Below are 110,451 nucleotides of genomic sequence, written 5' to 3'. Positions count from 1 at the left end.
TACGACTTCATGCATCTGTTCGGGCACACCTGCCTCGGCCTGATGTGGGCGCATATGGCCAAGGCTTCGCTCGCCGCGCTTGAGGCGGGCACCTCCGACGAGGAGTTCCACCGCACCAAGCTGGCAACGGGCCGCTACTACATGACCCGCCGCCTGCCGGCGACCGCGATGCACCTCAAGCGCATCGAAAGCGGTGCGGAGCCGGTGATGGACCTCGCGGCAGAGGCCTTTTAGGCTGGGATGAACGGGCGGGGGCCCACCCCCGCCCACCCCAGACCGGAAGGACAGACGTGGCCCACAAGCTCCGCCTCACACGCAAGCACCAGATCAACCTGACCGAAGGCGCGCATCGCAACCTCAAGCGGTTTTGCGACGAAACCGGCCTCAGCCCTGATCTGGCCATCAGCTTTTTGTTCGAGAACGCAACCTCGGTGCTGCACGAAGAGACCCTTCCGCACCGGCTGCGCGCCTTCAAAGCCGAGATCGCCACGCAGGGAACGTGACGTCGCCCTTGCCGTGCGCGTCAACTCCTGACTGAATGCGCGCAGACCGGGGGAGAGGACGGCAGGCGAGAGGCACGGCATGCCTCATTTTCTTGCTGCAAATATCTCCGGGGGTGTGGGGGCTGGCCCCCACTCCGACACCGGCAAAGGGAGAGACCAAATGACACTCAAGCTCCACTGCTTTGGAGAATCCGGCAATGCCTACAAGGCCGCGCTGGCACTTGAGCTTTCCGGCCTCGACTGGGAGCCGGTTTATGTTGATTTCTTCAACGGCGCGGCGCGCAGCCCCGAGTTCATTGCGCTCAATGAAATGGGCGAGGTGCCTGTGCTGGTGGATGGTGATGAGGTCATCACCCAGTCGGGCGCGATCCTGTTTCATATCGGCGAGAAGAGCGGCAAGTTCATGGATGCCCCGCGCTCCGAGATCCTGCGCTGGATCCTTTGGGACTGCCAGAAAGGCAGTGGCCAGCAAGGACCGCTGCGCTTTTTGATGAACTTCCTGCCGGAAGAGAAGCGCCCGCAGGAGGCCATTGCCTTCGTCAACGGGCGCACGCAGGCCGCGCTGAAGGTGCTGGAAGGCCACCTGACGGGCCGCGACTGGATGGCGGGCGAGGCCCTCACCATCGCCGATCTCGCCTGCTGCGGCTACCTGTTTTACCCCGAACCTTTCGGCTTTGATCGAGCCGACTTCCCCGCCATCGACGCCTGGCTGGCCCGCATCAGCAATCAGCCCGGCTGGAAAGCCCCCTACGACCTGATGCCCGGCTCCCCGGCGGATCGGGCGTGACAAAATGATGCCGCAGCCTGCCCTTTACCCCCACGGCGCACCGCGCCAAACTTCGCCCGTGAAGGCAGGAGAACGAGTGCCATGCTTGCAAAAGTCGCCGTCGGGGGCATCTGGGCCTACCAGCAATATCTTTCACCGCGAAAGGGCTATCGCTGCGCCTATTCGGTGCTCAACGGCGGCACCGGCTGCTCGGGCTATGCCAAGCATGCCATCCGCGACCACGGCTTCTTCCGCGCGATTCCACTCATTCGCTCCCGTTTCCGGGCTTGCAAATCCGCCAGCCACGCCCTGCGCGCCAGTTGTCCGGTCCATGGAAAGGCCCTTGCACACGAGCCACCGGACAACAGCGAGGCTCCGTGGGGTCAGCCGCCCAAGCGTCGCTCAAGATGGCATAACGGCTGCGGCATGGCAGCCTGCGACGGCTGCGCAACGGCCCCCTGCGCCGGCTTTGCCTGCGCGAGCAGCGCCGGAGCAGAAACCGCCAGTGGTGCGACCAGTGGCTGCCCTGTCCCTGATTGCGGCGGCTGCGATTGCAGCCCCGGCTGCGGCTGACCACCAACCATATCAAAACATCGCAGGCCCCGCGCCTGCCCCGACCGAACACCGGAGGAACACTCATGTCTGAAGCCTATATCTACGACGCCGTTCGCACCCCCCGTGGCAAGGGCCGCAAGGACGGCTCGCTGCACGAAGTCACCGCGATGACCCTTTCGGCGGGCGTGCTGAACGCCCTGAAGGAGCGCAACGGGCTTGAGGGCCATGCGGTGGAAGATGTGATCTGGGGCAACGCGACCCAGGTGAAGGAGCAGGGCGGCTGCCTTGCACGCACTGCGGTGCTGGCCTCCGACCTTGATGAGCGCATTCCCGGCCTGTCGATCAACCGCTTCTGCGCCTCTGGCCTTGAGGCGGTGAACCTTGCTGCCAACCAGGTAAAGGGCGGCGCGGGCGCGGGCTATATCGCCGGTGGCGTGGAGTGCATGAGCCGGGTGCCGATGGGCTCTGACGGGGCTGCCGTGGCGGTCGATCCCTCGGTTGCTATGAAGCACTACTTTGTGCCGCAGGGGATCAGCGCCGATATCATCGCCACCGAATACGGCTTCACCCGCGATCAGGCCGACGCGCTTGCCGTTGAGTCCCAGAAGCGTGCCGCCGCCGCTTGGGAGGCTGACCGCTTCTCCAAGACGATCGTGCCGGTGACCGACCAGAACGGCCTGACCATTCTTGAGCGCGACGAATACATGCGCCCGGGCACCGACATGCAGAGCCTTGGCGCGCTGAAGGCGAGCTTCAAGGACATGGGCGAGGTGATGCCCGGCTTCGACAAGATCGCGTTGATGAAATATCCGCATCTTGAGCAAATCAACCACATCCACCACGCGGGCAACTCCTCGGGCATCGTTGATGGCTCGGCGGGTGTGCTGATTGGCTCGAAGGAGTTTGGCGAGGCACACGGGCTAAAACCCCGCGCCCGCATTCGCGCCACCGCCAAGATTGGCACCGATCCGACGATCATGCTCACCGGCCCGGTGCCGGTGACCGAAAAGATCATGGCCGACAACGGCATGAGCGTAGGCGATATCGATCTCTTCGAGGTGAACGAGGCCTTCGCCTCGGTGGTGCTGCGCTTCATGCAGGCGTTTGACGTGGATCCGGCGCGGGTGAACCCAAACGGCGGCGCCATCGCCATGGGCCACCCGCTGGGCGCAACCGGCGCAATCATCCTCGGCACTCTGCTCGACGAGCTGGAGCGGCAGGACAAAGAGCTTGGCCTTGCCACGCTCTGCGTTGCTTCCGGCATGGGCGCGGCCACGATCATCGAGCGCGTTTGATCCGTTGACCGGAGGGAGCGACACCAGCGCCGAGGAGGCCCGCGCCATCAGTCAGGGCGTGCTGGATATCACCGGCGCGGCCTATAGCGCGCGGGATTTTGCGGCCTATGCGCCTCATTTCGTGGTGCCCGGTGACGTTCATGCCTTTGGTGGGGTGCGGCTGGTGAAGGATCTGGCCGATCTCCACGACCTCTTCATGGATGTGGCCGCCTATTTTGACTCGATCCAGGTAACAGCGCTGATCCGCTCCTGCATTTCTGCCGAGTTTGACGGGCCCGATGTTATCAAGGCGACTCATATCACCCGAATGATGAGCGGAACGCAACTGCTTGCGCCCCCCTTTCCCGGCTTCTCGCTGCTGCGCCGGATTGACGGGGTGTGGAAGGTTAGCTCCAGCCAGTATGCCACCGATGATCCCAAGCTGATCAACGCGCTGGCCCGGCCTGCGGAGCTGGGCTGATGCCGCTGATCCCGCAGGATACCGTGCGCCGCGACAGCGCAAAGCCGGGCGACCCGCTGGGCGCATATGAGGCGTGGCTCTACTCTGACACAGGTGGGCTGACCCAGTTTGGGGCCTTTGTCGAAGAGCTGGCCCCCGGGTCGCGCTCCTCCAACCGGCATTGGCATGAGGCGCAGGACGAGTTTTTGTGGATGTTGAGTGGCGAGGCCACGCTGCATGAAAACCGGGGCAGCACCTTGGTCCGCCCCGGTGATGCGGTGGCATGGCCCAAGGGCGTGGCCAATGCCCATTGCCTTGAAAACACCGGCGCGGCGCCGTGCAGCTACCTTGTTGTCGGGACGCGGGGCGGCGATGACGTGGTGCATTATCCTGACCTTGGCGAGAAAAAGCTGATTGCTGAGGGTGGCGCGCGACAGATGCTGCCAGACGATGTGCCCGCCCCCGCCGATCTACCCAGCGCCGTGCTGAACCGTGCTGCTGCGCCGGTGAAGACCGGCTCGATCTACCCTGAGCCCTATGCGGCGATGATGGCCGGGCGCTCTTCGCTGCGGCTGGGGCAGATGGGCGGGCTGACGCAGTTTGGGGCGAACCTTGTGACGCTGGAAGCCGGTGCCGTGAGCTCGCTGCGCCATTGGCACCGGAATGAGGATGAATTCCTGATCGTCACCGAAGGCGCTCTTGTGCTGGTGGATGACGACGGGGCGCACCCCATGGCCCCCGGCGATATTGCCGCCTTCCCGGCGGGCGAGGCCAACGGCCACCACATGACCAACCGGAGCGATGCGCCTGCGTCGTTCCTCGTGATCGGCACCAAGGCCCCCAGCGAGGTGGCTGAGTATTCCGACCATGACCTTCGTATCGAAATCGAGGGCGGCAACGCCCGCTTCACCTATAGAGACGGCAGCCCGTGGGACGGGCCGCGCTAAGGGAGAAACCGCATGACCCAATTTACCAAATCCGTCGACGCCGATGGTGTGGCCACGCTGACATGGGACACGCCCGGCAAGAGCATGAACGTGATGAACATGGAGGGCTTTCAGGAGCTCGACGCGCTGATCGACGACGTGCTGGCAGATGACGCCGTGAAGGGCGTGATTTTGACCTCTGGCAAGGAGGGCAGCTTTGCCGGTGGGATGGACCTGAACATCATCGCCAAGATGAAAGCCAGCGCAGGCGATGACCCGGCCAAGGGCCTGTTTGACGGGGTGATGGCCACGCATGGCATTTTGCGCAAGATCGAGCGCGCCGGGATGGACGACAAGAACAAGGGCGGCAAGCCGATTTGTGCCGCGCTGCCCGGCACCGCGCTGGGGATCGGTCTCGAAATCCCGCTTGCCTGTCACCACATCATCGCCGCCGACAACCCAAAGGCCAAGATCGGCTTGCCCGAGATCATGGTTGGCATCTTCCCCGGCATGGGCGGCACCACGCGGCTGAGCTGGAAGCTGGGCGCGATGGGGGCCTCGCCGCTGCTGCTGGAGGGCAAGCTGAACGACCCGAAGAAGGCCAAGAGCGCCGGGGTGATTGACGAGGTTGTGCCGCCCGAGGATCTGCTGGCGAAGGCGAAGGAATGGGTTTTGAGCGAGCCCAAGATCGTGAAGCCCTGGGACGAGAAGGGCTACAAGATCCCCGGGGGCACGCCTTACCACCCGGCGGGTTTCATGACCTTCGTCGGGGCCTCGGCCATGGTGAACGGCAACACCAAGGGGGTTTACCCCGCCGCGAAGGCGCTGCTGTCGTCGGTGTATGAAGGGATGCAGGTGCCGTTTGACACCGCGCTGAAGATCGAATGCCGCTGGTTCGTCAACATTCTGATGAACCCCTCGTCGAGCGCGATGATCCGCTCGCTCTTCATCAACAAGGAAGCGCTGGAGAAGGGCGCCAATCGGCCCGAGGTGGCGGACCAGAAGGTGAAGAAGGTTGGCGTGATCGGCGCGGGCATGATGGGGGCCGGGATTGCGCTGGTGTCGGCTCAGGCGGGCATCGAGGTGGTGCTGATCGACCAAAAGCAGGAGGCCGCCGACAAGGGCAAGGCCTATACCGAGAGCTATATGGACAAGGGCATTGCCCGCAAGAAGGCGACCCCGGAGAAGAAGGAAGAGGTGCTGGGTCGGATCACCGCCACCACCGATTACGCCGCGCTTGAGGGGGCTGACCTGATCATCGAGGCGGTGTTTGAGGACGTGGGTGTGAAGGCCGAGGTGACCAAGGCCGTGCAGGCGCACACTGGCCCCGATTGCATCTTTGCCACCAACACCTCCACCCTGCCGATCACCGAGCTGGCCAAGGCTGCGACGGACGCCGAGAAGTTCATCGGCATCCACTTCTTCTCGCCGGTCGAGAAGATGATGCTGGTGGAGATCATCAAGGGCAAGGACACCGGCGATGTGGCCGTGGCCAAGGCGCTCGACTACGTCCGCCAGATCCGCAAGACGCCGATCGTGGTGAACGACGCGCGCTTCTTCTACGCCAACCGCTGCATCATCCCCTACATCAACGAGGGCATCCGCATGGTGAAGGAGGGCGTCGAGCCCGCGCTGGTGGAAAACGCCGCCAAGCTCGTCGGCATGCCGCTGGGCCCGCTGCAGCTCGTGGATGAAACCTCGATCGACCTCGGGGTGAAGATCGCCAAGGCCACCAAGGCCGCGATGGGCGATGCCTATCCCGACGGCGCTGTGGACGAGGTGCTGTTTTGGATGGCCGACGAGGGCCGCCTTGGGCGCAAGGCCAACGCGGGCTTCTACAGCTACGACGAGAAGGGCAAGCGCGGGCTGCTCTGGGAGGGGCTGGAGGCCAAATATCCGGTGGCCGATGAGCAGCCGGAGCTGAGTGAAGTGCAGCACCGCCTGCTTTTCGCACAGGTGCTGGAGGCCGTGCGCGCGCTTGAGGAAGGCGTGTTGGAGGACATCCGCGAGGGCGACGTGGGCGCCATCCTCGGTTGGGGCTTTGCGCCTTGGTCGGGCGGGCCGTTCAGCTGGCTCGACATCATGGGCGCGGAGCGCGCGGTAGAGCTGACCGAGGCCCTCACCGCCAAGCACGGCGAGCGCTTTGCCACCCCCGACCTGCTGCGTGAGATCGCGGCATCGGGTGGCGGGTTTTACGACCGGTTCGGCACGGGGGCGGACGCCAAAGCCGCCTGAAGCATGGTGGATTTCACCCACCCTACGGGCCTCTTTAGGGTGGGTGCCAACGCCTCAAACGCTGAAGGGCTTGATCGAATAATACACTTGGCGGCATGGTAGGGCGCGCAACCCTGGCGGGTTTGCGCGCCCTATAATTAAATTTATGCCTGCAAGGATTATCCGATGATACAATTTCGATCGCCCTTCGTCGGGGCATTGAGTGCGCTCTTGGTGAGCTGTCTTCCGAATGTTTCTACCGCCGCCCCGGATGAGAGATGGGATGCCCATTGCGCCGCTAAGCCCGTGCGCGACTGCCTCGATAACTCTCCCATCCGCAGCGTCTTCTACATTTCTGCTTTCCCCAACAGCAACAAGTGTTACATCCGCGTGCCCACCATCGGGCAACGCGCCAATGTGCCGACTTGCGTGCCGGTCGACGAAGCGGAGCTTGGCTTGCCTTACCAGTTCAGGCTCTACCACTCGGATGGCAGAAACCTCTTGCCGGGCCAGCAGGTTGAGATCTCCAGCGAGTACCAAAACTTTCTCCAAGCCATCGGCGTGACGCCGCGCCCTAAGATTGGCGGCCCTGTGATGCGGCTGGCCCTCATTCACCGCATCAAAGGCGCGCCGGACATTGGCACCTCGTTTCAAAAGACCAACACCCTGAAACTCTTGCGCTGGTCGCGGTGGGAGATGAGACGGGAGCCGGTCGGCCACTTTGTGAGATTCACCACGATCACCTGCTCTCGCAACCGCGAGGGCGATTGTATCGACCCAGCTCTGCGGCGCGCGCATCCGAGAGGCGATGTCCGCTCCATACTGTCTGTCACGCCTCAGGATTCGTCTCTTCGCGTACGCGGAACTCCCGGGCTTAGACCCGAGAACTGGATGTTTCGCCTCGCGACCGAAGCCAAGGCCTTTTCTCCGAGCGATCTGAACACCGACAACGCAGAGTTTGTTTACACGATCGCACCCAAGCATAAGACCGCTGCCGCGCGGTTGGCCTTCGCCGCCGAGAACCAGTTTGCAGCCGCTCTTACCGAGATCGGTGATTTTGTACTGCCGAAGGGCACGCCGCGCGCCTTTCCCGATCCTTATGTCGATGGGCCGCCCTTCGAACTGATGGGGCTGGCCGCATCGCCGAAAAAAGAGGTGCTCACCCTTGAGGTCCAAGAGGGCAAGCCGAGCCAGCTGTTCTCATTCATCGAGGCAAGGACACCGAGCGGCGAGAGGATATTTGCCGCCGACGGTACCGGGCTATGGCGGCCCGTAACCTCAGATGGCACGAAACTCCCCTTCGTGGTGGAGCCTGACCAAGACGGCGTAGTGCGGCTGCGGGTGGCCAGCGTGCTGGGTGATCTTGGGCTCTATTACTGCCGATCCACCCGCGACGAGGGGGCGGCGCTGATCCCATGCGAGAACAGCACCGGATCAACCTTCAAGCTCACGTGGCTGCGGCGTCCCTAGGCGCTTGCACATGGTCATAAAGAACCCCGGCGGCCTTCTGGCGCGCCGGGGTTTTTCGTTTCAGAGGCCCATTCCCGGAGGGGGATGGAGATGGCTTTGTTGGGGTGGGCCTTGCGCATCGCCTTCTGCGGGGAGCAAAGCTCGCTCCCAACGTAGCGTGGTCGGTGGCGGGCCTGTTGGGGCCCGCGCTCTTTGTGTGCCTCAGGCGGCGATGCGGGCCGGGGCGGCGGTGGGCACGCCGCGAGCGGCTTGCTCGGCGACAATGCAGCTTGCCAGCAGCCGGGCGTCATCGAGCGAGAGCACTTGATAGGCGCTGCTGGCGGTGCCGTTGAACTCTTCGCTCAGGATCGCTGCCATGCCGATCGGCTCGCCAGCCGCGCCGGTGGGGCAGAAGATGAGCGCCGAGCCTTCGACGTAGATCACCTGATCCTCGGCGAAGCTGATCGACACCACCTCGATCTCTGTATTGGGGCACACCCGCTCGACGCCGGGCATTTCGATGAGCGCCAGCGCCGGCATGAGTGCGAAAGGATCGTCGTACATGTCTTCGGCGGTGTCGCTTTCGATCACAACGGTCTCTTCGGGCATCAGCACCAGCTCGCGGCGGTTGCCCATGAGGCCCGCAGGCACACGGATGGGCCACATGGCGCGGGGGCATTCGGCCTGCCCTGTCCAGAGGCTGGCCCGGCTCAGGCCGGTGATCCGCTGCAGGCCGCCATCGAAGGTCATCACTTCATCGCCGACCATAAGCGCCTCGACCGGGCGCCAGCCCATTGCCGTAGACACCAGCGTGCCCGCCACGATCCCGTGCCCTGCACCGCGCGCATCGCGGCGGCGCTCCACCACCGGCCGCGCGCCGGAACTTGCGAAATCGTCGGTTTTCCATCCCATGAACATTTTGAACCATCCCTCTTTGCGGAACCCTTCTGGCAGCTGCGGTTCCGGTGACAGCAAAGTCAGTTGGAATGATTCCCTTGCCCTCAATCAGACTGGAACCGGGCCGAATTGAGGCAGTGTTTCGACATTGGGGACAGTTCTGCAGACGCCCTCGGGTTTAGTCAAAAGCCATCCAAACTTAACCAAGACGGCTCAAAGCGGATCAAATTGATAGCTAAAACGGGCGATGTCCTGCGCAGCGAGGCGGGCGACGGCGGCCTTGCTGCGTTCATCATAGATGGCCCGCCAGTCTGCTGCGCGGGCGCTTTGGTTAATGTGCGGCAGTGGCGTGAGGGGGAAGCCGAGATGCGCCTCCAGCGGCGCGATATCTTCTTCCAGATGTTCGAGCCGGATGAAGAGGCGGCAATGCTCCTCGCCCGAAGGCAGGCGCATATAGCTGCCATAATCTGCCGCGCTCAGGCTGGCCTGCGTGTGCGGGTGCGCCACAAAAGCCGCAAAGTCGAGCTCGCGGGCAAGGGCCACTGCGGGGTGCTTGAAGCTTTGCGCGCGAAGCCAATGGTAATAGCTCACCATCCGGCTCCAGGGGTTGCGCACGAGGGTGAAGGTGAAGAGGCGGCGCATCTCCTCCTCCTCCACCAGCCCCGGCAGATCGGCGAGGCGGGAGTGCTTCCAGAGGCGCCCTGCCGTTTGCACATCTTTCAGCCGTCGCCGGCGCTTGAGTGCCTTGGGGGTATCGCCCAGCATCAGGTCATCGGCCTTGGCGCGGCCTTCCAGCGCCAGCGCCATTGAGGTGCCGCCGGTCTTGGGGATGTGGATGAAGAGGTAGCCGCGCCCGCGTGAGAGGATCATGGCGCTAGGCTACCGCCCTGCCCGCTCGACGGCAATTTCTTGATCCGCGCGGCGCTCTGTCTATTCTGGCCAGACCGGAACGCTTTGGGGAGGCAGGCGATGGGCTGGATGCGAGATGAGAGCGGGCTGCAACAGCGCCGCGCCAACCATGCGCCGCTGACGCCGCTCAGCCACCTTGCCCGCGCGGTGCGGCTGTTTCCCGAGCGGGAGGCGGTGGTGTATGGCGGCACGCGGCTGAGCTACGCGCAATACCACGCGCGCGTGTCCCGGTTGGCTGCGGCACTGGAGGGGCGGGGCATACGGCCTGGCGATGTGGTTTCATCACTGCTGCTCAACACCCTGCCCCATGTTGAGGCGCATTTTGGCGTGCCCGCCTGCGGCGCGGTGCTGAATGCCATCAACGTGCGGCTCGATGTGGGCACGGTGGCCTATATCTTTGAGCATTCCGAGGCGCGGCTGGTGTTATGCGACACGGCCTTCATCCCGCTGGCCGAAGAGGCGCTGGGGGTGATGGAGGGCGAAAAGCCGGTTCTGATCGAGGTGCCGGATGCCGAGGCCGGGCTGGAGGCCACCGGGCGGCACAGCACCTATGAGGAGCTGCTGGCGGAGGGGCGCGAGGACTTCCCGTGGATCATGCCGGAGGACGAGTGGGAGAGCCTGACGCTCAACTACACCTCCGGCACCACCGGGCGGCCCAAGGGCGTGGTCTATCACCATCGCGGGGCCTACCTGAGCACGCTGGGGCAGGTGATTTCGTGGCGGATGGTGATGGAGCCGCGGTACTTGGTGATTGTGCCGCTGTTTCATTGCAACAACTGGTGCCACACTTGGATGCTTCCGGCTTTGGGCGGCACGGTGGTGTGCTGCCGCGATGTGACGGCGAAGGCTATATACAATGCGATTGCCGATGAGGGCGTGACCCACTTCGGCGGCGCGCCGATCGTGCTGGGGCTGCTGGTGAATGCGCCGGAAAGCGAGCGCCGGGAGTTCTCGCACACCGTCGAGGTGTTTACTGCCGGGGCACCCCCGCCTGCCGCCGTGCTGGCAGCCGTGGAGCCGCTGGGCTTCAACGTCACCCAAGTCTACGGGCTGACCGAAACCTACGGGCCGATCACCGAATGCCTTTGGGACGGCGCCCGCTGGGACGGGTTGGCGCAGAGCGAGCGCGCGGCGATCAAGGCCCGCACTGGCGTGGCCATGCCGACCGCCGAGGAGGTGACGGTAATGGATGAGTTTATCAGCCAGACCCCGATGGACGGCGAGACGCCGGGCGAGATCGTGATGCGGGGCAATATGGTGATGAAGGGGTATTACAAGAACCCCGAGGCGAGCGAGGAGGCCTTTCGGGGCGGGTATTTTCACTCTGAGGACATCGCCGTTCAACACCCCGATGGCTACATCCAGATCACCGACCGCGCGAAGGATATTATCATCTCCGGCGGTGAGAACGTTTCGAGCGTGGAAGTTGAGGGTGTGCTGATGCACCACCCTGCCGTGCTGCTCTGCGCCGTGGTCGCCAAGCCGGACGAGAAGTGGGGCGAGGTGCCTTGCGCCTATGTTGAGCTGAAGCCGGGGGCGGAGGTGACAGAGGAGGAGTTGATCGCCCACTGCCGGGAGTCACTGGCGGGGTTCAAGACGCCCAAACATGTGGTGTTCCACGAGCTGCCGAAAACGCCGACGGGGAAGATCCAGAAGTTTGAGTTGCGGAAGCATGCGAAGGAGTGGTCGGCGGGGTGAGTCGCACCATCGTCGGGCCGCGGTGCGGCAGCTTCGCCTTGGGGCCGCACCCGCCGCGTGGCTAAAGCGGACTCTCAACCCATTCGCGTGCTTCATCCATCGGGACGCCGAGATTCTTGGAGAGCTTCCGGATAAACCAGCTTTCGGGGCGGTCGCGAAAGATAGTCCGGAGCAACGCGAGATGTCCGGCTCGCGCTTGTTCATACTCGCGGAAGAAATCGGCCATTTCGGAGAGGTGGACATGCCCCGGAAAGTGGCAGGCCACCGCTGTTCGCAGGAACATCTCTTCGTGTCCCAAGCCTTCGAGCCGTCGGCAGTAGGCGCGAATATCCTCTCCGCTCGTTGGCGGCTTGGTGCGATAGCCGGGGTCCAACCGTTCGTTGACCCCTTCGCAGGTGGTGTTGGGCCCGGAGGTCAATCCACCCGCCGCACCTGAATCTGGTTGCCCGAGCCGCGCCGGGTTTCGAACACCGGGATCTTGCCCACGAGGTCGGAGAACTTGCGGAAGCCGTAGCTGCGCACGTCGAAGTCGGGGTTCGCCGTTGTCACCTGCTGGCCAAGGGGGCCGAGGGCATACCAGTCGTCTTCGGTTTCCAGCGCGTCCATCGCGCGGAAGATAAGGTCTCGCGCCTCGTTCAGCTTGTCGCTGCTCTTGGCGGCCTGCTTTTGCTGCGGGGCGCCTTCGAGGTTTTCGAGGAAGATGAAGCGTTTGCAAGCCTTTCGGAAGGCCTCGGGGGTTTTTTGGGCGCCGATACCGAAGACGTCGTAGCCCTGTTCGCGGATGCGGCTGGCAAGGCGGGTGAAGTCGCTGTCGGAGCTGACCAGAATGAAGCCGTCGAACCGGCCGGTGTGCAAAAGGTCCATGCAGTCGATCACCAGCGCGATATCGGAGGCGTTCTTGCCCACGGTGTTCGCGGGCTGGTGGTGGGGCACGAGGCCGAACTCGGCCTGTACCTTGGCCCAGCCGTTCATCTGGCTCGATGAAAAGTCGCCATAGACCCTGCGCACCGACGCCTCGCCCATGCCCGCGATCTCATCAAAGATCGCCTTGGCCCATTTTGGAGAGGTGTTGTCGGCGTCGATCAGGACGGCGAGGAGGGGTGTGTTGTTCTTGTTATCCATGGCCCATACCTAGGGCGCGACGGCCCGGTTTGAAAGCGCCTCGGCGAGAAAGTCGAAGACGAGGCGGATGCGGCGGGCGGAATGCAGCTCGCCGTGGGTTACCAGCCATGTGGGCACCTGCATGAAGGTGAAATCGGGCAGCACCGGCTCGATTCCAACGCCAGGCGGCACCTCTTCCTTGGACATGATCCCGATGCCCAGCCCCTGTCGCATGAACTCCCAATAGGTGAGCCCGTTGTCGGCCACCACGCGGATGCGGGCGCGGGAGAGGATGACTTTTCGCTCGGCGAGATAGGCCAGCATGGTTTCGACCGGGGCATGGCCGACCCAATCGTGCGCGGCGAGATCTTCAAGGCTTTCGGGGCGCCCCATCCGCTCGAGGTAGGCGCTGGCGGCGTAGAAGCGGGCGGGCTGCTCGTGGACGAGGCGCGCGATCAGCTCTGGCTCGGTGGGGCGAACGTGGCGCAGGGCGATGTCGGCCTCGCGGCGGGTGAGATCGGAGAGCGTGTTGGAGGAAATCAGCTCGATCTCCAACTCGGGCGCCATGCGCGAGAGGCGAGCGATGATGGGAGGAAGGGTGCGGGTGGCCATCATGTCGGAGGCCGAGATTGAGACCGTGCCGGTGAGATCCTGTGCCTGCCCTGCGGCCACCAGTGCGACCTGCCCGGCGCTCTCCTCCATGGCCTTGAGGTGGGGGATCAGCTCGCGCCCCGCAGAGGTGATTTGTGCGCGGCGGCCTGCCCGCTCGATCAGGGTGACGCCGAGCGCCTCTTCCAGCCCCGAGACCTGACGGCCCAGCGTGGGCTGGGTCTGGCCCATCTGCCGGGCGGCGGCGGAGAGTGAGCCGGTTTCGGCAACGGCGAGGAAGGCGCGGGCCTGGTTCCAATCAAAGGCGGCGGCGGGGGGCTTCATGCATATATGCATAGATAAAATGCGAAACTTGGCAATTCTTATATGATCCGCGTTTGAGTAGGTCTCATGGCAACAGCAAAGGACAGCCCGATGACCGACGCAGACTTCTGGAACAAAGTTGCCGCCCGCTATGCCGCTCGCCCGATCACGGATGAGCCCGCCTATGCCACGACGCTGGAGCGCACGGCGAGCTACCTTGCCGCCGATGCCACCGTGCTGGAGGCGGGCGCGGGCACCGGCACCACCGCCCGCCGCCTCTCGCCCCATGTGGGCCGGATCGTGGCGACGGACATTGCCGATGCGCTGCTTGATGTGGCGCGCGAGAGGATCGAGGCGGACGGGATCAGGAATATCACGCTGGAGACGCGTGGCGTGGAGAGCTTGCCCGAGGGGCCGTTTGATGCTGCGATTGCCTTCAACCTGTTGCATCTGGTGCCAGACCCGGCTGCCGCGCTTGCTGCGATGGCGGACCGGGTGAAGCCCGGTGGCCATGTGATCACCAAGACGACGGCTTTGGCAGGTGCGTGGTACTTCCGCCCGATCATCGGCGCGATGCGGCTTGTGGGGAAGGCCCCGAAGGTGCGGTTTTTCTCGGTGGGCGAGCTCGACGCGCTGCACGAGGCGGCGGGGCTGACCATTGTGGAGACGGGTAATTACCCGGCCAAGCCCCCGGCGCATTTCATCGTGGCGCGAAAGGATTAATCCTCGCCCGCGATTTCATCGAGCAGGCGGGTGAGCAGCAGAGCCCCGCCGGCGATCACGAGGCTGCGGCCCAGTGAGACCGAGATGTTGCTGGGCGCGATCTTATGCACGCTGTCGCGGGAGTGCCGCGCCACGCGGCGCAAGAGGCTGTGGCTGGGGTTGGCGCCAAGCGGCACCGGATCGGGGATTTGCAGCGCCTGCGGCTTGGCCCGCCACAGGAGCGCCCCTGCGGCGACGAGACCGCAGGCCACGGCAACGGGCACGAGGCGGCTTTGGGCTTTTTCGGCGGGTAGCAGGGTGTTTGGGAAGGCGGGCTTGGTGTTCATCGGCGGGTCTCCTTCACAGGAGAACCGCGCCGCGCCCGCTCTGGTTCCCTGAGATCGGCTGATCGGCGCTGCGGATGATCTGGCCGGTGGCTTTGGAGAAGGTCTTGTTGAAGCTCTGGATGTGGCTCACCTGCCCGCCGGTGCTAACGGAGGGCTGGTGCAACAGGGCGCGGGTGCTTGGCAGGTTGGGGTGCCGGTCAGCCGGGGCAGGAGGCCTCGCCGGTGAGCACCTGCACGAAACCATCCAGCTTTTCGGGCGGGATGGGGGCGAGGATCATGCCCGGGGACGAGATGCGCTCCATAATCCGGGGGCGCATCACCTCTTCGCCACAGATCGAAAGCACGGCCTCTTCGCCAATGCTGGCCGCCGTGAAATCGGCCACGGCGCGGGAAAAGGCCGGGCCGGTGCGAAGCTGGATCTTGGGCGGGTGGCTCTCCAGCACGAGAACTTCGCGGATGTCTTCGGTGGTGGCATGGATGGCGCGCGGCCCCACCCTCAGCTCCAGCACCGGCTCAGCAGCAATGGCTGGAGTGCAGGCGGTAAGCGCGAGGAGTAGGGCCGCTACGCGCATCAATACTCCACCACCGCGCGGATGGATTTGCCCTCGTGCATCAGGTCGAAGCCTTCGTTGATGTCGTCGAGCTTGAGGGTGTGGGTGATCATCGGGTCGATCTCGATCTTCCCGTCCATGTACCAATCGACGAACTTGGGCACATCCGTGCGGCCCTTGGCGCCGCCGAAGGCCGTGCCTTTCCACACCCGGCCCGTCACCAGCTGGAACGGGCGCGTGCTGATTTCTGCCCCGGCAGGTGCCACGCCGATGATCACCGAGCAGCCCCAGCCGCGGTGCGAGCATTCCAGCGCGTCGCGCATCACCTTCACGTTGCCCGTCGCGTCAAACGAATAGTCGACCCCGCCGATCTGGTCGAACTCCGTCTGGGTGATCTTCACGATCTCCGCCACGGTATTCTCTACCTTCGAGGGGTTAACAAAATGTGTCATGCCGAATTTCTCGGCCATTTCCCGTTTGGAATCATTGAGATCCACGCCGATGATCTTGTCGGCACCGGCCATCCGCAGGCCCTGGATCACGTTCAGGCCAATCCCGCCGAGGCCAAAAACCGCCGCCGTTGACCCAATCTCAACACCTGCCGTGTTAATCACCGCGCCGATGCCGGTGGTCACGCCGCAGCCAATGTAGCAAATCTTGTCGAAAGGGGCGTCTTCGCGCACCTTGGCGAGCGCGATTTCGGGCATCACCGTGTGGTTCGCAAAGGTGGAACAGCCCATGTAGTGATAGATCGGCGTGCCATCGAGCATGGAAAACCGGGTCGTGCCATCGGGCATCAGGCCCTGCCCCTGCGTGTTGCGGATCGCGGTGCAGAGGTTGGTCTTGCCGCTGAGGCAGGAGGCGCATTGCCGGCATTCCGGCGTGTAAAGCGGGATGACATGGTCGCCCGGCTTCAGCGTTGTCACGCCCTCGCCCACCTCCATCACCACGCCCGCGCCCTCATGGCCCAGAATCGACGGGAAAAGCCCCTCAGGGTCGGCCCCCGAGCGGGTGAACTCGTCGGTGTGGCAAATCCCGGTGGCCTTGATCTCCACCAAAACCTCGCCCGCCTTCGGGCCCTCGAGGTTGACCTCCATGATCTCAAGCGGTTTGCCGGCCTCAAGGGCCACGGCGGCACGCGTTTTCATTTGTCGAAACTCCCGTTAATCTATGCGGCGGAACCGTGGGGGAATCTCCACGCCGATTCAACCGGATATGGGAAGACACCCGTGATGAAAGCTCTCAAGGCCCTGATTCTTCTGACCGCGCTCTCCGCCTGTCAGCCCCCGGTTGAGACCCTCCCCGAGGATGACGCGCCCATTCAGGACAATGTGGACAGCGGCCTGGTGGAGCGCGAACCCGATATCTGCGGGGCTTCGGCCTATCGCACGTCGGCCATTGGCCAGCCTGCCAGCGTGATCCCGACCCTCGGGGTGACGCGCAAGACCCGTGTTATCCCTCATGGCGGGATCGTGACGCAGGAATACAATCCCTACCGGATGAACTTCTACCTCGACAGTACCGGGCTCATCAGCCGCGTCACCTGCGGCTGAGGCTGCTCACTCCTGATAGCTGGCGTGGCATGAGCGGCAGGCTGTGCCGAGGGTGGCGAAACTTGCCCTGAGCGCAGCTTCGCTGGAGGTGTCGAGGCCCGCTGCCGCCTGTTCGAGCGCAGAGGCCTCTGCCTCGAAGGCGGGAAACTCCTGCCAGATCGCCGGGCTTGCCTCTGACTTGGGGTCATCTTCCATTGGCCGGAACGTGGGCACGACCTTTGGTGCGGCGGCGCGGATGGCCTGGGCCGCCGCCTGCGCCTCGGCAGGCTCGAAGGGGCGCGCACCTTTCAGCATATCGCCAAGCACCCTGGTTCCGGCCTGGATCTCTTCCATCACCGCCATGCGCGCCATGACAGCAGGGTTCTTCACCCCGTCATGGCCGGTGGCAGGAAAGGCTGCGAGGGCAGAAAAGGCGAGGGCGGGGAGGGCTTTGCGCAGGATCATCCCGGCATTTGGCCAGCCCCGTTCTTTGAGTGCAAGACACGGGCGATGGGATATTTGTGATCGGCGGGCAGACTCGACTCCGCCCCCGGGCATGGCTAAGCTGGAACAAACAACGAACATTGCTGCCCCATGCCCAACCGCCGAATCCTGTCGCTGTGGTTTCCCCGGCTTGCTGCCGAGCGGCTGATCCGTGCCGACCCCATGCTGGCCGAGGCACCGCTGGTGGTGGTGCGCGAACGTGGCAACGTGGCCAGCCTCGCTTCGCTCAGCCGCGCGGCCTCCGCCGCAGGCCTGCGGCCCGGACAGCCGTTGCGCGATGCGCAGGCGGTGTGCCCCGATCTCGTTACCCGGCTGGAGCGCCCGGCGCTTGAGGCTGATTTTCTGACCGTGCTGCGCCGCTGGGCGGGCAAGTTCTCGCCCTGGATCAGCGAGACGGCGCCGGACGGGCTTACGGTGGATATCTCGGGCTGCGCGCATCTTTTTGGCGGCGAGGCCGGGTTGATGGGCGAGGCCGAGGCCGATTGCGCCCGGCTGGGGCTGACGGTTTGCGCCGGGGTTGCCGATACGGTGGGCTCGGCCTGGGCCCTTGCGCGCTTTGCGGGGCAAGGGCCGGGGGCGCTGCGCTCGGGAGATGCGATTGACCAGGAGGCCTATGCCACCCGCGCCCGGGCGGTGAAGCGGCGGCATTGGGAGCGCGGCGGCGCACCGCCGATGGGCGTGGATACGCTCGCGCCGGAGGGCCGGATTGCCCCACCCGGCTGCGCACGAGAGGCACTGGCTCCGCTGCCGCTGGCCGCCCTGCGCCTGCCGGAAAAGACCACGCAGCAGCTTGCCCGGTTGGGGCTGAAACGGGTTGAGGAGCTTGCCGCCCAGCCCCGCGCCGCGCTGGCCCGCCGCTTTGGGGCTGATCTTGTGCTGCGACTCGATCAGGCCTTTGGCTCCGCGCCCGAGCCTGTCTCCCCGGCACGGCCCGAGCCGGTTTATGCCGTTCGCCTCACCCTGCCCGAGCCGATCGGGCTGGAGGTGGATCTTGCAGAGGGGGTCGACCGCCTGCTGCCTGCGCTGGAAACCCGGCTGCGGGCAAAGGGGATGGGCGCGCGCAAGCTCAGGCTGCAGCTGATGCGCTGCGATCATTCCTCGCAGGTCATCGAGCTGGGCCTCGCCCGCCCCTCCGCCGCGCCAGACCGCTTGCGCCCGCTGATCCGGATGAAACTGGGTGAGGTGGATGCTGGCGAGGGGATAGACACCATCCGCCTCGTGGCCACGGTTACCGAGCCTGTTCTGGCGGTGCAGCATCGCGGCCACGCGGGGGCCAGCGCAGATGCCAGCGCGCGGCTGAACAGCGACACCGCGCTTGATGACCTGATCGGGCGGCTCGGAGCGCGGGTGGGCCTTGAGCAGATTCACCGGCTGCATCCCGGCGACAGCCACCTGCCCGAGAAGGGCACGCAGGTGCGGGCTGCCGCATGGTCTGCCCCTGCCGCGGATTGGCCTCAAAGGCCCGAGCGCCCGCGCCCGCTGGTGCTTTTCTCGCCAGAACTGGTCACGCCGGAGGGCACCCCCGGCGCCACCCCCGCGGCTCTGCCGCTGTCATTTCGCTGGCGACGCCGCAGCTTTGCCACCGCCCATGCCACCGGGCCGGAACGGATTGCCCCCGAGTGGTGGCTGGATGAGCCCGCATGGCGCAGCGGGCAGCGCGATTACTGGCAGGTTGAAACGGCCTGCGGTGCGAGGCTCTGGCTTTATTATGCGCATGGGGCCGCGGTTTCGGGCGGTTGGTTTTGCCACGGGGCGTTTGCCTGAACAGGCACGACAGATGGCGACCCCTCAAAAGGAAAAGGCCCGCCGGCGGAGCCGACGGGCGCTAAAGTCGTGCGCCCCGATGGAGCAACTGGGTGGGGGCTATGAGTTTGCTCCACCGGGGCCGAGCCTGGGGCTCGTTGCATGGCACTCTTGGTGACAGGCGATCGCGGCGGGCTGAGGAAAGGCGGGCGACCGGGCCGCGGCGATTTTGCGGCATTTTCGCGACGCTTGATTTTGGCCGCGCTTGGCCCCACTCTTGTTAACATGAACGTGCAGTCGCCCACGCCCTTCCCCGGCAATCGCGCAAATGACCCGGTTGCCTTCCAGCGCCCCGAACTTTCGCTCATCCTTGGTCTCTATGGTCGTTTCGTCGCCGCAGGCGAGTGGCGCGACTACGGGATATCGAGCCTGCGAGACGTGGCGGTTTTTTCGATTTTCCGCCGGACCGCCGAGCATCCGCTCTATCGCATCGAAAAGCGCCCCCGCCTGCGCAGCAAGCAGGGGATGTATGCGGTGATCGGAATGGACGGGCAGGTGCTGAAGCGCGGGCATGATCTGAAGACGGTGCTGCGCGTGCTGGAGCGCAAGCTGATCCGCGCCGTCGACTGACACGCCCCGCAGATGCCCACTCTTATCGTTCTGGCGCTCTTGGCCCTTGCCGCCGTGGCCTATGGTCTCTGGAAACTTGCCAAGCGCCGTGCCCGCTCTGCGCTTCTGGCAAGCCCGCTGACCGAGGCACAGCGCGAGGTGATCGCCGCCAAGGTGCCGATCACCCGCCGCCTGCCCGAGCCTTTGGCGCGCGCATTGGAAGGGCGGATCAACCTCTTTCTTGATCAGGTGGAGTTTATCGGCCGGGGCGGGCTGGAGGTGACGGAGGAGATGCGCCTTTCCATCGCGGCGCAGGCCTGCCTTCTGGTTGTGAACACCGATACGTGGTTCATCAACCTGCGGACCGTGCTGATCTACCCCGGAGCCTTCAAATCGCGCCGCCAAAGCCACAACGGCTTTGTGGTGACCGAGCATGAGACGGTGCGCACCGGCGAAAGCTGGGCGCGGGGGCCGGTGATTTTATCTTGGGCGCATTCTGATGCGGGCGCGGCGGATGACGCGGATGGGCAAAACGTGGTGATCCACGAGTTCGCCCATCAGATCGACGACCTTTCGGGCCGGGCCGATGGCGCGCCGATTCTGGGCCGCGACCAGAGCTTTGCCGAATGGGCGCGGGTGTTTACCAGCGCCTATGAGCGGCTTTGCACCCGCACCGAGCGTGGTGAACGAGGGGTGATAGACCCTTACGGCTGCGAGGGGCATGAGGAGTTCTTTGCCGTTGCGGTAGAGGTCTTTTTTGAGCAGCCACGGGCGCTGATGGCGGAGGAGCCGGAGGTGTATGCCCAGCTCTCCACGCTGTTCGAGCTTGATCCGGTAGAGTGGCGCTAGAGCCTGCGCCGACTGCGCAGCGGATACCCTGAGGCCTCGATCCGGGCCAGCGCCTCACCGAGCGGCTCGATGACCGTGGACATGAAGTGCCCGGTGGCGTGGATCAGCCGGTCGGCATCCAGTGCCATGGCCACATGGCCCGGCCAGAAGTAGAGATCTCCCGGCTCAACCGCGGCATCGAGGGCCAGCGCCTCGCCGAGCGCCTCTTCCTGCATGTCGCTGTCGCCCGGGCAATCATGCCCCTCGGCCTGTAGCGCCGCCTGCACCAGCCCCGAGCAGTCGATCCCCGCGCTGGAATTGCCGCCCCAGAGGTATGGCGTGCCGAGAAAGAGGCGGGCGGTTTCGAGCCGGTCGGCACGGGTGCCGATTTCGGTCAGGTGCTGCTTCGGGATGAACCCGGAGGGGGTTTCGCACAGGTCGCCTTGCTGCCCGATGACCGCCACCTGCACGCCGAAAGACAGCGCCGCCTTTTCGCGCGTCTTGATCGAAGGTTCGGGGTAGAGGTGGCTTTGGCGGGCGGAAATGCGGTGGGTTGGGGTGACCACCGGCCCCAGCGCCTTCTCGGCGACATAACCGACGTAGCCATCGGCTGCGGCCTGGATATAGGCCCAGCCCGCGACCCGCTCGTAGACGACGACGCGGGCCCCGGCGAGCAACTGCCGCTCGCGGTCGCCCGCCGGATCGCGGCAGATGTCGGTGAGCGGCGCGGAGACGCAGGCGGCCTCGCCCTCCACGTAGGCTTCCGCCTCCACCAGCCCCTTCAGCGCGGCGGCGGCCACGCGGGCGTTGGCGGGGGTGAGGCGGCGATCGAGTTTCATGTGAGCACCTTGGGGAGTGCGGCCAGCAGCGCCCGCGCACCCATGCCAACGCCGCCCTTGGGGCGGCCCGGCGCGGCGGAGGGCTGCCAGCCGTAGATATCGAAATGGGTGTAATCTGCGCCCTCGGGCACGAAGCGGCGCAGGAAGAGCGCCGCAGTGATCGCCCCGGCCATGCCGCCCTTGGGCGCGTTGTCGAGATCGGCGATGCCCGGCTGGATGCGCGGCTCGTAGGGCGCGTGGAAGGGCAGTTGCCAGACCGGATCTGCCACCTCTGCCGCTGCCTCCGTCAGCGCCGTGGCCAGCGCGGCGTTGCCGGTGAAGAAGGGGGCGATGTCATCCCCCACGGCCACCCGCGCCGCGCCAGTGAGGGTGGCGAAGCTGACGATCATATCGGGGTTTTCTTCGCCCGCGAAGGTCAGCGCATCGGCCAGCACAAGGCGACCTTCGGCGTCGGTGTTGTTGATCTCTACCGTCAGGCCTTTGCGGGAGGTCAGGATATCCTGCGGGCGGAAGCTGTTCGAGGAGACCGAGTTTTCGACCGCAGGAACCAGCACACGGAGCCGCAGTTTGAGGCCCAGCGCCATGATCATCCGTGCCAGCCCGAGCACGGTGGCCGCGCCGCCCATGTCCTTTTTCATCAGGCCCATAGAGGCGCCGGGCTTGAGGTTGAGGCCGCCGGTATCAAAGCACACGCCCTTGCCGACGAGGGTGAGCGTGGGGCCTTCGCTGCCCCACCGCATATCCAGCAGGCGCGGGGCTTCGGCGCTGGCGCGGCCAACAGCGTGGATCATTGGGAAATTCTGGTTGAGCAGATCATCGCCGCGCACCGCAGCGGCCTCGGCCCCCTGCTCCTCGGCCAGCGCCATGAATGCGGCGTCCAATGCCTCGGGGCCCATATCGGAGGTGGGCGTATTGATAAGGTCGCGGGTGAGAAACTCGCCTGCTGCAATGGCCTCAAGCCGCGCAGCCTCCACGCCCTCGGGGCAAACCAGCTTCGCCTCCACGGCGGGGCCCTCGCTGTAGCGGGTGAAGCGGTAGCTGCCGAAGAGCCAGCCCAGCGCCGCCTCCTCGGCATCGCGCCGCGCCCACTCTCCGGCCAGCGCATAGGTGCCAGCGGGCAGGCGCTGGGGCAAATCGCCGGTTACAAGGCGGCGGCGGTTGCGGGTGGCCGCAGAGCCGAGGCCCAGCAGCACCGCACCGAGGCCGCCGTTTGCGCCCGGCACGAGGCAAACCTCGCCCGCACCGGCCTTGAAGCCTGCGGTTTTCGCCCATGTGCCAGCATCCTCGGGCAAACCATCGAGCCCCTCGGGGCCGATGGCCCAGAGCGGGCAGGCCGCCTCTTGAGTGGTGGCGAATTTGGGCAGGGGCGTGGAATACATGGGGGCTCCGTCTGGCGATTTGCCGCCAGACTAGAGCAAGCCGATCCTCGCCGGAAGCCCGGCCTAGAGCGACAGATCCTGCGCGTCCCACACCTCGGTCAGCGAGCGGTCGGCGATGCGGCCGAGCCGGGCCAGCGTGGCGCCGATGGCCGGGATATCCAGCGCCCGTGCAGCTTGCGCCACGTCGCCGGCAACCCGCGCAAGGCCGACCATGCCGATCTGATCGGCGATGGCGATGAGGCCGCGCGCCATGCGGGCCAGTTCGGGCCAGTCATGCTCGCGGAACCGCGCATCGACGTCGGCCAGCCGCACGGCGAGTTCTTCCATCGCGCGACAAACAACATCTTCTGCCCCTTGATGACCCAGTTGATAGTAGAGCGTTCCCAGCCGCTCGGGATCGAGCCGGATATCATCTTCGACGTTCAGAACGGATACATGTGCCATCTGGCGCACCTCTCTTTTCACCCCAATGTTCTCGCAGGACGGACCATGACGCCGAGGGCTGAACAATCTGTTATCCTGTAAGCGCGAAATGGCTTCAATTGCAGCAGATTGCCCTTGTTTTACCACAGTTGCTCCCTGCCCGCGTCATCACGGCCGGGCGCGGCGCGGGCGCGCTCTTCCCCCGCCGGGGCGGATGTGGTTTAGAAGGTCAGATGCGACAGGAGAGGGACACCGATGGATAGGCTGGTCAAACCGCTGCCGGAATACCTCGTCAGCCGCTATGAAGGCTGGCGGGCCACCCGCTATGAACAGAACAAGAGCTGGTATCGCCGCCTTGCGGACGAGGGCCAGCGCCCGCCGATGATGGTGATTGCCTGCTGTGACAGCCGGGTGAACGTGAACGAGCTGTTTGGCGCCCAGACCGGCGACATCTTTTTGCATCGCAACATCGCCAACCTTGTGCCCCCCTTCGAGCCCGATGGAGACCCGCACGGCACCTCGGCAGCAATCGAATATGCCGTGACCGTGCTGAAGGTAGCGCATCTCATCGTGGTGGGCCATTCCAACTGCGGCGGCGTGGCAGGGTGCCTTGATATGTGCTCGGGCAAAATGCCGGAGCTGGAAGAGAAGAGCAGCTTCATTGGCCGCTGGCTCGACATTCTGCGCCCGGGCTTTGAGCGGGTGAAAGACATCGAAGACCCGGAGGCGCAGAAGCGCGCGCTGGAGCGGGAGGCGGTTGTCGAATCGCTCTCCAACCTGATCGGCTTTCCTTTCGTTCAGAGCGCCATCGAGGCCGAAGAACTTAGCCTGCATGGGCTGTGGTTTGATATCCGCGAGGGTGTGCTGGAGGGCTATAGCCCGACTGCGAAGGTGTTTGAGCCGGTCTGAGCGGGGCTTTGCCACGTTGAGGCCGGATTTTTCGTGCGGCCTCAACCGGGCGTTAACCGATATCGGGCCATGGTGCGGGCTATGAAACAGCCTGCCATGAACCTCACCCTCCGGATGCCGCTAAAGCTCCTCAACAAGGCCAATCGCGCAGCACGCGCGGCGGACCAGACGCTTGCCGAATTCTTGCGGCAGGCCATTCTCTCGCAGATTGACGAGGCCCCCAAGGTGCCGCCTGCCGTGGTCGACAAGCGCCGCGCGCTGGCTCAGGCGATTGAGGACTCGGTGACCTGGCCCGGGCTTCAGGCGCGGCTGCGCAAGCTGGGCTATGTGCTGCGCGCACCGGGCGACAACGGGCGCACAGGGCAGCCGCCGTTGGTGCTTTGCACTTGGCCGGAGGAAAAGCCACTGGTGCCGCTGACGCGGCTGGGCGTGAGCCGCGAGGATTTGACGATCAAGTTTGCCAGCCATTTCCCCGGCAAGCCGCTGGAACGCCGAGAGGGCGGGGACGAACAGCGGGCGGCCTGAGTGCATGTTTGGCGCAGGCGGTTGATCGGCTTTCGATGGCCTCGCTGCGCTGGGCGTTTATCGCCGGCGCCGCCTGCGAGCGGAACACGCCCGGAGGAGAGCGGGGTTTGAGTTGCCGCTGGGGGCGCACAGAGCCACGAGGAAGGGCCGAGGCTGATATGCCCCGGCCCTGTTTGTAGCGTAGTTCAATGTTGCGCGGTGGTTACGGCCGCCAGATCAGCTCTGGGCCGCTTGGCCAATCGAGCGTCACGTCGATCCGCACCACTTTGGTTTCACCCGGTGCCAGCTCCATGTCCCATTCACCCACACCCCGGCGCTTTTCGTAATCTTCGCGCGTGGGCGCGGGCCGGGCGCGCACGTCGAGCTCAAGATCTTCCTGCTCGGAATAGGGCAGCGCGTAAATCGCCGTCAGCTCCACCGCCTCGTCACTGAGGTTTTCCACGGAAAACTCCATTGCCTGCTCGCGGGTGTTGGAGCGGCTGACGATGCCCTTGTCGCCGGTGTCGTTGTTCAGCAGCGTCCATTCGAGGCGCAGGCTCTCCAATGGCCCGAAGGACAGATCTTCGGTTGCGCCGGCAGGGATGAGCGGCACGGTGTTGCGCCCTATGAACACGCCATCGCGGTAGACCGAGGCCTGCCCCGGCAGGATTGGCTCGGACAGCGTGTTGCGCAGCTCGGCCAGTAGGAAGGCGGTGTCATCGGTGCGCGGCGCGGCGATGATCTTTTCGTCGGCCTCCAGCGTCACCGTGTCGAGCGACAGTTGCAGCCCCTCGCCGCCGTAAGGCGCGAGCGTGACCTTGCGGGGGTAGTCGTAGCTCACCGCGAGGCCTTCCACCTTCAGCCCGGCGACGATGGGGGCGGCTTCGACCACCACGGCCTCCTCTTCCATCGCAGGCTTTGCCGCCACCCGTGACGTATCGTAGGAGGCACTACCGGAGGCCCGCTTGTAGGCCGCATTGCCGATCTGCGCCTGATTGGGCTGCGGATCGCTGGGCACTATTCCGGCGAAGGGGTCGGCGGTGGAAAGCTCAAGCTCGATTCCGTCCCAAAGCTCGCCGGTGAATTGCTGCACAACGGCCTTGCGGTCGATCTGAACGGATGCCTCTTCACCGCGTGTGAGGCGCAGGTCGTAATCCGGGCGCCAGTTCGCTTTGCCGTCGAGGTAGACCACCTCCAGCACCACCTCTTGCGGCGTGTCCAGCTCCAGCGACACGGCCATCATATCCACCGGCCCCTCGGGCGGGGTGAGGCGAGCGAGGTCGGCCTGGGCCTGGGCCAGTTCGCGCCGCAGCTCGTCCATCTCCTTGGAAAGACCGCGCAGGGCTTCTTCGGTTTGCTGCTTTTCGAGTTGCGCAGCGGCAGTTTCAGAACCGATCAGCGTGGCCGCATTGCGCAGCGCTTCGGGGTCGATCGCATCGAGCGCGCCGCCCTTGACCGAGCCCAGAAACTCCAGCCGGGCATTGGCGCCGTCGAGCGCCACCTGTGCCCGGGAGATTTCGTCTGACTTGCCTGTCACCCGGTCTTCCAGCGTTTCGACCCGGTCGAGCGTGGCCTGCTGGGCGGGGGAATAAACCGCTTTGGGGTCGGTCACATAGCTGGTCAGCAGCTGGGTCGCCCCGAGTGAAACGCCGCCGGAGGGCAGGATGCGGGGCGGGCCATAATCGAGCATGCCGCGCCGCACCGGGAAGAGGATGCGATGGGCACCGGCGGGCACCTCGGCCACCACCCGGCGCGTGACAGTTGCGCCCTGCGGATAGATGGTTGCGCCCGTCACCGGGGCGGCGACCTGAAAATCGGCTGCCGACGCAAGGGCTGGCAGGGTTGTGAGGGCGGTGGCCCACAAGAGCGTTTTCATTGTTCAATACCTCGTATCAAAATGCCTTCTGCCCGGAGTTTCTGCCCCCCGATAGGTGAAAGCAAGCTGCGTTTCCCGGCGCGCGCAGGCGCCGATCACAAGGTAGGACGCAAGCCAAGGGCCGATCCTTGGACCGGCCCTTGAAAAAATTTGAAATGTTCGAGAGGGGGGGCCGGAGCCTCAGCCCTTCTTCAGGATGCGTTGGCCGTAGAGCTCGGCGATCTGCACCGCATTCAGCGCCGCGCCCTTGCGCAGGTTGTCGCTGACGCACCAGAAGTTCAGCCCGTTGTCGATGGTGCTGTCTTGCCGGATGCGGCTGATGAAGGTGGCGAAATCGCCCACGCACTCGACCGGCGTGGTGTAGCCGCCCGGCTCGCGCTTATCGACCACCATGATGCCCGGTGCCTCGCGCAGGATGTCGCGTGCTTCATCCTCGTCGAGGAACTCCTCAGTCTCGATGTTCACCGCTTCGGAGTGGCCGACAAAGACCGGCACGCGCACGCAGGTGGCGGTGACCTTGATCGACTTGTCGATGATCTTCTTGGTCTCGGCGACCATCTTCCACTCTTCCTTGGTGGACCCGTCCTCAAGGAAAACGTCGATCTGGGGGATCACGTTGAAGGCGATCTGCTTTTGGAACTGCTCGGGGGCCTTTTCCTGACCGGGCACATACATGCCCTTGGTCTGGTCCCACAGCTCGTCCATGCCGCCTTTGCCCGCGCCGGACACCGACTGGTAGGTGCTGACCACCACGCGCTTGATTTTGGCGCGGTCATGCAGCGGCTTGAGGGCCACCACCATCTGCGCCGTGGAGCAGTTGGGGTTGGCGATGATCATCCGCTTGGCATAGCCCTCGATCGCATCGGCATTCACTTCGGGCACGATCAGCGGAATATCCGGGTCGTAGCGGTAGAGCGAGGAGTTGTCGATTACGAGGCAGCCAGCTTTGGCGGCGTTGGGCGCGTATTTCTTGGTGGCGTCCGAGCCGATGGCAAAGAGCGCGATATCCCAGCCCTTGAAGTCGAAAGTGTCGAGATCCAGGGTTTTCAGGGTCTTGTCGCCAAACGAGACTTCGGTGCCGAGAGATTTGCGCGATGCAAGCGCAGCAATCTCATCGACAGGGAACTGGCGCTCGGCCAGAATGTTCAGCATTTCGCGGCCCACATTGCCCGTGGCGCCGACGACGACGACGCGATAGCCCATCAGGGTCTCCTTTGTTTATGTGTTGCGGGGCAATATAGGGTTTGGCTGCGTGTTTAAAGGGGCAAAGCCGACCGGGTGAGGCCGGGGTTGCCAATTCCGGCGGGCTGCCTACGATCCCTTCGCAGTTGCAGAATGATTTTACCAACCCCCGGAGCCCCCATGACAGACCTTTCCGCCTTCAAGGCCTACGATATTCGCGGCCAGATCGGCGTGAACCTCGACAGCGCGCTCGCCCGCAAGATCGGCCGCGCCTTTGCCGAAGTGCTTGGCTGCAAGTCGGCGGTGATCGGGCGCGATATTCGCCCCTCCTCTCCCGAGATCACCGAGGCGCTGACCCAAGGCCTCATCGCCGGGGGCGTGGATGTGATCGACATCGGGTTGGTGGGCACCGAGGAGGTGTATTTTGCGACGTCGCATTTGGGGGCGGATGGCGGGCTGATGGTGACGGCCTCGCACAACCCGATTGATTACAACGGTATCAAGATGGTGGCCGCAGGATCGCGCCCGCTCTCCGCCGATGGCGAGATGGAGCGGCTGAAGCAGCTTTGCGGCGGCCCCGATCTGCCCGACGCCGCAACGCCGGGCAAACGCAGCGAGGCTGACACCCGCGATGCCTACGCCGAGAAGATCGTCAGCTTTGTTGACGTCGCAAGCCTCAAGCCGTTGAAAATTTTGGTGAACGCCGGAAATGGCGTGGCTGGCCCCTCGTTTGACGCTATTGCCGAAAAGCTCGCCAAAAAGGGCGCGCCGCTGACCTTTGAGCGGATGCACCATGAGCCGGATGCGAGCTTCCCGAACGGCATCCCCAACCCGTTGCTGCCCGAGAACCAGCCTGTCACCGGAGAGCAGGTGAAGGCCTCAGGTGCAGATATGGGCGTGGCTTGGGACGGCGACTTTGATCGTTGTTTCTTGTGTGACGAGGCCGGTGACTTTGTTGAGGGGGAGTTTGTAGTGGCGCTGCTGGCCAAGGGCTTCCTTCAGCTCTACCCCGGTGCCAACATCGTGCATGATACCCGCGTGGCGTGGAACAGCCGCAAGTGCATCACCGAAGCCGGGGGCACTGCAATTTCTTCGCCAACAGGGCACTCGCTGATCAAGGCGCTGATGCGCAAGGAAGATGCGGTTTATGGCGGCGAAATTTCGGCGCATCACTACTTCCGCGACTTCTATTATTGCGACAGCGGGATGATCCCTTGGCTCACCATCGCGCAGTTGATGAGCGTTGAGGGCGCGAGGCTTTCGGAGATGGTGGCGGATATGCGGGCGGCTTTCCCCTCGTCGGGCGAGATCAACTTTCGGCTTGGCAATCCGGAGGCGGCCAAGCAGGCCTTCGAGGCGAAATATGCCGGTGAGGCGGAGGACGCCAATCGGCTTGATGGCCTCAGCCTTGAGTTTGCCGACTGGCGGGTGAACCTGCGCAGTTCCAACACCGAGCCGGTGCTGCGGCTCAACGTGGAAACGCGGGGCGACCGGGCGCTGCTGGATGCGAAGGTGGCCGAAATCTCGGCGCTGATCCGCGACACCGGCGAGCCTGCCTGATTTCGCTTCGGATTTTACCTGTTAAGCCCGGCTTCACGCCCCCCTGCTACATCTGCCCTCGGGTGAAGAAAGGTGTAGAAACGAGGGGCGTGGTATGTCTGCCGCTAACGATGTGCGACCGATCATTATCAAGAAGAAGAAGATCATCTCGGGCGATGGTCATCACGGCGGCGCGTGGAAGGTGGCCTATGCCGACTTCGTGACGGCGATGATGGCGTTTTTCATGCTGATGTGGCTGCTGAATGCGACCACGGAGAAGCAGCGCAAGGGCATTGCCGATTACTTCAACCCCAATGTGCCGCTCTCGCGCGTGTCGGGCGGCGGCGATGGGACTTTTGGCGGCGACAGCGTGTTTACCGAAGAGACCCTGCCGCAGAACGGCACCGGGGCCAGTGCCGAAAACCCGACATCGGCCAATCAGGCCGCGGGTGAGCAGGGGGATGCCGCAGGGGCCGCCAAGGAGGAAAGCCTGACCCAATCGGTGGATCTGGAAGATATCGAGCAGGCGCTGATGGCGATGTCGGGCGAGAGCATGGCGGCCAGCGAGGCGCTGCGCCACATCGTTACCAAGGTGACCGATGAAGGGCTGATCGTGGAGGTTTTCGACATCGAGGGTGTGCCGCTGTTCAAGCCCGGCACCGACGAGCCGACGCTGATCATGGAGGAGATCGCAGCCATGCTAGCGCGCGTCTTCGACCTTGCGGCCAACCCGGTTGCGGTGAACGGGCACACAGCCGCGGAGCCGGTTGTGCGGGCCAACAACCCGGTTTGGCAGCTTTCAGCAGATCGCGCGGCGGCGGGGCATCGCCTGCTCGTTGACTCCGGGCTGAACGGCGACCGGTTGCAGCGCGTTTCGGGCTTTGCCGACCGCAAGCCGATCGAGGGCAACCCCATGTCGATCCGCAACAACCGGCTGGAGTTTATCCTGCTGCGCACGGACATCTGATTGTGGCGAAACCGGGGCAAAGCAGATGGCATTTTATCTGTTAGCCCTCCCTTAAGGACGCCCCGCCATAGTGCCTCGCAAGCAAGGCTCTTAGCAGCAGAAAGGCGCTCCTTATGACGATCTCCTCCTCGCTCAACGCGGGTGTGGCAGGGCTGGCGGCCAATGCCAGCCGTCTCGCCACGATTTCTGACAACATCGCCAACAGCGCGACCAACGGCTACAAGCGCGCGGTGACTGACTTTCACGCCATGGTCATCACCTCTGGCCGCGGCACCTATTCCGCCGGCGGCGTGCGGGTGACGACCACCCGCTTTATCGACCAGCCCGGCGCGTTGCTTTCCACGGAAAACCCCACTGATCTTGCGGTGCGCGGGCGCGGATTTTTGCCCGTCACAACCGAGAGCTCGCTGAACAACCTGACCGGCGACAGGCCGATGTATCTGGCCACAACCGGCTCCTTCCGCACCAACGCCGATGGCTATCTGGTGACCGAGTCGGGCCTCGTGCTCATGGGCTGGCCCGCCGACTCCGACGGCTCAATCCCCAACTTTGCGCGCGACACCGCTGACGGGCTGGAGCCGATCCAGATCAACGTGAACCAGTTTGCCGGCGAGCCCACCGAGAACATGCAACTGGGCATGAACCTCCCTGCCACGGAGACCGATTTTGACGCCTCCGGCAACCCGCTGGACCTGTCGATCGAGTATTACGACAACCTCGGCACATCTGAGTCGCTCTCCATCACCTTCACGCCGCAGATCCCGGCCACGGGCTCTTCCAACACCTGGGACATGGTCATCACCGACTCTGCCTCGGGCGGGGGCGTGGTGGGCGAATACGAACTGGTGTTCGATGATACCCGCGGCTCCGGCGGCACCCTCCTGGCGGTGAACCAAGCACCCGGCGCGGCTGGCGGTACTTATGACGGGTTAACAGGCGTGTTCACCATCACCGTGGATGGCGGCCCGATTGATGTGAACATCGGCGCGCTCGGATCGGGCAACCTGATGACGCAGCTTTCCGACAGCTTTGCCCCCACCTCCATCAGCAAGGATGGCTCGCCTGTGGGCAACATGGTTTCGGTCGAGGTTGATGCCAACGGCTTCCTCTCGGCGGCCTTCGACATTGGCATCACCCGCACGATTTACCAGATTCCACTGGTCGACCTGCCCAATCCCAATGGCCTGCTCGCGCTGGATAACCAGACCTACCAAACCTCCAACGCCTCTGGCTCCTTCTTCCTCTGGGATGCCGCAGACGGGCCCACCGGCGATATTTTGAGCTACGCGCTGGAAGAGAGCGCCACGGATGTGGCCGGTGAGCTGACCGCCCTGATCCAGACCCAGAGGGCCTATTCGTCGAACGCCAAGGTTATCCAGACCGTCGATGAGATGCTCCAGGAAACCACCAACATCAAGCGCTGACCGGCGCTTGATCTGCCAGAACTGAAAGAGGCTCCCCATGTCCCTCTCCGCATCCATGTCGGCCGCCCTATCTGGGTTGAACGCCACCCGCCGCGCGACCGACCTCATCAGCTCCAACATCGCCAACGCGCTGACCGAGGGGTATGGGCGGCGCTCCATGAGCCTTTCCGTCCGGCCCCTGGGCGGGGTCGAGGTGGGCGCGGTTCAACGCAACGTCGACGAGCGGCTGATCGGTGACAGGCGCTTGGCGCAGGCGGCGGCGGGCGACGCCCAGACCCGCGCAGATGCGCTCAGCCGCATTGAGGGATTGCTCGGTGCCCCTGACCAAGCCAGCTCGCTCACAGCGGCCTATGCCCGCTTCGAGGGTGCCCTCATCGAGGCCTCGAGCCGCCCCGATGTTTCGGCACGGCTCGATACCGCCGCGCGCGCCGGTGCGGCACTTGCCAGAAAGTTTGAAGGCATATCGGACGGCATTCAAGACATGCGGCTGGAAGCCGATCAGGGCATTGCCCGCATGGTCGACAAGCTGAATACCTCGCTTGAACAGGTGGCTGAGCTGAATGCGCTGATCTTCAATTCTTCCTCCAACGGCCAGAATGCCGCGGCCCTGCACGACCAGCGCCAGGTGCTGATCGACGGCATCGCCGAGATCGTACCGCTCAGGCAAGTACAGAGGGAGGGCGGCAAGGTTGCCCTCTTCACGCCCACCGGCGGTATTATGCTGGAGGGCACCGCGGCGGAGGTTGGCTTTTCCACCGTCAACCTCATCACGCCGGACATGACGCTTGGCTCTGGCGCACTCTCCGGCCTTACCCTCAACGGCAATCCGGTGCGCACCGATGGCAACAACGCGCCCTTCGCCGGTGGCAGCCTTCACGCCCTTTTCGCCCAGCGCGACGAGATTGCCGTGGACGCACAGGCCAGCCTCGACATGATGGCGCGCGACCTTGTGGAACGCTTTCAAGACCCCGCGCTCGACCCGACCCTTGGCGCAGGAGACGCGGGCCTGTTTACCGATGGCGGCGCGGCCTTCATCACCGCTGATGAAGAGGGCCTTTCCGCCCGGCTTGAGTTCAACATACTGGCTGACCCGGATCAGGGTGGTGACAGCTGGCGCCTGCGTGATGGCCTCGGCGCGGTGAGCGCTGGACCTGTTGGAAACGCATCGCTCCTTCAATCTCTCACCGATCGTCTTGGCGAAAGTCGCGCCTCCACCTCGGCAGCAGCCACGGGCCTGTCGCGGTCTGCCTCTGGTCATGCCGCTGACTTTCTCTCCGGGCTCGCCGCCGAACGCGAGGCGGGCGAGGTGGAGATGGGCTTCCAGATGGCCCGCTACGACACGCTTCGCGCCACCGAACTCGCAGGCGGCGTAGATACCGACCGCGAGTTGCAACACCTTCTGATCGTCGAACAGGCCTACGCTGCCAACGCAAAGGTCATTCAGACGATTGACGATTTGATCCAACGGATCATGGCCATCTGAAAGGGCTGACCTGATGCTAACACAACTCGGCCACGGCGATCTCGCCCGCCTGTTCCAGATGAATCGCTCCAATCATGACGTGAAGTCGGAGATGAACCGCCTGTCGCAAGAGCTTGCAACCGGGCGCAAATCCAGCATTGCAGAAGCGGTGGGTGGCGATTTTGCCCCGATCACCAGCATCGAGATGACCCTCTCGCGCAACGCTGCGTTTCAGACCGCAAGCACCGAGGCTGCCAACTTCGCGTCGGTGATGCAGCACGCCTTTCAGACGATCTCTTCTTTCGGGGCGAAATCAGCCTCCAACCTGCTGAACGCCAGTCAGGCGGCACAGCCGGAACTGATTGGCACCGCCGCGGCCGACACTGCCGCCCGCCTCCAGCCTGTGCTGGCCGCGCTCAACACAGAGTTTGGCGGGCGTAGCGTCTTTGCGGGGGAAGACGTGAGCGGCCCCGCCGTGGCCGACGCCCCGACCCTCATGGCCGGACTCTCCGCTGCGACAGCGGGCGCCACGGATGTGGCCAGCCTCATGGCCGCCGTCGACGCGTGGTTCGACCCTGGTGGCGGCTTTGAAACGACGGTTTATCTTGGCTCCACCACGCCGCTGGACTCTGTGGATATTGGCCAAGACGTTTCTGCAGACCTTGGCTTCACCGCCTTTGACAGCGAGTTGCGCGACACGCTGAAAGGCATCGCCCTTGCCGGCCTCATCGCCGATGGGGCCCTCGCGGGCGATACGGCGGCCCGCGCCGAGTTGATGCAACGTGCGGGTGAAACCCTGATCGAGGGTGAATCCGGCCTGACACAGCTGCAGGCGCGTCTCGGAACAGTTGAAGAGCTGATCGAGGAGGCCGATGCCGCCCGCACCGCCGAAAGTTCTGCCCTGACGATGACCCGCGCCAGCCTGCTCGAGGTTGATCCCTATGAAACCGCCTCGCGCCTGCAGCAAGTCCAGACGCAGCTTGAAACGATCTACGCGATGACTGCCAGAATGCAGTCCCTAAGCCTGGTGAATTACCTCTGATGTTTCGCAAAATCCTCGCCTACCTCCTCGCGCTGAGCCTTGTTAGCGCGGCCCAAGCCACCCCCGTGCGCATCAAGGATCTCGTCGAATTTGACGGGGTTCGCGGCAACGACCTTGTGGGCTACGGCCTCGTGGTTGGCCTCAACGGCTCAGGTGACGGCTTGCGCAACGCGCCCTTTACCGAGGAAATCATGCAGAACATGCTGGAACGGCTTGGCGTGAACGTCACCGGCGAGCAGTTTCGGCCCAAGAATGTGGCCGCTGTATTCGTAACCGCCACCCTGCCGCCCTTCGCGCGGGCCGGCAGCCAGATTGATGTTACGGTCTCAGCCATTGGCGATGCCAAGAGCCTGCTCGGTGGCACTCTGGTGATGACGCCGCTCACCGCCGCCGACGGCCAGATTTACGCCGTTGCACAAGGAACCATTATTGCCGGCGGGGCCTCGGCGGAGGGAGATGGTGCGACCGTCACACAAGGCGTACCAACTGCCGGCACCGTGCCCTCTGGCGCGAGAGTTGAGCGGGAAGTGCCCTTCGACTTCACCCAGCTTAGAACCATGCGGCTGGCTTTGCGCACGCAAGACTTCACCACCGCCAGCCGCATCGAGGCCGCCATCAACGGCAGCTTTGGGCGCCCGATCGCGCGGATGCTTGATGCGGGCACTGTGCAGGTGGAGCTTGGCGGTGCAAGCACGCGCTCCCCTGCTCACGTGGTCAGCCGGATCGAGAACATCGCCGTCGAACCGCAGCGCCGTGCCATGGTGGTCGTCGATCAGCGGTCGGGCACCATCGTCATGGGCGAAGACGTGCGTATAAGCCGCGTCGCCGTGAGCCAGGGGAACCTCACGATCCGGATCGAGGAGAAGCCGATTGCCGTGCAGCCCAACCCCTTTGCCCCGGGTGAAACCGTTGTGCTGCCCAATACGACCGCAGAGATTGATGAAGAACCGGGCATCGGCCTGGCTGAGGTGGCGGCCGGCACCTCGCTCTCTGAAGTGGTCGCGGGCCTGAACGCTCTTGGCGTCTCACCGCGCGACATGATCGACATTCTGAAGAGCATCAAGGCCGCTGGCGCCCTGCATGCAGACTTCATTGTGAGGTGACCCAGCGCAACGTCGCCACCGCGGCAATGAGGTGGGATGGCTCCTTTTAGAGCCGTGGTTTGGGTGCTTGAGAGGAGCCAGTTGAGGCTTCGGTGTCGACCCAAGATCTAAAGCGAGTTCCGATCGGTCGAACAGAGCGGACCAAGCGGTTGGCGAAGCGCCCGTGCCAGCCTGTTAGAAATAGCTCCTGACGAGCGCCCCGGCAATCAGAGCCCAGCCATCGGCTACCACGAAGAAGGCCAGCTTGAAGGGCAAGGAAACGATTGCGGGGGGCACCATCATCATCCCCATCGACATCAGAACCGCAGCCACGACTAGGTCGATAATGAGGAACGGCAGGAAGATGAGGAACCCGATCTGAAAGGCCCGTTCGACTTCGCTCAACAGGAAAGAAGGCACCAGCAGCGAAAGAGGCGCCTCCCCCGGCGGGGTTGTGGCTGCCACACCGGCACGCAGTTCGTTCAAGGTGCCGAAGGTCTCGGGATCCACCCGTGCCGCCATGAAAACGCGGAAGGGTGCCATGGTGTTGGTGAAGGCCTGTTCCACAGCGATCTGCTCATCGAGCAGCGGCTGAACACCGGTGGTCCAGGCCTCTTGCAACACCGGATCCATGATGAAGTAGGTCAGGAAGAGCGCCAGAGAGACGATCAGCATATTGGGAGGCGATTGCTGAAGGCCGATCGCCTGCCGGAGGATTGAGAGCACCGTGACGATGAACGGGAAGCAGGTGATCATCACCGCGATGCCCGGCACGAGGCTCAGGATCGTGATCAGCGCAAAGAGACTGATCGTCTGATTTGTAAGCGCCCCCGATCCCTCGCCCAGATCGACGGAAATATCCTGCGCGGCCAGCGGCCCCGCTATGAACAATAGCGCCAGTGCCAGACGAGCCGCGCCATACATCGCCGTCAAATGCCGCCTTTGAGGTCTGCCACTTCGGTCAACCGCACGGCCAGTTGGCCGGGCTGGCCCTCTTCGGCCTCGGTCAACTCGCCTCGGGCAATCAGCTTGTCTCCGACATAAAGTTCCACCGGGTCTTCCACCCGGCGGTCGAGCGGCAGCACGGCATCCGGCCCCAGCTTCAACAGCTCGGACACCCGCGGCCGGGCCTTGCCCACGGCCACCGTGATCTCGACCGGCACCTGCGTGAACGGGCTCTCCTTGCCCTTCATTTCCTCTGACATGCGTCATCCTTCCCGGGTCGCCTGACCCTCAAAATACCCTTCCACCACCTCGGCAATGCCCGCGAGCACTGCATCGAGATCGATGATTTCTTCGGCGCTGGCGAAGCGAAGAACCGCCTGCCCCTCCGCGAGGCTCGGCTCCTCGGCCAGCCGGACCGGAATGGTCGCCTCGCCCTGAAGCAGCGGCTCCAGACGGGCGCGATTTTCCGGCGCGACGGTAATTTCGACAGAGACTTCGCTTCGGGCTTTCACCGCCGCGTCGATGCGCTCCAGAATCACCGGCCCGAGGCTGCCTCGCACAGTTGCGGGCAAAACCTTGCCCACGATTCCGGCCAACAGCCCTTCCATTTCGCCCAGCATGGCGCGGCGGGCTTCGTGATAGGTGAAGCTCATGTCGTCCAGAGCGCGGGCGAGATCCGCGCCGATGGCTTTTTGCTCATCAGCATGTGCGCGCGAGGCATCTTCCCAGCCTTCGCGGTAGCCCTTGTCGAAGGAGGCGAGCTGAGCCTCGGCCAGAGTGCTCTCGCCCACAGCCTTGGCGCGCGCGGCTTTCGGCGCGGAGCTGAATTCTTCAAGCTTGAGGCCGTCGCTGCTCATGCCTGCGCCTCCTCATCCTCTTCCATCCAGCTCTTGAGGATTTCGATCGTCTCGTCTTGCCGCTCTTCAATCATGTTTCGAAGCCGGGCCACCGGATCATCGCTGCCCGCGCCAAAGCTGCCCATGTCACCCATGCCGGGCACGCCGGAGACATCAAAGTCGTTCACGACCGCCAGATCGGGCAATTCGATGTCGCTGTCGTCAATCTCGCCGGTCAGCGCGTCGGGCATGGGCACGTCATCCAGATTGGGGCCGGAGTCTGCCGGGGCTCCGGGCGGCAGCGACGCCACCGGGGCCTCTGGCGCGGGAAGAGCCTGCGCCGTAAGGGCTGGCTTCAGAACGAAAAGCCCAAGCCCCAGAGTGACCAGCGCGAGGATTGCAAGTTGGATGAGGGTCATGATGTTCAGCCCGTCAAGAAGCGAGCCACCCGCTGCCGCGCCCACCTGCGCAACGGGTTCAAACTGGAGCGATTTGATTGTGATCTGATCGCCACGCGCTTCATTAAAACCCACGGCGCTGGCGACAAGCTCGCGCAGGGCCTCCAACTGCTCATCGCTGCGCGCCGTCCACGTTGGGTCTCCGCTAGCGTCTTCCCCGCGCAGACCGTCGACCAGAACGGCCACCGTCACTCGCTTTACCGCACCCGGGCTGCGCAGTAATTCTCTTTGCGTTTCAGAAACTTCAAAGTTCGTCCGCTCGCGTGTTGTTGTCTCTTGGCTCTGGCTCTCACCGCCATTTGCCCCGGCCTCGCCATCGGGCAGGTTAGACGCCACCGTGACCGCCGCGGGATTGGTGCCGCTCGCGGAATTGGAACGCTCTTCGGTTTCCGTGCTTACCGCCACGCGCCCATCCGGATCGAAAGTTCGCTCGATGATTTGCTCTCGGTCCGTCTGGGTTTCTACCGAGATTTCCACCACCGCATTGCCCGGCCCAACGTGCGCTTCCAGCAAACGCTGAACATTGCGGCGCAGGCTCTCGGCGCGCTCTTCGCCCGCAGGGTCGCCGGCAGCATCGTCGGCAGCCACAACCGCGCCGCTCGCGCCGTCGATGACCGAAACCCCATCGGGAGACAGCTCGGCCACGGCACTGGCGATGAGAAATTTGAACGCCTTCGCTTCCGCAGGGGTGACCCGCCCGCTGGTGGCGGTGACGGCCACCGAAGCCGAGGCGGCTGTGTCACGCCCGAAGCCTTGGGACGCCGGGTTGGAAATGTGCACGCGTGCCGCACGCACCCGCGGCGAGGCAAGGATGGTGCGGGCCAATTCGCCCTCCTTGGCCCGCCAGTAGGCCGCGTCGAACATCTGGCTGGTGGTGCCGAAACCCGACAACCCATCAAGAATTTCATAGCCTTGCCCACCGTTCGCAGGCAGCCCTTCGCCCGCCAGGGTCATCCGCAGCTCATCGCGCCGGGCACTATCAACATAGATTGCCCCGCCGCGCACGTCGTAGGCGACGCCGCGTTGATCCAGCGATGTCACCACCTCACCAGCAGCCGAAGGCTCCAGCCCAGCGTAGAGCAGCGTCATCCCCGGTGAGGTTGCCATCCGGCTAAGCGCCAGCACGGCCGCAAACATTGCAACCGTCGCCACCAACACGGTGAGCCGCCGCCGGGCATCGAGGCCATTCCAGGTATCCAAGAGGTTTTGCACGCGCATTCTCCGCCGTCTTTCGGGCTTCTGCCCTGCATCCCTTAAATCGCGCATTGGCCTTAACAATCGGTTAGCCACATTCGGTCTATGAACGGATTGTTCGATTTGTTCAGGAGAACCCCCGCCATGGCCGAGGAAGACGGTGCCGCAGAGGCCGGAGAAGCGGGCGAAGCCCCCAAGAAGAAGTCCAAACTGCCCCTCCTTCTGGGGATGATTCTCATGCTCGCGGGCGGCGGAGGCGCATTTTTTGCCACGTTTTCGGGGATGCTCGGCGGCGGTGGCGAGGAGGCCCATGAGGAGAGCGGCGGCGAAGACATGGCTGAGGCAGAACCGCTGGAGCCCGTGGCCTTCGTTCCTCTCGATCCGATCATTATCGCCATGCGCACAGAGGGGCGCGCCGCCCATCTGCGGTTTCGCGCTGAGCTGGAGGTAGCCCCTGACAAGCAGGAGGAGGTGACGCTGCTGATGCCGCGCATCCTTGATGTGTTGAACACCTATCTGCGGGCTGTCGAAGTTTCGGAAATCGAACGCCCGAGCGCACTGATGACTCTGCGGGCACAGATGCTGCGGCGCATTCAGATCGTCACGGGGGAGGGCCGGGTGCGCGACCTTCTCGTGACTGAATTCGTGGTTAATTAGGAGGGCCCGATGATCAACCTGATCGCAGATATCCTTATGGCTGCCGGGGCGCTTGGCGCCGGTGCTTATTGCCTTGTCCTCTCGCGGCGCCTGTCGCGTTTTACAGATCTCGAAACCGGGATGGGCGGTGCTGTGGCGGTGCTGTCAGTGCAGGTCGACGATCTGACGAAAGCTCTGGCGGAGGCCCGAAAAGCCTCGAGCGGGAGCGTTGGCCAGCTGACGGAACTGACGAAGCGAGCCGAGGAGTCTGCCGGGAAGCTGGAGGTGTTGCTTGCCTCTCTGCATGACCTGCCGGAACCGGACACCTCCACGCCCCGGCCCACGGTCAAACGGCGCAGACGCACGGTGCGCGGTGAGGAACAGGAGGCCGCCTGATGGCGAAACCGGCAAAATCGCGCGGCAGGGCGCGGCGGCGTTTGAGCCGCAAGCTAGGGCGCGGCGTTTTGACAACCCTTGCAGTCCTGCTCATCGGCTCGGCCGTGTTGCGCCTGAGCGGAGGCAGCGGGGCGGCGATTGCCCGGGAAGTGGCAGGCCGGATGGCCGGCGAGACGCAAGAGGCCGATCCGGTGGTTGCCGGGTGTGAGCCAGCGCCGGAAATTGCCAGTCTTCTGGCGGCATTGACCGCGCGCGAGACAACTGTTGAGAAACGCGAAGTTGCCGTCAGGGACGAAATGCTGGCGCTTGAGCGCGCCCGCGAAGAGATTGCGCGCGAAATGACCGCGCTGCGCGAGGCCGAGGCGCAGTTGGAAGAGACGCTGGCGATGGCCGATGGCGCCGCCGAATCCGATCTGGCGAAACTCACACGTATGTATGAGGTGATGAAGCCAAAGGAGGCCGCCGCGCTTTTTGCGGAGATGGACCCGATCTTTGCGGCCGGCTTTTTGGGGCGGATGCAACCCGAGCGCGCCGCCGCCGTGCTGGCCGGAATGGACCCAAAGGCAGCCTATACGCTTTCGCTGATCCTTGCGGGGCGGAATGGGGCCGTGCCCACCGAATAACCGTCCGACCCTCAGAGAAAATTAACTGGGGGATGCGAAAAGAGCCAAGGGCCGTGTCCCGAGACGAAGAGCAAGGGCGAGCAGAACATGATCGGTATTGTCGGTATCATCATCATTTTCGTGATGGTCTTTGGCGGCTATCTCGCAGCCGGCGGCAAGATGGGAATCATCCTCAAGTCGCTGCCGTTCGAGATGACAATGATCGGCGGCGCGGCTGTTGGGGCCTTCGTGCTGGGCAATGACATGGCCTCGATCAAGCACACGCTGAAAGACATCAAGAAGGTGTTCAAGGGCCCGCATTGGGGCCACCACGATTACCAAGACCTGCTCTGCCTGCTGTTTGAGCTGATCCGGCTCGCGCGGCAAAACCCTGTTGGACTCGAAGAGCATATCGAGAATCCGGCGGAAAGCTCGATTATCTCTCGCTACCCCAAGATCCTCGCCGACAAGGAGGCCATCGAGCTGATCTGCGACACGCTGCGCTCTGCTTCGATGAACTACGATGACCCGAACCAGGTTGAGGAGGTGCTGGAAAAGCGGATGAACGCGCATCTGCACCACCAGATGCACTCCAGCCACGCCATGCAGACGATGGCCGATGGCCTGCCCGCACTGGGAATCGTCGCCGCGGTGTTGGGCGTTATCAAGACCATGGGCTCTATCGACCAGCCGCCGGAAATCCTTGGCAAGCTCATCGGCGGGGCCTTGGTGGGCACATTCTTGGGCGTGTTCCTCGCCTATGGCATCGTTGGCCCTTTCGCGACCAAGATGAAGGCGGTGATCGAGGAAGACGGGCATTTTTACCAGCTTATCCGCGAAGTTCTGGTGGCCAACCTGCATCAACACGCCACCAATATTTGCATAGAAGTCGGCCGACAAAACACGCCCGGCCACTGCCGCCCGAGCTTTTCCGACCTGGAGGAGGCGCTAAAGAACCTGAAGTCGGAGGCGGCATGAAGGCCAGCCTCTCGCACATAGTCGCCTTCGCATGGGCGCTCGCACTCGGCGCGGGGGGCACACTCCATGCGGAGACCGTGCGCGTGCTGACAGGAGAGCACGATGGTTTCACGCGCATCGCACTGGCGTTGGCACGCGGATCGGACTGGAAAGCTGGCCGCATCGAAGATGGCTTCGGGCTGGAGCTTGCCCGAACAGACATTCGCCTCGACCTGTCGGGTGCCTTCGATCTGATCCAACGCGATCGCATCCTCGACCTGTCGTTTGACGCTGAAACGCGCAGGCTCAGCATCCGATCTCAGTGCGACTGCCACGCTCAAGCCTTCCAAATCGGCACCCGAGTTGTGGTGATCGACATTGCCGATGGCCCTGCGCCAGATGGTCACCCGTTCGACGCGCCACTCGATTTGCCGGAGCCTGCGCCGCCTGTTGCCACCTCATCTGAACCTGAACCAGCCGCAACTCCCCGGCGGCAACCCACCGAAGTGGCCGCCGAGGCCCTCCCGCCTCTGTTGTCGGACGAATTGCGCCGCCGTTATGACCGGCAGGTCACCCTCCCCGCGGTAGAGCCGCCCCCTGCCCCGCCGAAACGAGGGGCCGAGGAGCGCGAAACGCCCAAGGCGCGTGACGCTTTCGCAGAGGCGGAGCAACGGCGACGCATTGCGGAGATTGAGGCAGAGCTGCTCAAGCAACTCGCCCGCGCCGGGTCTCAAGGTATGGTCAAGCCAAACCCTGAGTATGGGGGAGCCGATGGCGGCGTGTCTCAACCCGACGCCAGCTCACCGCCGAGCAACCACCCCGGCGAGAATGTCGACGCGATCACGGGCGTCGATCGCGCCGCGCCCGATGCGCCCGCCCCGCAGGATGATTCTCGCCAGGCCTGCCTGCCGCCTGCCGCCTTCGAGTTCCTTGTCGCGGAGCCCGAGGCAGAGCCGCACGAGATGATCTCCAATGCACGACAAGCGCTGCTGAGGGAGTTTGACTCACCCGACGCGGCTGCCGCCGGGGCACTGGTGCGCTCTTATCTCTATCTCGGGTTCGGTGCGGAAGCCCGGCAGGTTGTTGACGCGTTTCTGGCCGAAACGCCGCAGGCCCCGCTTTACCTCGCCCTCGCCGCCGCGCTCGACAACACCCCTGAATTGGCCGGGCAGGGCCTTAGCGGGCAGTCCGGGTGCCCCGGTGCGGCGAGCTTTTGGGCCATGCTGGTTGGCCCAGTGCCAGCGGCCCTGAGCGAAGAAACCCGCCGTGCGGTTGCGGCCACTGCCTCGGACCTTCCTGTTCATCTGCGTCGCTGGGTCGTGCCCCGCCTCGCCCAGCGCCTGCTGGACCGCGGCCATGAAGAGCTTGCCGCCGCCTTGCGAGACTCGCTGTTACGTGTCGAGGGGGAGCACGGCACGGGATACCAGATGCTGCAAGCTGCATTGGCCGAGCGAGGCGACATTGGCGCTGGCGGAGACGGGCCGCTATCGGAGGGCAGCCGCCGAACCGCTGAAGCCCTGCTGACCGAGGTCGCCGAAAGCAATCAATCCGAAGCCCCGGAGGCTCTTGTCGAGCTCATCCGTCTGGCAAATGAACAGGGCCGTGTCCTCCCGCCAGACCGCATGGATCTGGCGGAGGCCCTGATCTTCGAACATCGCGACACACCGCTGGCCCGGACCCTGCTGATTTCGCTCGCCCCGCAATATGCCCGCGACGGCGAGTTCGCCAAGGCCCTATCGACACTGGACCAAGCCGCCGGCATGCCTGCCGACTCGGATCCTGACCCATTGCCCGAAGCTCTCGATAGCACCGCTGCCCTCTTGGCAGAGACGGCCTCTGACGAGGTGTTTTTGCGTATTATGTTCGACCCGGCGCGTGCCAGCCTTGGCGTTGACGTTACCGAGCCAACCGGATTCGCCTTGGCCAACCGGCTCCTCGCATTGGGATTTCCCGAGCAGGCCCTAGCACAGTCCGAAAGCTTGCCCCCGGAACCAGATTACCGCCTGATGCGGGTGCGCGCGCTCATGGCCCTTGGAAGGAATGAGCGCGCGCTCGCGTCTCTCGCTGGGCTGCAGGGAACCGAAAGCGATGCCCTGCGCGGCGAACTCCTTGCCCGGCTGGGCGAGCACGACCGCGCCCATACGATGAGCAGAATTGCCGGGGACGAGGAGGCCGCGCGGCGTGCCGCATGGGCCAGTGGCAATGTCGATGCCATCCGCGAATCAGGCACTGACACCGAGGCCGGTTTCACCGAGGCAACACGTCCCGAAAATGCGCCGCAAGCTCCGGGCCAACCAACCCTTGCTGGCGCTCAGGAACTCTTGGACCAGATCCGACAACGTCGCGCCGCCATTGAAACTCTGCTGCAAGAAAAGTCCTCAGCCACGGGCGAAACGGCTGTGGATGAAGTTTCAGCCGATCAGCCCCCCGGAACGTGACGCTGGAAACCAAATAGTAACCGCGCTGCCCTAATCTGCGGATACCTTGGATTAGCCAGAACTGCGATCTGAAATGACCTCCTATATCCCGCCAGAAGGCGGCCCGAGCGTTCCTCCGCGCGGGCTCTCAACACCTGCACCCGAACGGCCGCTATTTGAGCGTCGTGCCCGCCGAATTTTCGTGCTGCTTGCTGCACTCGCACTGGCCTTGCTCACGCTGCCGGCCCTTGCAAACCCTTCTCGCCCGGAGCTCTGCGAAGCTGCCGCGCGTGAGGCGTCGATCAAGACCGGCGTGCCACTCTCGGTTCTTCGCGCCATTATGCTCACCGTCAGCGGGCGAAAGGGCGAAGAAGGGCTGGTTCCTTGGCCTTGGACGGTGGGCGCGAAGGGACAGCGTGTCTGGTTTGAAACCGCCGACGACGCCCGCGCCTTCGCCTATCAGCAGCTGAAAGCCGGAAAGGCGGCACTCGGACTGGGGTGCTTTCAGGTCGACTACGCCAAATACGGCGCAGAGTTTGCTTCGCTGGAAGATATGCTCACGCCCCGGATCAATGCCGAATTCGCCGCCTCCCTGCTGGTGTCGCTCCAAGCCCAAACCGGCGGCTGGGGGGGTGCAGCGGCGGCGTTTCGTGCTCTTGAGCCCGCTGAGGCAGAAACCTGGCTGGCCACATTTTATCGCCACCGCGACAGGCTGCGCCATGAGGATGGCCAGACCATGGCCGACCTTGCCGGACAGGGCGAACCGGAAGGGCCCCGGCTCAACACTTACCCGCTTCTGGTAGATACCGGTGCGGAACAGGTGATGGGTTCGCTCGTTCCGGTTGGCCCTTCCGGACCCGGGGCCAGCCTGTTCCCGCCGGCCGAGGGCCTCTGACCCATGGCGCTCGGCAAGGGCGAACTCTTCAAACCGACGATCCTGTTGGCGCTCGCATTGATGGGCGTCATCACGATGATGATTCTGCCGATGCCATCCTGGGTGCTGGATGTTGGCCTCGCCGGGAGCTTCGCCCTCGCCATCTTGATCTTTACTGTCACGCTCTTCATCGAGCGACCGCTCGACTTTTCTTCTTTTCCGACAATCCTGCTGGCCTCGCTCATGCTGCGCCTCTCGCTCAACGTCAGTTCGACCAAGCTGATCATCGGTGAGGGCCATACCGGCACAAGGGCCGCGGGCACCGTGATTGAAGGGTTCGCCATGTTCGTCATGGGGGGCTCGGTCTTCCTCGGTCTGGTCGTCTTCGGGGTTCTGATGATCGTGAACTTCATGGTCATCACCAAGGGCGCGGCGCGGATGGCCGAAGTGGGCGCGCGCTTTGCGCTCGACGGGATGCCGGGCAAGCAGCTGGCCATCGATTCCGACATGTCCGCCGGAGCCATCGACCATGCCGAAGCAAAGGCCCGGCGCGAGCTGGAACAGGCCGAAACCACCTTCTTCGGCTCGCTCGACGGGGCCTCCAAGTTTGTGAAAGGTGATGCGGTCGCCGGGTTGCTGATTACCCTGCTGAACCTGGTAATGGGCCTCGTCATGGGCACCGTGATTCATGGCCTTGCCATTGGCGAAGCCTTTGAAACCTATGCCATCCTCACCGTTGGCGACGGCCTCGTCACCCAAATCCCGGCGGTCATCATTTCTATCGCCTCGGCCCTGCTGCTCGCCCGCGGTGGCGAAAAAGGGGCCACGGATCTGGCATTGGTTGGCCAGCTTGGCAAACACCCCACAGCCATTGCCACCGTGGCCATTTTGATGGCGCTCTTCGGGCTCGTCCCCGGCCTGCCGATCCTGCCGTTTTTCGCCGGGGCCGCCACCCTCGGCCTTTTTGCCTGGCGCCGCCAGAAGGTGCTGAAGGCCGAAGCGCTCGCCGCCGCCAAACCGGAACCGGAGGCCACTGCGCCCGCCCGAAAAAGCATTGGGGATATGCTTGACCTGGATGACATCCACGTCGAGTTTTCGCCCGATCTTGTCGCCATGGTCCTCGACCCGGCCACCGGGCTAGATGCGCGGATCGAGAACATGCGCGCCCATGTCGCCTCGTCTTACGGGCTGATCCTTCCCGAGATCCGCCTGACAGATAACGCCGCCCTGCGGCCGGACACCTACGCGATCCGCATCCACGGGGTGACGCAGGCCACCAATGTGCTTCACCCCGACAGGGTGCTGGCGCTGGCGGGCGATACACCTGAACTGCTGCCCCCGGGCGAAGACTGCAACGAGCCAGTCTATGGCGCGCCGGCCCGCTGGATTTCGGAGAACGACCGGGAGGATGCGGCGCTGCAGGGCTCTACCGTTGTCACCGCCGCCGAGGTGTTGGCCACGCATTTGTTGGAGGTGTTGAAGCGCAACTTTGCCCGCCTGCTCACGATGAAGGCGCTGCGCCGCCTGCTGGAAGAGCTTTCCAACCTGTCGGACCCGGTGCGCGCCGAGGCCAACCGGCGGCTGATCGACGAGCTGGTGCCGGATAAGGTGCCGATCGACCTGCTGCTGGCCGTAATGCGGCTTTTGCTCGATGAGCAGGTTTCTGTTCGCAATCTGCCGCTGATCCTTGAAGCCATTTCCGAGGCCCGCGGCACATATTCCGCGCCCGAAGCGATTTGCGAACATGTGCGTCAGCGCCTCGGCTTTCAGCTCGTGTCAGAACTACGCCGTGAAGACGGCACCCTGCCGCTGTTGCAGCTTGCGCCCGAGTGGGAGGAGAAATTTTTGGCGCATCAAGTTGATGGCGGCAATGGCACCGAAGATATTGCCCTGCCTCCAGAGGCCTTTTCGAAGCTCGCGGGTGGCGTGGCCGAAAAACTGTCGACGGTGGCCGAAAGTGGCATATCGCCTGCGCTTGTTACCACCTCCCGGCGCCGTCGCTTTCTGAAAACCGTTCTGACGGCGAAGGGCATTGGCGCACCGGTCCTCTCTTTTGAGGAGATCGGGATGGATGCCCGCCCCGCCCTGCTCGGCGTGATCGCGGCATGAGCCCGGCGGCATGATCGAGACCCTCGCTCAACTTCTCGGCTTCTCGCAGGCCGCGCTGGTTACAGGCTTCACGGTGTTCTTACGCGTTGGCGCGGCGATGATGATGATCCCGGCGTTCGGGGAAGCGGGCGTGCCCGCGCGCATCCGCCTCGCCGCCGCGCTGGCCTTCACCGCCATCGTTGCGCCGATGGTCGATGTGCCGCCCGCGTCTTCGCTCACCGACATCGCGCTCTCGCTCACCCTCGTCAGCGAAACCGTCATCGGGTTGGTCTTCGGCTTTGGATTGCGGCTCTTCATCTATGCATTGCAGGTCGCGGGCTCGATGGCGGCGCAATCCACATCGCTGGCGCAGATATTTGGGGCTTCCAAGGATGTTGATCCGCAGCCCGCCATCGGCCACCTTTTGGTGGTGTCGGGCCTCGCGCTTGCGGCCATGTCGGGGCTGCACGTTCAGGTCGCGCTTGGCTTCGTGCAAAGCTACGACGTGCTGCCGGTGGGGGCCGTTCTGGGCGCGGGCGAGGCTATGGAATGGGGCGTTGCACGCATCTCCGCCTCTTTCGGCATGGCCTTTTCGCTGGCCGCCCCCTTCATCATCGCCGCGCTGATCTACAACATCGCGTTGGGTGTGATTAACCGCGCCATGCCCCAGCTTATGGTGGCTTTTGTCGGTGCGCCTGCGATCACTGCGGGCGGCCTCATCCTGCTGTTCTTCTCGGCGCCTTACCTGCTGTCCCTCTGGTTGGAGGCCTTGCAGCGCTACCTCGCCACGCCGCTTGGGGGCTAGGCGATGGCGGGACAGAGCGACGAGGGCGAAAAGCAACACGAGCCTACCCAGAAGCGGCTGGACGATGCCCGCAAGAAGGGCGAGGTGCCGCGCTCGACCGATGTTACCACGGCCACCGCCTATGGCGGGCTTCTGCTGGCAGCAATCACGGCCGGGGCGACCAGCGTGGGCTCACTCGGCAGCACCGGCATTCAGCTTTTGGCACAGGCCGACAGGCTTGCGCCGCTGATGACCGGCCCGGGCTTCGCCACCCTCTCAGGCGGGTTGATTGCCAAGGTCGCCACCGCCATTTCGCCGTGGTTCGTGATCCCTGCGGTGGCCTGCATACTCTCGCTCATCGCGCAGCGGGCCATCACCTTTGCGCCGGAAAAATTGCAGTTCAAGCTGAACCGAATTTCGCCGCTATCGAACGCCAAGAACAAGTTTGGCCGTGGCGGGCTGTTCGAGTTTTTCAAGAGTTTCGTCAAGCTGACGATCATTTCGGTTGTGCTCTTCGCCTACCTCAACCGCCGCCTGCCCGACATGCTCGCCGCCGCCGCGCTGGAACCGGGGCAGGTTGGCGCGCTCTTGGGGCGGCTTTGCCTCGATTTCCTGCTCATCGTCACTGCGATCATGGCGGCCATCGCCACGGTGGATTTCATGTGGCAGCGCGCCGAGCACCTGCGGAAAAACCGGATGAGCCATCAGGAGTTGAAGGATGAGCACAAGGACAGCGAGGGCGACCCGCATATCCGCCAGCAACGGCGACAGAAGGCGATTGAGATCGCATCGGCGCAGATGATGGGTGAAGTGCCCAAGGCCGATGTCGTCATCGTCAACCCGCAGCACTATGCCGTGGCGCTCAAGTGGAACCGGCTGGCGCCCGGTGCGCCGGTGTGCCTTGCGAAGGGGGTGGATGAGGTGGCGGCCCGTATCCGCGAGACGGCGCAGCAGGCCGGTGTGCCGATTCACCGCGACCCGCCCACCGCGCGAGCGCTTCATGCGACCGTGCAGATTGGTGACGAAATCCACTCTGATCACTACGCCCCCGTGGCCGCCGCCATCCGGTTTGCCGAGGCCATGCGCCAGAAGGCGAAGGCCAGCTACACCCGGCGGGCGGGTCAGTGATACAGAACCAATGAGTATGCTGTAATGGGGCTGAAAAGACAGCAGATGACGGCGCTCTCTGGCTTGATGGAAGCGCGCTTCATGGCCGGTCAGGGAACGCTCAAGCAGCGGCTTGCCGAGGAAGCCCGCATCGCCGCTTCCATCGCAGAGATCGAAGAAGCGCGCCGCAAGGCGATGGCAGATGCCACGGACCCGATCCACTTCAGCCCGTCGCATGCACGGGCCACCAATGTTTGGCTGCGCTGGACGGAGGCCCGCAAGGCCGTGCTCAACCGAGACCTCGCTCGCGCACGTGCCGCCTCGGCCTCGGCCCGCAAGGCTCTGGCGCGGTCCTTCGGGCAAATGCAAGCCAGCCGAGACCTTGCCAGAAAGCTCTGAGCTTCAGTCCAGTCGCTTTTCCATGAAGATCGAAGAGGCGGCATCGGGGTAGTCGCCAAAGGGGCCGCAGTCGGTGAAGCCGGAGGCGCGGTATACGCGGTGGGCGGCATGCAGGCGGTTGCCGGTTTCCAGCCGGAGCCAGCCGAGCCCCCGTGCCCGCGCCTCGGCCTCGACGGCTGCAAGCACCCGGCCCGCCACACCCCGGCCCCTGGCGGCTTCATCGGTGAACATGGATTTCACCTCACCATACCCGCCCTTCACCGCCAGCGCCCCGGTGCCCACCACTTGGCCCTCCAGCAGCGCAGTGAAAAACACGATGTTCGGACCAGCCAGCGCGTCGATATCCAGAAAGAAATTGTCTTCGGGCGGGAACAGGCTCTTCATCAGGGCATGGCTCTGATTCAAGAGCGCGGTTGCCTCGGGGTGGTGGGGGCTGCCAATGGTCACGTCGATCTTGCTCATCCCGCTATCCTCCCTGACGCTTCCCTGCCGTCAAGCGCTCCATATCTTGTGGATAACCCACAGATCGCTCCCACATGCTGATTGACAGACGTGTCTCACACCCCAAACATGGGCCAGCCCCGGGGAATCGCCCCGCCGGGGCATGGGGACAGAGAGGGGCGCAGGTAAGGGGCAGCGAGCAGCGTGCGTTTCACACGGCTCAGACTGAACGGCTTCAAGAGCTTCGTCGACCCGACCGATCTGGTCATCGCCGACGGGCTGACCGGCGTTGTCGGGCCGAACGGCTGCGGAAAATCGAACCTGCTTGAGGCATTGCGCTGGGTGATGGGCGAAAACCGCCCCACCGCCATGCGCGGCGGCGGCATGGAAGATGTGATCTTTGCCGGGGCCGCCTCTCGGCCGGCGCGCAACTTTGCCGAGGTCTCGATCCATATCGACAACAGCGAGCGGCTCGCACCCGCCGGGTTTAACGATCAGGATGTGCTTGAAGTCGTTCGCCGCATCACCCGAGATGCCGGCTCTGCCTATAAGGCCAACACCAAGGACGTGCGGGCCCGTGATATTCAGATGCTCTTTGCCGATGCCTCGACAGGCTCGCACAGCCCGGCGCTGGTGCGTCAGGGGCAGATCTCGGAGCTGATCAACGCCAAGCCAAAGGCGCGGCGGCGGATCCTTGAAGAGGCCGCCGGGATCTCGGGGCTGTACCAACGCCGCCACGAGGCTGAGCTGAAGCTGAACGGCGCTGAGCAAAACTTGGCCCGCGTCGATGACGTGATTGAACAGCTTGCGGCCCAGCTCGCGCAACTCGCCCGCCAGGCCCGGCAGGCTGCGCGGTATCGGGAGATCGGCACCGAGCTGCGGCAGGTTGAGGGCCTACTGCTGTATCGCCGCTGGAAGGAGGCCGACGAGGCCGTTGCTGCGGCGGGCCATGCCCACCGAGAGACTGTCGCCGCCGCCGGGGCAGCCGAGCGCGCCGTGCTGAACGCCGAGAAGCGCCGGAGCGAAACGGATGCCGCCCTGCCCGCGCTCCGCGAGGAGGAGGCGATTGCGGCGGCGGTTGTGCAACGGTTGCAGGTTGAGCGGGGTGGCTTGCGTGAGGAGGCCGCGCGGGCCGAGGCGACCATCGACACGTTGAAGAACCGCCTCGCCCAACTCACCCGCGACATGGAGCGCGAGGAAGGGCTGAACCGCGATGCGGGCGAGACCGTGGAGCGGCTGGGCTGGGAGGAAGCCGAGCTGCAGAAGGCGGGCGAAGGCCACGAGGAAAAGCTTGAGGACGCCACCGAGGCGGCCCGAAAGGCGGCGGCCGTTCTGTCGGAGATCGAGGAGCGGCTGGCCGAGCAGACCGAAGATGTCGCCCGGCTCGCGGCCCGCCATCAATCCGCGCAACGGATGCAGGCCGATGCCCGCAGTGCGACCGACCGAAACGAGGCGGAGGCCGCGAAGGCACGCCGTCAGGCCGATGAGGCGCGCAGTCGGAAGGCCAGCGCCGAAGAGGCCATGCGCGCCGCGCAAGCGGCCAGCGCCGCGGCCACCGCGCGTGCGGAGGAGGCCGAGAAGGCGCTGGAGGCCGCTGACACCGCCCGCGCCGAGATTGCCGGACGCGAGGCGGAGGCCCGCGCCGCCGCCTCTGCCGCCGAGGGTGAGACCAAGACGCTCAGCGCCGAAATGCACGCGCTCGCCCGTCTGGTTGACCGCGAAGGGAGCGAAGGCGGGCAGGTGCTCGATATGCTCTCGGTCGACAAAGGCTACGAAAAGGCCCTCGGCGCGGCACTTGCCGACGATCTGCGGGCGCCTGCCGTTGCCGCCGATGCTCCCTCTGGCTGGGCCGCCTTGCCGGACTATCCCGCGCCACAGGGCCTGCCCGGCGGGCTGCATCCGCTGGCCGATTACATGCATGTGCCCGATGTGTTGCGCCGCCGCATGGGAGAGGTCGGGCTGGTTGCAACCCCCGAGGAAGGCACTGCGCGGCAGGCCGAGCTGAAACCGGGCCAGCGGCTGGTGTCACGCGAGGGAGATTTGTGGCGCTGGGACGGGTTCCGTGCCGCTGCCGAAGATGCCCCCTCCGCTGCTGCGCTGCGGCTTGAGCAGATCAACCGGCTCGAAGAACTGAAGCTTGATCTCAACGAGGCCGAAGCCCGTGCCGATGGGGCCCGCAAAGCGCACAGGGCGCTTTCTGAAGAGCTGGCCCGCATTACCGAAGCCGACCGCGCCGCCCGACAGGCCCGCCGCGAGGCGGATTCCGCCGTTGCCGATGCCTCCCGCGCGCTTTCTCGCGCTGAGAGCGATGCTGCGATGGCTGGCACCCGCGCCGAGGCCTCCGAGATGGCCGTGAAGCGGCACGAGGACGAGGCCACGGCGGCCCGCGCACGGCTCGCGGAAGCCGAGGCTGCACTGGCGCAGCTGGGGGATTTGGAGGAGGCCCGGGGCAATGTCGAGGCGGCCAAGAGCCTCGTCGAGAACGCCCGTCAGGATATGCTTTCCCGCCGCGCCGTGCAGGACGAGGTTCGGCGCATGGGCGAGGCCCGTGTGCGTCGCCTGCAGGAGATCGCCCGCGAGGTTGGCAATTGGCGCGAGCGACTGGCCAATGCCGAGACCCGCTCGAGCGAGTTGGGTGAACGCAAGCAGGCGACGGAAACCGAGCTGGAGGCCGCCGAGGCGGCCCCGGAAGACATCGAAACGCGCGAAACCAAGCTGCAAGACGCGCTGGAAAAGGCGGAAGAGCGCCGCCGTGCCGCCGCTGACACGCTAGCTGAGGGCGAGGCTGCATGGCGCGAGGCGCAGGCCGAGGAGCGTGAGGCGACAAAGATCGCCGGTGAACTGCGCGAAGGCCGCGCCGCCGCTCAGGCTCGGATGGAGGCCGCGCAGGAAGCCCGCAAGCTGGCGGAAGAGCGCATCCACGAAGAGCTGGAATGTGCGCCCGCTGAGCTGCTTGAGAACCTCAAGGCCGACCCCGAGAAGATGCCCGGCGTCGACGCGCTGGAAAACGACCTTTCTCGCCTGCGTCGCCAGCGCGATGCCCTTGGCGCGGTGAACCTGCGCGCCGAGGAAGATGCTAAGGAAGTGCAGACCGAGCATGACGAGTTGGTCAAGGAGAAGGCCGATCTGGAAGAGGCCATTCGCGCCCTGCGCAATGGCATTGCCGGGCTGAACAAGGAGGGCCGCGAGCGCCTGCTGACCGCCTTCGAGCAGGTCAACTCCAACTTCTCACTTCTGTTCAAGCACCTCTTCGGCGGCGGTGAGGCCTCGCTGGAGCTGGTGGAATCGGACGACCCTCTGGAAGCGGGGCTGGAGATCATGTGTATGCCGCCGGGCAAGAAGCTCTCCACGCTCTCGCTGCTTTCCGGGGGCGAGCAAACCTTGACAGCGCTGGCGCTCATCTTCGCGGTCTTCCTCGCCAACCCCGCGCCGATCTGTGTGCTGGACGAGGTGGATGCGCCGCTGGACGATGCCAACGTCACCCGCTTCTGCGACCTGCTCGACGAGATGACGCGGCGCACTGACACACGCTTCCTCATCATCACCCACCACGCGGTGACGATGAGCCGGATGGACAGGCTCTTTGGCGTCACCATGCAGGAGCAGGGCGTGAGCCAGCTGGTCTCGGTTGACCTCAAGAAGGCAGAGGCGCTGGTCGCCTGATCGCGGCGGGCGCGTCAATCCATCTCACGCGCCAGTTCCCCGATCTTGTCGGACAGTGACGAAAGCATGTCGGCATAGCCATGCACACGGGCGCGAATATCGGCGGCGCATTCCGGCACGCCATCGAGTGTGGAGCGCAGATCGTCGCTCTTGCGGCGAAACTGGCGGCTGAGGTCGCTCACCATTGTTTCATATGATTTGGGCGCGAGTTGGAAGTAATCCTGCCGCTCGCCAGCCTTGGTCACCCGCTTGATCATGAGCTTGTCTTCCAGTAGCCGCGTGGCGGTGCTGACGCTGCCACGGCTGATCTGAAGCTCTGTTGCGAGATCGCAGAATGCCACTGGCTCACCTTCCCAAACCAACAGCCCCATGATCCGCCCCGCGGTGCGCGGCAGGCCTTCGGTCTGAATGATTAGCCCCAGTTTTTCGATGAACTCGCTACGGGCCGTCTCAACTGTCTGTTCCATGGGTCTGATGTCTCCCGGAGGGCCTCGCTAAGGCCAGGAAAGCGGCGTCTCTTACGGGTTCAGATAAGCTTAAACGAACTTAATGTCCAGTTTTTCGGGCCTCTGCGCGCTCGACCACAGCTCGCGAGAAAAATTTAATCGTTGCATATCAATCGGTTATCAAAATTCAGGTAAATTATTTTGTTTGGAATGTTTACTTTATACTGAACGCACCACATATCCCAATCATCGCAACGCAGCACGTTGCACCCAACGCCCCACGGGGCAGAACAAAAGAGACAGTACTATGAAAAACTACATCCTTGCCGCCCTCGCCCTGACCGTTGCCACCCCCGCTCTGGCCGCGAATGATAACCTCGCCGCTTCCGTTGGCGTCGAGTCCAACGGCTACTCCGTCGAGCAGCTCGTGCAGCTGAAAGGCCTCGAAGGCGACACCGACGGCCGCGTCTACCTCGGCGCTTCCGCTCCGGCCAATGCCACCGCTCAGGAAATCTTCGCCGAGCAAGAAGCCGAGCAGCGCAACGGCACCTTTGGCTACGCCGGCACCCAAGCTTCCCGCTCGGTGTCCAGCCCGGTTGCAGAAAGCGTGTTCAGCGTGATTGACGCCGAGTGACCGCATTCAGACGGAAGGGCTTTCTCCCGGCCCTTCCGTCTTGCTCAGAGCCCTCCCCGCACAGACGTGCGGTGGAGGGCTTTTTCTTTTCTTGGGGTGTTGTAGTCGCGTCGCGGTCGCGCTGGTCAGCCCGCAATGCTCTCTGCCGATGCCATTCCCTCGGCCTTCGAGGTGCCGCCGATCTTGTCGCGCACGCCCTTTTCGATGCGTTCCCCGACATCCCCGTCGATGTTGCGCCAGTATTCGAAGGCCCGCACCAGCACCTTTTCACTGACGCCCGCGCTCAGGTGGCCTACGACGTTGTTCACCAACCGCTCGCGCATGTCGGCATCCATCACCTCACGCACGAGCGCACCGGCTTGGCTCCAATCATCATCGTCCTCGCGCTGGGTATAGGCCTCGCGCACCATGTCACCGTCGCTGTGCCACAGCCCGGCCTCATGCTCATACGGCTGCGCCGAGGGCCCGCCGTAGGAATTGGGGGCGTACACCGGATCGCTTACCGGCACCGTTCGGCCTGCGCCGTCCTTGGTGTAGCTATGCACCGGCGATTGCGGCTTGTTCACCGGGATTTCCTTGTAGTTCACCCCGAGCCGCGCACGGTGCGCATCGGCGTAGGAAAAGCCACGCGCCAGCAGCATCTTGTCGGGCGAGAGGCCGATGCCGGGCACCATGTTGTTGGGCTCGAAGGCGGCTTGCTCGATCTGGGTGTGAAAATCGGTCGGATTGCGATTTAGCACCATCTTGCCCACCTCGATCAGCGGAGAATCCGCATGCGGCCAGACCTTGGTGAGATCGAAGGGGTTGATCCGATAGGTCTTGGCGTCCTCATAGGGCATGATCTGCCACTTCAACGTCCAACTCGGGTGGTTGCCCTCGCTTATCTGGTTGAACAGGTCGGCGCGGTGGTAGTCGCCATCGGTGCCTGCCAGCCTGTCGGCCTCCTCCTGAGTCAGATGCGCATTGCCGTCGCCTTGATCGGTGTGGAAGTGAAATTTCACCCAGAACCTCTCACCCTCGGCGTTCACCAGGGAGTAGGTGTGGCTTGAATAGCCGTTCATCTCGCGCCAAGTGCGCGGGATGCCCCGGTCTCCCATGAGGTAAGTGACCTGATGCGCGCTTTCGGGCGAGAGCGTCCAGAAATCCCACTGCATGTCATGGTCGCGCATGTCGTTGTCAGCGCGGCGCTTCTGGCTGCGAATGAAGTGCTGGAACTTCATCGGATCGCGGATGAAGAAGATGGGGGTGTTGTTGCCCACCATGTCGAAATTGCCCTCGTCGGTGTACATTTTCACCGCAAAGCCGCGCGGGTCGCGCCATGTGTCGGGGCTGCCGCGCTCGCCGGCGACCGTGGAGAAGCGGGCGAGCAGGTCGGTTTTTGCGCCGGGCTGAAAAACCTTGGCCTTGGTGTACTTTGAAACATCGGCCGTGACTTCAAAATGCCCGAAGGCACCGCCGCCCTTTGCGTGGGGCTGGCGCTCTGGGATGCGCTCGCGGTTGAAATTGGCCATCTGCTCCAGCAGGTAATGATCGTTCAGCACGATCGGGCCATCGCGCCCCACGGTCAGCGAATGCTCATCGCTCTGAACGCGGATACCGGCATCTGTGGTGGTGGGCGGGGTTGGCTTTTTATCGGACATGTCGGGCGGCCTCCGTCTGTTGAGATGTCTCAGCAAAACCGGAGCGGGGCTGGGAATGTTCCCTGCGGGCCGCGATTATCCGCTGCGGGCGAGCACACCCTTGAGCCGTTGGAATGCCTCTGGCGGGCCTTTGCTCTCTTCCGCGAGGAACTTGTCGAGCGCCCCGTAGACCTTGATCGCGGCATCTATCTCCGGGTCGGAGCCGGCGGTGTAGAGGCCTGATTGAATCATCAGCTCTGCGCGGTCATAGGCCCCGAGCCGCCGCCGCGCCTTGGCGATCAGCGCGTTTTCCTCCGGGCTTGCGGCTTCAGGCAGTGAGCGCGATGTGGAGCGCAGCAGATCAACGGCGGGGAAGCGCCCGCGTTCGGCAATTTCGCGTGACAGCACAACATGCCCATCCAGCACGCCGCGCAGGATGTCGGCCACTGGCTCTTCCATATCGGAGCCCGCCACGAGCACTGAGAAAATTGCGGTTATGTCACCCACGCCCTCCAGCCCCGGCCCGGCCCGTTCGGCCAATGACATGATCATATGCGCGGTGGAGGGCGGGTAGCCGCGCAGGCTTGCAGGCTCTCCGGCGGCCAGCGCCACCTCGCGGTGCGCCTCGGCAAAGCGAGTCACCGAGTCGGCCAGAAACAGCACATGGTGCCCCTCGTCACGCAGGTGCTCGGCCACTGTCATCGCTGTCCACAAGCAGCGGCGGCGGGCAATGGCGGATTGGTCTGAGGTGGCGGCCACGATCACGGAGCGCGCCATACCCTCAGGCCCAAGCACATCCTCTATGAAGTGGCGTAGCTCCCGGCCCCGCTCACCGACCAGCGCGATCACCGCCCTGTCGGCCTGAAGGCCCCGGCCCAAAGCGCCGAGGAGCGAGGATTTGCCCACGCCCGAGCCCGCAAACAACCCCAGCCGCTGGCCGCGCACGATGGGCAAGAGTGTATCGAACACGGAAAGCCCAGTGCCAAGCCGACTGCCAAGCCGCTTGCGCTGGGTGGCAGGTGGTGCCGGTGGGCGAAGCGGGCGCAACTCGGGGCCGCGCGGCAGGGGGCGCCCATCAAGCGGATTACCATAAGGGTCTATGACGCGACCTTGCCATGCAACGTCCGGAAAGAGCCCATCACCGCCCTGAAGTGTAACCTGATCGCCAAGCCGGATACCGTCAGCCGGGCCATCGGGCAGGGCCATGGCGCGTGTGCGGTCGATATGAACGATCTCGCCGCGCAACCGCCCCTCACGGGTGCCGAGCCAAACCTGATCGCCCAGCGCTGCAATTTCTGACAGGCCAGTAAGCTCTACCGCGCCGCGCCCCACCGCGCTGATGCGGCCCACAGAGGCAGAGGGTTTGAGCGCGGCGATTTCGGCGGTGAGCTGGGCGAGGGTGGCGTCAGTCATGGGATTCTCCACATTCCGCGCCGCAAGCCGGGCGCCTGAAACCCTTTCTAAAGGAATCACGGTTAAGCCGAGGTTGAAGCCCGTGGGAGAAACCCCGATGTTCGATCAGCTCGAGATCCTCAATATGGCGCGCGGCCTCGCCACGCATTCTGCCACCCGCCAGCAAGTGGTGGCGCAAAACCTCGCCCAGGCCGATACAGCCGGCTATAAGGCGCGCGATATCGCCAGCTTTGGCGCGGTGTATCAAAATGGTCCCGGGCTTGAGTTACGGCAAACCCGCAGTGGCCATGTGGCCGGTGAGATGCCGCCCGAGGCCCTCCGCCCCTTCATTGAACGCGGCATTGATGGCGATCCGAACGGCAATACCGTTTCGATCGAAAGCCAGATGGTGAAATCTGCCGAAGTCCAGACCCGACATGAGATGGCGCTTTCGATCTACCGCACCACGCTCGGCTTAATGCGCGCCACGCTTGGGCGAGGGTAAGGGCGCGTCATGGGTGATTTATTCCAAAGCTTCTCTGTCTCCGCCTCGGGCATGGCTGCGCAAAGCTCGCGCCTGCGCCATGTGTCGGAGAATATCGCCAATGCCGATACCCCGGGCTACCACCGCAAGCTTACCCCGTTTCGCGAGGTGATGCAGGGCGGCCGGACAACCGGCGCGGTGGAGGCGGCCCCTGTACGGCTTGATGACACCGAGCTGCCTGAGGTCTTCGACCCCTCGCACCCGATGGCCGGGGAAGATGGCTTCTACCTCGGCTCCAACGTCGACCTAGTGATCGAGATTGCCGATGCCCGCGAAGCCCAGCGCAGCTACGAGGCCAACCTCAAGATGTTCGACCAGGCCCGGCAGATGACCCGGAGCCTGTTGGAAATTCTGCGAAAATAGCAGTCTGAAGGAGATCCAGAATGGATATCAAACTGTCCCAAGTGGCCCGGCTCTACGAAGGAGCCAGGCCGGCCACCGCCCCGAACGAGGGCACACAGTCGGGCGGCGAAGGCTTCGCCCGTGTGGCCGAGGACTTCGCTTCCATGCTCTCGAATGCGGAGCAGGTGGCGATGGACGCGATGGTTGGCAAAGCCGATCCTCACGCCCTTGTGCAGGCATTGGCCGAAACCGAGTTAGCGGTCGAAACCGCCGTCACGGTGCGCGACAAAGTCGTGGAGGCCTACCAGGAAATCCTGCGGATGCCTGTGTGACCCATGGAGGCGGCGGGCTTTTACGACACGCTCCGAGAGGGGCTCTGGGTGGGCGTCATCATCGCCCTGCCCATCCTCACGGTGGCGCTTGTCGCGGGCGTGGCCATTGGCCTCGTCCAGGCCCTGACCTCGGTGCAGGAGATGACCCTCACCTTCGTGCCCAAGCTCGCCGCCATCCTCGCCGTCTTCTGGCTGACCATGGGCTTCATGACGGAAAGCCTCGTCAGTTTCTTTCAATCCACCCTCATTCCCATGATTGCCGGAGGTTGAGCATATGAGCACCGGATACGTCACCCTGTCGCGCCAGTCCGGCCTGATGAACGAGATGCGCGCGGTGGCCAACAACCTCGCCAACCTTTCCACCACCGGCTTTCGCCGCGAAGGGGTGATCTTCTCTGAATGGGTTCGCGCAGCCGACGGGCCCTCGGGCTCGGTCTCAATGGGCACCGCCCGGGTGCGCAACACGGACCTGACGCAGGGCACCCTGAGCCAGACAAATGGCACCTTCGATTTCGCCATTGAGGGGGACGGGTTCTTCCAGATCGAAACGCCGGAGGGCCTGCGTCTTACCCGGGCGGGCAGCTACACGCCGGGCCCGGCGGGCGAGTTGATGAACGGCGATGGCCACTTTTTGCTCGATGCCGGTGGCGCACCTGTCTTTGCCCCACCCGGCGCGCGCAACATCAGCCTCTCCGCCGATGGCACGCTTTCGGCGGACGGCGTGCCGCTGACACAGATCGGAATGGTGGAACCGGAGGATTACACCGCGATGACCCGTGAAGGCGGCACGCTCTTCAACCCCGGCGGTGCCGTGTTGCCCGCCGAGAACGCCCGCGTGCTGCAAGGTTTCATCGAAGAGAGCAACGTCGACCCGATCCTGGAGATCGCCCGGATGATCGAGGTCCAGCGCACCTACGAGCTGGGCCAGAAATTTCTGGAGAAGGAATCCGAGCGCAAGGACTCCGTCATCCAGACCCTGACCCGTTAAGGAGGCAGCAGAATGCAGGCCCTGAAGATCGCCGCCACCGGCATGAGCGCGCAACAGATGCGCGTCGATGTCATCTCTAACAACCTCGCGAATATGAGCACCACCGGCTACAACGCGCGCCGCGCCGATTTTGCCGACCTGCACTATCGCCAGCTTGCGCGGCCCGGCACGATCAACGCCAACGATGGCACGATCCTCCCTACCGGGGTGCAGATCGGCCTCGGCGTAAGGCCCTCGGCGGTGTCGATGAACGTTCAGCAGGGCTCGCTCGGGGCCACTGGCGGCGATCTGGATATCGCCATCGAGGGCAATGGATACTTCGAGGTTACGCTGCCCTCCGGCATCTCCGCCTACACCCGCGATGGCGCGCTTAAGCGTAGCGCGGACGGGCTTATCGTCACTTCCGACGGCTACGGGGTGGTGCCCGATATCACCATCCCCGAAGATGCCCGCGCGCTTTCGATCAACGCCGATGGCGAGGTATACGCCTATTTCAACGATCAGGTTGCGCCCCAGCTTCTGGGCCAGTTCACCCTAGCGGATTTCTCCAACGCCAAGGGGTTGGAAGCGATGGGCTCCAACCTCTTTCTGGAGACCGAGGCCTCCGGCCCGCCGCTCACCGCCACTCCGGGAGAGCAGGGCCTCGGAACCGTGCGGCAGGGCTATCTGGAAGACAGTTCGGTCGATGCCGTGAAGGAGATCACCGATCTGATTACCGCCCAGCGCGGCTACGAGCTGAATGCCAAGGTCATCACCGCTGCCGACCAGATGCTCGGCGCAACCACCCAGATCCGCTGATGATGCTCCGTCTCCTCGCCCTCCTCTGCCTCCTTGCCAGCCCGCTGCGGGCCGAGATGCTGGTGGCCGCCCGGATGATCCCGGCGGGCAGCGTGCTCGAACCCCGCGATGTGCTGTTGCGGGAAGGCCGCGCCACCGGGGCCGTGGAGGCGGTGGAGGACGCGATGGGTCTTGAGGCCCGCGTGGTGCTCTACCCCGGTCGCCCGATCCGCGCCGCCGATCTCGGCCCGCCCGCCCTGATCGATCGCAACCAGATCGTCACCCTCGTTTACCGCCAGAACGGCCTGCTTATTGCCACAGAGGCACGGGCGCTTGGGCGCGGCGGCGTGGGCGACATGCTGAAAGTCATGAACCTCGCATCCCGCAGCACCGTCACCGGACAGGTCGACGCGGCGGGGCGCGTCATCGTGGGCCCAAGCGCCCGAATGCTGCAAGACTTGGAGGACTTCTGATGACCCGCACCGCCCTTATTGCTCTGGCCGCCCTCCTCGCCCTCACCGGCTGTGCGCGCCTACAGGACGTTGGCAAGGCGCCCTCTTTCGAACCCGCCGAGAAAAGCTATGAGTATCGTGCCATGGCTTCGGTGCCGCTGCCGGATGTGCTCGACAGGAAGCGAGGGGCCGAGCAGGCCTCGCTCTGGAGCCGCAACCGCAAGTCGTTGCTGGGCGACAGGCGGGCGGTGCGGCGGGGCGATATCCTGACCGTGGTAATCGAGATCGACGACAGTGCGTCCATTTCCAACGCCACCGGCCGCAGCCGCAATGGTTCCGAAAGCATGGGCGTGCCTTCGCTCTTCGGCATCCCTCAGCGGATTGACGAGCGCTTGCCCGAGGGGGCCAGCACTGCCGATGCTGTTTCCGCCAACTCTTCCTCTACCTTCAACGGAAACGGATCTGTTAGCCGAAACGAGCAGCTTGAGCTGCGAATTGCCGCCACCATCGTGGAGGAAATGTCTAACGGCATTCTGCGCATTCAGGGCAGCCAGGAGGTGCGGGTGAACTTCGAGCTGCGCGAGCTTTTGGTCACCGGGTACGTCCGCCCCGAGGATATCACCCGCCAGAATGAGATCACCTATGACAAGATCGCCGGGGCCCGCATCAGCTACGGCGGCCGCGGGCAGATCTCCGATGTCCAGCAACCACGCTACGGCCAGCAGGTGGCCGACATCGTGCTGCCCTTCTGAGCGGAGACCAAGCCCATGAAGTCTATCCTCATCATCCTCATACTCGCTGCGGTTGGCATTGGTGCCGGCGCGGGCGCGGGCATGATGCTGCGGCCTCCCCCCGAGGAATTGGTGATGGCACCCTGCGGCGACGAGGGCGAAGTGGCTGAAAGCCATCCGGAAGTGCCCCCCGAGGCCGAGGATACCACCGGCGAGGAGGCCGACCCGACGCGAGAATACGTCAAGCTGAACAACCAGTTCATCGTGCCGATTGTCGAGGACGGGCGGGTGGCCTCCATGGTTGTCCTCAGTCTGAGCCTGGAGGTCGAAATCGGCCAGCGCGAAACGGTTTATAGCCGTGAGCCGAAGCTGCGCGACAGTTTCTTGCAGGTGCTCTTCGATCATGCCAACTCTGGCGGGTTCTCCGGCAACTTCACCACCGGCACCAAGATGAGGCGGCTCTCTGAAGCGCTGAAGGAGGTTGGCCGCAAGGTGCTGGGCGCAACTCTGACCGATGTGCTTATCATAGACATCGTTCGGCAGGATAGCTGACTGTGGGCTGGCGCAAGGCCACCGCCTCCAGCGCGCCGCAGGCGCCATGGAAAGCTGTAAGCCGCAGGGGTACCAACGAACACACGCGCCGAAGGGCGGCCAGCATGGCCTTTGCGCGTCAGCGCCGTTCGCCAACCTCGCGGGTTTCGCTAAGTGTCATTCCTGCTGAGAGCGCCTCGGGGTCTACCACCAATTCCAGAACGGCGAGGCGTCCGCTGGCCTGAGCACGCACGAAGGCACCGGCAAAATCCTCTGTGCGTTCCACGCGTTCTCCGTAGCCGCCATAGGCTTGAGCCAGAGCAACAAAGTCCGGATTGGCGAGGTCGGTACCCGAGACCCGGCCGGGGAAGGTCTTTTCCTGATGCATCCGGATCGTGCCGTAGCGACCGTTGTTCACCACCAGAACAATGGGGGCGGCCCCATGCTGGATGGCGGTCGACAGCTCGTTGCAGGTCATCTGGAAGCAGCCATCGCCCGCCAAGGCCACCACCACCCGCTCCGGGAAACGCAGTTTGGCGGCGATGGCGGCTGGCAGGCCATAGCCCATGCTGCCGCTGGTCGGTGCAAGCTGAGTGCCATAGCGCTTGAATTGGTAGTAGCGATGCAGCCAGGCCGCATAATTGCCGGCACCGTTGGTCAGCACCGCATCCTCAGGCAGGTTCTCGGACAGCCAGTTTATCACCTGCTCCAACTTCAACGCGCCCGGCGTTTCCTTCGGGCGCACCCATTTTTCATAAGCGGCGCGGTAGTCGGCCGTCCATTGGCGCTTGTCGCTGCGCGGACGCACCGAGCGGGCCAGTTTGGCCAGCACCACCGGCGCCTCCGCCACAAAGGGCAGCTGCACCGGATAGACCTTGCCGATTTCATCGGGGTCGGGGTGCACGTGGATGATCCGCTTCCGCGGGGCGGCCACGTCGAGCAACCGATAGGCCCCCATCGTCACATCGCCCAGCCGGGTGCCGAGTGCCACGATCAGATCAGCCTGACGCACTGCATCTCCCAGCGCGGGGCACATGCCGACACCGAGATCGCCGATGTAGTTCGGGTGCCGGTTGTCCATGTAGTCCTGCCGCCGAAAGGGCACCGCCACAGGCAGATCCAACGCCTCTGCGAAGCGAGCGAGGTTGGCGGAGGCTTCCGCGCTCCAGCCGGGGCCGCCCGCGATCACGAGCGGGCGATGCGAGCGCTCGATTTGATGGATCACGAGTTCCGCGAAGTTGGAGCCTTCCGGCGAGGTGTAGAAGGCATCATCGGGCCGGTCCGGCACATCCACCTGATCGTGCAGCATGTCTTCTGGCAGCGACAGCACCACCGGCCCGGGACGCCCGGCACAGGCGAGGCGGAAGGCACGGTCGATGTATTCGGGCAGGCGAGCGGCATCGTCCACCTCGGCGGTCCACTTGGCCACGGGTGCCAGAAAGGCGCGCAGGTCAACCTCCTGAAACGCATCCCTGTCTCGCTGCTCGCGCGGCACTTGGCCGACAAACACCACCATTGGCGTGCTGTCATGCTTCGCCACATGCAGCCCGGCAGAGGCGTTGGCCGCGCCGGGCCCACGGGTGACGAAGAGCACGCCGGGCTCGCCCGTCATCTTGCCCTCGGCCTCAGCCATCATCGCGGCCCCGCCCTCCTGCCGGCAAACCACATTGGCAATGCCGGAATCCACGAGCCCGTCGAGCACCGGCAGGAAGCTTTCGCCGGGCACCGAGAAGACCCGCTCGATCCCGCGGATCAGCAATTGATCGACAAGCACTTGCCCGCCATGACGAAGTTCTGCGGCGCGCGGTGCGGCTGCGGGTTTGGGAGTTTTCAGTGGCACAACGGTCTTCATTTTGGGGCCCCGGGGATTCGCACCAGCCTGTGCCATTCGCCTCGCCCCGGCAAGCCTCCGTCGTGGCAAAAGTGCTGCTGATCAGTGCGGGAGCCCAGCAGCCTCATGCGTTGCGCTTGGCGCGAAGCCGCCGCCGTAGTGCTCCACCATTGCCGCCAGATCATCGAGCGGCGTCTGGGTGCGCAGGTAGGCGCATGCGTTGGGCGCGAAGGAGAAAATTGAACCATCGGAGAAAAAGGTGGTGTCGGTCACGAAGATCACCCGTGCGTCGGGGTGGCGGTAGGAGGCGAAGTCTGCGACCGCCAGCGAGCTCCCCTCGCGCAAGATGAGGTTGAGCACGATCACATCGGCCTCGCCATGCCGCAGCGCATCTATCGCACCGGCCTGATCACAAGCCAAAGTCACCTCGAAGCCGTATCGCTTCAGGTGCCGAGCCCAGATAGTTCCGAGCTCCTCGTCGCTTTCCACGATGAGAACTTTCACACACGCCTCGCCGTTCGGTTTGAGCCGAACCCAACTCCCCCATTGCCCAGATTGGGCGGGAAACCCTAAGTGGACGTTAACACATTCGCCACAATGGTTAACGCAAATCCCGGTCTCGGCACCCGAATCATGGAAACCGGGCCGATCTCAGCGTGTTAATGCCTGTGGTCGGCTCAAATTGGTTAAAACGCAGACCATTTCATGCCGCCGTTGCCCCGCTGGCGCTTTACGCTAATCTCGCCACGACCCGCACCGGAGACCACAATGCGCCTTGTCCTTGCCGCTACGCTCGCCCTCGCCGCCGCATCATTGCATGCCCAAGAGGCCTCCGACGTGCCTTGTGGCGGCAGCTTCTCTGAGTTCAAGCAAGCGCTCGTGGCGGAGGCCCCGGCCCATGGCGTCGCGGCAGAAACTGCAGAGCGCTTTCTCTCCGGCGTCCGGCAAGACAGCCGCGTGTTGAAAGCCGACCGGGCGCAGGGCGTGTTTCAGATGCCTTTTGTCGATTTCTCCCGCCGCCTCATCAGTCAGGGGCGGATTGACCGGGGCCGCAGCAACGACAGGAAATACGACAGCATCTTCAGTGAAATAGAGGCCCGATACGGGGTTTCCCGCGGCGTTCTCCTCGCATTCTGGGCTTTTGAAACGGATTACGGCACGTTTCAGGGCGATTTCAACACCGCCAATGCGCTAGTCACGCTGGCGCACGATTGCCGCCGTCCGGCGCTCTTCCGCCCGCAGATATTTGCCGCGATGAAACTTTTTGACACGGGGGATCTCGACCCGGACCGCACAACCGGCGCATGGGCGGGCGAAATCGGCATGGTGCAGATGTTGCCGGAGGACATCCTCGAAAACGGCGTGGATGGGGATGGTGACGGCCATGTTCGCCTCAAGACATCCGCCGCCGATGCGTTGATGTCTGGCGGCAAGATGCTTCAGGCGCTCGGCTGGCGCGCCGGGGAACCGTGGCTACAGGAAGTGACCCTTCCCGAGAGCCTCGACTGGTCAAAAACAGGGCTGGAAACCGAGTTGCCCGCCGCCGACTGGGCCGCAATGGGCGTTGCACCGCGCGAAGGCAGCTTTGCCAACCTGCCGGCCTCCTTGCTACTGCCTCAAGGGCGCAAGGGCCCGGCTTTTCTGGCCTACCCCAATTACCGCGTCTACTTTGAGTGGAACCAGAGTTTCGTTTACGTCACCACCGCTGCCTATTTCGCAACCCGGCTGGAGGGCGCGCCGGTGTTCAACGCGGGCAACCCAGATCCGGGGCTGTCAGACGGGCAGATGAAGGCGCTGCAACAGAAACTGGAGGGCCGGGGCCACGATGTGGGTGCAGTCGACGGTATTCTTGGCGCAAAAACCCGCTCCGCGATTCGTGCCGAACAGGCCCGCCTCGGGCTGCCTGCCGATGGCTGGCCAACGGCAGAGCTGTTGAACGCGCTTTGATGGCGCAACTGCAATTCAATCGCAACACATTGTTTTTTTTGACCATCTTACAGGGGACGCCTACCTGACCTTCTAGGAACAGGACGCGCCATGACCCCGATTGCCATCGTAACACTCGCGCTCGCGCTCTCCGTGGATGCTTTCGTGGCGGCTCTGGGGCGGGGCGCGCAATCGGGGCGGCCCGGCTTTACCGCCGCACTCTCCACCGGCGCGGTTTTTGGGGCCATTGAGGCGTTTACCCCGCTGCTGGGCTGGGCTGCGGGCCTTGTCGCGAGCCAGTTTGTGGCAGCCATAGACCATTGGATAGCCTTCACCCTGCTTGTCCTTGTCGGCGGGCGCATGGTGCTACATGCACTGGCAAAATCCACGCCTCGCGCCACTACAGGCTCGCTTGTGATTACCGCCATCGGCTCCTCGATTGACGCTTTCGCGGTGGGCATTTCTCTCGCCATGATGGACGCACCCATACTCATTGTCGCTCTTTCCATTGGCGCGGCGACCATGGCCATGGCCACTGCGGGCACGCTTGTCGGGGCCAGCCTCGGCCGCCGCTTCGGGCGTTGGGCGGAGATCATGGGAGGCTTAGCACTTGTCACCCTCGGCACCGCAATTCTGATCGAGCACACGCTGCTTGCCTGATCGCCTTGCCGCCCGCCGCCCGCACCTTTAGAACGCGGGGTGCACCAAGGAGTCCGCGCGATGAACGACCTTCCCAACAGCTTCATGACCGGCCCCGACGAGAAAGGCCGTTTCGGCGATTTCGGCGGGCGTTTCGTGTCGGAAACGCTGATGCCGCTGATCCTCGAACTTGAGGAACGCTACGAGCATGCCAAGACCGACCCGGAGTTCTGGGCCGAGATGGATTTCCTCTGGAAGCACTACGTGGGCCGCCCCTCGCCGCTCTATCTGGCCGAGCGGCTGACCGAGCGGCTGGGTGGCGCCAAGATCTATTTCAAGCGCGACGAGCTGAACCACACCGGCGCACACAAGATCAACAACGTGCTGGGCCAGATCATCCTCGCCCGCCGCATGGGCAAGAACCGCATTATTGCAGAAACAGGCGCGGGCCAGCACGGCGTGGCCACAGCCACCGTCTGCGCCAAGTTCGGCCTTAAATGCGTGGTCTACATGGGCGCCCATGACGTGGAGCGGCAGGCACCCAACGTGTTTCGCATGCGCCTGCTGGGCGCCGAGGTAGTGCCGGTGACGTCCGGACGCGGCACGCTTAAAGACGCGATGAACGACGCGCTGCGCGACTGGGTGACCAACGTGCGCGATACCTTCTACTGCATCGGCACCGTCGCCGGCCCTCACCCCTACCCGGCCATGGTTCGCGATTTTCAGGCCATCATCGGCAAGGAAACCCGCGAGCAGATGATGGAGGCCGAGGGCCGCTTGCCCGATAGCTTGGTGGCCGCCATTGGCGGCGGCTCCAACGCCATGGGCCTGTTCTTCCCCTTCCTCGACGACAAGGAAGTGGAGATCATCGGCGTCGAAGCGGGCGGCAAGGGCGTGAACGAGAAGATGGAGCACTGCGCCTCCCTCTCCGGCGGCCGCCCCGGCGTGCTGCATGGCAACCGCACCTACCTGTTGCAGGACGAGGACGGGCAGATTCTTGAAGGCTCCTCGATCTCGGCGGGCCTCGACTATCCCGGCATCGGGCCGGAACACAGCTGGCTGCACGAGACGGGCCGGGCCAAATACGTGTCGATCACCGACAACGAGGCGCTCGAGGCTTTCCAGCTCTGCTGCGAGACCGAGGGGATCATCCCAGCGCTCGAGCCCTGCCACGCCCTCGGTCACGTGATTAAGGCCGCGCCTGAACTGCCCGCCGACCACCTGTTGGTCATGAACATGTGCGGACGCGGCGACAAGGACATCTTCACTGTCGCCAAGGCTCTGGGCGTTGATATGAGCGCAATGGGCTGAGGCCCTTGCGCCTCATACGTCTTGCGCGGCCTGGCGTGCTATGCTGCCGAGGTCCATCTCTGGCTCGCCCACGGCGACCCAGGCGGCGCCCGGTGCGAGCCAGCGCACCATTTCCACGCCGTTAAAGCTGCGCGGGGTGAACTCTTCCGAGCCCTCTCCCTCTCGGGCCAGCACACAAAGCGCCATCACCTGCCCCTCAGCATCCGTGTAGAGCAGCTGCGCCACGGGCTTTCCGCCTGCCACGAGCAAGCGCGCCCCTTGGAAGTTGAAGCCAGAGGCTGTTAGATCGGGCACGTTGAAGGGCACGCCGGTTTCCTTGCCGAGCCATGTTTCAATATGCGCCCGCTCGGTTGCCGGAACCTCCACCAGATGCGCGGTTTGGCGGGCATAGACCCGGTGATAATCGGCAATCTCGTCCATCCAGCCACGGGTCGCATGGCCATCGGCAAGCTCTTCGTTCGGTGCAATGACGCGGGTGATCAGCGCCCCCGCGCCCGCGCCAACCATCAGCAGTGCCAGAATGGCCGCGATCGAGGCGGAGAAGATTGGGCGGCGGTCCAGATTGGCCGGGGTAAAGAGGGGAGGCGGCGTTTCTTCTCGGGGGGCGGCACCACCGGGCGGGATGGCCCCCATCGCGGGTGTTTCGGGCAACGCATCGGCAGAGGATTCCATGGCGACTTGTCCGGGCACTCCCGGTTCGCCTTCAGCCACCTCCGGCGGCTGCGCCGGGGCTTCGCCCATGGGGCTCGCGGCAGCGACGGTTGGCGTTGCTTGCTCGACTCGCGTGCCCGGCGTGGTGGTGGCAGAAACCGTGGCCGCAAGCGCGGGCGGCAGCGGCGCATCCAAGAGCGCATCGAAGGCCATGCCAATCTCGCCGTCCAAAGCGCCTGCGGCCTCGATTTCGGCTGCAAGCTCCGGGTCTGCGGCGGCTTCGGCCTCAAGGCGCGCGGCATCTTCTGCGCTCATCTCGCCGTCGAGGTAGGCCGAGATCCTGTCCATCCGGTCCATCATCACGCCGCTCCTTCTGCCAAAGCCGCGCGCAGCTTCGCCCGCGCAGCCGACATGCGGGACATTACCGTGCCCGCAGGAATATCGAGGATTGCAGCCGCCTCGCCGTAGCTGTGGCCTTCTACCGACACCAGAAGCAGCACTGAGGCGAGGCCTTCGGGCAGCGCCACGATCTGAGCCATGACCTGCCCAGCGCGGGTGGCCTCCTCCCCGCCTGCGTGGCTCACCAGTTCGGCGGCCTCCTCGGCGGGCACCGTGCCCGCGCCAGTGCGCACTTGCCGCTTGCGCATCTCGGACGTCCAGAGATTGCGCGCCATGGTGTAGAGCCAAGGCAGCAGCGGCTGCTCGGGGTTCCACCTTTCGGCGTTGGTTATGGCGCGTTCGCAGGTCATCTGAACAAGGTCATCGGCCTCGGAGGGGTGGCGGGTTAGGCTGAGCGCAAAGCGCCGCAGCCGCGGGAGGCTGGCCAGAAGCTCGGCTTGAAAATCTGTCGCGTCGGGCTGCACGTTGCGGCCTCCTCGGGGCGGGACGGGCACCATGGCCCGGCTGGCCCGATAGAACCTGTTGCCCGAGCGTGATGCAACCGCCCGCGCGAAAATGCGCCCGGACGGTTGGCTGTGGGGCAGGCCGGGATGAGCCCGCCCCCGGGGATCTGGTGGAGATCAATAATCCACCGCGACCCCGCCAATCGCGTTCATCAGGCTGTCGTAGGCCCAGGTCTCGGTGCCGCCGCGCAGGGCGATCTCTTCCAGCTGTTCGGTGGCCCCGGCCAGATCACCGGCAGCAGCAAGGCCTTGGCCCATGTAGGAGCGGGCGAGGATGTAATCGGGGTCCACGTTCAGCGCGGCCTGATAGAAGCTCATCGCGGTGTCGGTCTCGCCCATCTTGCGGTGGGTAAAGCCCTTGTAGTTGAGGATGCGCGGGTCGTTCTGATTGTCGGCCGTGGCGAGCACCATCAACGCCCGGTCGTACTTGCCGTTGTAGGCCAGCTCGCGGGCCGCGTTGTAGCGGTCGTCATCGGTGACGGCTTCGGACTTGGCGTCGAGGCATTTGGCGGTTTTCTCGTCGAACACCTGACCTTTTTCACATTTCGTCGTGGTGCTGGTGGAGGTAGGCGGCGTTGTGCTGTCGGAGCCGGCAGCGAAGACCGGGGCGGCAAGTGCGATCAGGGCGGCGGAGAGAGGAAGAATGCGGGTCATCTGTTTGTCCTTTGGATCAATCGTTTGGCTTCGTTTATTCCGGTGACGGCCCTCAGCGGCTGTCACTAGAGATACGCAGCAGGGCGGGAGTTTATTCACTCGGGGGCACAAAATTTCGCGGGAAAATTTGCAAGTATCTGAAATTGCGTGATAACTATTTTACCGCAACCGCTTTCAGAGTTGCCAACGGCACAATCTCCAGCGCCCGTTGGTGGGTGGCTTCCAGCACCACCTGCGGCGGGCATCCCTCGTCCTGGGCCTGCAGGAAGCGGCTGGCGCAGAGGCACCATCTATCGCCCGGCTTGAGCCCCTCAAAGCCGTACTGCGGCATAGGTGTGCTCAGGTCGTTGCCAACGTATTTTGAATAGGCGAGGAACTCAGCCGTCATCACCGCACAGACGGTATGGCTGCCGGCATCCGCTGCGCAGCTGTTGCAGTGGCCATCGCGGAAAAAGCCGGTGACGGGGGCCACTGAACAGGGTTCCAGCGGGCCACCCAGCACATTGAGGGAGGGATATTTTTCCAATGCAGTCACGGGCGGGCCTCCGCGTTGGCCTCTGCGATCTGGCGGAACCATGCCATAATATCATCCCGCACTTCACCTTGGCCGAAGGCGGGATCTGCGGCGGTGACGGCAATCACCACCCGGGCGGGCCGATTGATGTAGATGTACTGGCCGTAGATCCCGACAGCCATAAACTCTCCTTCGCCCTCCTTGGGCATCCACCAATGGTAGCCATAGCGCCACTTGCCCGGTGCTGTCACCGCCGAGGGGCGGGTGCTTTCTTCGACCCAGTCGAAGGGCACGATGCGACGCTCTCCCAGCCGCCCGTCCTGAGCATACATCAGGCCAAAGAGGGCATAATCACGCAGAGACATGTTTAGCCCGCCCAGCACGAAGCCCTGCCCCTTGGCATCTGTCAGCAGGTAGGGCTGCGGGCCCTCAAGTGCCATCGGTGCCAGCAGCCGCTCACCCAGCAGGGTGGCCATATCCTGCCCTGTCGCGCCGCGCATCACCATGCCCAGCACGTGTGTGTCCATCGACACGTAGCGCCAGCGCTCTCCCGGCGGCCCCGCGCGGGCATCAAGCCCGGCGGTGAAACTGTCAAGCGAGCCGCCGATGGCGAGGATGCGGCCCATCTTGTTGATGTCTGACCAGAAGTCGGAATAGGCCTCGTCGAACTCCACCCCCGACTGCATCTGGAGCACGTCGCGGATGCTTGCCCTATCGTAGGCGCTGCCGGCCAGTTCAGGCGCATAGCGTGTGACCGGGTCGTCCAAGCTTTCGATTTCGCCCGCGTCGAGCAGGATGCCGAGCAGCGCGGAGACGAAGCTTTTGGCCACCGACCATGAGATGCGCAGGTCATCCGGCCCGGTGCCTAGGTGATAGCTCTCGTGGGTCACCTGCCCGTCTGAAAGCACCATAAGCCCGGTGATCCGACGCGCCGCGATGATCTCCTGCGAGCGTTCGGGCAGCGCCACCGGCTCGGTCTCCAGCATCGGCTGCAACGCCCCGCCCTCGCCCACCGGCAGCGGCACCGCGTGAAACAGTTCGCCCATGTGCCCGAAGTTCCAGACGATGACATCCGGGTCGAACAGCCGCTGCACCGCCCAGAGCCGCGCGACCTCTTCGCGCTTGACCCATGCGGCGGCGGCCGCCGCAAGAAGCAGCAGCAGGAGGCCTACACCAATCGCTTTGAACGCAGCACGCATGCGCGCCACCCGACCACGCGCCGCCCACCTATGCAAGCCGACAGCCGGTGCGCCGGAGACGAAAAAGGGCGGCCCGAAGACCGCCCTTATCCGAAGTTCTCTTATGCCTGCGGGCTTACTCGGCTGGCTCCAGCGCGTGGAGGCCTTTGAGCAGGTCAATCGCGTAGGCAAGTTGATAGTCGTCATCGCGGAGTTGGGCGGCAGCTTCGGCGGCAGCGCGCTCTTCCTCGATCTGGCGAATCTCGTCTTCGCTCAGGCTGTCATTGGAGATTGCCCCGCGCAGGTCCGCCTCGGAACGGCGGCGGGCGGCGGCGGATTGTTCTTCATCCTCCTCCTCCACGGCGTTCGGGTTTACCGTGGGCTGCTGCACGACGATGTCGGGCGAAACGCCCAGCGCCTGAATCGAGCGGCCCGAGGGGGTGTAGTAGCGCGCGGTGGTGAGACGCATCGCGCCGTCGCCTTTGAGCGGCATGACGGTTTGCACCGAGCCCTTGCCGAAGCTCTTGGTGCCCACGACGATTGCGCGGCGGTGGTCCTGCAGCGCACCGGCGACGATTTCGGAGGCCGAAGCCGAGCCGCCGTTGATCAGCAGCACGATCGGCTTGCCTTCGGCAAGGTCGCCCGCCGTGGCGTTGTACCGGTCGCCATCGGCAGCCTGACGGCCACGGGTGCTGACGATCTCGCCCTTTTCGAGGAAGGCATCCGAGACCTTGATGGCCTGCGTCAGCAGCCCGCCCGGGTTGTTGCGCAGGTCGAGTACGATGCCGTTGATGTTGTCCATCCCACCGGCTTCTTCGACGGCCTTCTTCAGCCCCTCTTCGAGGTTGGGGAAGGTCTGGTCGTTGAAGGTGGTGATCCGCAGCACGACCGAGTCGCCCTCGGTACGGGTGCGCACGGCGGTAAGCTTGATGGTGTCGCGCACGATGGTCACATCGAAGGGCTCGTCGACGCCTTCGCGCACCACGGTAATGATGATCTCGGAGCCAACCGGGCCACGCATCAGCTCAACCGCGTCATCCAGCGTGAGGCCCAGAACCGACTCGCCGTCGACATGGGTGATGAAGTCGCCAGCTGCGATACCCGCTTCGTCGGCAGGGGTGTCGTCGATGGGAGAGACGACCTTTACGAACCCCTCTTCTTGCGTCACCTCGATACCGAGGCCGCCAAACTCGCCGCGGGTCTGCACGCGCATATCGGCTGCATCATCCGGAGAAAGGTAGGAGGAGTGGGGGTCGAGCGAGGTGAGCATACCGTTGATGGCTGCTTCGATCAGCTCTTTCTCATCGACCTCTTCAACGTATTGCGCGCGGATGCGCTCAAAGATGTCGCCGAAGAGATCGAGCTGCTCGTAGATCGAGGCGTTGCGGTCGGTTTCCTGAGCGATCAGGGGGCCGGCGATCTGGGTGCTCATCAGCGCCCCTGCCAGCGTGCCGCCCAGCGCGGCCATCATGAATTTCTTCATACCATCATCCATCCTTGGTAGCGGCAAACCATTCGGTCGGGTCCACCGGGGCGTCGCCCTGTCTCAGCTCCATATAAAGCGTTTCGCTGCGCTCTGCACCCGCTTCCGGCGTGCTTCCTTCTGCAAACTCTGCGGCGTCGGCTCCGCGCCCCGGCGCAAGCCCACCCATGAGGCCGAGCGGCGCGCCTGCGGTGACGATCTCGCCGGGCTCACCATAGACAGTTTCCATCCCGGCGAGCACCAGCAGAACGTCTGGCGCGGGCTCAAGGATCATCACGTTTCCGTAGTCCAGAAGCGGGCCTGTGTAGCGGATTGTGGCGGCAGCGGGGGCGGTGAGAAGGGTGCCGGGGTAGAGCGCCAGCAGCAGCCCGGGCCGGGCGATACCGGCGGCGTCGGGCTCTTCATAGCCGCGGATAACGGTTGCGGGGCCGGGCAGTGGCAAGGCGCCCTGCGACTCTTCGAACCCCGCACCTTCAGCGGCTGTCGCCCCGGCGATTTGCGAGAGGCCGGAGGCGAAGGACGCGAGAGTATCGGAAGTTTCGAGTAGCTCCCGCAGGCGGTCCGGGTCTTCCACGTATCGGCGCGGCAGTTCTGTGCGCTCGTCGATGGCGCGGGTGAGCGCAAGCCTTGCATCCTGTGCGCCTTGCAGGCCATCGCTCAGGGTTTCGCTGGCGCTCTCCTGCAGGATTTGCAGCAGGGTTATCTCCTCCACCTGCCCGCGCAATGTGGCCGCCTCGGCCTGAAGCCCCGGCGTGACGTCACCAAGGATCATGGCCGCCCGCGCCGTGCCTGCAGGCCCCGCCGGGTGCAGCAGCAACAGCGGCGCAGGGCTGCGCTCCATGGTCGACAGGACGCCAAGAAGCTGGCTGACCTCTGCCTCCCGCGCCTCCAGCGATGCTCGCAGCACCTGCTCGCGGATCGCCGCTTGCCGCAGCCCGGTGCGCAGCGCGGTCAGCCCGGTTTCATAGGCCCGCACGGTGCGGGTGAGCGCCTCTACCCGGTCAGCCCGCGTTTCGGCTTCTTGCAGCGCGACCGAGGCCTTCTTGAGCAGCGAGGCGGCGTCGATGGCAATCTGCGCCGGGTCGCTCTCTTGCGCAGCGGCAGGCACCGCCATGGCCAGGCAGAGAAGAAAAGCGCGGATCATCCCAGCAGGCTCTTCCCTGTCATTTCCTCAGGCTGCGGCAGGCCCATCAGCGATAGGACCGTTGGCGCAAGATCGGCCAGCCGCCCATCGGCCACGGTGGTGCCCTCCGGCGCGCCATAAACCACGACCGGCACTGGGTTGAGCGTGTGAGCGGTGTGTGGGCCGCCGGTTTCGGGATCTATCATCATGTCGCAATTGCCGTGGTCGGCGGTCACGATCATCGCTCCGCCGGCCTTCTTCAGCGCCTCAAGCGCAGCACCAAGCCCGGCATCCACCGCCTCGCAGGCGGCAACGGCGGCCTCGATGATGCCGGTGTGGCCCACCATGTCGGGGTTGGCGAAGTTGACAACGATAAAGTCGTAGCCCTTCTCAATCGCCCCGACGAGATGCTCTGTTACCTCTCCGGCGCTCATCTCGGGCTGCATATCGTAGGTCGCCACATTGGGGGATCTGGGCATGTAGCGGTCTTCCCCCGGCTCAGGGTCTTCCTTGCCGCCGTTGAGGAAGAAGGTGACGTGAGGGTATTTCTCGGTTTCAGCGATGTGGAACTGAGTCAGGCCCTGTTCAGCCACCCATGCGCCCAGCGTATTGACGATATCGCGCGGCGGGAAACAGGTGGTCATATAGGCGTTGTGCCCTTCGGAATATTCCACCATCCCCAGCAGCGCCGCCAACTCGGGCCGGGTGCCGGTGTCAAACTCCGCAAAGCCCGGCTCACCAATAGCACGCAGGATCTCACGGGCGCGGTCGGCGCGGAAATTGAGGAAAAAGAGCCCGTCGCCGTCCTTCATTCCGGCGTAGTCACTCAGCACCGTTGGCAGAATGAACTCGTCGGTCTTGTCTGCCTCATAAGCGGCCTGGACCACGGCCACGGCATCCTCGCCCTGTTCGCCCTTGCCCTGCACGATGGCCTCATAGGCCTTGCTGACCCGGTCCCAGCGGTTGTCGCGGTCCATCGCGTAGTAGCGACCCGAAACGGTGACGAACTTCGCGCCATCAGGCAGATGCTTCTCCGTCTCGCCAATGTAGCCGTCGGCCGATTTCGGGGCCACGTCGCGCCCATCGGTCAGCGCATGGATCGCCACCGGAACGCCCGCGGCGGCAATCGCTTTGGCGGCGGCAATCATATGGGACTGGTGGCTGTGCACCCCCCCCGGTGAAACCAGCCCAGCAAGATGCGCCGTGCCGCCCGAAGCCTTCAGCGCAGCGATGAACGCGCCGAGCCCTTCGTTCTGCGCAAAAGAGTCGTCTTCAATGGCGAGGTCGATCTGGCCAAGATCCATTGCCACCACGCGGCCTGCGCCGATATTCGTATGGCCGACCTCCGAGTTGCCCATCTGCCCGGACGGTAGCCCCACGTCCGGCCCGAAGGTCGTGAGGCTGGCATTTGGGCAGGTTTCCATCAGCCGGTCGAAATTGGGCGTTTTCGCCAACGCCGGAGCGTCGCCGGGGCCGCCATCTCCGATACCCCAGCCATCGAGAATGCAAAGGACGACAGGTTTGGGCATGGGGCGGCTCCTTGACGGTTTGGTGGAGTCTTAGACCATCGCGTTGCCGGTGAAAACGGGGCGTGCTCGCGCGCTGTCAGACGCGGTGATAGGGCGTGCCCGCCAAAATCGCGGTGGCGCGATAGAGCTGTTCGGCCAGCATCACCCGAGCCAGCATGTGGGGCCAGACCATCTTGCCGAAACTGAGGGTAAAGTCTGCCTCCGCGACCAGCGCCGGGTCTAGCCCGTCGGCACCGCCGATCAGCAGCGCCACCTCCGGGCGGCCGGTGTCGCGCCACTTTGCGAGTTGATCCGCGAAACCGGGTGAACTCAACACCTTGCCGCGCTCGTCCATCGCAACCACTACCGCGCCACTGGGCAAGGCCTTGCGCAACAGCTCCGCTTCCGCCGGCTTGCCGCCACCGCGCTTGTCTTCCAGCTCAACCACGCGGGCAGGCCCAAGCGCCAAACCGCGCCCGGTTTTCCCGGCGCGGTCTAGGTAATCGTCAATCAGGGATTTCTCCGGGCCGGCGCGCAGCCGCCCGATTGCGAGAATGGTCAGCTTCAAGAGCGCGTCAGGCGGTGGCCGTCGCCGGCTGCCACATCTTTTCTAGCTGATAGAAGTCACGGACCTCAGGACGGAACACGTGAACGATCACATCGCCCGCGTCGATCAAAACCCAGTCGCCCGCATCCTTGCCTTCGACCTTGCAGGACGTGCCATGCGCCTGCTTCAGACGGTCTACCAGCTTTTCAGAGATCGCGCCCACCTGCCGGGAGGAGCGACCCGAACAGATCACCATGTGATCAGCCATGGTCGACTTGCCCGAGAGGTCGATCGTTACGATCTCCTCGGCCTTGTCGTCTTCGAGCGATTGAAGGATGTCCGCGAGCAGCCCTGTGGTGCCGCCTGCTTTGCCGTTAGGTGCCCCGTGCTGCGGGGCGTTGCCTGCCGTGTGCTGGACGGCGGCCTCCGAAGAGTGAGACAGGAGATGGTCCTCCGAAGTTACGCGCCTGTGCTTCCCCGGCGCCGGGCATGGCTTTAAGGTAGCACCGGGGCGGGCCTGCATCAATGTTTCTTGACGCAACGCGCCCGGCCATCTTCGCACCCCCGGCGGATCGTTGCTTTACCCGCGCGCGGCGGGGTGGCAACGTCTCGCAATGAGCGCACTCAAGGCATTTGGCCCACTATCCGAAGCGGAGGAGAAACTGCTCGCGTCCTGTGGTGAGCCCGACAGGGTGACACTGGGCGACGGCAAATTGCCGCCCGCCGAAGATAACCCGGCAGTAGAGGTGCGGGCGGCGCTGTTGCGCGAGCTTTTGCTGGGGCTCTACGAGCACCCGCTCAATGCCAAGGGGCTGCGGCTGCGGGGCGCGCGGATTATCGGCACGCTCGACCTGCAGGGCACCGATTGCACGCTTGATATCACGCTCTCGGCCTGCCGGATCGAGAGCGAAATGAACTTGGTTAACGCCTCCCTGCGCGGCCTTCATTTGCAGGGCTGCTGGCTGAAGGCCCTAACCGCCGATAACGCCCGGTTTGCTGGCTCGGTCTATATCCGCGGCGATGCTCACGTGGCAGGCGAGATCGGGCTTGCCGGGGCTCGCATTGGGGGCGATTTGCAACTTTGCGGGGCCACGATCGACGGCGGCGGGCAAGATGCCGTGTTTGCGCCCTCGCTTCGGGTTGAGGGCTCGGTCTTTCTTGGGAACTACCCCTACGCTGAAGGCGAAACCACGTTGCATGCCCGTGGAATGCTGTTCTTCTCCTCCGCGCGGATTGATCATGATGTTTTCATCACCAACTGCGCCATCGACCTGCCAGAAGAACCGTTGGGGCATGGTGCCTTTGGAGCCACTGAAGAACATGGTGCCGATATTGCCATTTCACTGGCGCGGGCCCGGGTGGGGGGCATCCTCTTTTTCCAGAACAACGAGATAGGCCGGGTGGTTAACCTCGCGGGAGCCGAGGTGGCCCGCTTCAAGGATGAACCGACCGGACCCGGCGCGGCTTACCCGCTTCGGCTAGATGGCTTTCAATACACCGACTTTTCCCGCCACGCCGACACCCGCCCGACCGAACGCCTTCAGTGGCTGGCCCGAAGAGCCGAGGGCCTGGCCTTTAACGCCCAGCCTTACGAGCAGCTTGCCTATGTGCTCGGCCGTATGGGCCACCGGGGCGATGCGCAAACCGTACTTATGGTGAAAGAGCGCCTGCTGCGCGCCGAGAATCGCAGGCTTAGGGCGGAAACCTCGGGTTACGGGCCGCGCTGGTTGATCATGTGGCTCTCGGACATGGTGCTGCGGTTCACTGTTGGCTACGGGTATCGGCCCGGTCGGTCCGTGGCCTTTGCGGGGTTGCTGATCGCCGGTCTTGCCGCCTTTTACCAAGCGACTTGGAATGCGGGGGACATGACCCCAAACGCCGCCCCGATCCTTACCTCTCAGCCATGGATCGAAGCGACGCAGAGCCACCCCGAAGGCCCCGGTGCCTTCTGGAGCCAGCCGGGCGAGGCGGGGCAGGATTGGGAAACGTTTTCTTCCCTCGCCTATGCAGCCGACCTTGTGATTCCGCTCGTCAGCTTTGGGCAGGAAGAGGCATGGGCCCCCTCCACCTCCCGCTCCCCTTGGGGCGTAACGGGCTGGTGGCTGCGTTGGTTTGCGAAGGGTATCGGCTGGATCGTGACCGCCCTTGCCGCCGCCGCGCTGACGGGGCTTATCCGCCGCGACTGACAACACGCTTCGATGCCAAGGGAGTCTTGTAGCATTTGCCTGCCGGAGTATTCGTCCGGCGGTGCCAGCCCCACAAACGCTATTGAATAACGCGCTCGCCTGCCACTAACTCCGCCCATGACCAATGCCGACTCGCTCCCTTACCGCCCCTGCGTGGGCGTCGTGCTTCTCAACTCTGATGGCCACGTCTTCGTTGGCCAGCGGATCGACAGCGCCACACCCGCTTGGCAGATGCCTCAGGGCGGGCTGGATGCAGGTGAAGATCACCGCACTGCCGCGTTGCGCGAGTTGGAGGAAGAAACCGGCATTGCCCCGGACAGGGTGGAGATTGTAACCGAAACCGCGGCGCCCGTGCGCTATGATCTGCCTCCTGAGCTTTTGGGCAAGATCTGGAAAGGCAAGTACCGCGGGCAGGAACAGCATTGGGTTTTGATGCGGTTTTTGGGTGAGGATGGCGAGGTGAACCTAGCCACGAAACACCCCGAGTTTTCCGAATGGCGGTGGCTGCCCGGTTCTGAGTTGGTGGCTAATATCGTGCCCTTCAAGCGCGCGGTCTACAAGGCCGTCGTGGCTGAATTTCAGGAGTATCTTGCATGATGAAGACTCTCGCCGCTGCCCTTGCCTTCAATGCGATTGGCGCGGCACTTCCAGCCTCTGCGCTTTCCTGCATGCGGCCTGACCCGGTGCTGCAGTATACTCAGGCCCGCGACGCGGAAGCCCGTTATCTCATTGTGCATGGCACGCTTACAGCCACCCAAAAAATTCGCAAACACAAGAAGGATCTGTCGCGCCGGTTTGAGCCGAAGCCGATCTATATCAAAGCCCGGTTGCAGGGAATGCAACTGGGGCGCGATGGCTTTTCTACACCCGTTGATGTGCCCGTCACCGTAGCGCTCGCCTGTTTTGCCTCTTGGTGCGGCGGGTGGCCCGGATCGGACCAGATGCTGTTGTCGGTGGCCGAGGGAAAGGGAGGGAAGCTGACCGTCACTTCCGATCCTTGCGGCTCACAGACCTTCCACAACCCCACCCGGGCGGACCTGCGCCGCGTGGTGAGGTGCCACAAGGGCGGCAACTGCAACGTGAAGCAGCGCTGATCGTGCTTTTCCGCACAGCCCGTCTCCGCTAGACGGGTTGCAATGGGACAGAAAGTCGACACACGCGCCATCGGCCTCGATGTAGGCCTGAGCTTCATGCGATGGCTGACGGGCGCTGAGAACCTGCATTACGGCCTTTGGGATGGCTTGCCGGTGGCTGCCGAAAACCTTGGCGCGGCGCAAGCGGCCTATACGGACAAGCTGTTCTCCTATCTCCCCGAAGGCAGCCTGCGAATCCTCGACATTGGCGGCGGCGCTGGAGAGACGGCCAAGAAGCTGATTGCGCTTGGGCATGACGTTGAAATCGTCGTCCCCTCCCCCTTCCTTGCCTCACGTTGCCGCCAGAATGCACCCGAGGCGCGCGTGCACCAGTGCATGTTCGAGGACTTTTCCGGCGCGGGCGGCTTTGACTTGTGCCTGTTTTCCGAGAGCTTTCAGTACATTCCGCATGAGGTCGCGCTGAAGGAGGCGCTGGCACTGCTGAAGCCGGGCGGACAGGTGCTGATTGCGGATTGCTTCCGCTCGGAGAACTACGAGGGCGTGAAGCGCAGCCAAACCGTTGGCGGGGGGCATAGGTTAGCCGTGATGCGGGAAACCCTTGCGGAGATGAAGCTGACCATTGAGGCAGAAGAGGACATTACCGAGGCTGTTGCGCCCTCGATCGACCTTGAGCAGGGGCTCTTCAACGTGATGGGCCATGGCGTCAGCCGCGTGGATGAAGAGTTGAAGATGAAGAAGCCCAAGACGCGGTGGGCCCTGGCCTTCTTCATCCGCCGAATGGTCAGCGAGCGCCGCCTGTTTCGGCTCAATGAGCGGCTGAAGGAGAGCAAACGCACCTCCGAAGCTTTCTGCCACTTCAACCGCTATATGATCTTCCGGCTGACCCGCTGAGCCGATTACCCCATTGCGAAAGCGCTTTTCTGCCCCGCGGTCTTCTGGGTTTTGAAGATCGAGGTGTTGTCGGGCGCGGGCGGGAGCGGCATGCGCGCCGGCACCTGCTCCAGCCGTGGCTCCAGAACCGGCTGGCCAGTGACCATGCGGCTTTGGATGTCGTCCCAGAATTTGCGCTGACCGAGGGCGTGGATGTAGCTTGATGAGCCGAGAATCGGCCATGCATCCGCGCGGGCCAGTTCGTAGAACAGGATCAGACGGTTACGATCGCTCATGTTGGGAGCGGAGCCGTGCAAGGTGCGCACGTGATGGACCGTCATGCTGCCCGCCTTGCCCGTGAGGGTGACCGCCTTTGAGAGGTCAAACTCCGGATCGTCCGGGTTGACGGCACCGGCGAACACGCCGTTCACATGGTGGCTCAACACTGGCCCCTTGTGCGAGCCGGGGATGACCATCAGCGGCCCGTTGGCCTCGTCGACATCCTCCAGCATCAGGCCGAAGGCGAGCAGATCATCGTTGGTGTGCGGGTAGAAGGCCCAATCCTGATGCCATTCCACCGCTGCCCCGCCGCCGGGCGCTTTGGTGTTGAGCTTGGAGGTGTTGATCAGGGTGTTGGGGCCGAGCAGACCATTTAGCACTTCTGTCACCCGGCTTTGGGTGAGGATTTCCCAGAAGTAGGGGTTTTGCATGTGCGGTAGCTTGATCCGGGTCAGGCGCGGGTTTTCGGCGGTGTGACCTTCATCCAGATCGTACCGCTCGTCGCTCTCTTTTAGCGGGCGGGCCGCATCAATCATCTCGCGGGTGATCGTTTGCAGCTTGGCCAATTGATCGGGCGTTACCACGTCCTCGACCATCAGGTAGCCGTTCTCATCATAAAATTCTTTTTGATCCTGAGTAAGCATCGTGCGTCTCCTCCCTAAGCATGGTATCGATACCATGTCTTGCGTGGTATCGATACCATCGCTATCTCCGTGTCGTCAACAACGGGGTTCGCATGACAAAGAAATGGGTGACGATGGGCGATGTGGCCCGTGCGGCGGGCGTTGGCAAAATCACTGTCTCGCGTGCGCTTTCAACACCCCAGAAGGTTTCGGCGGAGACGCGTGAGAAGGTAGAGGCTGCAGTGGCCGCGCTGGGCTACGTGCGAGACGATACCGCCGGGGCACTTTCATCGCAGCGTTCGAAGATGGTGGGAGCGGTGGTTTCCACCTTGGACCAGCCAGTCTTTGCTTCAACCATCCGGGGGCTGTCAGAAGGCCTCGCGCCGGAGGGCATGCAACTGCTGCTCGGCACAGCGCAATATGCGCCAGAAACCGAGGCCGGGCTGGTGGCGACCCTGATGGGCCGCCGCCCCGACGCGATGGTGGTGACCAGTTCGGAGCACACCGAAGGCACCCGGACGCTCCTTTCTCGCCTGCCAACTGTCGAACTCTGGGAGTTGCCTGAAAAGCCCATCTTCGCAGCTGTCGGCTTTTCCAACCGCGCCGCTGGCCGGGCGATGACGGAGCATCTTGTGCAAACCGGTCGCCGGGCCATTGCCATGCTCTCCACTGAGCGCCCCGGAGATACGCGTGCCCAGCTTCGTGCCGAAGGCTATGCCGAGGCCGTACCGGGCCACGCCCCGCGCCTTTTGAAGCTTACGCCAGAGCCGGGCCAGACAGGCCCGGATCTTGGTGCCATCGGCCTTGAATGGATTCTCGAAAAGTGGCCCGACACGGACGCGGTGCTCTGTGCCTCCGACGCCCTTGGGCTGGGTGCCTTCTGCGAGGCTGGGCGGCGCGGCTTGAGCGTGCCCCAGCGACTAGCGATCACCGGATTTGGCGATGTGGAGGACGTGGGCGACGCGGGGATCGGCCTTACCACGATCCGCATTGATGGGGCCGCAATTGGGCGCAAAGCGGCCCAACTTCTGCTGGCAGCAACCACCGGACAAGCCCTGCCTGAAACGCGCATTGATATGGGTTTCACTCTCACGCGGCGCGCCAGCAGTTGATGTTGCCTATCGGCGCTTTGGCGCACGTGCAGGGGCGCACAGCGGCGGCGGACTCTGTCTGAAACCGGGAATCGGCTCCAAACCGCTCGGAACAGCCCAGCCTCCGATTGGGGGATCGACCCCATACGAATGCAGCGCCTCACAGGTCATTTTCATCTCATCCGGTCGGCAAAGACCACAACAGATGAAAGGAACTGACAAATGAAACTCACCAAACTCATGGCCCTCCCCGCCCTCCTCGTCGTCACCGCCCTCTCGGGCTGCATCGAGATCGACCCAGGCCTCGTGGATGCCGGCCCGGGTGGCCCCACCGGCCCACAGAAGAAGCCGCTGAACGCCGCTTCGCTCAACAACGGCGACACCGTCACCGTGAACGTGACGAAGGATGCCTCGGGCCGCGGCGGGCTGCTCCAGCTTTGCCTGCGCAATCAGGCGACCTGGGACAAGCGCTTCAGCGTCAACGGTGGCGGCTGGGTAACAGCCAAGCGCAACTCGATCCGCTGCACACAGGTTCCGGCGGCGCAGGGCCAGCGCGTGAACTTCTCGCGCCACACCATCAGCGGCTGGATCGACTCCGGCGGCAAGACCTACGACATGACGGATCGGGGCGGCTCGCGGATCGAGCTGGTCTGGCTCCAGTAACCAGCTAGACGCGGAGCGCCGGGGGAGCCCCCTCCCCCGGCCTCTAAGTCTGGTCCCGAGCCGATCGGGACGCGTCGGCCCGGCTGCCTCAGCCGGGCCGGCGTTTTTTGTTTGTTGAGTGTCGTCTCAGTGCCGCCGTGCGTCTGCCGGGTAGACGCCGAGAATCTTCACCTCTTCGGTGAAGTGATCCAGCTCTTCCATGGCCAGTTGCACATTCGGGTCGTCGGGGTGGCCCTCGATGTCTGAGTAAAACTGGGTGGCGGTGAAACTGCCTCCGACCATGTAGCTTTCCAGCTTGGTCATGTTCACCCCGTTCGTGGCGAAGCCACCCATCGCCTTGTAGAGCGCGGCGGGGATGTTGCGGACGCGGAAGACGAAGGTTGTCATCATGGTTTCGGCGCGGCGCGCGGGTTTGGCCTGCGGGGCCATGATGAGGAATCGGGTGGTGTTGTGGGCGTGGTCCTCGATGTGTCGGGCAAGGATGTTGAGCCCGTAGGTATCTGCCGCGAGGTCCGAAGCCAAAACACCCTCGTTGCGCGCCCCGCTGGCTTGAAGCTCGGCCGCTGCGCCCGCGCTATCGGCGGCCGCCTCGCCCGTGATGCCGTTCGCCGCCAGAAAGGAAGCGCATTGCGGCAAGAGCACCAGATGGGCACGCACCTTCTGCACCTCTTCCAGTGTCACGCCCGGCAGAGCCATCAGCGAGATGTGCACGCGCACGAAGGCTTCATCGACGATGTGCAACCCGCTTTCTGGCAGCAAGCGGTGGATGTCGGCCACCCGGCCATAAGTGGAGTTTTCGACCGGCAGCATGGCCTGCTCGGCGGCCCCGCTGCGGACGGCCTCGATCACATCCTCAAAACTGCGGCAGGGCAGCGCCTCCATTTCTGGCCGGGCCTCGGCACAGGCCTGGTGCGAATAGGCCCCGAGTTCTCCCTGAAACGCTATACGGCCAGTCATTGCCGCCCCTCCCCTGACATTTCATACGATTTTGGCCCCCTCGGGCGTTTGGTCGCGCCTGATACGGCTTGCAGCACACCGGGTGAAGCCGCTAGAAGGCCGCGAGACGGAAACCGTGCACGGGATGAGACATGTTCGACACAATGACGATGGTCAAGGCGTTCGGCTGGCTGTGTGGGGCGCTGCTGATCTATCTGCTGATCAACTGGGCCGGTGAATCGCTGTATGCGATGGACGCAGGTGGCCACGGCGAAGAGGGCGAAGAGCATCCGCAAGGCTATGCCATTGCGGTGGAAGACACTGGTGGTGGCGATGCTGCCGAAGAAGATTCCGGCCCCTCGTTTGAAGAGGTATTTGCAGCCGCCGATGCCGGCAAAGGCGAGCGCGTCTTTGGCAAGTGCAAGGCCTGCCACAAGCTGGATGGCACCGATGGAACCGGGCCGCACCTCAATGGTGTTGTCGGTCGCGCGATTGGCGGCGTGGATGGCTTTGGCTACTCCGACGTCATGGCCTCTCACGGTGGTGAATGGACCCCTGAAGTGCTGAGCGAGTTCCTCGCCAACCCCAAAGGCTACATGAGCGGCACCAAGATGAGCTTTGCCGGTCTCCGCAAGATCGAAGACCGCGCCAACGTGATCGCCTATCTGCAAGCCGCGCAGTAAGCGACACGCAACAGAATTCAGGGCCGCCGCCGGGCAACCGGGGCGGCCTTTTTTGTGCCCTGCACTGACCTGCCCTCGCGCTTTGCTCACGAGGTTTCAACTTGCATGCCGGGACGTGGGGCATTTAGCTAAATTTAACGATGTTTTGCTGAGGTCGCCCCGCGCGGGTGACCCGCCCAACCTGACCCGAGAGGAGCCCGACTTGCGCCAGAGACATTTGCCGCCCCGAACTGCCGTCGCCGCAACTGCCCTGAAAGCGAAGCGGCGAGATGTTGTGACATGGGGGGCCGGGCTGGCTCTGGCATTAATGTTGGCTGCGCTGCCGGTAATGGCGCAGGACGAAACGAACATTGTCACGCGCCACGGCATTCCGACCTTTCCGGGCGGTGAGCTGAAGTATGGCCCCGACTTCGAACATCTGGACTATGTGAACCCCGATGCCCCCAAGGGTGGCGAAATGTCGGAATGGGCTTTCGGTGGCTTTGACAACTGGAACCCCTACACCATCAACGGCCGTGCCGGCGCCCTCTCAAGCGCACCGCTCGAAAGCCTGCTTACTTCGGTTTCCGATGAGATCGGCTCGGACTACGGGCTGCTGGCAGAGAGCCTGGAATACCCGGAGGATCGCTCATGGGTGATTTTCAACCTGCGCGAGGGAATCGAGTTTTCTGACGGCACGCCGATGACCGCAGAAGATGTGCTGTTTTCCTATGAGGTGTTCAGGGAAAAGGGCCTGCCAAGCTTTCGCAAGGTGCTGGACGACACCGTTGAAACAGCTGAGGTGCTAGACCCGCTGCGCATCCGGTTCGACTTTAAGGAAGACACGGAAAAGCGCGACGCGATCCAGAAGGTTGGCGGCCTGCCGATCCTCTCGAAAGCACAGTACGACACGGGCAAGATGGATCTGGAAGAACCGCAAAGCACACCATGGATCGGCACTGGACCCTATGTGGTCGACCTCGACCGATCAGAGCTTGGCAAGACCGTCGTTGTGACGCGTAACCCCGATTACTGGGGGCAGGATCTGCCGATCAACATTGGCCGCAACAACTTTGATGCGCTCCGGGTTGAGTATTTCGCAGATTACGCCGTGGCGTTGGAGGGGCTGAAAGGCGGAGCCTACATGTTCCGCAATGAGGCCAGCTCAAAGGATTGGGCTACGGGCTACGACTTCCCAGCCGTTGAGAAGGGCTGGATCGTGAAGCGCGAGTTGCCGCATGGGGTGATCTCCAACGGTCAGAGCTTTGTGTTCAACACGCGCCACGAACAGCTGAAGGATCCGCGTGTTCGCGAGGCGATCGGGCTGATGTTCAACTTCGAATGGTCGAACGAGAAGCTGTTTTACGGGCTCTACGAGCGAGTGGATTCCTTTTGGGAGAACACCGATTTGGCTGCAACCGGCCTGCCGAGCGAGGAAGAGTTGGCGCTGCTGGAGCCGCTGCGGGCAGACATCCCTGAAGAGGTGTTTACCGAAGAACCCTATATGCAGCCGCGTTCGGACCCGAATAGCTCGACCGACCGGCGCAACCTGCGCAAGGCCAACCGCCTGCTGGACGCTGCAGGGTGGAGCGAGTTCAACAGCAGCGGGCTGCGGGTGAAGGACGGCAAGACACTGCGGGTGGAATTCCTCAATGACAGCCAGACCTTTGACCGGATCGTGAACCCCTTTGTGGAAAATCTCCGCTCTGCCGGGATCGACGCGCAGCACCAGCGGGTGGACAACGCCAGCGCCACCGAGCGCGAGCGCCCGCCGAACTATGATTTTGACATCGTCACGGCCTTCCTGCCCACCGGCTATGTCCCCGGCGACTCGCTCAAGCAGTACTTTGGCAGCGAAACGGCCGACACTTCGACCTTCAACAAGATGGGGCTGAAGAACCCTGCCGTTGATGCGCTGATCGAACATGTGAAGGCTGCGCAGAACCAGAAAGACCTTGAAGTGGCCATTTCGGCCCTGGACCGGGTGTTGCGAGCGCTGAAATTCCGCACCGGGCAGTGGAACAAGGCGGCCTATACGGTGGCCTACTACGATGTCTTCGAGCACCCGGAGGAGTTGCCGCCCTACGCACTCGGCAACATGGATTTCTGGTGGTATAACGCCGAGAAGGCCGAGAAGCTGAAAGCGGCTGGCGCGTTCTGAGCGGGGCGCGAGAAAAAGAAAAATGCAGGCGAAAAGGCTCTAGATGAGCGCATATATCCTCAGGCGACTCTTGCTGATTATCCCGACTCTGTTCGGGATAATGCTGGTGAACTTCATCCTCACCCAATTCGTCCCCGGTGGCCCGATTGAGGCGGTTATCGCGCGGGTCGAGCAGGGTGAGGGCGCAGGCGATAATGTGACCGGCGGCGCTGATGCCGGGCAGCAGCAAAGCGAAAGCGTGGACGATCGCTATCAGGGGGCGCGGGGCCTCTCGCCTGAGTTTCTGGCCCAGCTTGAAGTGCAGATGGGCTTTGCCCGTGTCGTCTGCGAAGAGGGCTATGAGCCACGCGACGGCGAAGCGATCACCCACCGCGATCTGTCTTCAGAGGCCTGCACCAAGGAAGACATCGGCCTTGCCGAGCGGTTTTTCATCATGATGGGCCAATATCTGACCTTCGATTTTGGTGAGAGCTACTTCAAATCGAAGTCAGTGGTGAGCCTTGTCATCGAGAAGATGCCGGTTTCGATCACGCTGGGCCTGTGGTCAACGCTCATTGCCTATATGATCTCGATCCCGCTGGGCATTCGCAAGGCGGTGAAAGACGGCAGCAAGTTTGACACTTGGACCTCGGGCGTCATCGTTTCTTTCTATGCCATTCCGGGGTTTATCTTCGCCATCCTGCTGCTGGTGCTCTTTGCGGGCGGCTCCTACTGGAAGATATTTCCGCTACGCGGCCTCACCTCGCCCAATGCGATCTGGGAAGACCTGAGCCTTTGGGGCAAGGTGCTGGACTATCTCTGGCACATCTTCCTGCCCGTGCTGGCCTCATCGATCGCCGGGTTCGCCTCGCTGACGCTACTGACGAAGAACAGCTTCCTCGACGAGATCAAGAAGCAGTATGTGATTACCGCGCGGGCCAAAGGGCTGAGCGAGAAGCAGGTGCTGTATGGCCATGTCTTCCGCAATGCGATGTTGATCGTGATTGCGGGCTTTCCGGGGGCCTTCCTCGGTGTTTTCTTCGGCTCGTCGCTCGTGATCGAGTGGCTCTTCTCGCTGGACGGACTCGGGCGGCTGGGTTTTGAGAGCGTGGTCGACAGGGATTACCCGGTGGTCTTCGGCACGCTGTTCGTTTTCGGGCTGATTGGCCTGTTGGTTAATATCCTGAGCGATCTGATGTATGTCTTCGTCGATCCGCGGATCGACTTTGAGCGGAGGGCTGGCTGATGGCGTTGATCAAGTTGGGCCCGCTGGGCCAGCGCCGGTGGCGTAACTTCAAGAAAAACCGCCGCGCCTTCTGGTCTCTGATCCTGTTTAGCTTGCTCTTTGGCGCGAGCCTCTTTGCCGAGTTCCTCGCGAACGACAAACCAATCCTCGTGCAGTATCGCGGCGAGTATTACATGCCGATTCGGACGTTTTATTCGGAGCAGGACTTTGGCGGTGACTTCCGCACGGAAGCGAAATACCGCGATATCGAGGTGCAATGCCTCATCCGCTCTGGCGGGCTGGAGGCCTGCTTTGATGACCCGGAAGCCGTGTATGAAGACGCCGCCGACGGGGTGGTGGACGGCGAGGAGATCGAGAAGGGATGGGCGCTTTGGCCACCTGTACCCTACTCCTACAACACCCCGAATGATGACATCGTGGGTGCTGCCCCTTCAGCGCCGGATGGCAATCACTGGCTGGGCACCGACGATGGCAGCCGAGACGTGCTGGCGCGGGTGATTTATGGCTTTCGACTTTCGGTGCTGTTCACCCTGATCGTCACCGCAGTTGCCTCCGTTATCGGCATCGCGGCGGGTGCGGCGATGGGCTACTTTGGCGGCTGGGTCGACCTGTTCTTCCAGCGGATGCTGGAGATCTGGGGCGGCATCCCGGGGCTTTATGTTATCATCATCATGTTCGCGATCTTTGGCCGAAGCTTCTGGCTGCTGGTCTTCCTGACGGTGCTGTTCGGCTGGCCTGCGCTAACGGGCGTGGTGCGAGCGGAATTCCTGCGCGCCCGCAACTTCGAATATGTCCGCGCCGCCAAGGCGCTGGGAGTGAGCGACAGCAAGATCATGTTCCGCCACATCCTGCCCAATGCGATGGTAGCAACGCTGACGCTGATGCCCTTTATCATCACCGGCACCATTGGCGGGCTCGCCACGCTGGATTTTCTTGGCTACGGCCTGCCGTCCAGCGCGCCTTCATTGGGCGAGCTTACGCTGCAGGCCAAACAAAACATTCAGGCCCCGTGGCTCGCGTTTACCGCGTTCTTCACCTTCGCCATCATGCTTTCGCTACTGGTCTTCGTGTTCGAGGGTGTGCGCGATGCGTTTGACCCGCGGAAGGTGTTCGCATGAGCGCGGTGCTGGAGGTTAAAGACCTGAAGGTGTCTTTCCGGCAGGACGGGGAAACAACCCATGCGGTGAAGGGCGTTTCCTTCTCGGTAGGTCGGGGCGAGACGGTGGCGCTGGTTGGCGAGAGCGGATCGGGCAAATCTGTTACCGCGCTTTCAACGGTGAGCCTTTTGGGCGAGAGCGCCCGGGTTGACGGCTCTGTGCGCTACATGGGCGCAGAGATGGTGGGAGCCGATGACCAGAAACTGATGGAAGTGCGCGGCAACGACATTTCCTTCATTTTTCAAGAGCCAATGACCAGCCTCAACCCGCTGCACACGCTGGAAAAGCAGCTGGCTGAGAGCCTTGAACTGCACCAGGGGATCAAGCGGAGCGAGGCGCGGGATAGGATCATTGAGCTGCTCAAGGACGTGGGCATCCACGATCCGGCGAGCCGCCTCGGAGCCTATCCGCACCAACTTTCGGGCGGGCAGCGGCAACGGGTGATGATTGCGATGGCGCTGGCCAACAACCCCGACCTGCTGATTGCCGATGAGCCGACCACGGCGCTGGATGTGACCATTCAGGCGCAGATCCTCGATTTGCTGGCCGAGCTCAAGCAGAAGCGCAAGATGAGCCTCCTGTTCATCACCCATGATCTCGGGATCGTGCAGGCGATTGCCGACCGGGTCTGTGTGATGCAGGACGGCGTGATTGTTGAAACCGGGCCAACGGCGGAGATATTTGCCAACCCCAAACATGCCTACACCCGCAAGCTCCTTGGCGCTGCGCCGCAGGGCGGGCCGCCGGACGTGCCGGCGGGGGCCGAAGAGATCGTGCGGACGGAAGATCTGCGCATCTGGTTTCCCATTCAGTCAGGCTTGCTGAAACGAACGGTGGGGCATGTGAAAGCCGTGAATGCCGCCAGCCTCTCAGTCAGGGCGGGCGAGACGATGGGGATCGTCGGCGAGAGCGGCTCGGGCAAGACGACGCTTGCCTTGGCGATCATGCGGCTGATCCAGTCGGAAGGGCCGATCTATTATCTCGGCGAGGACATTCAGGGTTGGAAGACCCGGCAAATGCGAGAGCTGCGGCGGCATATGCAGATCGTGTTTCAGGATCCTTTCGGCAGCCTCAGCCCACGCCTGACGGTCGCGCAAATCGTAGCCGAGGGGCTGGGTGTGCATGGCGTGGAGAAGGGGCAGGATCCGCGCGCGCTGGTGGCCGACATGCTGCAAGAAGTGGGCCTCGACCCGGCGGTGATGGACCGCTACCCGCACGAGTTTTCAGGCGGACAGCGCCAGCGGATCGCTATCGCCCGCGCGATGATCTTGAAGCCCCGTTTGGTGGTGCTTGATGAGCCAACGAGCGCACTTGATATGACGGTGCAGGTGCAGATCGTCGACCTGCTGCGCGATCTCCAGACGAAGTATGGGCTGGCCTATCTGTTCATCAGCCACGATCTGCGAGTCGTTCGGGCGCTGAGCCACAAGGTTATGGTGATGCGTCAGGGCGATGTGGTGGAAGCCGGGTTGGCCGCAGAGGTGTTTGATGCGCCCAAGTCGGACTACACCCGCACGCTGATGGATGCGGCGTTCGACTTGCCGGGCGGCTGAGACCGGTGGCGCGGCTGGTGGTGATGCCCGGCCTCGATGGCACCGGGCTGCTGCTTCGGGATTTTGCCCGCGCCATGGCCGCCCATTGCCCGACCGAGGTGCTGCGCTACCCGCCCGATCTGGCGCGTTATGATGCCTTGGTGCCCTGGGTTTGCGCCCGGCTGCCCGACACGCCGCATGTGCTGCTGGCAGAGAGTTTTTCGGGGCCGCTGGCGGTGCGGGTGGCGGAAAATGCTCCTGAAGGGCTGCGCGGCGTCATCTTCATCACCAGTTTTCTGCGCTCCCCTCAGCCGGTGCCTTCGGCGCTGTCGGTGGGGCTGAAGGCGATGCCGACCGACTCGCGTATCGCGCTGCGGCTGCTTGCCCCCTTCACCACCGGAAGCGCTGGTTCGCCGGAGATGACGGAGCAATTTGCGCAGGCACTGCGGGAGGTGCCAACCGAGACGTTGGCCGAAAGGCTGCGCGAGGTGCTGGAAGCAGACGTGCGCGAGCGGCTCGCCGCCCTGCCCATGCCACACGCCTGCGTTCTGGCGCAGCAAGACATGCTGGTGCCATCGCGCAGGGCCGAAGAACTGGCGGCGGGCGCGTGCCGGGTGGAACGGCTCGATGGACCGCACTTCCTGATGCAAACCCGGCCCGAGGCGGCGGCAGAGGCCGTTGCGCGATGCATGGCCGCGCTGGAAGAGGCCAGCCGTGCGGATTGAGGCGATCGCCTGGGATTTTGACGGGGTACTCAACCGCTGCGTCGAGAATGGGCGGTTTCTCTGGGCGAAGGATTTCGAGCGCGACACCGGGCAAAGCCTTGCGGGGTTTCAGCAGGCGGTGTTCGGCGCGGGGTTTCGCGAGGTGATCGAGGGGCTGGGCCTGCCGCCGGAATCCTGCCTGTTTGTCGACGACACTGCGGAAAATGTGCAGGCCGCGCGGGCGCTGGGGTGGCAGTCGTTCCACTTCACGCCCGAAACGCGGGGCGCGCTGGCGGGGGTGATATCGGGCGCGAAAGCTGGCGGTTGAGACGGGGCCGTGTGGCGCGGCCTCAAATAGCCGAGCTGTGCCCAGCGCGGGAGAGGTCATAGGCATCGACGGCGCGGGCGATGACGCGCGTAAGTGGGCGCGCCTTTGGCGGAATCTCAATGCCAGCGGAGGTGAGATTGACCACGCCGTCGAACCTTGCCGTGATGCCCTTGAGCACGCTGAGCACCCAATGCGGGCTCGCCCCGAGGGCGACGATGGCCTTCACATCGCAGCGGAACTCGCACATCAACTGCTCGATAATCCGACCGCGCCAAAGGTCTTCCCGGCTGAACACGTGGCCCCGCGCGGTTGCGAAACGGCCTTCGCGGATGTCTCGGGTGTAAGCCGAGGTGGCCGAGGCGTTTTGCGCGTAGCCCTGCGGGAAGCGCGAGATCGAGGAGGCGCCAAGGCCGACAAGCGCAGTTGCGGTGTCGTCGGTGTAGCCCTGAAAGTTGCGCCGCAGGCGGCCATCGCGGAGCGCGCGGGCCAGCCCGTCGCCGGGGCGAGCGAAGTGGTCAATCCCGATCTCCTCATAGCCATCCCAGCGAAACAGCCGCCGCGCGGTTTCAAATAGCGCGAGGCGTTGCTCGGGAGTGGGCAGCGCATCGGTGGGAATCAGCGACTGGCGCTTTGCCACCCACGGCACATGGGCGTAGCCATAAAGCGCAACCCGGTCGGGGGAGAGCGACATCAGCTTTTGGACCGAGTCGGCCATGCGCTCCTCGGTCTGATGCGGCAGGCCGAAGAGGATGTCAGCGTTAAGGCTCTCGATGCCGCGGGCGCGGATCATCTCGACTGCGCGGGCCGTCAGCTCATAGCTTTGGTCGCGACCGATGACCTTTTGAATCTCGGGATCGAAATCCTGCACGCCAATGGAGGCGCGGGTCATCCCCGCCGCCGCTAGCGCATCAAGGCGGGCCTCGTCGATCTCATTGGGGTCGATCTCGACCGAGAACTCCGCACCGGGGGCCATCGGCACCACAGCCTCGACCGCCGCCGCCAGTTCCTCCATCATCGGGGCTTCCATCAGCGTGGGCGTGCCGCCGCCCCAGTGCATGCGAGAAAGCCGCACGCCGGGGGCAAGGTTGCGACTCAGATGCGCAATTTCGGCCTTCAGAACCTCGAGATAGGCGCGAACTGGCTCGCCTGAAGAGGTGCCTTGGGTGCGGCAGGCGCAAAACCAGCAGAGCCGACGACAGAAAGGCACGTGAATGTAGAGCGATATCTGCCCGTTCTCGGGGATCGCGCGGAGCCAGCTGGCAAAGCGCCCCTCGTCAACGCCCCCGGCAAAGTGCGGGGCGGTGGGGTAGCTGGTGTAGCGGGGCACACGTGCGTCAAAGAGGCCGTGGCGGGCAAGTTGTGCAGTGGTTTCCATTGGCCTAGGTTACTGGACAGGGGCACTGGGGTGCCTTGACCCAGATCAACAGGAAGAGAATGGCTGTCCTCGACATCAAGTTCACGTCACATGATTGCGGCTCGTGTCCGATCCGCCATAGGGCAGTTTGTGCGCGCTGCGACGAGGACGAGCTCTCGCATCTGGAAGAGATCAAGTATTACCGCAGCTTTGAGCCGGGGCAGACGGTGATCTGGTCGGGCGACCACATGGATTTTCTCGGCTCGATTGTCAGCGGCGTTGCGACGCTGAGCCAGACGATGGAGGACGGCCGAACGCAGATGGTGGGCCTGCTTTTGCCCTCGGATTTTGTGGGCCGCCCTGGGCGCGAAGCGGCCACCTATGACGTAACGGCGGTGACTGACCTCACGATGTGCTGCTTCCGGCGCAAACCGTTCGAAAACATGATGGAATCCACACCGCATATCGCCCAGCGCCTGTTGCAGATGACGCTGGACGAGTTGGATGCAGCGCGCGAGTGGATGCTGATTTTGGGCCGAAAGACAGCGCGGGAGAAAATTGCCAGCCTGCTGGCTATTCTGGGCCGTCGCGATGCCTCACTGGGGCTTGGCGGGCCAATGGGCGATGAGATCACCTTTGATCTACCACTCACGCGGGAAGCGATGGCCGATTACCTCGGCCTTACGCTGGAAACGGTGAGCAGACAGGTTTCAGCACTGAAAAAGGACGGCCTGATCGAGTTGGAGGGGAAGCGCCGGGTGCGTGTGCCAAGCTACGATGCGCTCATGGTGGAAACGGGCGATGACTCGGACGGCGGCGTGATGGTTTAGGCCGGGTGGTGGGCAGATTGCCCACCCTGCGAGTTGCCTCGTTAAGCAGGCGAGACTCTTCCCTACCGCGCCATGAACACGGGCACCGGGGGCTTCTCCAACACATCGCGCGTTGCCCCGCCGAGGATGGCCTCCCGGAAGCGGGAATGGCCGTATGCGCCCATAACCAGCAGGTCTGCCCCGAAGTCGGCCACGTGCCGTGCCAGAACGTCGGACACTTTGGGCATGGTGCGCGATAGCACCGAGATTTCGCAGCGAAGCCCATGGCGGGTGAGCATCTGGCTCAGCGCACCGCCCGGATCGGAGCGTTCGGGGCCGTGGCGTGGCGGGTCGATGATGGCGATATTCACCAGATCAGACCCGGCCAGAAGCGGCAGCGCTCGGCGGATGGCGGCAAGCGCCTCGGGGCTTTGGTTCCAAGCGAGAACGGCGCGGCGCGGACGCACTGGCGCTGTGGCGGTTTCGGGCAGGACTATCACCGGGGCGTGGCTGTCGAACAAAGCTGCCTCAAGCGCGACCTCATATTCCGTGCCTTTGCCGTCGCCATAGGGCGCGGGCATAACGACCAAGTCTGCAAAGCGCGCCCGCGATGTGATCAACCCGGCCAGGGCGGCCATCTGGCCCACTGCACTCTCGACTGACCAGCGCAAGGCGGAGGCCTTCATGTGCTCGCGCGCCGATGCCTCGATCTTCTCGGCGGCGGCGCGCGCCTCGTTGTAGGTTTCCTGCTGCACCACGGCCGTCGCCCCGGCGTAATAGTAGCCAACCTGGGTGCGATCACATCCGATCCCGATCACTTCCAGATGCGCATCAAAGGTATCGGCCAGCGCCTCGGCATGGTTCAGCGCCCGGGATTGCGTGGAGCCAGCAGCCAGCGGCTCCAGCAGGGGGGCGAGTATCGTCTTCGGGTCCATCATCATCGTCTCCTCGCGGAAAGGGCCGGAAAGAACGCCGGCGGGCTTATGCAGCAGGGTGCAGGATTTCGAGCCGCCAGAAATTGACCTGAATCAAGGACGCCGCCGTCTGTTCCGACGAATTTGCCCCCAATTCGAGGACCGTTAGCGGGGGGATTCCCTGTGCGGCTTCGTGGGGACAAAGAAGGAAACTGTCATGTGGGACTACGTGAAGATCGTGCTGTTCGGCCTGATCGCGCTGCTCGCGGCCATCGCTGCGAACTACGCGCGCGATCTGGCCTATATGGTGCACGCCCTGATCATCTGCGCCGTAGCGGCGGGGATGTTCATCTGGGCGGTGCGCACCACCTGGGAAGAGAAGCCGGCACCGGCGCTCAACGCTGAAGGTTATATGGACGGCGTGGTGCGCTACGGCGTTGTCGCCACGGCCTTCTGGGGTGTTGTCGGCTTTCTGGTGGGCACCTTTATCGCCTTCCAGCTGGCATTTCCGGGGCTGAACTTCCAACTCCTGGGAGACGGGATTGGCAACTTCGGGCGCCTGCGGCCGCTGCATACCTCTGCAGTGATTTTCGCCTTCGGGGGCAACGCGCTGATCGCGACGAGCTTCTACATCGTGCAGCGGACCTCCGCCGCGCGGCTCTGGGGCGGCAACCTCGCCTGGTTCGTGTTCTGGGGCTACAACCTGTTTATCATTCTGGCGGCCACCGGCTACCTGCTGGGTGCAACCCAGAGCAAGGAATACGCTGAACCGGAATGGTACGTGGACATCTGGCTCACCGTCGTCTGGGTGGCTTATCTTCTGGTGTTCCTCGGCACGATCCTGAACCGCAAGGAGCGCCACATCTACGTGGCAAACTGGTTCTTCCTCAGCTTCATCGTGACCGTGGCCATGCTGCATGTGGTCAACAACCTCTCGATCCCGGTGAGCATCTTCGGCGCCAAGTCGGTGCAGGTGTTTGCCGGTGTGCAGGATGCGATGACACAGTGGTGGTATGGCCACAACGCAGTGGGCTTCTTCCTCACCGCCGGCTTCCTCGGGATGATGTACTACTTCGTCCCGAAGCAGGCCGAGCGGCCGGTTTACTCCTACAAGCTGTCGATCATCCACTTCTGGGCGCTGATCTTCCTCTACATCTGGGCCGGTCCGCACCACCTGCATTACACCGCCCTGCCCGACTGGGCCTCAACGCTGGGCATGGTGTTTTCGATCGTGCTGTGGATGCCGAGCTGGGGTGGCATGATCAATGGCCTGATGACCCTGAGTGGCGCGTGGGACAAGCTGCGCACCGATCCGATCATCCGGATGATGATCGTCTCCATCGGCTTTTATGGCATGTCCACTTTCGAGGGCCCGATGATGTCGATCCGCGCGGTCAACAGCCTGAGCCACTACACCGACTGGACCATTGGCCATGTGCACTCCGGCGCGCTGGGCTGGAACGGGATGATCACCTTCGGGGCGCTCTACTTCCTGACGCCGAAGCTGTGGAACCGGGCAAAGCTCTATAGCCTTCCGGCGGTCAACTGGCACTTCTGGCTCGCCACCATCGGGATCGTTCTCTACGCCTCCTCGATGTGGGTGACCGGGATCATGGAAGGCCTGATGTGGCGTGAAGTTGACGCCAACGGCTTCTTGGTCAACGCCTTCTCCGACACGGTGAGCGCGAAATTCCCGATGTATGTGGTCCGGGCTCTGGGTGGGGTGCTCTACCTTGCCGGTGCGCTGATCATGGCCTGGAACCTGTGGATGACAGTGCGGAAGGGTGAGGCCAAAGTGCCCGCCGCCGCCGCTGTCGCCGCTGAATAAGGGGGGCCTGAGAAAATGGCACTTCTCGACAAGCACAAGATCCTTGAAACCAACGCAACGCTACTACTCTTGGGCTCCTTCCTCGTTGTCACCGTCGGTGGCATCGTGGAGATCGCCCCTCTCTTCTACCTCGACAACACGATTGAGGATGTGGAGGGAGTGCGGCCCTACTCGCCGCTGGAGTTGACCGGGCGCGACATTTACATCCGCGAAGGCTGCTACGTCTGTCATAGTCAGATGATCCGCCCGATGCGCGACGAGGTGGAGCGCTACGGCCATTATTCGCTGGCAGCGGAAAGCAAGTATGACCACCCGTTCCAGTGGGGCTCCAAACGCACCGGGCCGGATTTGGCCCGGGTGGGCGGGCGCTACTCCGACGAATGGCATGTGGACCACCTGATCGACCCGCAGAGCGTGGTGCCCGAGAGCGTGATGCCGAAATACGGCTACCTGCTCGACCGGCCGATCGAGGGCGAATACGTGGGCGAGCTGATGGCCACCCACCGGATGGTGGGCGTGCCCTACACCGACGAGATGCTCGAAGCCGCAGCAGAGGACTTTGCCGCGCAGGCCGACCCGGACAGCGACTATGACGGGCTGATCGAGCGTTACGGCGACTCCGCGCAGGTGCGCAACTTCGATGGCCAAGCAGAGCTGACCGAGATGGATGCTCTGGTGGCCTATCTTCAGGTGCTCGGGACGATGGTGGATTTTTCCACCTTCCAGCCCGACGAGAGCCGGTAAGGGAGGGCACGCGAGATGGATACCTATTCGTGGATGCGTGAACTGGCCGACAGCTGGGTTCTGCTTGCCATGTTCGTCTTCTTCCTTGGTGTCGTGGTCTGGGCGTTTCGGCCCGGGTCACGGAAGGACCATGAGGAGAGCGCCAACCTGATCTTTCGGAACGAAAAGACGCCTGCGGGCGAGGGCCTCGAGGAGGCGAAGCAATGAGCAAGAAACCGACAACGCCCGAAAAGGATATTCCGACAACCGGCCACAGCTGGGACGGGATTCAGGAATACGACAACCCGATGCCGCGCTGGTGGCTCTGGACCTTCTACGCCACCATCATCTGGGGCATTGGCTACACCATCGCCTACCCGGCCTGGCCGCTGGTGAAAGGTGCCACGGCAGGGCTGCTGGGTTACTCGACCCGCGCCGAGGTGCAGGCGGAGATAGACAGCTTCGACGCCGCCAACGAGGGCATGCGGCAAAAGCTGGTGGCCGCCGATCTGAACGAGATCAACAGCGACCCAGAGCTTGCCAGCTTTGCACAGAACGCTGGTGGCGCGGTTTTCCGGACATGGTGCGCCCAGTGCCATGGCTCGGGTGCGGCGGGGGCCAAGGGCTACCCCAACCTCCTGGATGATGACTGGCTGTGGGGCGGTGACATGGAAGCGATTCACTTCACCATCACCCACGGCATACGCAACGAGGACGACCCGGAGGGTGAGGCCCGCTACTCGGAAATGCCGCGCTTTGGCACCGACGAGCTGCTGGAGACCGAAGAGATCGAGCAGGTGGTGAACTACGTGATGTCGCTCTCGGGTGAGCCGCAGGATGCTTCGCTGGTTGAGGCCGGGCAGGTGGTGTTCGAAGACAACTGCTCTTCCTGCCATGGCGAGAACGCCGAGGGCGACCGGGAGCAGGGCGCGCCGAACCTGTCGGACGCGATCTGGCTCTATGGCGGCGATTACGCCGATGTGCGCGAGTCGGTTTACAACGCCCGCTTTGGCGTGATGCCCAACTGGAATACCCGGTTGAGCGAAGCCGAGATCCGGGCAGTGTCGGCCTATGTGCACACCCGCGGCGGTGGCGAGGAGCCAGCTGAAGCGGCTGGCGAGTAAGCATCTGCCACATAAGTTGCGGGCCGCTCCGGGAGACTGGGGCGCCCCTTTTCGTGCGCTGGTGTCAGTGCGCCGTCATCTCGTGCACCACCTCGCCCGGCGTCAGGGAGGACGGGTAGTAGGTGGGCCAGTTCGTCACCTCTTCGAGCAGCGCGGCGCGATCATCGCCCCAGTAGAGGTGATAATGATCGGCCTTACCGGGGGCGATCTTGTGATCGGAGAACTGGAAGTAGGCAGGCGCAGCTGCATCACCCTCGGTTTTGGCAAAGACGAAACGGACGCCGCGATTGCCTTTCTCGTAGTTCAGCACTTCGTAGCCGTCGTAGGCGTAGCGGGCCTGAAGTGGGCCGTTTTCGCCGTGGAAGGTGACAGTGTCGCCCTCGATCACGATGCGATCCACATCAGTAACGTAGCCGGTCTCGTAATAGGCGCGATACTCTTCCGCCGACTTATCCCCATTCGCGGCCTTGTGTTCCATGACCTCGTCGAGTTGGCCGGAGGTGAGCAGCGGGTAGACCGACTGCCAGTCACCCGCCCAGTCCGACAGCGGACGATCGGCGATCTGGCTGTCTTCAAAATAGCCTTTGTAGATCTGCTCGGCCTCCGCATCATGGGCGTGGTCGTGCTTGGTTTCGGCGACGGCAGGCATGGCGATGAGGAGAGCGGCGAAGGCTGCGCCGAGGAGGTTGGGTTGCATTGAAGTCCTCTTTGGTTGGATGGTTATGTTATAACATAACGACTGCTACCTAGACCGGCGTGAAGGACGTTGCAACCCGAAGGCCTGGACATAAAGAAGGGCCGCACCCGGATTGCCGGGGCGGCCCTTCGATCATGCGGCTGACCAATCAGGCGTCGGGGAACGCGGTGAGCCGCGGCAGCGTGAGCCGCCAGGGAGCCGTAGGACACGCGGCGGGCGGAAGGCCCTTGCCCGTCCGGGTGGCCGTGAACAGGGCCTTTGAAAGAATCATGAACATCTCGCGCCTCCTCTCGTGCATCGGTTACCCCATGATCATTGACGCCTCGGCGCGGATTCGCGAGTTTAATAGATATCCGTATGTAAGGAATACTAACGCATGCCCCTTCGCGACCTGCCCCCACCTGCTATGCTCCGCGCCTTCGCGGCACTGGCCGAGGCGGGCTCTATTACGGCTGCGGGGGAGGCCCTGGGCGTGACACATGCTGCGATCAGCCAACAGATCAGGGCGCTGGAGAGCCACCTTGGCGTAGCGCTCGTGCAGCGCGATGGCCGCTCAGTGCGGCTAACCGAAGCTGGCGAAGAACTGGGCGCAGCCGTTAGCGGGGGGTTTGCGCTCATTGGCGACGCCGTGACCCGGATCACCGGGCAGGGTGAAGGGCGACCGGTACAAATCACCACCACGCCGATGTTTGCAGCTCATTGGCTGATGCCGCGTCTTGCCGGGTTTCGCGAACGTTTTCCGGAGGTGGAACTGATGCTGAACCCATCACCCCAGCTCGCAACACTTTCGCCTGGCGGCGTGGATATTGCCATTCGCCACGGCAAGGGCGACTGGCCGGGCGTTGTTACGGAGATGCTCATTGCGTCAGAATATGTGATCGTCGCCGCGCCGGAGCTTTTGGCGGGCCGAAAGATTGGCCGCGCCGAAGACCTGTTGGAGCTGCCGTGGCTTCAGGAGTTCGGCACAAATGAGGTGGATGAGTGGCTGAAGAGCCAAGGGGTGACGGAGGCGCGGGCAAAACTTCACAGCCATCTGCCTGGTAATTTCCTGCTGGATGCGGCCCGCAGAGGAGAGGGCGTGGCCGCCACCACCCGCGCGTTGATCGAGGAGGATATTGAAGCAGGGACGCTCACGGTTCTGTTCAACCGGGGACCGGTGGCAGAGGGCTATCACATCGTCACCCGGCCCGGTCCGCTGCGCCCGCCTGCGGCGAAGTTCGTCAAATGGCTGCGGGCCCATAAAACCGCCGCCGCTTGACCCAGATCAAAGCCGGTGAGTCGCGCGAGGCGTAGAAGGGAGACATAGCGAGCCAAGGCAACCTCCCTTCCGCCGAAGCTCCGCACTTCCGGCTCGACCGGATAGGCCCCGGCCCTCCTTCCTGTTCGCGCGTTTCCTTGGAAGGGTCGGGGCCAAGTGCATCTGGCCTCCCCGAAATCCAGCGCGAAAACTCGCAGTGAAGAATCAGCTTTGTTGATTCAGGTCAATGTCGCCCGGCCCGCGCCATGACATTCACAATCCGGGATGTATGCGCGAAAGGGCGTGAATCGTGAGCACAGTTGAGCCGGAAGAGCCAAAGAGCCTCTATGCCGCGCGGGAACCGATTTTCCCGCGTCGGGTAAAAGGAAGTTTCCGCACTCTGAAATGGGTGATCATGCTGGCCACCCTCGGCGTCTACTACCTCACTCCGTGGATCCGCTGGGACAGAGGCCCCAACCTTCCCGATCAGGCTGTGCTGGTAGACCTCGCCAATCGCCGGTTTTTCTTTTTCTGGATCGAGATTTGGCCGCATGAGTTTTACTTCATCGCGGGTCTGCTCATCATGGCCGGGCTGGGCCTGTTCCTGTTCACCTCCGCGCTTGGGCGGGTGTGGTGCGGCTATGCTTGCCCGCAGACGGTATGGACCGACCTCTTTATCCTTGTTGAGCGCTGGATCGAAGGCGACCGCAACGCGCGGCTGCGCCTTCATCGGCAAAAAAAGCTGGACTTCCGCAAGGCGCGGCTGAGAGCGACGAAGTGGGTCACTTGGCTGCTGATCGCTCTGGCGACTGGCGGGGCTTGGGTGTTCTACTTCACCGATGCCCCGACCCTGCTGCGCGATCTCGCCACGCTGAACGCCCACCCGGTGGCCTACACCACCATCGCCGTGCTTACCGCCACCACCTTTGTCTTCGGCGGTTTCATGCGCGAGCAGGTTTGCATCTACATGTGCCCGTGGCCGCGCATTCAGGGCGCGATGATGGACGAGAACACCCTGACCATCGGCTACCGCGATTGGCGCGGCGAGCCTCGCGGCAAGCCGAAAGACCCGGCGGCAGGGGACTGCGTGGACTGCTTTGCCTGTGTGAACGTCTGCCCGATGGGCATCGACATCCGCAACGGGCAGCAAATGGAGTGCATCACCTGCGGGCTGTGCATCGACGCCTGCGACGAGATGATGGACAAACTGGGCCGCCCGCGCGGGCTGGTTGGTTACCTCGCAATCTCGGATGAGGCATGGGAGACCACCGGGAATAAAGCGAGGAGCGTGTGGAAGCACCACATCTTCCGCCCGCGCACGATCCTTTACTCCGCTCTCTGGGCGCTTGTGGGCCTTGGTCTGGTGGTGGCGTTGTTCATTCGTGATGACATCAGCCTGACGGTCGCACCCGTGCGAAACCCGGTGTTTGTAACCATGTCGGACGGAACCATTCGCAACACCTACGAGCTGCGCCTGCGCAACAAGCACGGCGAAGACCGACGCTTTGGCATTGCCATCACGGGCGACCCGGTGCTGCGCGTGGCGATTGAGGGCACACCCTACGGCTCGGTCATGGTGCCCGCCGACGAAACCATGCTGCAACGGGTGCACGTGTTTGCCCCAGCAGGCTCGGCCGCCGCGGAGGGCGATTTGACGGAGTTTCGCTTCTGGGTAGAAGACCTCAGCAATGGCGACCGGGTACACAAGGACAGCAGCTTTAACGGGAAGGGACAGTGAGCATGGGCGAGATTACCGGAAGGCAGGTGTTTGCGGTGACAGCGGGGGCCTTTGCCGTGATCATCGGTGTGAACTTGGTGATGGCTTACAAGGCGGTCAGCACTTTCCCCGGGCTGGAAGTTAAAAACTCCTACGTTGCGAGCCAGCAGTTTGACGCCAAGCGAGAAGCGCAAGAGGCTTTGGGGTGGAACGTTGCGCCGCAGTACGAAGGCGGTGTTTTGGCAATTGCCGTCACCGGGCCGGAGGGGCGGCCAGCTGTGGTGGAGAATTTTGAAGTGATGGTGGGCCGCACCACCGTGCGCAATCAGGATCGGATGCCGGAGTTTACCTATGAAGGCGGGCGATTTGTGGCACCGGTAGACCTTGCCCAAGGGCGCTGGGAGGTGCGGGTGAAGGCCAATGCCGTGGATGGCACGCCGTTTGAGCAGCGGCTCATCCTGACGGTGCGGGGCTAAGATGGACGGCAGCGTGGAACGTGGCGGCCTTGCGGCCTGCCCGGCCTGCGTTGCACTGCCCGGCATGGGGGACGTGGCGGCAGGTGGCGTGGCGGAGAAGGAGCTTTTGCTCTCGCTGCCCGAGATCCATTGCGCTGCCTGTATCAGCGGCGTTGAGCGCGTGCTCGCCGCACAGCCGGGCGTGGCCTCAGCGCGGGTGAACCTGACGCTAAAGCGCGCGACCGTGGACGCTGAAGATGCTGTTGAACCCGGCGCGCTGGTGGCCGCCCTTGGCGCGGCGGGGTTCAAGGCGCAGGAGCTTGATGCAGGCCTACTGAGCAGCACCGAGGCTGACAAAGCAGGCCGCGACCTGTTGATGCGCCTCGCCGTCGCCGGGTTTGCCATGATGAACGTCATGCTGCTTTCGGTCGCCGTTTGGAGCGGGGCCGAGGGGGCGACACGCGACCTGTTTCACTGGATCAGCGCGGCAATCGCCTTCCCCGCCGTGGGGTTCGCCGGGCGGCCCTTCTTTGCCTCCGCCGCCGTGGCGTTGAAGGCGCGGCGGCTGAACATGGACGTGCCAATCACGCTGGCGATCCTGCTGGCGCTGGGCACTTCGCTTTACGAGACGATCCATTCCGGCGCGCATGCCTATTTCGACGCCGCCCTATCGCTCACCTTCTTCCTGTTGGCGGGGCGTTACCTCGACTACCGCACGCGGGCCGTGGCCCGCTCTGCCGCTGAGGAGCTGGCCGCGCTGGAGGTGCCCCGCGCGGTGCGGCTGGTGGACGGCGCGGAAGAGACGGTGGGCGTGGGCGAGCTGGTGCCGGGCGACGTGGTGCTGGTGCGCCCGGGCGGGCGGATGCCGGTGGACGGTGTAATCGTGGAAGGCGCAAGCGAGTTGGATCGCGCCCTGCTGACCGGCGAGACCCGGCCTGTGGCCGCCGAGGTGGGTCAGGTGGTGAGCGCGGGGGAAGTCAACCTGACCGGCCCGCTCACCGTGCGGGTGACGGCGGCGGGCAAGGACAGCTCGCTGCACCGCATGGCCGATCTGGTGGCCGTCGCGGAGAGCGCGAAGAACAAATACACCTCGCTGGCCGACCGGGCGGCGGGGCTTTATGCGCCGGGGGTGCACATCCTCTCGGCGCTGGCGGGGATCGGCTGGTTCGTGGCGACGATGGATGCGCGGGTGGCGCTGAACATTGCCGCCGCCGTGCTTATCATCACCTGCCCTTGCGCGCTTGGCCTCGCCGTACCCGCGGTTGTGACGGCGGCCTCGGGCAAGCTCTTCCGCAAGGGGCTGCTCATCAAGGACGGCACGGCGCTGGAGCGGCTGGCGGAGGTGAGCCACGTGGTGTTCGACAAGACGGGCACGCTGACGATGGGCACGCCGGATCCGGTGAACCTGAGCGACGTACCCGAGGCCGCAAAGCGGGCGGCACTTTCGCTCGCCATGGGCTCGAGCCACCCGCTGGCGGTGGCGCTGACGGGCGCGCTGCGGGCCGAGGGCGTGTTGCCGCTGCCGGTGGAAGGGCTGCGCGAAGTGCCCGGCTATGGCACCGAGGCGATGGCCGACGGCAGGGCGCTGCGGCTGGGCCGGGCGGAATGGGTTGGTGCGGAGGCGGGCGAGGACACGGCGACGTGGCTTTCCCTCGAAGGTGCGGCGCCGGTGGCCTTCACCTTCGCCGACCGGCTGCGCCCCGGCGCGGCGGAGGCCGTGGCGGCGCTGACGGCGGCGGGCTGCGAGGTAGAACTGCTCTCGGGCGACGCGCCGCGGGCGGTGGCGCGTTTTGCCAAGGCACTGGGCATTGACACCTTCCGCGCGGGCGTGCTGCCCGCCGAGAAGGCGGCGCGGGTGGAGGCGTTGCAGGCCGGGGGCGCGAAGGTGCTGATGGTGGGTGACGGGCTGAACGATACTGCAGCCTTGGCCGCAGCCCATGCCAGCGTGAGCCCGGCGACCGCGCTCGACGCGGCGCGCGTGGCCTCGGACATCGTGCTGCTGGGCGAAAGCGTGGCGCCGGTGGCCGATGCGGTGACCATGTCGCGCAGGGCGGTGAAACGGATCCGCGAGAACTTCCAGATCGCCACGGCCTACAACGTCATCGCGGTGCCGCTGGCGGTGGCCGGAATGGCCACGCCGCTGGTGGCGGCGCTGGCCATGTCGGCCAGCTCGATCACGGTGTCGCTCAACGCGCTGAGGCTGCGGTAATGGAAATTCTCGTCTACCTCATCCCGATCTCGCTGATCCTCGGCGGCCTCGGCCTCGGCGCCTTCTGGTGGGCGGTGAAGAGCCGCCAGTTCGACGACCCGGAGGGCGACAGCCGCCGCATCCTCTCGGACGAGTGGGACGACCAGCCGAAGCCGTAGCACCCCGAATTTTCGTACGAAAATTCGTTGCCCCGGAATGATTTGCGCCCGGCGGATCACTCCACCGGGCGCGTCCCTCGTTATCTCTTGTGAGCCTCAGCCCTGGCCGGGCTCGAGCGCGGTGCAGGTGGTGCCGCGCGCCTCGAGGCGGGCACAGGCAAGCTTCGCCTTGTCGGCGGAGAGGCCGACGAAAATCGCCTCGAAGCCACCCTTGCGGTTGTTCACCTTGCGCAGCGAACCGTCGAGCGTTTCCATCTCTTTCAAGGCCGTCTTCAGCAGCACCTTCTCGGCGGAGAAGCGCGACGGATACTTGCCCAGCGAGATCGCCCAGAGCTTGCCGCCCGAGGTGGAAGCGCGGGTAATGACAACAGGCTCTTCCGGCTGAACACGGGCCGGGGCTGCGGCCACTGCGGCTGGGGCTGCCTCGGCTGACGCCAGTTGAACGCCCTCAGGCGCCGGGCGCGCGCTGCGAACCGGGCGCGGCTTGGGCAGCAGAGAGGGCGAAATGGCGGGTCCACCAGCGGCGGTGAAGGTGCCCGGTTCTTCCGCCACGGCCATTTCCAGATCGCCAGCAGAGCCACGCACCTCGCCCGGCTCGTCATCGAGCGTGGGGCGAGCAACGGGGCTGACAGAGGCGAGAGTGAGCTTTGCGGTCTTTTCTTCAGCCGCCGGCTCTTCCTTCAGCTCGGCAAGTGCCTCGGCCACTTGTTCCTCTGTTTCAAGAGTTGTCGCCGGTGTGATGCTTGCAAGCTTTGCTGCCTCCGCCTTCGGATCGACATCGGTTTCGCTAACGACAGCGGCGACGGCAGAATCGATCTCTTCGGACAGCGCGGCGAGCAGAAGCTCGTCAGTGACATCTGTCGACGGCGCAGCGGGCTCAGACCCCGGACGACGGCGTGGCCGGAGGGATTTCGCAACGGCACGTTGCAGACGAATCGTCTTGCCCTTGTAGATGCCATCGCCCGTTTTGGGTGCTGGCGTGGGCGACTCCAGCGCGGCCGTCATCACCGGCGCGGGGCCGTTGTCATTGGGTGTGTAGGCAGGCTTGGCTGGCTTGCGAACCGCCACGCGCGAGGGGGCACGGCGAAAGCCAAGATCGAGCAGTTCCGCCACCTTGGCATTGCGTGAGGCAGAGCTGCGCCCACCGAAGACGGTAGCGATGATGCGCTCGTTGCCGCGCTCGGCGGAGGCGACGAGGTTGAACCCGGCAGCGCGGGTGTAGCCCGTCTTGATCCCATCGGCCCCTTTGTAGGCGGAGAGCAGGCGACGGTTGGTGTTGTTCACCGTCTTGCCCATGGTCGAGGTGCTCATGCGCGAGAACAGGTTGTAGTAGTCCGGATAGTCATAAAACAGGTGACGGCCCAGCTTGGTCATGTCGGACGCGGTCGAAAGGTGGCCCGACTCCGTGAGACCATGCGCGTTTTTGAAGGTTGTCCGAGACATGCCGAGCGCAGCGGCGGTGCGGTTCATCCGGCGGGCGAAAGCCGCCTCGGAACCAGAGATTCCCTCACCGATGGCGGTGGCGGCATCATTCGCCGATTTCACTGACGCTGCGCGGATCAGATAGCGCAGGGCCACGCGCTGACCAGCCTTGAGCCCAATCTTCGACGGCGGCTCAGCGGCGGCCTTCTTGGAGATGAGTATCTTGGAATCAAGCGAAAGCTCGCCATGCTCGACCGCCTGAAAGGCGACATAGAGCGTCATCATCTTGGTCAGAGACGCGGGGTGGAGCCGCGTATCCGCATTGCGGGAGTGCAGCACCTCGCCGGTGCGTGCGTCGATCACCATGGCTGCATAGGGCGCCGCGTTTGCGCGCAGCGAGATGCCCATGAGCGTGATCAGGAATAGTCCGATAAGAAGGCCGAATCGGCCCCTGGTGGAGAGCGTGCTCACGTCGCTTGCCTTTTACTGCCTCAGGCCGCCGGATTTTTCCGGTCGGCAATTTTTGTTCTGATTTGATACCACGCTAGCACAGGAATTTTCGTGCGAAAACATGGCATTTGAGAGGTTTTTTAAGGTTGCAGCGAAGCCACATGCGCAACATCTAGCGGGCGACCAGGGGGCCTTCCGCTAGATGCTTTGTCCGATCTCATCGACGAGCGCCGGAAGTTTGCCCAAATCTGCAATTTCGCGGAAGCGGCTTTGCGCTTGTGGCGGTTCGGCATGCTCAAGCGCCCAGCCAAGCTCTTGCGGCACAAAGATTCCCCAAGCTCCGACTTCGAGAGCGGGCAGAACATCGGATTTCATCGAGTTGCCTACCATCATCGCCTCGCCCGGCGCGTGCCCACCGAAGATTCGGGCATAGGTGTGCGGCGTCTTGTGGCTGACGATCTCGACCGCATCGAACAGGTCACCCAGCCCGGACTGGGCCAGCTTGCGCTCCTGATCGAGAAGATCTCCCTTTGTAATGAGAGCGATGTGGTGACGGCCCGAAAGCTCCTCCACCGCCGCGCGCGCGTGCGGGAGCAGCTCAATTGGATGCGAGAGCATGTCCTGCCCGGCAGCGAGAATCTGGCTGATGACCTCGCCGGGAACACGGTGCTCGGTTACCTCCAGCGCAGTTTCGATCATCGAAAGCATGAAGCCTTTGATCCCGAAGCCATAGTGGCCGATGTTACGCTTTTCGGCCTCCAGTAGCCGCGCATCGAGCTCTTCGGCGTCGGTGAAATCTGCCAAGAGCTCTGCGAATCTGCTCTGCGTCATCTGGAAAAAACGCTCGTTGTGCCACAGCGTATCGTCGGCATCGAAGCCGATGGTGCGGAGTTTCTGCGACGTCTTGGCAGGCATTTTGCGTGTTTCTCTCCCATCTCACCCTTTTCAGGGCGGTCACGGGCCATATATAACGGCTCCGATATCCCATGCACCAGACAGAGACCACGGAGCGCCATGCGCCTTGAGCCCATTACCATGTCGCAGGACGACGAAGACGACGTCATTGGCGGCGATCCGGCGATTGCGCTCAAGACCAAGCCCAAAACCAAGAAGCCTCCGATGTACAAGGTGATGCTTCTGAACGACGATTACACGCCGATGGAATTTGTGGTGCATGTACTCGAGCGGTTCTTCAACATGACCCACGCGCAGGCCTTCGAGATCATGCTTGCAGTGCATAAAAAGGGCCTCGCCGTTGTTGGCGTGTTCAGCCACGAGGTGGCCGAAACCAAGGTGGCGCAGGTGATGGATTTTGCCCGGCGCCATCAACACCCCCTCCAATGCACCATGGAAAAGGAGTAGGGCCCCGGTCCTTGCCCCGATGACCTCCCGTTTGAAAATGGCGCTCGATGCGGGCGCAGTTGAGCTGCCTGAGGGCCGGCTGGCCGTGTTTCGACCCGGCGCGGGCGAGGCGTGGCTGCCCGAAGGCGCCGAGGTGGTGACGGGCTTCTACCCCGATGTCGTCGCTTGGGAAGGCCGGGGCTTTTCTGTCTCGCAAGCCCCAAAAGGCGAATTTTCAGGTGCAATCGTCTTTGTGCCAAGATCCAAAGCGCTGGCGAAGGACTTGCTGGCACAGGCTGCCGCCTTGGGCGGGCCGGTGCTGGTGGATGGGGCCAAGACCGATGGGATAGAAAGCCTCTGGAAGGCCGCCCGCAAACAGGGCGACGCCTCGGCGGCATTCTCGAAAGCGCATGGCAAGGTGTTTGCTGTCACGGGCGGAGATTTTTCGGCCTGGCGTTTGCAGGAGGTGAGCGAGGCCGAGGGCGGATGGATAACGGCTGCGGGCGTGTTCTCGGCGGATGGGCCCGATGCCGGCTCGGAACTGCTTGCCGCAGCGTTGCCTGCGCAGATGAAAGGCCGGGTGGCGGATCTGGGTGCCGGCTGGGGCTACCTTTCAGCCGCTGTGCTAAAGCGTGAGGGCGTTGTAGCCGTGGAACTCGTGGAAGCCGAATGGGCGGCCCTCGAGGCCGCGCGCAAAAACCTTGACGACCCACGTGCGCGTTTCACTTGGGGCGATGCCACTGCGCCGCTCGGAGATCCTTTAGACCACGTGGTGATGAACCCGCCCTTCCACCCGGCGCGTGCCGCCAACCCGGGCTTGGGCACCGCGTTTATCGCTTCTGCCGCCGCGTCATTGAAACCTTCGGGCAAACTCTGGATGGTGGCCAACCGTCATTTGCCCTATGAGGCCGCCCTTGCCGCCCATTTTGGCGAGGTGAGCGAGATCGGCGGGGATACACGCTTCAAGCTTTTCTCCGCCGCCCGACCCGCTCGCCAAGGGCGCAGATAGGCACTAAGCTGCGGCTTCACAGGCCGCCGAGAGGGAGCGCACATGAGCTTTTCGATCAAGGGCAAGACCTGCATCGTCACCGGGGCCAGCCACGGGCTGGGGTTGGCGATTGCCCGGCATTTTGCGGCCCACGGTGCCAACGTGATGGCTGCGGACAATGACGACAAGAAGCTGGCCGAGGAGTTCGCCGCCGAGGCCGAGGCTGAAGGCAGCCAGTTGCGCTACTTTGCCGGGGATCTGCGCCAACGGTTATGTCAGGCCAATCTGCTATCGGCCGCAATTGACGCCTTTGACCGGGTCGATGTGCTGGTGAACGCCTACCGGGTGGTGATGCCCTCGGTTCCCGACGACCCGGATGAGGATGCGGTAGAGGAACTGTTGCAACAGAACTTGCTGACTGCCTTGCGAATGACCCAGCTTGTGGCCAAGCGCTTCACCAAACAGGCCGAGGGCAGTGAAGGTGAGGGTGGTATCGGTTGTGTTGTAAACCTCAGCTCGATCGCCGCCCGGCGGACGCATCCCCGGCTGCTGGCCTATTCGGTCTCGACCGCCGCACTCGACCAGATGACCCGCTCGATGGCGGTGGCACTGGCAGCGCAGCGGATTAGGGTCAACGCAGTGAGCTTTGGCTCGGTGTTGACGACCTCGCTGAACAAAGCGGTCAACGAGAACGAGGGCTACAGAGAAGACATCGTGAGCCACACGCCAATGGCCCGCATCGCCCAGCCTTCAGAAGTGGCCGAAGTGGTGCAGTTTCTGGCCTCCGAAAGCGCTGGCTTTATTACCGGACAGGTGGTGACGATGGACGGCGGACGCTCATTGTTGGATCCGGTGGGCGCACCGGCGCACTGAGGCAGACGCAATCAGCCCCGCTCGGCAATCCGGCGGTCGATGGCGTCCCAGATTGCACCTGCGACGTTGATTCCATCAAAGCGTTCCAGTTCCTGAATGCCTGTGGGCGAGGTCACGTTGATCTCGGTCAGCCAATCTCCGATGATATCAATGCCCACAAAAACCTGCCCGCGCTCGCGCAGGAGCGGGCCGATGGCGGCGCAAATCTCTCGGTCGCGTTCGGTCAGCTCAACCTTCACCGGTTTTCCACCCACGTGCATGTTAGAGCGGGTCTCCCCCGCCAGCGGCACGCGGTTGATGGCGCCAATCGGTGCACCGTCGACGAGTATCACCCGTTTATCGCCCTTCGAAACAGCGGGCAGGAATTGCTGCGCGATGAGCGGCTCGCGGTTGATGCCGGTGAAGAGCTCATGCAGCGAGGCGAGGTTGCGATCCTCCGGGCCGAGGCGGAACACGCCAGCACCGCCATTGCCGTAGAGCGGCTTGACGATGATGTCGCCATGCTGGGCCTTGAAGGCCTTCAATGCCTCCAGATCACGGGCGATGACGGTGGGCGGTGTTAGATCGGGGAAGTTCAGAACCAGCAGCTTTTCGGGGCTGTTGCGCACCCAAAAAGGATCATTCACCACCAGCGTCTTGCCGCCGATCTGCTCAAGAATGTGAGTGGTGGTTATGTAGCCC

At 63.9% G+C, this 110,451-nt stretch carries 116 protein-coding genes (2 of these 116 cut by a window edge); 73 read left to right on the top strand and 43 right to left on the bottom strand.

Annotated elements, in window-relative coordinates; genetic code table 11:
- From FHY55_RS03735 to FHY55_RS03690, 9 genes are all read left to right on the top strand, one after another.
- Nucleotides 1-234, top strand: the 3' portion of a protein-coding gene (locus tag FHY55_RS03735) for an acyl-CoA dehydrogenase C-terminal domain-containing protein (protein WP_140012909.1). 1,545 nt of this gene lie to the left of the window's left edge; the window shows 234 of its 1,779 coding nt (coding positions 1,546-1,779); the start codon falls outside the window, past its left edge; its stop codon occupies nt 232-234.
- A gap of 56 nt (nt 235-290) precedes the next feature.
- Nucleotides 291-503: a hypothetical protein gene (locus FHY55_RS03730; protein ID WP_140012908.1), complete on the top strand. Its 213-nt coding sequence runs from the start codon at nt 291-293 to the stop codon at nt 501-503.
- 160 nt (nt 504-663) lie between these two features.
- The gene (locus FHY55_RS03725; protein ID WP_140012907.1) at nt 664-1,290 is read left to right on the top strand and encodes a glutathione S-transferase family protein; all 627 of its coding nucleotides are present in this window, start codon (nt 664-666) and stop codon (nt 1,288-1,290) included.
- Nucleotides 1,291-1,371: 81 nt separating this feature from the next.
- A complete protein-coding gene (gene yidD / locus FHY55_RS03720; protein ID WP_140012906.1) occupies nt 1,372-1,842 on the top strand; it encodes a membrane protein insertion efficiency factor YidD in 471 nt (156 codons plus the stop codon).
- A gap of 65 nt (nt 1,843-1,907) precedes the next feature.
- Entirely contained in the window at nt 1,908-3,119 is a 1,212-nt protein-coding gene (locus FHY55_RS03715) for an acetyl-CoA C-acetyltransferase (RefSeq protein WP_140012905.1), read from the top strand.
- A gap of 4 nt (nt 3,120-3,123) precedes the next feature.
- Nucleotides 3,124-3,579 carry a hypothetical protein gene (locus FHY55_RS03710; RefSeq protein WP_140012904.1) on the top strand — a complete coding sequence of 152 codons (456 nt, stop codon included), beginning with the start codon at nt 3,124-3,126 and terminating at the stop codon, nt 3,577-3,579.
- Complete coding sequence (locus FHY55_RS20945) at nt 3,579-4,505, top strand: cupin domain-containing protein (protein WP_210410534.1); 927 nt, start codon at nt 3,579-3,581, stop codon at nt 4,503-4,505. Before FHY55_RS03710 ends, FHY55_RS20945 begins: the two co-directional genes overlap by 1 nt.
- Before the next feature lie 12 nt (nt 4,506-4,517).
- Entirely contained in the window at nt 4,518-6,719 is a 2,202-nt protein-coding gene (locus tag FHY55_RS03695) for a 3-hydroxyacyl-CoA dehydrogenase NAD-binding domain-containing protein (RefSeq protein ID WP_140012903.1), read from the top strand.
- Nucleotides 6,720-7,004: 285 nt separating this feature from the next.
- Nucleotides 7,005-8,168: a hypothetical protein gene (locus FHY55_RS03690; RefSeq protein WP_140012902.1), complete on the top strand. Its 1,164-nt coding sequence runs from the start codon at nt 7,005-7,007 to the stop codon at nt 8,166-8,168.
- Between the two features lie 201 nt (nt 8,169-8,369).
- Here FHY55_RS03690 and FHY55_RS03685 read toward each other — a convergent pair whose 3' ends face one another.
- Both FHY55_RS03685 and FHY55_RS03680 read right to left on the bottom strand, forming a co-directional pair.
- Nucleotides 8,370-9,065, bottom strand: coding sequence for a Hint domain-containing protein (locus tag FHY55_RS03685; protein ID WP_140012901.1), 696 nt, complete (start codon nt 9,063-9,065; stop codon nt 8,370-8,372).
- A 192-nt stretch (nt 9,066-9,257) separates the two neighbouring features.
- Entirely contained in the window at nt 9,258-9,914 is a 657-nt protein-coding gene (locus FHY55_RS03680) for a sulfotransferase family 2 domain-containing protein (protein ID WP_140012900.1), read from the bottom strand.
- Between the two features lie 99 nt (nt 9,915-10,013).
- On the opposite strand from FHY55_RS03680, the gene FHY55_RS03675 reads away from it, so the two are divergent.
- Nucleotides 10,014-11,651, top strand: coding sequence for an AMP-binding protein (locus FHY55_RS03675; protein ID WP_140012899.1), 1,638 nt, complete (start codon nt 10,014-10,016; stop codon nt 11,649-11,651).
- A gap of 61 nt (nt 11,652-11,712) precedes the next feature.
- Here the strand turns inward: FHY55_RS03675 and FHY55_RS03670 are convergent, their stop codons facing one another.
- The 3 genes from FHY55_RS03670 to FHY55_RS03660 are packed head-to-tail and all read right to left on the bottom strand — an operon-like array spanning nt 11,713 to nt 13,685.
- The gene (locus tag FHY55_RS03670) at nt 11,713-12,069 is read right to left on the bottom strand and encodes a hypothetical protein (protein ID WP_140012898.1); all 357 of its coding nucleotides are present in this window, start codon (nt 12,067-12,069) and stop codon (nt 11,713-11,715) included.
- Complete coding sequence (locus FHY55_RS03665) at nt 12,066-12,773, bottom strand: NYN domain-containing protein (protein WP_140012897.1); 708 nt, start codon at nt 12,771-12,773, stop codon at nt 12,066-12,068. Before FHY55_RS03665 ends, FHY55_RS03670 begins: the two co-directional genes overlap by 4 nt.
- Before the next feature lie 9 nt (nt 12,774-12,782).
- The gene (locus FHY55_RS03660) at nt 12,783-13,685 is read right to left on the bottom strand and encodes a LysR family transcriptional regulator (RefSeq protein ID WP_140012896.1); all 903 of its coding nucleotides are present in this window, start codon (nt 13,683-13,685) and stop codon (nt 12,783-12,785) included.
- 90 nt (nt 13,686-13,775) lie between these two features.
- Between FHY55_RS03660 and FHY55_RS03655 the strand changes: the two genes are divergently transcribed.
- Complete coding sequence (locus FHY55_RS03655) at nt 13,776-14,387, top strand: class I SAM-dependent methyltransferase (protein ID WP_140012895.1); 612 nt, start codon at nt 13,776-13,778, stop codon at nt 14,385-14,387.
- Here FHY55_RS03655 and FHY55_RS03650 read toward each other — a convergent pair.
- The 3 genes from FHY55_RS03650 to FHY55_RS03640 form a co-directional block, all read right to left on the bottom strand.
- Entirely contained in the window at nt 14,384-14,713 is a 330-nt protein-coding gene (locus FHY55_RS03650) for a hypothetical protein (protein ID WP_140012894.1), read from the bottom strand. The genes FHY55_RS03655 and FHY55_RS03650 overlap by 4 nt on opposite strands.
- Nucleotides 14,714-14,910: 197 nt before the next feature.
- On the bottom strand, nt 14,911-15,285 hold the full coding sequence (locus FHY55_RS03645) for a hypothetical protein (RefSeq protein WP_140012893.1): 375 nt from the start codon (nt 15,283-15,285) through the stop codon (nt 14,911-14,913).
- Nucleotides 15,285-16,412 carry an S-(hydroxymethyl)glutathione dehydrogenase/class III alcohol dehydrogenase gene (locus FHY55_RS03640; RefSeq protein WP_140012892.1) on the bottom strand — a complete coding sequence of 376 codons (1,128 nt, stop codon included), beginning with the start codon at nt 16,410-16,412 and terminating at the stop codon, nt 15,285-15,287. The genes FHY55_RS03645 and FHY55_RS03640 overlap by 1 nt, the downstream gene beginning before the upstream one ends.
- An 84-nt stretch (nt 16,413-16,496) precedes the next feature.
- Between FHY55_RS03640 and FHY55_RS03635 the strand changes: the two genes are divergently transcribed.
- Nucleotides 16,497-16,817: an I78 family peptidase inhibitor gene (locus FHY55_RS03635; protein ID WP_140012891.1), complete on the top strand. Its 321-nt coding sequence runs from the start codon at nt 16,497-16,499 to the stop codon at nt 16,815-16,817.
- Nucleotides 16,818-16,823: 6 nt separating this feature from the next.
- Here FHY55_RS03635 and FHY55_RS03630 read toward each other — a convergent pair whose 3' ends face one another.
- Nucleotides 16,824-17,261 (bottom strand): cytochrome c, encoded by a 438-nt coding sequence (locus FHY55_RS03630; protein ID WP_168222925.1) that lies wholly within the window; start codon nt 17,259-17,261, stop codon nt 16,824-16,826.
- A gap of 129 nt (nt 17,262-17,390) precedes the next feature.
- Between FHY55_RS03630 and FHY55_RS03625 the strand changes: the two genes are divergently transcribed.
- The 3 genes from FHY55_RS03625 (at nt 17,391) to FHY55_RS03615 (ending at nt 20,501) form a co-directional block, all read left to right on the top strand.
- Nucleotides 17,391-19,064 (top strand): DNA polymerase Y family protein, encoded by a 1,674-nt coding sequence (locus FHY55_RS03625; protein WP_140012889.1) that lies wholly within the window; start codon nt 17,391-17,393, stop codon nt 19,062-19,064.
- Between the two features lie 264 nt (nt 19,065-19,328).
- The gene (locus tag FHY55_RS03620; protein ID WP_140012888.1) at nt 19,329-19,673 is read left to right on the top strand and encodes a DUF2794 domain-containing protein; all 345 of its coding nucleotides are present in this window, start codon (nt 19,329-19,331) and stop codon (nt 19,671-19,673) included.
- Nucleotides 19,674-19,685: 12 nt separating this feature from the next.
- A complete protein-coding gene (locus FHY55_RS03615; RefSeq protein WP_140012887.1) occupies nt 19,686-20,501 on the top strand; it encodes a zinc-dependent peptidase in 816 nt (271 codons plus the stop codon).
- Here FHY55_RS03615 and FHY55_RS03610 read toward each other — a convergent pair.
- The 3 genes from FHY55_RS03610 to FHY55_RS03600 form a co-directional block, all read right to left on the bottom strand.
- On the bottom strand, nt 20,498-21,319 hold the full coding sequence (locus FHY55_RS03610; protein ID WP_140012886.1) for a C40 family peptidase: 822 nt from the start codon (nt 21,317-21,319) through the stop codon (nt 20,498-20,500). The two genes, FHY55_RS03615 and FHY55_RS03610, sit on opposite strands and share 4 nt — an antisense overlap.
- The gene (locus FHY55_RS03605) at nt 21,316-22,698 is read right to left on the bottom strand and encodes a M17 family metallopeptidase (protein WP_140012885.1); all 1,383 of its coding nucleotides are present in this window, start codon (nt 22,696-22,698) and stop codon (nt 21,316-21,318) included. Before FHY55_RS03605 ends, FHY55_RS03610 begins: the two co-directional genes overlap by 4 nt.
- Nucleotides 22,699-22,761: 63 nt before the next feature.
- Nucleotides 22,762-23,142, bottom strand: coding sequence for a hypothetical protein (locus FHY55_RS03600; RefSeq protein WP_140012884.1), 381 nt, complete (start codon nt 23,140-23,142; stop codon nt 22,762-22,764).
- A gap of 234 nt (nt 23,143-23,376) precedes the next feature.
- Between FHY55_RS03600 and FHY55_RS03595 the strand changes: the two genes are divergently transcribed.
- Nucleotides 23,377-24,030, top strand: a complete 654-nt coding sequence (locus tag FHY55_RS03595) for a carbonic anhydrase (protein ID WP_140012883.1) — start codon at nt 23,377-23,379, stop codon at nt 24,028-24,030.
- Nucleotides 24,031-24,111: 81 nt separating this feature from the next.
- A complete protein-coding gene (locus FHY55_RS03590) occupies nt 24,112-24,555 on the top strand; it encodes a hypothetical protein (protein ID WP_210410533.1) in 444 nt (147 codons plus the stop codon).
- A 202-nt stretch (nt 24,556-24,757) separates the two neighbouring features.
- Here the strand turns inward: FHY55_RS03590 and FHY55_RS03585 are convergent, their stop codons facing one another.
- Together FHY55_RS03585 and FHY55_RS03580 are read right to left on the bottom strand one after the other, a co-directional pair.
- Entirely contained in the window at nt 24,758-26,410 is a 1,653-nt protein-coding gene (locus FHY55_RS03585; protein WP_140012881.1) for a DUF4139 domain-containing protein, read from the bottom strand.
- A gap of 180 nt (nt 26,411-26,590) precedes the next feature.
- Nucleotides 26,591-27,613: an aspartate-semialdehyde dehydrogenase gene (locus FHY55_RS03580; RefSeq protein ID WP_140012880.1), complete on the bottom strand. Its 1,023-nt coding sequence runs from the start codon at nt 27,611-27,613 to the stop codon at nt 26,591-26,593.
- A gap of 159 nt (nt 27,614-27,772) precedes the next feature.
- On the opposite strand from FHY55_RS03580, the gene FHY55_RS03575 reads away from it, so the two are divergent.
- The 6 genes from FHY55_RS03575 to FHY55_RS03550 all read left to right on the top strand — a co-directional run bounded on the left by FHY55_RS03575 (nt 27,773) and on the right by FHY55_RS03550 (nt 35,129).
- Nucleotides 27,773-29,152, top strand: a complete 1,380-nt coding sequence (locus tag FHY55_RS03575; protein ID WP_140012879.1) for a phosphomannomutase — start codon at nt 27,773-27,775, stop codon at nt 29,150-29,152.
- A 94-nt stretch (nt 29,153-29,246) separates the two neighbouring features.
- Entirely contained in the window at nt 29,247-30,098 is an 852-nt protein-coding gene (locus FHY55_RS03570; RefSeq protein WP_140012878.1) for a flagellar motor protein MotB, read from the top strand.
- 113 nt (nt 30,099-30,211) lie between these two features.
- A complete protein-coding gene (locus tag FHY55_RS03565; protein ID WP_140012877.1) occupies nt 30,212-31,522 on the top strand; it encodes a flagellar hook protein FlgE in 1,311 nt (436 codons plus the stop codon).
- Between the two features lie 37 nt (nt 31,523-31,559).
- Entirely contained in the window at nt 31,560-33,005 is a 1,446-nt protein-coding gene (flgK, locus tag FHY55_RS03560; RefSeq protein ID WP_140012876.1) for a flagellar hook-associated protein FlgK, read from the top strand.
- Between the two features lie 13 nt (nt 33,006-33,018).
- Nucleotides 33,019-34,026: a flagellin gene (locus tag FHY55_RS03555; RefSeq protein ID WP_140012875.1), complete on the top strand. Its 1,008-nt coding sequence runs from the start codon at nt 33,019-33,021 to the stop codon at nt 34,024-34,026.
- Nucleotides 34,026-35,129 (top strand): flagellar basal body P-ring protein FlgI, encoded by a 1,104-nt coding sequence (locus tag FHY55_RS03550; RefSeq protein WP_140012874.1) that lies wholly within the window; start codon nt 34,026-34,028, stop codon nt 35,127-35,129. Before FHY55_RS03555 ends, FHY55_RS03550 begins: the two co-directional genes overlap by 1 nt.
- 174 nt (nt 35,130-35,303) lie before the next feature.
- Here the strand turns inward: FHY55_RS03550 and fliP are convergent, their stop codons facing one another.
- The 4 genes from fliP to fliF are packed head-to-tail and all read right to left on the bottom strand — an operon-like array spanning nt 35,304 to nt 38,565.
- Nucleotides 35,304-36,032, bottom strand: coding sequence for a flagellar type III secretion system pore protein FliP (gene fliP / locus FHY55_RS03545; protein WP_140012873.1), 729 nt, complete (start codon nt 36,030-36,032; stop codon nt 35,304-35,306).
- 5 nt (nt 36,033-36,037) lie between these two features.
- The gene (locus FHY55_RS03540) at nt 36,038-36,313 is read right to left on the bottom strand and encodes a FliM/FliN family flagellar motor switch protein (protein WP_140012872.1); all 276 of its coding nucleotides are present in this window, start codon (nt 36,311-36,313) and stop codon (nt 36,038-36,040) included.
- 3 nt (nt 36,314-36,316) lie between these two features.
- Complete coding sequence (locus tag FHY55_RS03535; protein ID WP_140012871.1) at nt 36,317-36,910, bottom strand: flagellar biosynthesis protein; 594 nt, start codon at nt 36,908-36,910, stop codon at nt 36,317-36,319.
- Nucleotides 36,907-38,565, bottom strand: a complete 1,659-nt coding sequence (gene fliF / locus FHY55_RS03530; RefSeq protein WP_168222924.1) for a flagellar basal-body MS-ring/collar protein FliF — start codon at nt 38,563-38,565, stop codon at nt 36,907-36,909. The genes FHY55_RS03535 and fliF overlap by 4 nt, the downstream gene beginning before the upstream one ends.
- A 120-nt stretch (nt 38,566-38,685) precedes the next feature.
- Between fliF and fliL the strand changes: the two genes are divergently transcribed.
- From fliL to FHY55_RS03480, 10 genes are all read left to right on the top strand, one after another.
- Complete coding sequence (fliL, locus tag FHY55_RS03525; protein WP_140012869.1) at nt 38,686-39,198, top strand: flagellar basal body-associated protein FliL; 513 nt, start codon at nt 38,686-38,688, stop codon at nt 39,196-39,198.
- Between the two features lie 9 nt (nt 39,199-39,207).
- Entirely contained in the window at nt 39,208-39,573 is a 366-nt protein-coding gene (locus FHY55_RS03520) for a hypothetical protein (protein ID WP_210410532.1), read from the top strand.
- The gene (locus FHY55_RS03515; protein WP_210410531.1) at nt 39,573-40,196 is read left to right on the top strand and encodes a MotE family protein; all 624 of its coding nucleotides are present in this window, start codon (nt 39,573-39,575) and stop codon (nt 40,194-40,196) included. The genes FHY55_RS03520 and FHY55_RS03515 overlap by 1 nt, the downstream gene beginning before the upstream one ends.
- A gap of 87 nt (nt 40,197-40,283) precedes the next feature.
- Complete coding sequence (motA, locus tag FHY55_RS03510) at nt 40,284-41,153, top strand: flagellar motor stator protein MotA (protein WP_140012868.1); 870 nt, start codon at nt 40,284-40,286, stop codon at nt 41,151-41,153.
- Complete coding sequence (locus FHY55_RS03505) at nt 41,150-43,570, top strand: hypothetical protein (RefSeq protein WP_140012867.1); 2,421 nt, start codon at nt 41,150-41,152, stop codon at nt 43,568-43,570. Before motA ends, FHY55_RS03505 begins: the two co-directional genes overlap by 4 nt.
- A 181-nt stretch (nt 43,571-43,751) precedes the next feature.
- Nucleotides 43,752-44,444, top strand: a complete 693-nt coding sequence (locus FHY55_RS03500) for a hypothetical protein (protein ID WP_140012866.1) — start codon at nt 43,752-43,754, stop codon at nt 44,442-44,444.
- Between the two features lie 3 nt (nt 44,445-44,447).
- Complete coding sequence (gene flhA, locus FHY55_RS03495) at nt 44,448-46,532, top strand: flagellar biosynthesis protein FlhA (RefSeq protein ID WP_140012865.1); 2,085 nt, start codon at nt 44,448-44,450, stop codon at nt 46,530-46,532.
- 10 nt (nt 46,533-46,542) lie between these two features.
- Nucleotides 46,543-47,316 carry a flagellar biosynthetic protein FliR gene (locus FHY55_RS03490; RefSeq protein ID WP_140012864.1) on the top strand — a complete coding sequence of 258 codons (774 nt, stop codon included), beginning with the start codon at nt 46,543-46,545 and terminating at the stop codon, nt 47,314-47,316.
- Between the two features lie 3 nt (nt 47,317-47,319).
- Entirely contained in the window at nt 47,320-48,423 is a 1,104-nt protein-coding gene (locus tag FHY55_RS03485; RefSeq protein ID WP_140012863.1) for a flagellar biosynthesis protein FlhB, read from the top strand.
- A 24-nt stretch (nt 48,424-48,447) separates the two neighbouring features.
- On the top strand, nt 48,448-48,801 hold the full coding sequence (locus FHY55_RS03480) for a hypothetical protein (protein ID WP_140012862.1): 354 nt from the start codon (nt 48,448-48,450) through the stop codon (nt 48,799-48,801).
- A 3-nt stretch (nt 48,802-48,804) separates the two neighbouring features.
- Here FHY55_RS03480 and FHY55_RS03475 read toward each other — a convergent pair whose 3' ends face one another.
- A complete protein-coding gene (locus FHY55_RS03475) occupies nt 48,805-49,263 on the bottom strand; it encodes a GNAT family N-acetyltransferase (protein ID WP_140012861.1) in 459 nt (152 codons plus the stop codon).
- Between the two features lie 183 nt (nt 49,264-49,446).
- Here FHY55_RS03475 and smc point away from each other — a divergent pair, with 183 nt between their 5' ends.
- Nucleotides 49,447-52,905, top strand: coding sequence for a chromosome segregation protein SMC (smc, locus tag FHY55_RS03470; RefSeq protein ID WP_140012860.1), 3,459 nt, complete (start codon nt 49,447-49,449; stop codon nt 52,903-52,905).
- A 14-nt stretch (nt 52,906-52,919) separates the two neighbouring features.
- On the opposite strand, the gene FHY55_RS03465 is transcribed toward smc, so the two are convergent.
- Entirely contained in the window at nt 52,920-53,372 is a 453-nt protein-coding gene (locus FHY55_RS03465) for a GbsR/MarR family transcriptional regulator (protein ID WP_140012859.1), read from the bottom strand.
- 286 nt (nt 53,373-53,658) lie between these two features.
- Between FHY55_RS03465 and FHY55_RS03460 the strand changes: the two genes are divergently transcribed.
- The gene (locus FHY55_RS03460) at nt 53,659-53,985 is read left to right on the top strand and encodes a hypothetical protein (protein ID WP_140012858.1); all 327 of its coding nucleotides are present in this window, start codon (nt 53,659-53,661) and stop codon (nt 53,983-53,985) included.
- 125 nt (nt 53,986-54,110) lie between these two features.
- Here FHY55_RS03460 and FHY55_RS03455 read toward each other — a convergent pair whose 3' ends face one another.
- Nucleotides 54,111-55,625: a catalase gene (locus tag FHY55_RS03455; RefSeq protein ID WP_140012857.1), complete on the bottom strand. Its 1,515-nt coding sequence runs from the start codon at nt 55,623-55,625 to the stop codon at nt 54,111-54,113.
- 75 nt (nt 55,626-55,700) lie between these two features.
- Nucleotides 55,701-57,017: a FliI/YscN family ATPase gene (locus tag FHY55_RS03450; RefSeq protein WP_140012856.1), complete on the bottom strand. Its 1,317-nt coding sequence runs from the start codon at nt 57,015-57,017 to the stop codon at nt 55,701-55,703.
- Between FHY55_RS03450 and FHY55_RS03445 the strand changes: the two genes are divergently transcribed.
- Genes FHY55_RS03445 through FHY55_RS03405 form a run of 9 tightly spaced genes read left to right on the top strand, consistent with a single transcriptional unit; the run spans nt 57,004 to nt 61,714 of the window.
- Entirely contained in the window at nt 57,004-57,501 is a 498-nt protein-coding gene (locus tag FHY55_RS03445; protein WP_210410530.1) for a FlgB family protein, read from the top strand. The genes FHY55_RS03450 and FHY55_RS03445 overlap by 14 nt on opposite strands.
- A 9-nt stretch (nt 57,502-57,510) precedes the next feature.
- Nucleotides 57,511-57,903: a flagellar basal body rod protein FlgC gene (gene flgC / locus FHY55_RS03440; RefSeq protein WP_140012854.1), complete on the top strand. Its 393-nt coding sequence runs from the start codon at nt 57,511-57,513 to the stop codon at nt 57,901-57,903.
- Nucleotides 57,904-57,923: 20 nt separating this feature from the next.
- Nucleotides 57,924-58,214 (top strand): flagellar hook-basal body complex protein FliE, encoded by a 291-nt coding sequence (fliE, locus tag FHY55_RS03435; protein ID WP_140012853.1) that lies wholly within the window; start codon nt 57,924-57,926, stop codon nt 58,212-58,214.
- Between the two features lie 3 nt (nt 58,215-58,217).
- Complete coding sequence (locus tag FHY55_RS03430; RefSeq protein WP_140012852.1) at nt 58,218-58,484, top strand: flagellar biosynthetic protein FliQ; 267 nt, start codon at nt 58,218-58,220, stop codon at nt 58,482-58,484.
- 4 nt (nt 58,485-58,488) lie between these two features.
- Nucleotides 58,489-59,202, top strand: a complete 714-nt coding sequence (locus FHY55_RS03425) for a flagellar hook-basal body complex protein (protein ID WP_140012851.1) — start codon at nt 58,489-58,491, stop codon at nt 59,200-59,202.
- 12 nt (nt 59,203-59,214) lie between these two features.
- A complete protein-coding gene (flgG, locus tag FHY55_RS03420) occupies nt 59,215-60,000 on the top strand; it encodes a flagellar basal-body rod protein FlgG (RefSeq protein ID WP_140012850.1) in 786 nt (261 codons plus the stop codon).
- Nucleotides 60,000-60,452, top strand: coding sequence for a flagellar basal body P-ring formation chaperone FlgA (gene flgA, locus FHY55_RS03415; protein ID WP_371707274.1), 453 nt, complete (start codon nt 60,000-60,002; stop codon nt 60,450-60,452). Before flgG ends, flgA begins: the two co-directional genes overlap by 1 nt.
- Nucleotides 60,452-61,183, top strand: coding sequence for a flagellar basal body L-ring protein FlgH (gene flgH / locus FHY55_RS03410; RefSeq protein WP_140012849.1), 732 nt, complete (start codon nt 60,452-60,454; stop codon nt 61,181-61,183). Before flgA ends, flgH begins: the two co-directional genes overlap by 1 nt.
- A 15-nt stretch (nt 61,184-61,198) precedes the next feature.
- Nucleotides 61,199-61,714 carry a flagellar basal body-associated FliL family protein gene (locus tag FHY55_RS03405; protein ID WP_140012848.1) on the top strand — a complete coding sequence of 172 codons (516 nt, stop codon included), beginning with the start codon at nt 61,199-61,201 and terminating at the stop codon, nt 61,712-61,714.
- 118 nt (nt 61,715-61,832) lie between these two features.
- On the opposite strand, the gene FHY55_RS03400 is transcribed toward FHY55_RS03405, so the two are convergent.
- Both FHY55_RS03400 and FHY55_RS03395 read right to left on the bottom strand, forming a co-directional pair.
- Nucleotides 61,833-63,545, bottom strand: a complete 1,713-nt coding sequence (locus FHY55_RS03400; RefSeq protein WP_140012847.1) for a thiamine pyrophosphate-binding protein — start codon at nt 63,543-63,545, stop codon at nt 61,833-61,835.
- 81 nt (nt 63,546-63,626) lie between these two features.
- A complete protein-coding gene (locus FHY55_RS03395) occupies nt 63,627-64,028 on the bottom strand; it encodes a response regulator transcription factor (RefSeq protein ID WP_140012846.1) in 402 nt (133 codons plus the stop codon).
- A gap of 264 nt (nt 64,029-64,292) precedes the next feature.
- On the opposite strand from FHY55_RS03395, the gene FHY55_RS03390 reads away from it, so the two are divergent.
- The 3 genes from FHY55_RS03390 to trpB all read left to right on the top strand — a co-directional run bounded on the left by FHY55_RS03390 (nt 64,293) and on the right by trpB (nt 67,400).
- Nucleotides 64,293-65,471: a lytic murein transglycosylase gene (locus FHY55_RS03390; protein ID WP_140012845.1), complete on the top strand. Its 1,179-nt coding sequence runs from the start codon at nt 64,293-64,295 to the stop codon at nt 65,469-65,471.
- A 90-nt stretch (nt 65,472-65,561) separates the two neighbouring features.
- Nucleotides 65,562-66,110 (top strand): manganese efflux pump MntP family protein, encoded by a 549-nt coding sequence (locus FHY55_RS03385; protein WP_140012844.1) that lies wholly within the window; start codon nt 65,562-65,564, stop codon nt 66,108-66,110.
- Between the two features lie 60 nt (nt 66,111-66,170).
- Complete coding sequence (gene trpB, locus FHY55_RS03380; RefSeq protein ID WP_140012843.1) at nt 66,171-67,400, top strand: tryptophan synthase subunit beta; 1,230 nt, start codon at nt 66,171-66,173, stop codon at nt 67,398-67,400.
- Nucleotides 67,401-67,412: 12 nt separating this feature from the next.
- Here trpB and FHY55_RS03375 read toward each other — a convergent pair whose 3' ends face one another.
- The 10 genes from FHY55_RS03375 to rsfS all read right to left on the bottom strand — a co-directional run bounded on the left by FHY55_RS03375 (nt 67,413) and on the right by rsfS (nt 76,309).
- Entirely contained in the window at nt 67,413-68,411 is a 999-nt protein-coding gene (locus FHY55_RS03375; protein ID WP_140012842.1) for a zf-HC2 domain-containing protein, read from the bottom strand.
- On the bottom strand, nt 68,411-68,914 hold the full coding sequence (locus tag FHY55_RS03370; RefSeq protein ID WP_140012841.1) for an RNA polymerase sigma factor: 504 nt from the start codon (nt 68,912-68,914) through the stop codon (nt 68,411-68,413). Before FHY55_RS03370 ends, FHY55_RS03375 begins: the two co-directional genes overlap by 1 nt.
- A 156-nt stretch (nt 68,915-69,070) precedes the next feature.
- Nucleotides 69,071-69,607, bottom strand: coding sequence for a tetratricopeptide repeat protein (locus FHY55_RS03365; RefSeq protein ID WP_140012840.1), 537 nt, complete (start codon nt 69,605-69,607; stop codon nt 69,071-69,073).
- Nucleotides 69,608-69,761: 154 nt separating this feature from the next.
- The gene (locus FHY55_RS03360) at nt 69,762-70,133 is read right to left on the bottom strand and encodes a DUF2237 family protein (RefSeq protein WP_140015983.1); all 372 of its coding nucleotides are present in this window, start codon (nt 70,131-70,133) and stop codon (nt 69,762-69,764) included.
- Between the two features lie 5 nt (nt 70,134-70,138).
- On the bottom strand, nt 70,139-71,320 hold the full coding sequence (locus FHY55_RS03355; protein WP_140012839.1) for a serine hydrolase: 1,182 nt from the start codon (nt 71,318-71,320) through the stop codon (nt 70,139-70,141).
- Between the two features lie 115 nt (nt 71,321-71,435).
- On the bottom strand, nt 71,436-72,782 hold the full coding sequence (locus tag FHY55_RS03350) for a S41 family peptidase (RefSeq protein WP_140012838.1): 1,347 nt from the start codon (nt 72,780-72,782) through the stop codon (nt 71,436-71,438).
- 4 nt (nt 72,783-72,786) lie between these two features.
- Nucleotides 72,787-73,926 carry a murein hydrolase activator EnvC gene (locus tag FHY55_RS03345; protein WP_140012837.1) on the bottom strand — a complete coding sequence of 380 codons (1,140 nt, stop codon included), beginning with the start codon at nt 73,924-73,926 and terminating at the stop codon, nt 72,787-72,789.
- Nucleotides 73,923-75,434 carry a 2,3-bisphosphoglycerate-independent phosphoglycerate mutase gene (gene gpmI, locus FHY55_RS03340; RefSeq protein WP_140012836.1) on the bottom strand — a complete coding sequence of 504 codons (1,512 nt, stop codon included), beginning with the start codon at nt 75,432-75,434 and terminating at the stop codon, nt 73,923-73,925. Before gpmI ends, FHY55_RS03345 begins: the two co-directional genes overlap by 4 nt.
- Nucleotides 75,435-75,510: 76 nt before the next feature.
- Nucleotides 75,511-75,981, bottom strand: coding sequence for a 23S rRNA (pseudouridine(1915)-N(3))-methyltransferase RlmH (gene rlmH / locus FHY55_RS03335; RefSeq protein ID WP_140012835.1), 471 nt, complete (start codon nt 75,979-75,981; stop codon nt 75,511-75,513).
- 7 nt (nt 75,982-75,988) lie between these two features.
- Complete coding sequence (gene rsfS / locus FHY55_RS20940) at nt 75,989-76,309, bottom strand: ribosome silencing factor (RefSeq protein ID WP_371707696.1); 321 nt, start codon at nt 76,307-76,309, stop codon at nt 75,989-75,991.
- A 265-nt stretch (nt 76,310-76,574) separates the two neighbouring features.
- Here rsfS and FHY55_RS03325 point away from each other — a divergent pair, with 265 nt between their 5' ends.
- The 4 genes from FHY55_RS03325 to FHY55_RS03310 all read left to right on the top strand — a co-directional run bounded on the left by FHY55_RS03325 (nt 76,575) and on the right by FHY55_RS03310 (nt 80,131).
- Nucleotides 76,575-78,146 carry a hypothetical protein gene (locus FHY55_RS03325; RefSeq protein WP_140012834.1) on the top strand — a complete coding sequence of 524 codons (1,572 nt, stop codon included), beginning with the start codon at nt 76,575-76,577 and terminating at the stop codon, nt 78,144-78,146.
- Nucleotides 78,147-78,263: 117 nt separating this feature from the next.
- Nucleotides 78,264-78,743, top strand: a complete 480-nt coding sequence (locus tag FHY55_RS03320; protein WP_140012833.1) for an RNA pyrophosphohydrolase — start codon at nt 78,264-78,266, stop codon at nt 78,741-78,743.
- The gene (locus FHY55_RS03315; RefSeq protein ID WP_140012832.1) at nt 78,740-79,240 is read left to right on the top strand and encodes a hypothetical protein; all 501 of its coding nucleotides are present in this window, start codon (nt 78,740-78,742) and stop codon (nt 79,238-79,240) included. The genes FHY55_RS03320 and FHY55_RS03315 overlap by 4 nt, the downstream gene beginning before the upstream one ends.
- Nucleotides 79,241-79,282: 42 nt before the next feature.
- Nucleotides 79,283-80,131 carry a bifunctional 2-polyprenyl-6-hydroxyphenol methylase/3-demethylubiquinol 3-O-methyltransferase UbiG gene (locus FHY55_RS03310; protein ID WP_140012831.1) on the top strand — a complete coding sequence of 283 codons (849 nt, stop codon included), beginning with the start codon at nt 79,283-79,285 and terminating at the stop codon, nt 80,129-80,131.
- A 5-nt stretch (nt 80,132-80,136) separates the two neighbouring features.
- Here the strand turns inward: FHY55_RS03310 and FHY55_RS03305 are convergent, their stop codons facing one another.
- Entirely contained in the window at nt 80,137-81,033 is an 897-nt protein-coding gene (locus FHY55_RS03305) for a phytanoyl-CoA dioxygenase family protein (protein WP_140012830.1), read from the bottom strand.
- 92 nt (nt 81,034-81,125) lie between these two features.
- Between FHY55_RS03305 and FHY55_RS03300 the strand changes: the two genes are divergently transcribed.
- Both FHY55_RS03300 and FHY55_RS03295 read left to right on the top strand, forming a co-directional pair.
- On the top strand, nt 81,126-82,124 hold the full coding sequence (locus FHY55_RS03300; RefSeq protein ID WP_168222922.1) for a LacI family DNA-binding transcriptional regulator: 999 nt from the start codon (nt 81,126-81,128) through the stop codon (nt 82,122-82,124).
- A gap of 201 nt (nt 82,125-82,325) precedes the next feature.
- Complete coding sequence (locus FHY55_RS03295; RefSeq protein WP_140012828.1) at nt 82,326-82,766, top strand: hypothetical protein; 441 nt, start codon at nt 82,326-82,328, stop codon at nt 82,764-82,766.
- Nucleotides 82,767-82,892: 126 nt separating this feature from the next.
- Here the strand turns inward: FHY55_RS03295 and FHY55_RS03290 are convergent, their stop codons facing one another.
- Nucleotides 82,893-83,723: a prephenate dehydratase gene (locus FHY55_RS03290; protein WP_140012827.1), complete on the bottom strand. Its 831-nt coding sequence runs from the start codon at nt 83,721-83,723 to the stop codon at nt 82,893-82,895.
- A 131-nt stretch (nt 83,724-83,854) separates the two neighbouring features.
- Between FHY55_RS03290 and FHY55_RS03285 the strand changes: the two genes are divergently transcribed.
- From FHY55_RS03285 to FHY55_RS03255, 7 genes are all read left to right on the top strand, one after another.
- Nucleotides 83,855-84,385, top strand: coding sequence for a cytochrome c family protein (locus FHY55_RS03285; RefSeq protein ID WP_140012826.1), 531 nt, complete (start codon nt 83,855-83,857; stop codon nt 84,383-84,385).
- 328 nt (nt 84,386-84,713) lie between these two features.
- Entirely contained in the window at nt 84,714-86,525 is a 1,812-nt protein-coding gene (locus FHY55_RS03280) for an extracellular solute-binding protein (protein ID WP_254695410.1), read from the top strand.
- 43 nt (nt 86,526-86,568) lie between these two features.
- Nucleotides 86,569-87,750, top strand: a complete 1,182-nt coding sequence (locus tag FHY55_RS03275; protein ID WP_140012824.1) for a microcin C ABC transporter permease YejB — start codon at nt 86,569-86,571, stop codon at nt 87,748-87,750.
- On the top strand, nt 87,750-88,868 hold the full coding sequence (locus FHY55_RS03270) for an ABC transporter permease (RefSeq protein WP_210410528.1): 1,119 nt from the start codon (nt 87,750-87,752) through the stop codon (nt 88,866-88,868). The genes FHY55_RS03275 and FHY55_RS03270 overlap by 1 nt, the downstream gene beginning before the upstream one ends.
- Nucleotides 88,865-90,460, top strand: coding sequence for an ABC transporter ATP-binding protein (locus FHY55_RS03265; protein ID WP_140012823.1), 1,596 nt, complete (start codon nt 88,865-88,867; stop codon nt 90,458-90,460). Before FHY55_RS03270 ends, FHY55_RS03265 begins: the two co-directional genes overlap by 4 nt.
- A 20-nt stretch (nt 90,461-90,480) precedes the next feature.
- Entirely contained in the window at nt 90,481-91,164 is a 684-nt protein-coding gene (locus FHY55_RS03260) for an alpha/beta fold hydrolase (protein WP_210410527.1), read from the top strand.
- Nucleotides 91,154-91,471, top strand: coding sequence for an HAD-IA family hydrolase (locus FHY55_RS03255; RefSeq protein ID WP_254695409.1), 318 nt, complete (start codon nt 91,154-91,156; stop codon nt 91,469-91,471). Before FHY55_RS03260 ends, FHY55_RS03255 begins: the two co-directional genes overlap by 11 nt.
- A 22-nt stretch (nt 91,472-91,493) precedes the next feature.
- Here the strand turns inward: FHY55_RS03255 and hemN are convergent, their stop codons facing one another.
- Nucleotides 91,494-92,846: an oxygen-independent coproporphyrinogen III oxidase gene (gene hemN / locus FHY55_RS03250; protein ID WP_140012820.1), complete on the bottom strand. Its 1,353-nt coding sequence runs from the start codon at nt 92,844-92,846 to the stop codon at nt 91,494-91,496.
- Nucleotides 92,847-92,905: 59 nt separating this feature from the next.
- Between hemN and fnrL the strand changes: the two genes are divergently transcribed.
- On the top strand, nt 92,906-93,655 hold the full coding sequence (gene fnrL, locus FHY55_RS03245; protein WP_140012819.1) for a transcriptional regulator FnrL: 750 nt from the start codon (nt 92,906-92,908) through the stop codon (nt 93,653-93,655).
- Nucleotides 93,656-93,717: 62 nt separating this feature from the next.
- Here fnrL and FHY55_RS03240 read toward each other — a convergent pair whose 3' ends face one another.
- Nucleotides 93,718-94,572, bottom strand: coding sequence for a universal stress protein (locus tag FHY55_RS03240; protein WP_371707265.1), 855 nt, complete (start codon nt 94,570-94,572; stop codon nt 93,718-93,720).
- A 193-nt stretch (nt 94,573-94,765) separates the two neighbouring features.
- Here FHY55_RS03240 and ccoN point away from each other — a divergent pair, with 193 nt between their 5' ends.
- The 4 genes from ccoN to ccoP are packed head-to-tail and all read left to right on the top strand — an operon-like array spanning nt 94,766 to nt 98,223.
- Nucleotides 94,766-96,376, top strand: coding sequence for a cytochrome-c oxidase, cbb3-type subunit I (gene ccoN / locus FHY55_RS03235; protein ID WP_140012818.1), 1,611 nt, complete (start codon nt 94,766-94,768; stop codon nt 96,374-96,376).
- Between the two features lie 15 nt (nt 96,377-96,391).
- Nucleotides 96,392-97,120, top strand: a complete 729-nt coding sequence (gene ccoO, locus FHY55_RS03230) for a cytochrome-c oxidase, cbb3-type subunit II (protein ID WP_140012817.1) — start codon at nt 96,392-96,394, stop codon at nt 97,118-97,120.
- A gap of 15 nt (nt 97,121-97,135) precedes the next feature.
- Nucleotides 97,136-97,327, top strand: a complete 192-nt coding sequence (locus tag FHY55_RS03225) for a cbb3-type cytochrome c oxidase subunit 3 (protein ID WP_140012816.1) — start codon at nt 97,136-97,138, stop codon at nt 97,325-97,327.
- Nucleotides 97,324-98,223 (top strand): cytochrome-c oxidase, cbb3-type subunit III, encoded by a 900-nt coding sequence (gene ccoP / locus FHY55_RS03220; RefSeq protein WP_140012815.1) that lies wholly within the window; start codon nt 97,324-97,326, stop codon nt 98,221-98,223. Before FHY55_RS03225 ends, ccoP begins: the two co-directional genes overlap by 4 nt.
- 64 nt (nt 98,224-98,287) lie before the next feature.
- On the opposite strand, the gene FHY55_RS03215 is transcribed toward ccoP, so the two are convergent.
- On the bottom strand, nt 98,288-98,920 hold the full coding sequence (locus FHY55_RS03215) for a metal-binding protein ZinT (protein WP_140012814.1): 633 nt from the start codon (nt 98,918-98,920) through the stop codon (nt 98,288-98,290).
- A gap of 148 nt (nt 98,921-99,068) precedes the next feature.
- Nucleotides 99,069-99,197: a hypothetical protein gene (locus FHY55_RS20850; protein ID WP_256377573.1), complete on the bottom strand. Its 129-nt coding sequence runs from the start codon at nt 99,195-99,197 to the stop codon at nt 99,069-99,071.
- 99 nt (nt 99,198-99,296) lie between these two features.
- On the opposite strand from FHY55_RS20850, the gene FHY55_RS03210 reads away from it, so the two are divergent.
- The 5 genes from FHY55_RS03210 (at nt 99,297) to ccoS (ending at nt 104,696) form a co-directional block, all read left to right on the top strand.
- Nucleotides 99,297-100,178, top strand: coding sequence for a LysR family transcriptional regulator (locus FHY55_RS03210; RefSeq protein ID WP_140012813.1), 882 nt, complete (start codon nt 99,297-99,299; stop codon nt 100,176-100,178).
- 289 nt (nt 100,179-100,467) lie between these two features.
- A complete protein-coding gene (gene ccoG / locus FHY55_RS03205; RefSeq protein WP_140012812.1) occupies nt 100,468-101,895 on the top strand; it encodes a cytochrome c oxidase accessory protein CcoG in 1,428 nt (475 codons plus the stop codon).
- A gap of 2 nt (nt 101,896-101,897) precedes the next feature.
- On the top strand, nt 101,898-102,350 hold the full coding sequence (locus FHY55_RS03200) for a FixH family protein (RefSeq protein WP_140012811.1): 453 nt from the start codon (nt 101,898-101,900) through the stop codon (nt 102,348-102,350).
- Nucleotide 102,351: 1 nt separating this feature from the next.
- Nucleotides 102,352-104,538: a heavy metal translocating P-type ATPase gene (locus FHY55_RS03195; RefSeq protein WP_140012810.1), complete on the top strand. Its 2,187-nt coding sequence runs from the start codon at nt 102,352-102,354 to the stop codon at nt 104,536-104,538.
- Nucleotides 104,538-104,696 carry a cbb3-type cytochrome oxidase assembly protein CcoS gene (ccoS, locus tag FHY55_RS03190; protein ID WP_140012809.1) on the top strand — a complete coding sequence of 53 codons (159 nt, stop codon included), beginning with the start codon at nt 104,538-104,540 and terminating at the stop codon, nt 104,694-104,696. Before FHY55_RS03195 ends, ccoS begins: the two co-directional genes overlap by 1 nt.
- Nucleotides 104,697-104,792: 96 nt before the next feature.
- Here ccoS and FHY55_RS03185 read toward each other — a convergent pair whose 3' ends face one another.
- Nucleotides 104,793-106,526: a D-alanyl-D-alanine carboxypeptidase family protein gene (locus tag FHY55_RS03185; protein ID WP_140012808.1), complete on the bottom strand. Its 1,734-nt coding sequence runs from the start codon at nt 106,524-106,526 to the stop codon at nt 104,793-104,795.
- 240 nt (nt 106,527-106,766) lie between these two features.
- Nucleotides 106,767-107,483, bottom strand: a complete 717-nt coding sequence (locus tag FHY55_RS03180; RefSeq protein ID WP_140012807.1) for an HAD family hydrolase — start codon at nt 107,481-107,483, stop codon at nt 106,767-106,769.
- Between the two features lie 99 nt (nt 107,484-107,582).
- On the opposite strand from FHY55_RS03180, the gene clpS reads away from it, so the two are divergent.
- The 3 genes from clpS to FHY55_RS03165 are packed head-to-tail and all read left to right on the top strand — an operon-like array spanning nt 107,583 to nt 109,770.
- The gene (clpS, locus tag FHY55_RS03175) at nt 107,583-107,930 is read left to right on the top strand and encodes an ATP-dependent Clp protease adapter ClpS (protein WP_140012806.1); all 348 of its coding nucleotides are present in this window, start codon (nt 107,583-107,585) and stop codon (nt 107,928-107,930) included.
- A gap of 37 nt (nt 107,931-107,967) precedes the next feature.
- The gene (locus FHY55_RS03170) at nt 107,968-108,918 is read left to right on the top strand and encodes a methyltransferase (RefSeq protein WP_254695408.1); all 951 of its coding nucleotides are present in this window, start codon (nt 107,968-107,970) and stop codon (nt 108,916-108,918) included.
- Between the two features lie 42 nt (nt 108,919-108,960).
- Nucleotides 108,961-109,770 carry an SDR family NAD(P)-dependent oxidoreductase gene (locus tag FHY55_RS03165; RefSeq protein WP_140012804.1) on the top strand — a complete coding sequence of 270 codons (810 nt, stop codon included), beginning with the start codon at nt 108,961-108,963 and terminating at the stop codon, nt 109,768-109,770.
- An 11-nt stretch (nt 109,771-109,781) separates the two neighbouring features.
- Here FHY55_RS03165 and gshB read toward each other — a convergent pair whose 3' ends face one another.
- Nucleotides 109,782-110,451: the 3' portion of a glutathione synthase gene (gene gshB, locus FHY55_RS03160; protein WP_140012803.1), read on the bottom strand. 275 nt of this gene lie beyond the right edge of the window; the window shows 670 of its 945 coding nt (coding positions 276-945); the start codon falls outside the window, past its right edge — the gene reads right to left on this strand; it ends in the stop codon at nt 109,782-109,784.

This window comes from Oceanicola sp. D3, from assembly GCF_006351965.1.
GTDB lineage: Bacteria > Pseudomonadota > Alphaproteobacteria > Rhodobacterales > Rhodobacteraceae > Vannielia.
Note: the sequence above shows the minus strand (reverse complement) of the source record. Positions and strands in the feature narration are given on the sequence as shown.

Excerpts from the sequence above, each read along its gene's own strand:
- FHY55_RS03550 (WP_140012874.1), top strand. The coding sequence starts at position 34,026 with ATGTTTCGCAAAATCCTCGCCTACCTCCTCGCGCTGAGCCTTGTTAGC.
- flhA (WP_140012865.1), top strand. The coding sequence starts at position 44,448 with ATGGCGCTCGGCAAGGGCGAACTCTTCAAACCGACGATCCTGTTGGCG.
- fliP (WP_140012873.1), bottom strand. The coding sequence starts at position 36,032 with ATGTATGGCGCGGCTCGTCTGGCACTGGCGCTATTGTTCATAGCGGGG.
- FHY55_RS03405 (WP_140012848.1), top strand. The coding sequence starts at position 61,199 with ATGAAGTCTATCCTCATCATCCTCATACTCGCTGCGGTTGGCATTGGT.
- FHY55_RS03275 (WP_140012824.1), top strand. The coding sequence starts at position 86,569 with ATGAGCGCATATATCCTCAGGCGACTCTTGCTGATTATCCCGACTCTG.
- FHY55_RS03180 (WP_140012807.1), bottom strand. The coding sequence starts at position 107,483 with ATGCCTGCCAAGACGTCGCAGAAACTCCGCACCATCGGCTTCGATGCC.
- FHY55_RS03475 (WP_140012861.1), bottom strand. The coding sequence starts at position 49,263 with ATGAGCAAGATCGACGTGACCATTGGCAGCCCCCACCACCCCGAGGCA.
- flgH (WP_140012849.1), top strand. The coding sequence starts at position 60,452 with ATGACCCGCACCGCCCTTATTGCTCTGGCCGCCCTCCTCGCCCTCACC.
- FHY55_RS20850 (WP_256377573.1), bottom strand. The coding sequence starts at position 99,197 with ATGTTCATGATTCTTTCAAAGGCCCTGTTCACGGCCACCCGGACGGGC.
- FHY55_RS03280 (WP_254695410.1), top strand. The coding sequence starts at position 84,714 with ATGGCGCAGGACGAAACGAACATTGTCACGCGCCACGGCATTCCGACC.
- FHY55_RS03390 (WP_140012845.1), top strand. The coding sequence starts at position 64,293 with ATGCGCCTTGTCCTTGCCGCTACGCTCGCCCTCGCCGCCGCATCATTG.
- FHY55_RS03485 (WP_140012863.1), top strand. The coding sequence starts at position 47,320 with ATGGCGGGACAGAGCGACGAGGGCGAAAAGCAACACGAGCCTACCCAG.
- FHY55_RS03455 (WP_140012857.1), bottom strand. The coding sequence starts at position 55,625 with ATGTCCGATAAAAAGCCAACCCCGCCCACCACCACAGATGCCGGTATC.
- FHY55_RS03640 (WP_140012892.1), bottom strand. The coding sequence starts at position 16,412 with ATGAAAACGCGTGCCGCCGTGGCCCTTGAGGCCGGCAAACCGCTTGAG.
- FHY55_RS03310 (WP_140012831.1), top strand. The coding sequence starts at position 79,283 with ATGGGACAGAAAGTCGACACACGCGCCATCGGCCTCGATGTAGGCCTG.
- FHY55_RS03270 (WP_210410528.1), top strand. The coding sequence starts at position 87,750 with ATGGCGTTGATCAAGTTGGGCCCGCTGGGCCAGCGCCGGTGGCGTAAC.
- FHY55_RS03210 (WP_140012813.1), top strand. The coding sequence starts at position 99,297 with ATGCCCCTTCGCGACCTGCCCCCACCTGCTATGCTCCGCGCCTTCGCG.
- gpmI (WP_140012836.1), bottom strand. The coding sequence starts at position 75,434 with ATGCCCAAACCTGTCGTCCTTTGCATTCTCGATGGCTGGGGTATCGGA.
- FHY55_RS03615 (WP_140012887.1), top strand. The coding sequence starts at position 19,686 with ATGCCCACTCTTATCGTTCTGGCGCTCTTGGCCCTTGCCGCCGTGGCC.
- FHY55_RS03320 (WP_140012833.1), top strand. The coding sequence starts at position 78,264 with ATGACCAATGCCGACTCGCTCCCTTACCGCCCCTGCGTGGGCGTCGTG.
- FHY55_RS03675 (WP_140012899.1), top strand. The coding sequence starts at position 10,014 with ATGGGCTGGATGCGAGATGAGAGCGGGCTGCAACAGCGCCGCGCCAAC.
- FHY55_RS03355 (WP_140012839.1), bottom strand. The coding sequence starts at position 71,320 with ATGCGTGCTGCGTTCAAAGCGATTGGTGTAGGCCTCCTGCTGCTGCTT.
- ccoO (WP_140012817.1), top strand. The coding sequence starts at position 96,392 with ATGGCACTTCTCGACAAGCACAAGATCCTTGAAACCAACGCAACGCTA.
- FHY55_RS03600 (WP_140012884.1), bottom strand. The coding sequence starts at position 23,142 with ATGGCACATGTATCCGTTCTGAACGTCGAAGATGATATCCGGCTCGAT.
- FHY55_RS03375 (WP_140012842.1), bottom strand. The coding sequence starts at position 68,411 with ATGATGGACCGGATGGACAGGATCTCGGCCTACCTCGACGGCGAGATG.
- trpB (WP_140012843.1), top strand. The coding sequence starts at position 66,171 with ATGAACGACCTTCCCAACAGCTTCATGACCGGCCCCGACGAGAAAGGC.
- FHY55_RS03570 (WP_140012878.1), top strand. The coding sequence starts at position 29,247 with ATGTCTGCCGCTAACGATGTGCGACCGATCATTATCAAGAAGAAGAAG.
- ccoN (WP_140012818.1), top strand. The coding sequence starts at position 94,766 with ATGTGGGACTACGTGAAGATCGTGCTGTTCGGCCTGATCGCGCTGCTC.
- FHY55_RS03610 (WP_140012886.1), bottom strand. The coding sequence starts at position 21,319 with ATGAAACTCGATCGCCGCCTCACCCCCGCCAACGCCCGCGTGGCCGCC.
- FHY55_RS03565 (WP_140012877.1), top strand. The coding sequence starts at position 30,212 with ATGACGATCTCCTCCTCGCTCAACGCGGGTGTGGCAGGGCTGGCGGCC.
- FHY55_RS03635 (WP_140012891.1), top strand. The coding sequence starts at position 16,497 with ATGAAAGCTCTCAAGGCCCTGATTCTTCTGACCGCGCTCTCCGCCTGT.
- FHY55_RS03385 (WP_140012844.1), top strand. The coding sequence starts at position 65,562 with ATGACCCCGATTGCCATCGTAACACTCGCGCTCGCGCTCTCCGTGGAT.
- FHY55_RS03460 (WP_140012858.1), top strand. The coding sequence starts at position 53,659 with ATGAAAAACTACATCCTTGCCGCCCTCGCCCTGACCGTTGCCACCCCC.
- FHY55_RS03595 (WP_140012883.1), top strand. The coding sequence starts at position 23,377 with ATGGATAGGCTGGTCAAACCGCTGCCGGAATACCTCGTCAGCCGCTAT.
- FHY55_RS03290 (WP_140012827.1), bottom strand. The coding sequence starts at position 83,723 with ATGACTGGCCGTATAGCGTTTCAGGGAGAACTCGGGGCCTATTCGCAC.
- FHY55_RS03680 (WP_140012900.1), bottom strand. The coding sequence starts at position 9,914 with ATGATCCTCTCACGCGGGCGCGGCTACCTCTTCATCCACATCCCCAAG.
- FHY55_RS03650 (WP_140012894.1), bottom strand. The coding sequence starts at position 14,713 with ATGAACACCAAGCCCGCCTTCCCAAACACCCTGCTACCCGCCGAAAAA.
- FHY55_RS03590 (WP_210410533.1), top strand. The coding sequence starts at position 24,112 with ATGAAACAGCCTGCCATGAACCTCACCCTCCGGATGCCGCTAAAGCTC.
- FHY55_RS03165 (WP_140012804.1), top strand. The coding sequence starts at position 108,961 with ATGAGCTTTTCGATCAAGGGCAAGACCTGCATCGTCACCGGGGCCAGC.
- FHY55_RS03575 (WP_140012879.1), top strand. The coding sequence starts at position 27,773 with ATGACAGACCTTTCCGCCTTCAAGGCCTACGATATTCGCGGCCAGATC.
- FHY55_RS03465 (WP_140012859.1), bottom strand. The coding sequence starts at position 53,372 with ATGGAACAGACAGTTGAGACGGCCCGTAGCGAGTTCATCGAAAAACTG.
- fliF (WP_168222924.1), bottom strand. The coding sequence starts at position 38,565 with ATGCGCGTGCAAAACCTCTTGGATACCTGGAATGGCCTCGATGCCCGG.
- FHY55_RS03580 (WP_140012880.1), bottom strand. The coding sequence starts at position 27,613 with ATGGGCTATCGCGTCGTCGTCGTCGGCGCCACGGGCAATGTGGGCCGC.
- flgA (WP_371707274.1), top strand. The coding sequence starts at position 60,000 with ATGATGCTCCGTCTCCTCGCCCTCCTCTGCCTCCTTGCCAGCCCGCTG.
- FHY55_RS03480 (WP_140012862.1), top strand. The coding sequence starts at position 48,448 with ATGGGGCTGAAAAGACAGCAGATGACGGCGCTCTCTGGCTTGATGGAA.
- FHY55_RS03400 (WP_140012847.1), bottom strand. The coding sequence starts at position 63,545 with ATGAAGACCGTTGTGCCACTGAAAACTCCCAAACCCGCAGCCGCACCG.
- FHY55_RS03660 (WP_140012896.1), bottom strand. The coding sequence starts at position 13,685 with ATGAAGCCCCCCGCCGCCGCCTTTGATTGGAACCAGGCCCGCGCCTTC.
- FHY55_RS03555 (WP_140012875.1), top strand. The coding sequence starts at position 33,019 with ATGCTAACACAACTCGGCCACGGCGATCTCGCCCGCCTGTTCCAGATG.
- FHY55_RS03265 (WP_140012823.1), top strand. The coding sequence starts at position 88,865 with ATGAGCGCGGTGCTGGAGGTTAAAGACCTGAAGGTGTCTTTCCGGCAG.
- FHY55_RS03520 (WP_210410532.1), top strand. The coding sequence starts at position 39,208 with ATGATCAACCTGATCGCAGATATCCTTATGGCTGCCGGGGCGCTTGGC.
- FHY55_RS03240 (WP_371707265.1), bottom strand. The coding sequence starts at position 94,572 with ATGATGGACCCGAAGACGATACTCGCCCCCCTGCTGGAGCCGCTGGCT.
- FHY55_RS03685 (WP_140012901.1), bottom strand. The coding sequence starts at position 9,065 with ATGTTCATGGGATGGAAAACCGACGATTTCGCAAGTTCCGGCGCGCGG.
- FHY55_RS03585 (WP_140012881.1), bottom strand. The coding sequence starts at position 26,410 with ATGAAAACGCTCTTGTGGGCCACCGCCCTCACAACCCTGCCAGCCCTT.
- clpS (WP_140012806.1), top strand. The coding sequence starts at position 107,583 with ATGCGCCTTGAGCCCATTACCATGTCGCAGGACGACGAAGACGACGTC.
- FHY55_RS03645 (WP_140012893.1), bottom strand. The coding sequence starts at position 15,285 with ATGCGCGTAGCGGCCCTACTCCTCGCGCTTACCGCCTGCACTCCAGCC.
- FHY55_RS03200 (WP_140012811.1), top strand. The coding sequence starts at position 101,898 with ATGGGCGAGATTACCGGAAGGCAGGTGTTTGCGGTGACAGCGGGGGCC.
- flgC (WP_140012854.1), top strand. The coding sequence starts at position 57,511 with ATGGGTGATTTATTCCAAAGCTTCTCTGTCTCCGCCTCGGGCATGGCT.
- fliL (WP_140012869.1), top strand. The coding sequence starts at position 38,686 with ATGGCCGAGGAAGACGGTGCCGCAGAGGCCGGAGAAGCGGGCGAAGCC.
- FHY55_RS03285 (WP_140012826.1), top strand. The coding sequence starts at position 83,855 with ATGTTCGACACAATGACGATGGTCAAGGCGTTCGGCTGGCTGTGTGGG.
- FHY55_RS03195 (WP_140012810.1), top strand. The coding sequence starts at position 102,352 with ATGGACGGCAGCGTGGAACGTGGCGGCCTTGCGGCCTGCCCGGCCTGC.
- FHY55_RS03515 (WP_210410531.1), top strand. The coding sequence starts at position 39,573 with ATGGCGAAACCGGCAAAATCGCGCGGCAGGGCGCGGCGGCGTTTGAGC.
- FHY55_RS03300 (WP_168222922.1), top strand. The coding sequence starts at position 81,126 with ATGACAAAGAAATGGGTGACGATGGGCGATGTGGCCCGTGCGGCGGGC.
- ccoP (WP_140012815.1), top strand. The coding sequence starts at position 97,324 with ATGAGCAAGAAACCGACAACGCCCGAAAAGGATATTCCGACAACCGGC.
- flgG (WP_140012850.1), top strand. The coding sequence starts at position 59,215 with ATGCAGGCCCTGAAGATCGCCGCCACCGGCATGAGCGCGCAACAGATG.
- FHY55_RS03350 (WP_140012838.1), bottom strand. The coding sequence starts at position 72,782 with ATGAAGAAATTCATGATGGCCGCGCTGGGCGGCACGCTGGCAGGGGCG.
- ccoS (WP_140012809.1), top strand. The coding sequence starts at position 104,538 with ATGGAAATTCTCGTCTACCTCATCCCGATCTCGCTGATCCTCGGCGGC.
- FHY55_RS03215 (WP_140012814.1), bottom strand. The coding sequence starts at position 98,920 with ATGCAACCCAACCTCCTCGGCGCAGCCTTCGCCGCTCTCCTCATCGCC.
- motA (WP_140012868.1), top strand. The coding sequence starts at position 40,284 with ATGATCGGTATTGTCGGTATCATCATCATTTTCGTGATGGTCTTTGGC.
- fliE (WP_140012853.1), top strand. The coding sequence starts at position 57,924 with ATGGATATCAAACTGTCCCAAGTGGCCCGGCTCTACGAAGGAGCCAGG.
- yidD (WP_140012906.1), top strand. The coding sequence starts at position 1,372 with ATGCTTGCAAAAGTCGCCGTCGGGGGCATCTGGGCCTACCAGCAATAT.
- FHY55_RS03430 (WP_140012852.1), top strand. The coding sequence starts at position 58,218 with ATGGAGGCGGCGGGCTTTTACGACACGCTCCGAGAGGGGCTCTGGGTG.
- FHY55_RS03535 (WP_140012871.1), bottom strand. The coding sequence starts at position 36,910 with ATGAGCAGCGACGGCCTCAAGCTTGAAGAATTCAGCTCCGCGCCGAAA.
- FHY55_RS03185 (WP_140012808.1), bottom strand. The coding sequence starts at position 106,526 with ATGGGCATCTCGCTGCGCGCAAACGCGGCGCCCTATGCAGCCATGGTG.
- FHY55_RS03625 (WP_140012889.1), top strand. The coding sequence starts at position 17,391 with ATGCCCAACCGCCGAATCCTGTCGCTGTGGTTTCCCCGGCTTGCTGCC.
- FHY55_RS03540 (WP_140012872.1), bottom strand. The coding sequence starts at position 36,313 with ATGTCAGAGGAAATGAAGGGCAAGGAGAGCCCGTTCACGCAGGTGCCG.
- FHY55_RS03605 (WP_140012885.1), bottom strand. The coding sequence starts at position 22,698 with ATGTATTCCACGCCCCTGCCCAAATTCGCCACCACTCAAGAGGCGGCC.
- FHY55_RS03725 (WP_140012907.1), top strand. The coding sequence starts at position 664 with ATGACACTCAAGCTCCACTGCTTTGGAGAATCCGGCAATGCCTACAAG.
- FHY55_RS03345 (WP_140012837.1), bottom strand. The coding sequence starts at position 73,926 with ATGATCCGCGCTTTTCTTCTCTGCCTGGCCATGGCGGTGCCTGCCGCT.
- hemN (WP_140012820.1), bottom strand. The coding sequence starts at position 92,846 with ATGGAAACCACTGCACAACTTGCCCGCCACGGCCTCTTTGACGCACGT.
- FHY55_RS03450 (WP_140012856.1), bottom strand. The coding sequence starts at position 57,017 with ATGACTGACGCCACCCTCGCCCAGCTCACCGCCGAAATCGCCGCGCTC.
- FHY55_RS20945 (WP_210410534.1), top strand. The coding sequence starts at position 3,579 with ATGCCGCTGATCCCGCAGGATACCGTGCGCCGCGACAGCGCAAAGCCG.
- FHY55_RS03305 (WP_140012830.1), bottom strand. The coding sequence starts at position 81,033 with ATGCTTACTCAGGATCAAAAAGAATTTTATGATGAGAACGGCTACCTG.
- FHY55_RS03665 (WP_140012897.1), bottom strand. The coding sequence starts at position 12,773 with ATGGATAACAAGAACAACACACCCCTCCTCGCCGTCCTGATCGACGCC.
- FHY55_RS03695 (WP_140012903.1), top strand. The coding sequence starts at position 4,518 with ATGACCCAATTTACCAAATCCGTCGACGCCGATGGTGTGGCCACGCTG.
- FHY55_RS03325 (WP_140012834.1), top strand. The coding sequence starts at position 76,575 with ATGAGCGCACTCAAGGCATTTGGCCCACTATCCGAAGCGGAGGAGAAA.
- FHY55_RS03505 (WP_140012867.1), top strand. The coding sequence starts at position 41,150 with ATGAAGGCCAGCCTCTCGCACATAGTCGCCTTCGCATGGGCGCTCGCA.
- flgK (WP_140012876.1), top strand. The coding sequence starts at position 31,560 with ATGTCCCTCTCCGCATCCATGTCGGCCGCCCTATCTGGGTTGAACGCC.
- FHY55_RS03315 (WP_140012832.1), top strand. The coding sequence starts at position 78,740 with ATGATGAAGACTCTCGCCGCTGCCCTTGCCTTCAATGCGATTGGCGCG.
- FHY55_RS03170 (WP_254695408.1), top strand. The coding sequence starts at position 107,968 with ATGGCGCTCGATGCGGGCGCAGTTGAGCTGCCTGAGGGCCGGCTGGCC.
- FHY55_RS03630 (WP_168222925.1), bottom strand. The coding sequence starts at position 17,261 with ATGATCCTGCGCAAAGCCCTCCCCGCCCTCGCCTTTTCTGCCCTCGCA.
- FHY55_RS03620 (WP_140012888.1), top strand. The coding sequence starts at position 19,329 with ATGAACGTGCAGTCGCCCACGCCCTTCCCCGGCAATCGCGCAAATGAC.
- FHY55_RS03365 (WP_140012840.1), bottom strand. The coding sequence starts at position 69,607 with ATGACCCGCATTCTTCCTCTCTCCGCCGCCCTGATCGCACTTGCCGCC.
- fnrL (WP_140012819.1), top strand. The coding sequence starts at position 92,906 with ATGGCTGTCCTCGACATCAAGTTCACGTCACATGATTGCGGCTCGTGT.
- FHY55_RS03425 (WP_140012851.1), top strand. The coding sequence starts at position 58,489 with ATGAGCACCGGATACGTCACCCTGTCGCGCCAGTCCGGCCTGATGAAC.
- FHY55_RS03715 (WP_140012905.1), top strand. The coding sequence starts at position 1,908 with ATGTCTGAAGCCTATATCTACGACGCCGTTCGCACCCCCCGTGGCAAG.
- FHY55_RS03655 (WP_140012895.1), top strand. The coding sequence starts at position 13,776 with ATGACCGACGCAGACTTCTGGAACAAAGTTGCCGCCCGCTATGCCGCT.
- FHY55_RS03225 (WP_140012816.1), top strand. The coding sequence starts at position 97,136 with ATGGATACCTATTCGTGGATGCGTGAACTGGCCGACAGCTGGGTTCTG.
- FHY55_RS03295 (WP_140012828.1), top strand. The coding sequence starts at position 82,326 with ATGAAACTCACCAAACTCATGGCCCTCCCCGCCCTCCTCGTCGTCACC.
- FHY55_RS03490 (WP_140012864.1), top strand. The coding sequence starts at position 46,543 with ATGATCGAGACCCTCGCTCAACTTCTCGGCTTCTCGCAGGCCGCGCTG.